This window comes from Polaribacter sp., from assembly GCF_051251875.1.
Lineage (GTDB): Bacteria > Bacteroidota > Bacteroidia > Flavobacteriales > Flavobacteriaceae > Polaribacter.
Map to the genome: position 1 here is coordinate 1 of NZ_JBPOGL010000011.1, position 95,042 is coordinate 95,042.

Annotated in this window: 89 protein-coding genes, 1 tRNA gene and 1 pseudogene; 45 read left to right on the top strand and 46 right to left on the bottom strand. The window is 30.7% G+C overall.

All coding sequences use genetic code 11. From position 1 onward, the window contains the following. Nucleotides 1-798: 798 nt before the first annotated feature. Nucleotides 799-1,578, top strand: coding sequence for an alpha/beta fold hydrolase (locus ACSHW5_RS06800; RefSeq protein ID WP_435675364.1), 780 nt, complete (start codon nt 799-801; stop codon nt 1,576-1,578). 60 nt (nt 1,579-1,638) lie between these two features. Here ACSHW5_RS06800 and ACSHW5_RS06805 read toward each other — a convergent pair whose 3' ends face one another. After that, a complete protein-coding gene (locus ACSHW5_RS06805; RefSeq protein WP_435675365.1) occupies nt 1,639-6,936 on the bottom strand; it encodes an Ig-like domain-containing protein in 5,298 nt (1,765 codons plus the stop codon). Between the two features lie 15 nt (nt 6,937-6,951). Continuing rightward, nucleotides 6,952-7,809, bottom strand: a complete 858-nt coding sequence (locus ACSHW5_RS06810; RefSeq protein ID WP_435675366.1) for a tetratricopeptide repeat protein — start codon at nt 7,807-7,809, stop codon at nt 6,952-6,954. 414 nt (nt 7,810-8,223) lie between these two features. On the opposite strand from ACSHW5_RS06810, the gene ACSHW5_RS06815 reads away from it, so the two are divergent. From ACSHW5_RS06815 to ACSHW5_RS06830, 4 genes are all read left to right on the top strand, one after another. Further along, the gene (locus ACSHW5_RS06815; RefSeq protein ID WP_435675367.1) at nt 8,224-8,517 is read left to right on the top strand and encodes a hypothetical protein; all 294 of its coding nucleotides are present in this window, start codon (nt 8,224-8,226) and stop codon (nt 8,515-8,517) included. A 98-nt stretch (nt 8,518-8,615) separates the two neighbouring features. Then, nucleotides 8,616-8,756, top strand: a complete 141-nt coding sequence (locus ACSHW5_RS06820) for a hypothetical protein (protein ID WP_435675368.1) — start codon at nt 8,616-8,618, stop codon at nt 8,754-8,756. 91 nt (nt 8,757-8,847) lie between these two features. Further along, nucleotides 8,848-9,459 (top strand): hypothetical protein, encoded by a 612-nt coding sequence (locus ACSHW5_RS06825; protein WP_435675369.1) that lies wholly within the window; start codon nt 8,848-8,850, stop codon nt 9,457-9,459. 71 nt (nt 9,460-9,530) lie between these two features. Then, entirely contained in the window at nt 9,531-10,256 is a 726-nt protein-coding gene (locus ACSHW5_RS06830; RefSeq protein ID WP_435675370.1) for an SDR family oxidoreductase, read from the top strand. A gap of 122 nt (nt 10,257-10,378) precedes the next feature. On the opposite strand, the gene thiL is transcribed toward ACSHW5_RS06830, so the two are convergent. Beyond that, nucleotides 10,379-11,428 carry a thiamine-phosphate kinase gene (thiL, locus tag ACSHW5_RS06835; RefSeq protein ID WP_435675371.1) on the bottom strand — a complete coding sequence of 350 codons (1,050 nt, stop codon included), beginning with the start codon at nt 11,426-11,428 and terminating at the stop codon, nt 10,379-10,381. A 180-nt stretch (nt 11,429-11,608) separates the two neighbouring features. Between thiL and ACSHW5_RS06840 the strand changes: the two genes are divergently transcribed. The 9 genes from ACSHW5_RS06840 to ACSHW5_RS06880 all read left to right on the top strand — a co-directional run bounded on the left by ACSHW5_RS06840 (nt 11,609) and on the right by ACSHW5_RS06880 (nt 19,627). Then, entirely contained in the window at nt 11,609-13,528 is a 1,920-nt protein-coding gene (locus ACSHW5_RS06840; protein ID WP_435675372.1) for a M1 family aminopeptidase, read from the top strand. A gap of 136 nt (nt 13,529-13,664) precedes the next feature. Next, nucleotides 13,665-13,994 carry a HesB/IscA family protein gene (locus tag ACSHW5_RS06845; protein WP_068447744.1) on the top strand — a complete coding sequence of 110 codons (330 nt, stop codon included), beginning with the start codon at nt 13,665-13,667 and terminating at the stop codon, nt 13,992-13,994. Nucleotides 13,995-14,039: 45 nt separating this feature from the next. Next, nucleotides 14,040-14,399 carry a four helix bundle protein gene (locus ACSHW5_RS06850; protein WP_435675373.1) on the top strand — a complete coding sequence of 120 codons (360 nt, stop codon included), beginning with the start codon at nt 14,040-14,042 and terminating at the stop codon, nt 14,397-14,399. 74 nt (nt 14,400-14,473) lie between these two features. After that, nucleotides 14,474-15,922, top strand: a complete 1,449-nt coding sequence (sufB, locus tag ACSHW5_RS06855) for a Fe-S cluster assembly protein SufB (RefSeq protein WP_435675374.1) — start codon at nt 14,474-14,476, stop codon at nt 15,920-15,922. Between the two features lie 2 nt (nt 15,923-15,924). Next, nucleotides 15,925-16,257 carry a hypothetical protein gene (locus ACSHW5_RS06860; RefSeq protein ID WP_435675375.1) on the top strand — a complete coding sequence of 111 codons (333 nt, stop codon included), beginning with the start codon at nt 15,925-15,927 and terminating at the stop codon, nt 16,255-16,257. Continuing rightward, nucleotides 16,254-17,093, top strand: a complete 840-nt coding sequence (locus tag ACSHW5_RS06865; RefSeq protein ID WP_435675376.1) for an N-acyl homoserine lactonase family protein — start codon at nt 16,254-16,256, stop codon at nt 17,091-17,093. The genes ACSHW5_RS06860 and ACSHW5_RS06865 overlap by 4 nt, the downstream gene beginning before the upstream one ends. A 42-nt stretch (nt 17,094-17,135) precedes the next feature. Further along, nucleotides 17,136-17,882: a Fe-S cluster assembly ATPase SufC gene (sufC, locus tag ACSHW5_RS06870; protein ID WP_435675377.1), complete on the top strand. Its 747-nt coding sequence runs from the start codon at nt 17,136-17,138 to the stop codon at nt 17,880-17,882. A gap of 144 nt (nt 17,883-18,026) precedes the next feature. Further along, entirely contained in the window at nt 18,027-19,340 is a 1,314-nt protein-coding gene (gene sufD / locus ACSHW5_RS06875; protein WP_435675378.1) for a Fe-S cluster assembly protein SufD, read from the top strand. 83 nt (nt 19,341-19,423) lie between these two features. Beyond that, a complete protein-coding gene (locus tag ACSHW5_RS06880; protein ID WP_435675379.1) occupies nt 19,424-19,627 on the top strand; it encodes a hypothetical protein in 204 nt (67 codons plus the stop codon). Between the two features lie 50 nt (nt 19,628-19,677). Here ACSHW5_RS06880 and ACSHW5_RS06885 read toward each other — a convergent pair whose 3' ends face one another. Next, nucleotides 19,678-20,247: a pseudouridine synthase gene (locus ACSHW5_RS06885; RefSeq protein ID WP_435675380.1), complete on the bottom strand. Its 570-nt coding sequence runs from the start codon at nt 20,245-20,247 to the stop codon at nt 19,678-19,680. A 1-nt stretch (nt 20,248) separates the two neighbouring features. Continuing rightward, nucleotides 20,249-21,040: an aldose 1-epimerase gene (locus ACSHW5_RS06890; protein WP_435675381.1), complete on the bottom strand. Its 792-nt coding sequence runs from the start codon at nt 21,038-21,040 to the stop codon at nt 20,249-20,251. Nucleotides 21,041-21,154: 114 nt separating this feature from the next. On the opposite strand from ACSHW5_RS06890, the gene recA reads away from it, so the two are divergent. Continuing rightward, nucleotides 21,155-22,162: a recombinase RecA gene (recA, locus tag ACSHW5_RS06895; protein ID WP_435675382.1), complete on the top strand. Its 1,008-nt coding sequence runs from the start codon at nt 21,155-21,157 to the stop codon at nt 22,160-22,162. A gap of 200 nt (nt 22,163-22,362) precedes the next feature. On the opposite strand, the gene ACSHW5_RS06900 is transcribed toward recA, so the two are convergent. Beyond that, a complete protein-coding gene (locus tag ACSHW5_RS06900) occupies nt 22,363-25,647 on the bottom strand; it encodes a S8 family serine peptidase (RefSeq protein ID WP_435675383.1) in 3,285 nt (1,094 codons plus the stop codon). Nucleotides 25,648-26,138: 491 nt separating this feature from the next. Here ACSHW5_RS06900 and ACSHW5_RS06905 point away from each other — a divergent pair, with 491 nt between their 5' ends. Further along, on the top strand, nt 26,139-26,474 hold the full coding sequence (locus ACSHW5_RS06905; RefSeq protein ID WP_435675384.1) for a hypothetical protein: 336 nt from the start codon (nt 26,139-26,141) through the stop codon (nt 26,472-26,474). Between the two features lie 80 nt (nt 26,475-26,554). Here the strand turns inward: ACSHW5_RS06905 and ACSHW5_RS06910 are convergent, their stop codons facing one another. From ACSHW5_RS06910 to ACSHW5_RS06920, 3 genes are read right to left on the bottom strand one after another with little or no spacing between them, the layout of a single operon-like run. Beyond that, a complete protein-coding gene (locus tag ACSHW5_RS06910; RefSeq protein ID WP_435675385.1) occupies nt 26,555-27,823 on the bottom strand; it encodes an MFS transporter in 1,269 nt (422 codons plus the stop codon). Nucleotides 27,824-27,871: 48 nt separating this feature from the next. After that, nucleotides 27,872-28,531 carry a hypothetical protein gene (locus ACSHW5_RS06915; RefSeq protein ID WP_435675386.1) on the bottom strand — a complete coding sequence of 220 codons (660 nt, stop codon included), beginning with the start codon at nt 28,529-28,531 and terminating at the stop codon, nt 27,872-27,874. 43 nt (nt 28,532-28,574) lie between these two features. Continuing rightward, entirely contained in the window at nt 28,575-29,570 is a 996-nt protein-coding gene (locus ACSHW5_RS06920) for an NAD(P)H-dependent glycerol-3-phosphate dehydrogenase (protein WP_435675387.1), read from the bottom strand. 96 nt (nt 29,571-29,666) lie between these two features. Between ACSHW5_RS06920 and ACSHW5_RS06925 the strand changes: the two genes are divergently transcribed. The 5 genes from ACSHW5_RS06925 to dut all read left to right on the top strand — a co-directional run bounded on the left by ACSHW5_RS06925 (nt 29,667) and on the right by dut (nt 33,496). Next, on the top strand, nt 29,667-31,121 hold the full coding sequence (locus ACSHW5_RS06925) for an MATE family efflux transporter (protein ID WP_435675388.1): 1,455 nt from the start codon (nt 29,667-29,669) through the stop codon (nt 31,119-31,121). A gap of 59 nt (nt 31,122-31,180) precedes the next feature. Next, on the top strand, nt 31,181-31,999 hold the full coding sequence (locus tag ACSHW5_RS06930) for an alpha/beta hydrolase (RefSeq protein ID WP_435675389.1): 819 nt from the start codon (nt 31,181-31,183) through the stop codon (nt 31,997-31,999). Nucleotides 32,000-32,221: 222 nt separating this feature from the next. Further along, nucleotides 32,222-32,467 (top strand): AbrB/MazE/SpoVT family DNA-binding domain-containing protein, encoded by a 246-nt coding sequence (locus ACSHW5_RS06935; protein WP_435675390.1) that lies wholly within the window; start codon nt 32,222-32,224, stop codon nt 32,465-32,467. Then, entirely contained in the window at nt 32,458-32,781 is a 324-nt protein-coding gene (locus tag ACSHW5_RS06940) for a type II toxin-antitoxin system PemK/MazF family toxin (protein WP_435675391.1), read from the top strand. The genes ACSHW5_RS06935 and ACSHW5_RS06940 overlap by 10 nt, the downstream gene beginning before the upstream one ends. Nucleotides 32,782-33,064: 283 nt before the next feature. Beyond that, nucleotides 33,065-33,496 carry a dUTP diphosphatase gene (gene dut, locus ACSHW5_RS06945; RefSeq protein WP_435675392.1) on the top strand — a complete coding sequence of 144 codons (432 nt, stop codon included), beginning with the start codon at nt 33,065-33,067 and terminating at the stop codon, nt 33,494-33,496. Between the two features lie 88 nt (nt 33,497-33,584). Here dut and ACSHW5_RS06950 read toward each other — a convergent pair whose 3' ends face one another. Further along, on the bottom strand, nt 33,585-34,301 hold the full coding sequence (locus tag ACSHW5_RS06950; protein WP_435675393.1) for a LytR/AlgR family response regulator transcription factor: 717 nt from the start codon (nt 34,299-34,301) through the stop codon (nt 33,585-33,587). A gap of 226 nt (nt 34,302-34,527) precedes the next feature. Here ACSHW5_RS06950 and ACSHW5_RS06955 point away from each other — a divergent pair, with 226 nt between their 5' ends. Further along, nucleotides 34,528-34,677 carry a PspC domain-containing protein gene (locus ACSHW5_RS06955; RefSeq protein WP_435675394.1) on the top strand — a complete coding sequence of 50 codons (150 nt, stop codon included), beginning with the start codon at nt 34,528-34,530 and terminating at the stop codon, nt 34,675-34,677. Here the strand turns inward: ACSHW5_RS06955 and ACSHW5_RS06960 are convergent. Next, on the bottom strand, nt 34,670-35,209 hold the full coding sequence (locus ACSHW5_RS06960; RefSeq protein WP_435675395.1) for a GNAT family N-acetyltransferase: 540 nt from the start codon (nt 35,207-35,209) through the stop codon (nt 34,670-34,672). The genes ACSHW5_RS06955 and ACSHW5_RS06960 overlap by 8 nt on opposite strands. A gap of 13 nt (nt 35,210-35,222) precedes the next feature. After that, the gene (hflX, locus tag ACSHW5_RS06965; protein WP_435675396.1) at nt 35,223-36,434 is read right to left on the bottom strand and encodes a GTPase HflX; all 1,212 of its coding nucleotides are present in this window, start codon (nt 36,432-36,434) and stop codon (nt 35,223-35,225) included. Nucleotides 36,435-36,698: 264 nt separating this feature from the next. Here hflX and ACSHW5_RS06970 point away from each other — a divergent pair, with 264 nt between their 5' ends. After that, nucleotides 36,699-37,673, top strand: a complete 975-nt coding sequence (locus tag ACSHW5_RS06970) for an endonuclease (RefSeq protein WP_435675397.1) — start codon at nt 36,699-36,701, stop codon at nt 37,671-37,673. Here ACSHW5_RS06970 and ACSHW5_RS06975 read toward each other — a convergent pair. Both ACSHW5_RS06975 and ACSHW5_RS06980 read right to left on the bottom strand, forming a co-directional pair. Then, nucleotides 37,670-38,452, bottom strand: a complete 783-nt coding sequence (locus ACSHW5_RS06975) for a DNA alkylation repair protein (RefSeq protein ID WP_435675398.1) — start codon at nt 38,450-38,452, stop codon at nt 37,670-37,672. The two genes, ACSHW5_RS06970 and ACSHW5_RS06975, sit on opposite strands and share 4 nt — an antisense overlap. Then, nucleotides 38,453-38,689, bottom strand: a complete 237-nt coding sequence (locus ACSHW5_RS06980) for a hypothetical protein (protein ID WP_435675399.1) — start codon at nt 38,687-38,689, stop codon at nt 38,453-38,455. A 132-nt stretch (nt 38,690-38,821) separates the two neighbouring features. Here ACSHW5_RS06980 and glpQ point away from each other — a divergent pair, with 132 nt between their 5' ends. Then, nucleotides 38,822-39,796 (top strand): glycerophosphodiester phosphodiesterase, encoded by a 975-nt coding sequence (gene glpQ, locus ACSHW5_RS06985; protein ID WP_435675400.1) that lies wholly within the window; start codon nt 38,822-38,824, stop codon nt 39,794-39,796. Between the two features lie 95 nt (nt 39,797-39,891). On the opposite strand, the gene ACSHW5_RS06990 is transcribed toward glpQ, so the two are convergent. The 12 genes from ACSHW5_RS06990 to ACSHW5_RS07045 form a co-directional block, all read right to left on the bottom strand. Further along, a complete protein-coding gene (locus ACSHW5_RS06990; protein ID WP_435675401.1) occupies nt 39,892-41,019 on the bottom strand; it encodes a glycerate kinase in 1,128 nt (375 codons plus the stop codon). A gap of 269 nt (nt 41,020-41,288) precedes the next feature. Next, a complete protein-coding gene (locus tag ACSHW5_RS06995; protein ID WP_435675402.1) occupies nt 41,289-41,885 on the bottom strand; it encodes a hypothetical protein in 597 nt (198 codons plus the stop codon). A 47-nt stretch (nt 41,886-41,932) separates the two neighbouring features. Next, nucleotides 41,933-43,717, bottom strand: a complete 1,785-nt coding sequence (locus ACSHW5_RS07000; protein WP_435675403.1) for a chloride channel protein — start codon at nt 43,715-43,717, stop codon at nt 41,933-41,935. 110 nt (nt 43,718-43,827) lie between these two features. Further along, nucleotides 43,828-44,529: a DUF6503 family protein gene (locus ACSHW5_RS07005; RefSeq protein WP_435675404.1), complete on the bottom strand. Its 702-nt coding sequence runs from the start codon at nt 44,527-44,529 to the stop codon at nt 43,828-43,830. 148 nt (nt 44,530-44,677) lie between these two features. Then, nucleotides 44,678-45,859: a carboxypeptidase-like regulatory domain-containing protein gene (locus tag ACSHW5_RS07010; RefSeq protein ID WP_435675405.1), complete on the bottom strand. Its 1,182-nt coding sequence runs from the start codon at nt 45,857-45,859 to the stop codon at nt 44,678-44,680. A gap of 131 nt (nt 45,860-45,990) precedes the next feature. Beyond that, nucleotides 45,991-46,731 carry a succinate dehydrogenase/fumarate reductase iron-sulfur subunit gene (locus tag ACSHW5_RS07015; RefSeq protein WP_435675449.1) on the bottom strand — a complete coding sequence of 247 codons (741 nt, stop codon included), beginning with the start codon at nt 46,729-46,731 and terminating at the stop codon, nt 45,991-45,993. A gap of 22 nt (nt 46,732-46,753) precedes the next feature. Further along, entirely contained in the window at nt 46,754-48,766 is a 2,013-nt protein-coding gene (locus ACSHW5_RS07020; protein WP_435675406.1) for a fumarate reductase/succinate dehydrogenase flavoprotein subunit, read from the bottom strand. A 10-nt stretch (nt 48,767-48,776) separates the two neighbouring features. Continuing rightward, a complete protein-coding gene (locus ACSHW5_RS07025; RefSeq protein WP_435675407.1) occupies nt 48,777-49,442 on the bottom strand; it encodes a succinate dehydrogenase cytochrome b subunit in 666 nt (221 codons plus the stop codon). 231 nt (nt 49,443-49,673) lie between these two features. Further along, nucleotides 49,674-51,536, bottom strand: coding sequence for an SLC13 family permease (locus ACSHW5_RS07030; RefSeq protein WP_435675408.1), 1,863 nt, complete (start codon nt 51,534-51,536; stop codon nt 49,674-49,676). A 147-nt stretch (nt 51,537-51,683) separates the two neighbouring features. After that, complete coding sequence (locus ACSHW5_RS07035) at nt 51,684-53,300, bottom strand: aspartate:alanine exchanger family transporter (RefSeq protein ID WP_435675409.1); 1,617 nt, start codon at nt 53,298-53,300, stop codon at nt 51,684-51,686. A 198-nt stretch (nt 53,301-53,498) separates the two neighbouring features. Beyond that, entirely contained in the window at nt 53,499-54,125 is a 627-nt protein-coding gene (locus tag ACSHW5_RS07040; RefSeq protein ID WP_435675410.1) for a DUF6973 domain-containing protein, read from the bottom strand. Nucleotides 54,126-54,151: 26 nt separating this feature from the next. Then, the gene (locus tag ACSHW5_RS07045) at nt 54,152-56,980 is read right to left on the bottom strand and encodes a VPS10 domain-containing protein (RefSeq protein ID WP_435675411.1); all 2,829 of its coding nucleotides are present in this window, start codon (nt 56,978-56,980) and stop codon (nt 54,152-54,154) included. 162 nt (nt 56,981-57,142) lie between these two features. Here ACSHW5_RS07045 and ACSHW5_RS07050 point away from each other — a divergent pair, with 162 nt between their 5' ends. Continuing rightward, on the top strand, nt 57,143-58,462 hold the full coding sequence (locus ACSHW5_RS07050) for a DEAD/DEAH box helicase (protein ID WP_435675412.1): 1,320 nt from the start codon (nt 57,143-57,145) through the stop codon (nt 58,460-58,462). A gap of 207 nt (nt 58,463-58,669) precedes the next feature. On the opposite strand, the gene ACSHW5_RS07055 is transcribed toward ACSHW5_RS07050, so the two are convergent. After that, nucleotides 58,670-59,305: a ribonuclease H1 domain-containing protein gene (locus ACSHW5_RS07055; protein ID WP_435675413.1), complete on the bottom strand. Its 636-nt coding sequence runs from the start codon at nt 59,303-59,305 to the stop codon at nt 58,670-58,672. Continuing rightward, entirely contained in the window at nt 59,298-59,870 is a 573-nt protein-coding gene (locus tag ACSHW5_RS07060) for a phosphoribosylglycinamide formyltransferase (protein ID WP_435675414.1), read from the bottom strand. The genes ACSHW5_RS07055 and ACSHW5_RS07060 overlap by 8 nt, the downstream gene beginning before the upstream one ends. Before the next feature lie 171 nt (nt 59,871-60,041). Here ACSHW5_RS07060 and ACSHW5_RS07065 point away from each other — a divergent pair, with 171 nt between their 5' ends. From ACSHW5_RS07065 to pyk, 5 genes are all read left to right on the top strand, one after another. Then, nucleotides 60,042-60,278, top strand: a complete 237-nt coding sequence (locus tag ACSHW5_RS07065) for an acyl carrier protein (RefSeq protein WP_004569249.1) — start codon at nt 60,042-60,044, stop codon at nt 60,276-60,278. Between the two features lie 6 nt (nt 60,279-60,284). Further along, the gene (gene fabF / locus ACSHW5_RS07070) at nt 60,285-61,538 is read left to right on the top strand and encodes a beta-ketoacyl-ACP synthase II (RefSeq protein WP_435675415.1); all 1,254 of its coding nucleotides are present in this window, start codon (nt 60,285-60,287) and stop codon (nt 61,536-61,538) included. A 6-nt stretch (nt 61,539-61,544) separates the two neighbouring features. Next, the gene (rnc, locus tag ACSHW5_RS07075; protein WP_435675416.1) at nt 61,545-62,282 is read left to right on the top strand and encodes a ribonuclease III; all 738 of its coding nucleotides are present in this window, start codon (nt 61,545-61,547) and stop codon (nt 62,280-62,282) included. A gap of 82 nt (nt 62,283-62,364) precedes the next feature. After that, entirely contained in the window at nt 62,365-62,841 is a 477-nt protein-coding gene (locus tag ACSHW5_RS07080) for an IPExxxVDY family protein (RefSeq protein WP_435675417.1), read from the top strand. 2 nt (nt 62,842-62,843) lie between these two features. Further along, on the top strand, nt 62,844-64,271 hold the full coding sequence (gene pyk, locus ACSHW5_RS07085) for a pyruvate kinase (protein ID WP_435675418.1): 1,428 nt from the start codon (nt 62,844-62,846) through the stop codon (nt 64,269-64,271). Between the two features lie 261 nt (nt 64,272-64,532). Here pyk and ACSHW5_RS07090 read toward each other — a convergent pair whose 3' ends face one another. After that, nucleotides 64,533-66,830, bottom strand: coding sequence for a M28 family peptidase (locus tag ACSHW5_RS07090; RefSeq protein WP_435675419.1), 2,298 nt, complete (start codon nt 66,828-66,830; stop codon nt 64,533-64,535). A 102-nt stretch (nt 66,831-66,932) separates the two neighbouring features. On the opposite strand from ACSHW5_RS07090, the gene ACSHW5_RS07095 reads away from it, so the two are divergent. The 8 genes from ACSHW5_RS07095 (at nt 66,933) to ACSHW5_RS07130 (ending at nt 75,076) form a co-directional block, all read left to right on the top strand. Continuing rightward, entirely contained in the window at nt 66,933-67,397 is a 465-nt protein-coding gene (locus tag ACSHW5_RS07095; RefSeq protein WP_435675420.1) for a CBS domain-containing protein, read from the top strand. Nucleotides 67,398-67,470: 73 nt separating this feature from the next. Continuing rightward, nucleotides 67,471-68,433, top strand: a complete 963-nt coding sequence (gene rsgA / locus ACSHW5_RS07100; protein WP_435675421.1) for a ribosome small subunit-dependent GTPase A — start codon at nt 67,471-67,473, stop codon at nt 68,431-68,433. 92 nt (nt 68,434-68,525) lie between these two features. After that, nucleotides 68,526-68,978 (top strand): D-aminoacyl-tRNA deacylase, encoded by a 453-nt coding sequence (gene dtd, locus ACSHW5_RS07105; protein WP_435675422.1) that lies wholly within the window; start codon nt 68,526-68,528, stop codon nt 68,976-68,978. A 9-nt stretch (nt 68,979-68,987) separates the two neighbouring features. Next, nucleotides 68,988-69,632, top strand: coding sequence for a TatD family hydrolase (locus ACSHW5_RS07110; protein WP_435675423.1), 645 nt, complete (start codon nt 68,988-68,990; stop codon nt 69,630-69,632). Continuing rightward, a complete protein-coding gene (locus tag ACSHW5_RS07115) occupies nt 69,629-70,342 on the top strand; it encodes a tRNA threonylcarbamoyladenosine dehydratase (protein WP_435675424.1) in 714 nt (237 codons plus the stop codon). Before ACSHW5_RS07110 ends, ACSHW5_RS07115 begins: the two co-directional genes overlap by 4 nt. Nucleotides 70,343-70,408: 66 nt before the next feature. Further along, nucleotides 70,409-71,047 carry a YceI family protein gene (locus ACSHW5_RS07120; protein WP_435675425.1) on the top strand — a complete coding sequence of 213 codons (639 nt, stop codon included), beginning with the start codon at nt 70,409-70,411 and terminating at the stop codon, nt 71,045-71,047. Nucleotides 71,048-71,147: 100 nt separating this feature from the next. Next, complete coding sequence (locus ACSHW5_RS07125) at nt 71,148-73,064, top strand: DUF3857 domain-containing protein (RefSeq protein ID WP_435675426.1); 1,917 nt, start codon at nt 71,148-71,150, stop codon at nt 73,062-73,064. Then, a complete protein-coding gene (locus ACSHW5_RS07130; RefSeq protein WP_435675427.1) occupies nt 73,061-75,076 on the top strand; it encodes a transglutaminase domain-containing protein in 2,016 nt (671 codons plus the stop codon). The genes ACSHW5_RS07125 and ACSHW5_RS07130 overlap by 4 nt, the downstream gene beginning before the upstream one ends. Before the next feature lie 137 nt (nt 75,077-75,213). Here ACSHW5_RS07130 and ACSHW5_RS07135 read toward each other — a convergent pair. Next, nucleotides 75,214-75,450: pseudogene (locus tag ACSHW5_RS07135) on the bottom strand (Lrp/AsnC family transcriptional regulator); the annotation flags it as partial. 61 nt (nt 75,451-75,511) lie between these two features. Here ACSHW5_RS07135 and rpe point away from each other — a divergent pair. Both rpe and ACSHW5_RS07145 read left to right on the top strand, forming a co-directional pair. Beyond that, entirely contained in the window at nt 75,512-76,168 is a 657-nt protein-coding gene (rpe, locus tag ACSHW5_RS07140; RefSeq protein ID WP_435675428.1) for a ribulose-phosphate 3-epimerase, read from the top strand. Continuing rightward, nucleotides 76,169-77,548, top strand: coding sequence for an exonuclease domain-containing protein (locus tag ACSHW5_RS07145; RefSeq protein ID WP_435675429.1), 1,380 nt, complete (start codon nt 76,169-76,171; stop codon nt 77,546-77,548). It abuts the gene before it with no gap. 51 nt (nt 77,549-77,599) lie between these two features. On the opposite strand, the gene ACSHW5_RS07150 is transcribed toward ACSHW5_RS07145, so the two are convergent. Beyond that, nucleotides 77,600-78,016, bottom strand: coding sequence for a CBS domain-containing protein (locus ACSHW5_RS07150; protein ID WP_435675430.1), 417 nt, complete (start codon nt 78,014-78,016; stop codon nt 77,600-77,602). Between the two features lie 349 nt (nt 78,017-78,365). On the opposite strand from ACSHW5_RS07150, the gene ACSHW5_RS07155 reads away from it, so the two are divergent. Continuing rightward, complete coding sequence (locus tag ACSHW5_RS07155) at nt 78,366-78,518, top strand: Lrp/AsnC ligand binding domain-containing protein (RefSeq protein WP_435675431.1); 153 nt, start codon at nt 78,366-78,368, stop codon at nt 78,516-78,518. 118 nt (nt 78,519-78,636) lie between these two features. On the opposite strand, the gene ACSHW5_RS07160 is transcribed toward ACSHW5_RS07155, so the two are convergent. From ACSHW5_RS07160 to ACSHW5_RS07175, 4 genes are all read right to left on the bottom strand, one after another. After that, nucleotides 78,637-78,710, bottom strand: a tRNA-Arg gene (locus ACSHW5_RS07160). Between the two features lie 7 nt (nt 78,711-78,717). After that, entirely contained in the window at nt 78,718-79,167 is a 450-nt protein-coding gene (locus ACSHW5_RS07165) for a GatB/YqeY domain-containing protein (RefSeq protein WP_435675432.1), read from the bottom strand. A gap of 20 nt (nt 79,168-79,187) precedes the next feature. Continuing rightward, nucleotides 79,188-79,637, bottom strand: a complete 450-nt coding sequence (locus ACSHW5_RS07170) for a retropepsin-like aspartic protease (RefSeq protein ID WP_435675450.1) — start codon at nt 79,635-79,637, stop codon at nt 79,188-79,190. Between the two features lie 52 nt (nt 79,638-79,689). Then, nucleotides 79,690-80,487, bottom strand: a complete 798-nt coding sequence (locus ACSHW5_RS07175) for an alpha/beta hydrolase (RefSeq protein ID WP_435675433.1) — start codon at nt 80,485-80,487, stop codon at nt 79,690-79,692. A gap of 119 nt (nt 80,488-80,606) precedes the next feature. Between ACSHW5_RS07175 and ACSHW5_RS07180 the strand changes: the two genes are divergently transcribed. After that, entirely contained in the window at nt 80,607-81,071 is a 465-nt protein-coding gene (locus ACSHW5_RS07180) for a Na(+)-translocating NADH-quinone reductase subunit F (RefSeq protein ID WP_435675434.1), read from the top strand. A 10-nt stretch (nt 81,072-81,081) separates the two neighbouring features. Here the strand turns inward: ACSHW5_RS07180 and ACSHW5_RS07185 are convergent, their stop codons facing one another. The 11 genes from ACSHW5_RS07185 to ACSHW5_RS07235 all read right to left on the bottom strand — a co-directional run bounded on the left by ACSHW5_RS07185 (nt 81,082) and on the right by ACSHW5_RS07235 (nt 91,617). Next, the gene (locus ACSHW5_RS07185) at nt 81,082-81,828 is read right to left on the bottom strand and encodes a LytR/AlgR family response regulator transcription factor (protein WP_435675435.1); all 747 of its coding nucleotides are present in this window, start codon (nt 81,826-81,828) and stop codon (nt 81,082-81,084) included. Then, nucleotides 81,815-82,531 carry a sensor histidine kinase gene (locus ACSHW5_RS07190; RefSeq protein WP_435675436.1) on the bottom strand — a complete coding sequence of 239 codons (717 nt, stop codon included), beginning with the start codon at nt 82,529-82,531 and terminating at the stop codon, nt 81,815-81,817. The genes ACSHW5_RS07185 and ACSHW5_RS07190 overlap by 14 nt, the downstream gene beginning before the upstream one ends. Nucleotides 82,532-82,596: 65 nt before the next feature. Then, a complete protein-coding gene (locus tag ACSHW5_RS07195; RefSeq protein WP_435675437.1) occupies nt 82,597-83,253 on the bottom strand; it encodes a hypothetical protein in 657 nt (218 codons plus the stop codon). Between the two features lie 27 nt (nt 83,254-83,280). Then, nucleotides 83,281-84,069 carry a hypothetical protein gene (locus ACSHW5_RS07200; RefSeq protein ID WP_435675438.1) on the bottom strand — a complete coding sequence of 263 codons (789 nt, stop codon included), beginning with the start codon at nt 84,067-84,069 and terminating at the stop codon, nt 83,281-83,283. A 134-nt stretch (nt 84,070-84,203) separates the two neighbouring features. Beyond that, the gene (locus ACSHW5_RS07205; protein ID WP_435675439.1) at nt 84,204-85,307 is read right to left on the bottom strand and encodes a hypothetical protein; all 1,104 of its coding nucleotides are present in this window, start codon (nt 85,305-85,307) and stop codon (nt 84,204-84,206) included. Between the two features lie 220 nt (nt 85,308-85,527). Beyond that, nucleotides 85,528-86,838, bottom strand: coding sequence for an NADH:ubiquinone reductase (Na(+)-transporting) subunit F (gene nqrF, locus ACSHW5_RS07210; RefSeq protein ID WP_435675440.1), 1,311 nt, complete (start codon nt 86,836-86,838; stop codon nt 85,528-85,530). Between the two features lie 4 nt (nt 86,839-86,842). After that, nucleotides 86,843-87,568: an NADH:ubiquinone reductase (Na(+)-transporting) subunit E gene (gene nqrE / locus ACSHW5_RS07215; RefSeq protein ID WP_435675441.1), complete on the bottom strand. Its 726-nt coding sequence runs from the start codon at nt 87,566-87,568 to the stop codon at nt 86,843-86,845. Between the two features lie 77 nt (nt 87,569-87,645). Continuing rightward, complete coding sequence (locus tag ACSHW5_RS07220; protein WP_435675442.1) at nt 87,646-88,293, bottom strand: NADH:ubiquinone reductase (Na(+)-transporting) subunit D; 648 nt, start codon at nt 88,291-88,293, stop codon at nt 87,646-87,648. Between the two features lie 3 nt (nt 88,294-88,296). After that, nucleotides 88,297-89,043, bottom strand: a complete 747-nt coding sequence (locus ACSHW5_RS07225; RefSeq protein ID WP_435675443.1) for a Na(+)-translocating NADH-quinone reductase subunit C — start codon at nt 89,041-89,043, stop codon at nt 88,297-88,299. A 2-nt stretch (nt 89,044-89,045) separates the two neighbouring features. Next, nucleotides 89,046-90,263, bottom strand: a complete 1,218-nt coding sequence (locus ACSHW5_RS07230; protein WP_435675444.1) for an NADH:ubiquinone reductase (Na(+)-transporting) subunit B — start codon at nt 90,261-90,263, stop codon at nt 89,046-89,048. 4 nt (nt 90,264-90,267) lie between these two features. After that, nucleotides 90,268-91,617, bottom strand: coding sequence for a Na(+)-translocating NADH-quinone reductase subunit A (locus ACSHW5_RS07235; RefSeq protein WP_435675445.1), 1,350 nt, complete (start codon nt 91,615-91,617; stop codon nt 90,268-90,270). Nucleotides 91,618-91,822: 205 nt separating this feature from the next. Here ACSHW5_RS07235 and ACSHW5_RS07240 point away from each other — a divergent pair, with 205 nt between their 5' ends. From ACSHW5_RS07240 to ACSHW5_RS07250, 3 genes are all read left to right on the top strand, one after another. Next, nucleotides 91,823-93,040 carry a DUF5103 domain-containing protein gene (locus ACSHW5_RS07240; RefSeq protein ID WP_435675446.1) on the top strand — a complete coding sequence of 406 codons (1,218 nt, stop codon included), beginning with the start codon at nt 91,823-91,825 and terminating at the stop codon, nt 93,038-93,040. Nucleotides 93,041-93,436: 396 nt separating this feature from the next. Continuing rightward, nucleotides 93,437-93,823, top strand: coding sequence for a Co2+/Mg2+ efflux protein ApaG (gene apaG / locus ACSHW5_RS07245; protein WP_435675447.1), 387 nt, complete (start codon nt 93,437-93,439; stop codon nt 93,821-93,823). 158 nt (nt 93,824-93,981) lie between these two features. After that, nucleotides 93,982-94,866, top strand: coding sequence for a DUF3667 domain-containing protein (locus ACSHW5_RS07250; RefSeq protein WP_435675448.1), 885 nt, complete (start codon nt 93,982-93,984; stop codon nt 94,864-94,866). Nucleotides 94,867-95,042: the final 176 nt, after the last annotated feature.

Here is a 95,042-nt window from a genome sequence, read left to right on the forward strand (position 1 = left end):
ATTTCGGATAAAAAATTTGCCATTGAAAAAGATAAAGTAATTTATCAATTTGAAACAAAAGAAAATTTTATTGATTCACATCAACTAAAAATAGATAGTATTGCTATAGAAAAATGGTTAAATATTTAGTAGCCCTGAAAGGGTTTTAAACCCTTTCAGGGTTGTGTGATTTTGAATTTTTTACAATAATTTTAGTATACAAAAACGCTAATATTTTTTATATTGATGAAGGAAAAGGAATCGCAGTATTCAACAAAATAATACTAAAAGCTAACAGATTATCCTTGGAGTTCTTACTTTTCAATAATTTCGGATAAAAAATTTGCCATTGAAAAAGATAAAGTAATTTATCAATTTGAAACAAAAGAAAATTTTATTGATTCGCACTTACAAAAAGTTGATACTATCGCTACAGAAAAATGGTTAAATATTTAGTAGCCCTGAAAGGGTTTTAAACCCTTTCAGGGTTGAGTAATTTCTAATTTTTTACAATGATTTTAGTTTATAAAAACGCTAATATTTTTTATATTGATGAAGGAAAAGGAATTGCAGTATTCAAAATTATAGTACTAAAAGCTAACAGATTATCCTTGGAGTTCCTATTTTTCTATAATTTCGGATAAAAAATCACCCATAGTAAAAGATAAAGTAATTTATGAATTTGAAACAAAAGAAAATTTTATAGATTCGCACTTACAAAAAGTTGATACTATTGCTACAGAAAGATGGTTAAATATTTAGTAGCCCTGAAAGGGTTTAAAACCCTTTCAGGGTTGTGTAAGTTTTGAATTTTTTACAATGATTTTAGTCTACAAAAATGCCAATATTTTTTATACAGATCAAGGAAAAGGAACTGCTATTGTTTTAATTCATGGGTTTTTAGAAAATGCCACGATGTGGGATGAAATTGTTCCTCAATTAACAAAAAAAAACAGAGTAATTACCATTGATTTGTTGGGTCATGGAAAATCTGATTGTTTGGGTTATGTACATTCTATGGAGTTGTTTGCAGAAACTGTAGAAGCGGTTTTAAAGCACGTAAGAATTAGAAAATGCATTTTGGTGGGTCATTCTTTAGGGGGATATATTTCCTTGGCTTTTGCCAAAAAAAATCCACATAAAATTAAAGGTTTGTGTTTAATGAATTCTACTTCTAATCCGGATGATGAAGATCGTAAAAAACTGAGAATTAGAGCAAATAAAATGGTTCAAAATAGTTTTGAAAGCATGGTAAAAATGGCTGTTTCTAATTTATTTCATCAGGACAATTTAATAAAATTTAAAAACGAAATTGCAATTGTTAAAAAAGAGGCTTTACAAACTTCTCTCCAAGGTTATATTGCAGCCAATGAAGGGATGAAAAATCGTTTAAATACAAATCATGTTTTGACCGATAATTCTTTTAAAAAATTGATAATTATTGGCGAAAAAGATCCTGTGTTAGATTGTAATACTTCATTGGAAGAAGCTAAAAAAACAAATTCACAATTTGTTGTTTTCCCAGATGGCCACATGAGTCATATTGAAAATATAGATGAACTCAAAGTTGCATTAAAAGAGTTTGTGAAGAGTATATAGATAAAAAATGCATATCGGGAGTTCCTATAAAACTCAACTCCCGATAAACATATTAAGCTATTAATTTAATACTACTGTTTTAGAAATATGATTGTTGCCAGATTTAACTATAACAATATAGTTTCCTTTACTAAACCTACTTAATTGAACAGCCAAGCTATTTAAACCGCTTTTGGTTTGCATAATACGATGCATTATTTTTTTACCATCCATAGAATAAATATACATTTCTGCAGATTGCTTTCTATTTACATTGAAAGTAATGTTTAACAGACCAAAAGTTGGATTTGGAAATAAGCGCAAATCAGACATCCCTTCTATTATTTCTAAAGACTCTTTAGTGGTGTTTTCTACTGAATTATTAACGGAATTATTAGAAGACCTGCTTGCTACAGATGGTGTTCCTCCTTGATAACTAATAAATAACTTTGGTGTAAGCGTAGGATCTTCATCTTCATCAAAAGTATAGGCTTTTCTTTTCTCATTTGCCGTTGCGTCAAACATAAAAGCCATTGCAGAACCGCTGGTCCAACCACCTTGATCAATAATTTCCTGAACAATTGTTGTTAAATCTGGAGATGTATACGTTACATCTTCAAACCAATTAGCAAAGGTCCATGAAACGGAACTGCTAGTACTTGTTCTATTGGAAATATTGTAATCTACGGAATTGTATGGATTCGCATTATTAGACAATTCTCCATAAACATTTACTCTTGAAGTATTTTTCTTTTCTTTTCTAGAGGCAATAAATTCTATATATGCTTCTGTGATTGTTGCATTCTCAGGTACTTGCACATTTTGATATCTTAACCCTATAAAGCCTTCTTTACTCAGCGCATGATCATTTTCCGTTAGCTTCATGTCTCCGTTTCCTTTCTCCCAGGCATCATCATCAGAATTTATAATTTGATAACTTACCGTTGTTGGTGCAGACAATAAGGTAATAGTCACATTTGATGAAGTTGCAGTGCCTCCTTCATTATCCAAAGCAATCGCGGTAATATTAAAACTACCATCGGTATCTAGAAGGTAACTTGTTTCATACGGATAGCTTGCGTCTGTGGAAAGAAAAACACCATCAATATAGAAATCTACTTGCGCAATAGCACCATCGCTATCATTGGCATCTACAACAATACCCACATTTTGGGGTGAAGTGTAGCTAGTATTAATAGCAGGAGATGTAATAGAAATGGTAGGATTTACATTCGGTAAATTAACCACAATATTTACTGTAGTAGAAGTGGCAGTTTCCCCTAAACCATCTGTGGCTATTGCCGTGATATTTATGTTGGCATCTTGTGTAAGGTTAAGGTTTGCTTCATATGGTATTGAACTATCACTTCCAATTAAATTACCATTTGCATAAAAATCTACTTGACTTATAGTGCCTCCTAACCCGGTATCAAAATCTTGCGCATTTGCAGTTATTGTAATGGTCTGTGCCGTAGTAAAAGAAGTTCCGTTTAATGGATTTGTTATACTTACCGTTGGCGGATTATTTGGGATATTAATAATAATGGTTTGTTGATTGGAGGTTGTTACTCCATTACTGTTATCAGTTGCTTTTGCAGTTAATAAATATGTACCATTTAGGTCTAAATTCTGGGTTGATGACGTAAAAACTCCTGAAGGCGCTTCTACTCCAACTCCAACGCTATTTCCATTAATAAAAAACTCTACCTGACTTATGGTTCCATCAACATCTGATGCTGAAGCCTGCATAGTAAAGCTTTGTGGTAAATTATAGGTTGCACTTCCCGGAGATGTTAAACTTATAGTAGGAGAAATATTTGGAGGTCCTACACTAAATCCAAAATTATTATGACAATCTAATTGACCTAAAGCCGTCATGTTAGCGTACTGAAAACTGTCTGTTGTTAAATTCCCACTTGGCGGTAAACTGCTTTCATCTATCTCTAAAATATAGGAATAGTTTGCCAATCCTGGTATTCCATAATCGATTTCTAATTTTACAGGATTATTACCATCGTGCGAATAAAATTTCCTTTTTTTAGAACCCGTTCCTTCTAAAATAAGTGCTAAATTATTACCAGCAGACCAGCCATTCAAATTAATAACATCTTGTATTGCAGAGGCAATATTTGGGCTTGTATATTGTTGGTTTTTAATCCAGTTACCCATTGTCCATGGAACACTTGTACCTTTAGATCTACTGCTAATTCCATAATCTGTTTCATTATAAACCGCTGGTGTTGCGTCTAATTCGCCATAAATTTTTACAGCAGCTGTAGATTTATCTTCATTTGCAGCAGATTTAAAAACAAGTCTGGCATCTGTTATATTAGCATTAGCTGGAATATTCACATTTCTGAACCTTAGACCTATCCAGGTATCATCCTCTCCCATTTCATGGTTGTCTTTGTCATTTTCCACATCGCCATTGTCTTTCTGCCAGGCATCATCAATATCATTACTAACAGTTTTTGATAAACTATTGGAGGTTGTAAAAACCGGGTTTACAATAAATGAGTAATTACCGTTAACATCAGTGGTTTTACTATCAATTACCGCATCCGAGCCATCAATTATTTGGTTGCCATTATCGTCATTAAAAAGCTGAACTATGACATTGTTTTGACCTGATTCATGGTTAAAAATCATATCTTCATTAGCATCTTCATAAACGGTACCTTTTATTATATTCTGACTTTGATTATTGCTGCAATCTACAAAAACTGTTACCGTAGCTGCATTGCACAATGGTGTTGGATTGCTTTGATCACAAACACTATATTCAAATTGATCATAACCATTAAAACCTGTATTTGGTACATATTCAAAGCCAATACCAGGTAAGAAATTTACAACTCCATGAAGAGGTTGTAATAACCCTGCTGCTGTACTTGCGTTGTTGGTATCCAAATCATTGTTAGGGTCTGTATCATTATTAAAAATCGAAATAATAACACTGGTATCTTCCGTAGTAATTGCCGTATCATCATTTGCCACCGGAGGTACATTAGATAAAATGGAAATATTTACAACTGTATTACCACTAGTGGCATTCAAATCATCAGAAACTGTGTAACTGAAGTTATCTGTACCCGAATAATTATTATTAGGTTGATATTCAATTTCTCCTGAAGCAGAGATACTTAGTATGCTACCGTTTGTTGGTGGAATCGTAATTTGTACCGATGTTATATCTATATTGTTTTCGGCATCCGTATCATTGTCTAGCACATCAATGAGTATATTGGTGTTTTCATTGGTAGTTGCATTATCCGTAACTGTGTTTGGCGCAGTATTTACTTGAATATTAATATTTACTGTGGCCTGATCACATAAAACAGGATTGGGTACGCCATCATCACAAATTTCATAAATGAAAGAATCGCTACCAGTAGCGTTTGTAAAAGGTGTATAACTAATAGTTCCGTTATTTGTATTAATTGCTCCTAAAGTTCCTTTAGTAGGAGGTGTAATAATTGAAATTGTATTATAATCAAGGTTCCCGTTAGGATCAGAATCATTGGCAACTAGGTTAATGTCTACAGACTCACCTTGAAATGGAGACACTGCATCATTCTGAGCGATAGGTGGGCTATTGCTAATATCTTTGGTTAGGGTAAAATCATCGCTAAAACTACCATTACTTCTCAAGAATCTTACTCGCATTTCATTATTCTGAGTTTCCATAACTACAGAACCTAATTGATTCTGCCAAGTATACATCATAGGAAAAGAACTTACTCCAGAAATCTTACCACTGCTTCCTGCGGTAATATAAACCGCTCCATCTCCAGATGTTCCCTTATCATAAGCACCATCACCTAGAGGATCTCCATCTCCATTGTCCAGAATCATAGAACCCGTTAATGTATTCGATTTTCCGTAATGCCCTTTTAACAGGTAGGTTCTTTCATAAGAATGGCTATGCCCGCTTAAAACAAGATCTACACCGTGTAATTCTAAAAGAGGTAAAAAATTTTCTCTCATTTGCACTAAATAAGATTCAGAGTCTGAATTATGACTACCGTTTGTATACGGTGGGTGATGCCAGAAAGCTACAATCCAATCTGCGGTTGTGTTATTTAAGTCATTTTGTAACCAATTGTATTGTGCACCACCAACATTTCTAGGAGAACCATGAGAATCTAAAGAGATAAAATGAATATTACCATAATCAAAAGAGTAATATCTTTCAGTTCCAGATCCAATTCCACCTGCTTCACCATTTGTTGGTTGTGTAAAAATATTTAAGTATGAATTAATGGTACCATAATCATGATTTCCTGGGCAAGACCATAATACAGATTTTTGTAGCATTGTAGGGTACATATTAAAAACGGCTGCTTGATATTCTGAATCTGTACCACTATTGTAGGCATTGTCTCCAAGCATAAGCATCATGTCTGTATGCAAACTATTCGTGTTCACATAGTTTTTATAGGCATTTTTTACTGCTGCGGCATTGCTATTTGCCGTACCACTATCTCCCAAAATCCAAGCTCGTATTGGTTGATTAGTACCTGGAGTGGGTGATGATGTAAATGTGTAATCTGCTGTACCGCCTTCTAATGCTGCAACACTTGTACCTACAGCATAATAATATTTGGTATTTGGTAACAATCCCGTTACGGTTACTTCATGTTCTGAAGTAGAACTGCCATTAAATGCAGATTGTGTTAAGTTGCCCAAGCTAGTTCCATAAAACACCTTAGAGTTTGAAGGGTTATTTGTTCTCCATTTCACTACTGTACTAGTAGAGGTACCAATCTGCAAATAAGGACCTCGTATTACATTGGGTTGTCCTGGTGGTCCACCTACACTTAAAGACATATCAAAACCTATATCAGAACTAGAGCCACTTTGTTGATGTACTTCAACGGCAATTACATTTGTACCCGAAACCAGCGTAGCCGATGACAAACCCGAGTAGTTTGTATACGCTTGTTCATCGGATCCGCTCACAAAAGTAGGAGCCAAAGTTTGATAATTAATTGTACCAGTTGGCATATTCTGACGTAAAAGCTCTACGCCGTTAAGATACACCACAGCACCATCATCAACCAAAATATCTAGATCGAGGCCAGAGATACTTCCTGGGTTTGTTACATTAAATGATTTTCTAAAATAGGTGGTAATATATTTGTTATTAGAATCATTACCATAACTAACAATTGTGGCTTCTCCACCATCTCCATAACCTAGTTCTGCCGGACCAGAATTCCATGCATTATCATTAAAATTTATAGCGGTCCAAACTGTATTTTGATTTGAGCCATTGTCTAAATATTTCCAAGTACTATTGCTAGAAATAAGTGTTTGCCCATAAGTTACTGTTGCTGTGAACACAACAATCAATAATAAAATGTATCGTTTTTTCATGGTGTGATGAATTGGTTAATTTATGTTGGAAGCGATTTTCACCTCTAGATTTTTAATGCTGTTTTTACGTCTTAAATTAGGACTTAGTTGTTCAATAGTTTTGTGAGCCATAATAAAATATTTTTTTGCCTCTTCATTTTTTTTCTGAAGCTTAAAAACCTCAGCCTTATAAACATACCAAGTTTCTTTTCTATTGACTCGGGCAATAATATTATCAATTAAAGCATGTGCTTTCACCCAATTTTCTTTAGCAATTTCTAGTTTTATTATAGATTTTTGCATGGGTATTAAAGAGCCTATTTCTTCCATTCCTTTTACTAGGCTCTGTGTTGCTTTCTCTAAATTACCCGCATCTTTATAGTTCTCTGATAAGGCATAGTACAATTCAATAGAAGGGTTTTTAGATTTCTTTATGGCTTGTTTGTATGCATCAGCGGCCATTCTATATTTATTGTTTTTATTTAAAATATGACCTTTTAAGTGATAGGCTTCATAGTTTTCTGGAGACTTTTTAATGTAATTTTGCGCATGAGTCATTGCAATTTTCAATAAATTTTGTTCAAAATATAACAAGGCCAAATTGTAATCTACGTGCATGTGATGTGGTTCTAATGCCAACACTTTTAACAAATCGGTTTTGGCTTCTTCAAAATCTCCATGAGATTGATATTGAACCCCTCTTAAATAATAGTTTTCTGGATTTAAGGGTTCCTTTTTTATTTTTTCAGTAAAAAGCTTAATTTTCTTTTTATGCCCTTCATGTGCCTGAACAGCATGTGAGATATTTAAAAAAAATATAAGCATACAAATTCCTTGAAAAACTGCTTTCAAAGAATTACAATAGAAGTTGTTAGATTTTGCTTTTTTAACCATTTGTTAAGCTAAAATAGATCTAAGGAGGGAAATCTGAATTAATTAGTTTTAGTTTACTGGTTTCAATTTAGCCATTTTTTTCGAAAAAAATATACTTTTTTTTTTTTTAACCTCTGAATTACCTATATATTGGAAATATACTTAATTTTAAAAAAAATAAACCCTTTACAAATAACTGATTATAAATGTTTTACAATATTTATTTTCATTTTATTTCAAAAAACAATAAAACAGTTACTGTTCATAAAAAAGTGTTTCAAAAAAGAAGATTTAGTTATGAAAATGTGCATAATTAGGGATACTTGAGAATCTCATTCTTACCTGCTTTTGTTTTCTAATTAATTTAAATTAAGCTCGTTAAGCTTCTTTATTTTTTAAAAGAGGTTTTACTAATACTTAAAAATAGACAACCCAATGGATAAAAAAAGAAGAGACATTTTACGAGGTTTAGCCATAGCGCCATTACTATTAGGTTCTAATCACCTTTTTTCAAATAAATTATTGGAAATAAAAGAAACTAAAAAAGCTTCTAAAGTAAAGTTTAGTGTAAATGCATATACGTTTAACAAACAACTAAGAAGTGGTGAAATGAACTTTTATGATATGATGGAGTTTGCCGCAAATTTAGGCCTAGATGCGGTAGATCTAACAGGTTATTATAATTCTACCTACCCTAAATTCCAGAGGATAAAACACTGTTTCAATTAAAGAAAAAAGCCTTAGAACTGGGTTTAAATATTACTTGAACAGGTGTAAAAAACAACTTTATCAATCCAGATAAAGCAGCAAGAACAGCAGATATCGAATTGATAAAAAAATGGTTAGATGTATCTTCTAAACTTGGTGCATCAATTATGAGAGTTTTTCCTGGTTATAAAAAACACAAAGGTTTTACCAGAGATGAAGTCAAAAACTGGATGGTAGAAGATTTTGTTAAAAGTTGCTAGACTTGATATTTTGATGAAAAAGAATTAGATTCGTGTATTCCAATGTTTTGGGGTGATTCTATTTTTGTATAACTCAATAAAAAACATCAAAATGAAAAAACATCAAAATAAAATTTTCTGGGCATTTATACTTTTTTGGATTTGCCACGTCACTTCTTTTTCTCAAATAAACAGCAAGTGGGATACTGAGGATATTAAAAAAGCAAATACAGTAGCAGAGACATCTACACTTAATGAAGTGGAAAAAGAAGCGGTAATTCTGTTAAACCTTGCAAGATTGTTTCCTAAAAAGTTTGTACAATTAGAACTTATAAACTACAATGGTCCAGCTAAATTTGGAAATTATTTAAAAGATTCTGAATACAAAAAATCTCTCATAAAACACATGAATGAAATGCAGGCGTTACCAGCATTGTTTCCTAATGTTAAAATGATTGAAAATGCCAAGTGTTTTGCCGTTGAATCTGGAGAAAGAGGGTATACAGGCCATCAAAGACTAACGTGTGAAAAGATGAATGTTGCAGAATGTTGTTCCTACGGAATGGAAACTGGCAGAGATATTGTGTTGCAGCTTTTAATAGATCATGATGTGCCTTCGCTTGGTCATAGAAATATTTGCTTTAATGTTAATTATTCAAAATTGGGCATTGGGGTTGCTCATCATAAAAAATGGGACACTTGTTGTGTAATCGTCATCATATAAACAAATATAAAACGGTATTTGGTTGATGGTTAGTTTGGTTTTTATAATTGAAAAAAAAGAATAAAAAATAAATGAATAAAGTAATAATAGTAACAGGAGCATCGCGTGGAATTGGAAAAGAAATAGCAATTTTATTGGCTAAAAATGGCAACAAAATAGTTGTGAATTATGCAAATAGTGATACTGCTGCTAATGAAACAATAGAAACCATAATTGCCGAAGGAGGTTCTGCAATTGCAATGAAAGCTGATGTTAGCAATAGAGCTCAAGTTACAGCATTGTTTAACAAAACAATTGAACATTATGGACAAGTAGATGTTTTAATTAACAATGCCGGAATAATGATAAACAAACTGTTAAAGGACTATAATGAAGATGATTTTACCAAACAGTTTGATATTAATGTAAAAGGAACATTTAATACATTGCAAGAAGCAGCTTCTAAACTTTCTGATAACGGAAGAATCATAAACTTTTCTTCAAGCACGGTAAAATTAATGTTGCCTACGTATGCACTTTATTCCGCAACCAAAGCTGCTGTTGAGCAAATAACAAGAGTTTTTTCAAAAGAAATTGGTAGAGGTATTTCTGTAAATGCAATTGCGCCAGGACCAACAAATACAGAACTTTTTTTAAACGGAAAATCAGAAGAATTTATCAAAAAACTGGCTAGTATGAATGCGTTTAACCGACTTGCAGATCCTAGTGATATAGCTAAAGTTGTACTTTTCTTAGCCAGCAATGATTCAAAATGGATTTCGGGTCAAGTAATTGGCGCCAATGGAGCAATGGTGTAAATTGTAAAAGTGTAATTGGTTTAAAATCAGTTGGTTTTATGCTGATAAACAGACCTTTCAAAAAAACAAAAAGCGAAAATTTTAAATTTTCGCTTTTTGTTTATCAAAGAACAGTTCTTTTTTTAATCGTCTTTTAAGGCATTCCAGCCTTGTGCTTTTAATGCAATATCTTGTCCGGCTCTAGTTACTAAATTTAAGCCTTGGTTTTCTGCGGTAATATGTCCGATAATAGAAAAATTAGGATTTCCTTTTATTTTATCAAAATCAGATATGGGCACAGTAAAAAGAAGTTCGTAATCTTCGCCACCACTTAAAGCTACCATGGTAGAATCTAGTTCAAATTCTTCACAAGTAGAAATTACTTGCGGGTCTAAAGGTAGTTTATCTTCATAAACTTTACAGCCTACTTTACTTTGTGTACAAATATGAAAAAGCTCTGAAGACAATCCGTCAGAAATATCAATCATAGAAGTAGGTTTTATTTCCAATTCTTTTAACAAACCGGCAACATCTTTACGTGCTTCTGGTTTTAATTGACGTTCAATTAAATAGGTGTAATTATCTAAATCTGGCTGATTGTTAGGGTCTACCTTAAAAACTTGTTTTTCTCTTTCTAAGACTTGCAAACCTAAATACGCCGCGCCTAAATCACCAGAAACCACAATTAAATCGGTTTCTTTTGCCGTATTTCTGTACACAACATCTTCTTTATCCGCTTTACCAATTGCAGTAACAGAAATTAAAATCCCTTTGGTAGAAGAGGTTGTGTCTCCACCTACTAAATCTACATTATAAGACTCGCAGGCCAATTGAATTCCGGCATATAATTCTTCAATCGCTTCCAGCGGAAATCTATTAGACACAGCAATAGAAACTGTAATTTGTTCGGCAACGCCGTTCATAGCATACACATCAGATAAATTAACCATTACAGCTTTATAGCCCAAGTGTTTTAAAGGCATATAACTCAAATCAAAATGAACACCTTCAATTAACAAATCTGTGGTTACCAAAGTTTGTTTTTCTGTGGCAGATAAAACTGCTGCATCATCTCCAATTCCTTTAACTGTTGATGGTTGGGCAACCTTAAAATATTGAGTAATATGATTAATTAAACCAAACTCACCAAGTTCTGCCAACGATGTTTTTTGTGTATTTTTATCTTCTAACATGCTGCAAAGATAAGTACAATCTAAAAAACCATAGAACTACTTTAACACCTAATGTTTATATTTTTTATAGTATTTTTGATTTCAATTATTTAAATCATGAAAAAAACACTTTTTGATACCTGTAAAAGCTTGTTTTAGTGTCAAAATAAAGTGTCTTTAATCATTTAATATTCATTTGTTATGATTCGTTTTATTGTAGTCTTCTTTTTGTTTTTTATCAACATAACAAATACAGCTGCCCAAGAGCTTATGCAAATAGCAGAAGCAGAAGCAAAATCTGCGGCAACAAAAATACATTTTAGGGCAAATCCGAATACTTCAAATTACGATATTACGTACCATAAATTAGAATTTACTGTAAATCCGGCTGTGGCAACTATTTCTGGAAAAGTAACCACAACCTTTACAGCGAAAGAAGATTTATCTACCGTAACTTTTGATTTAGATGATAATATGACGGTAACTTCTGTTATTCAAAACGGTAATTCGTTAACTTTTTCGCAAAATTCAAATGATGAATTAATAATTACACTTCAAAATACGTTGTTAATCAATAGCGCAACTTCAGTAACTATAGAATATAACGGAAATCCTACAAGTAATGGTTTTGGTTCTTTTGAAGTTTCAACCCATGGTTCATCTTCTACGCCGGTACTTTGGACACTTTCCGAGCCTTATGGTGCTTTAGGTTGGTGGCCTTGCAAGCAAGATTTGAACGATAAAATAGACGAAATTGATGTTTATATTACTGCGCCAGAAATCTATACCTCTGTTTCTAATGGTTTAGAACAAGGCACAACTACAGCTTTAGGGCAAAAAACCACACACTTTAAACATCAATATCCAATTCCTGCATATTTAATTGCCATTGCGGTTACTAATTATGTAACCTATTCACATAATGTTCCTAATAATGGAAATCCGTTTCCTATTGTAAATTATGTGTATCCAGAAAGTTTGTCTTATGCTGAAAGTAGTACAGGAGTTACGGTGGATATAATGAATAATTTTATCAACCTTTTTGGTAAATATCCGTATGAAAATGAAAAATATGGGCACGCTCAATTTGGTTGGGGTGGCGGTATGGAACACACTACAGTTTCTTTTATGGGAGATTTTAGCAGAGGTTTAATTGCACATGAGCTTGCGCATCAGTGGTTTGGAAATAAAGTTACCTGCGGAAGTTGGAAAGATATTTGGTTAAATGAAGGTTTTGCCACCTATTTATCTGGTTTAACAATAGAGCATTTAGACGGAGAAGAAGGTTTTAAAAATTGGAGAAACTCTACCATTAATTCTGTTACTTCATCAACAGGTGGCGCAGTGTACTTAACAGATGCAGATACCACAAGTGTAAACAGAATTTTTAATAGTAGATTGTCTTATAGTAAAGGTGGAATGGTTTTACACATGCTTCGAAAAAAATTAGGAGATACTAATTTTTTTAGTGGATTAAATAACTATTTAACAGATGCTAATTTGGCGTATGGTTATGCAAAAACGCCAGATTTAATAACGCATTTAGAAGCTTCAAGTAATTTAGATTTAAACGAGTTTTTTAATGATTGGATTTACAATCAAGGTTACCCAACGTATACCGTTGAGTGGCATCAACCAGAAACAAATAAAGTAAGCATTACGCTAAATCAAACCCAAAGTCATGTTTCTGTTTCCTTTTTTGAAGGCAATGTTCCTATTCGTTTAAATGGTGCAAATGGCGAAGTTTTAGACCTTATTTTAGACAATACAAGCAATGGGCAAACATTTATAGAGAATGTTACTTTTCTGGTAAGTTCAGTACAATTTGATCCAAATTTAGATTTAATTTCTAGAAACAATTCCGTAACCTTGGGTGTAGAAAACAATAGTTTTATTGCAGAAAATATTTCGGTGTATCCAAATCCATTCCAAGATATTTTAACCATTAAAACTTCTGAAAATATAGTTGTTAAACGTACTGTACTTTACAGTATTTTGGGCAAACAACTAGTAGCAACTTCTAGCAAACAATTAAACCTTAATGAACTTAGTAAAGGGATTTATTTTGTTAAAGTAGAGACAGATTTTGGAGACTTTTACAAAAAAATTATTAAGAATTAATTTTTCCTGAACTAGGCTTTAAAACAACAATCAATAAAACCAATTGTTTAATTAGGTTTCATAATGAAAGTTTACTGTTTTTATTCGACTTATGTTGTATATTTGCATCCTATTTAGATTTAATCTATTTAAAATTATGATAAAAGTTTCAGACACAGCAAAAAAGAAAGTCATAGAGTTAATGACCGATGATGGCTTTAATGCAGCAACCGATTTTGTACGCGTTGGCGTAAAAAGCGGAGGTTGTTCGGGCTTATCTTACGATTTAACTTTTGATAACAAACAAGAAGAAAACGATAAGGTTTTTATAGAAAATGATGTAAAAATCATTGTTGATAAAAAGAGTTTTTTATACTTAGTGGGCACAACCTTAGAATATTCTGGGGGGTTAAACGGAAAAGGATTTGTTTTTAACAATCCAAACGCAAACAGAACTTGTGGTTGTGGGGAATCGTTTTCTTTGTAGAAAACTATTCAAAAATTAAAAGATTTAATAATTAAAAGATTTAAAATGAAGCGTTTTGAAGATTTAGAAGTGTATCAAAAAGCATTTGAATTTTCAATCAAAATTTATAAAATAACAAGTTCTAAATTATTTGATTATAATATTAAAAACCAAATTCAAAGAGCTGTATTATCTATACCATTAAATATTGCAGAAGGTTTTGAATTACAATCAAATAAACAATTTGTAAAATTCTTATACATAAGTAAAGGTTCTTGTGGAGAAGTTAGAAGTTTATTAAGAATTTGTGAACGATTAGAATATATAGAAAGTAAAAATATACAAGAATTAATAATTGAAAGTGAAAACATTTCTAAGCAATTATCCAAATTCATAAACTATTTAAAAAGAAGTGAGATTTATTAAAGTTATGTATTGAAAGATGTAATGTTTTTCAGTTGTATAATTTTTAAATCTTTTAATCTTTTAATTTTTGAACAATGAGCAAGTATACCGAAGAAGATTTAGAAAAAGAATTAGAAACCCAAGAATATAAATACGGTTTTTATACAGATATAGAAAGTGATACATTTCCTGTAGGATTAAGTGAAGATGTTGTTCGCGCTATTTCTAAAAAGAAAAATGAGCCAGAATGGATGACAAATTGGCGTTTGGAAGCTTATAGAGTTTGGGAAAAAATGGTAGAACCAGAATGGGCAAATGTACATTATGAGAAGCCAAAATTTCAAGACATTGCGTATTATTCTGCACCAAAAAAGAAACCTAAATTAAATTCTTTAGATGAAGTAGATCCAGAATTGTTAGACACTTTTAAGCGTTTAGGAATTTCTTTAGATGAGCAAAAAAAATTAGCGAATGTAGCTGTAGATATTGTTATGGATTCTGTTTCTGTAGCAACTACTTTTAAAAAGACATTGGGTGAAAAAGGAATTATTTTTATGCCAATTTCAGAAGCAATTCAAGAACATCCAGAATTGGTTAGAAAATATTTAGGAACCGTTGTACCAACAACAGACAACTTTTATGCAGCATTAAATTCGGCAGTTTTTTCTGATGGATCTTTTTGTTACATTCCAAAAGGAGTGCGTTGTCCGATGGAACTTTCAACCTATTTTAGAATTAATGAAGGAGGAACAGGACAATTTGAAAGAACTTTAGTAGTTGCAGACAAAGGTAGTTATGTTTCTTATTTAGAAGGTTGTACAGCTCCAAGTAGAGATGAAAATCAATTACATGCAGCGGTGGTAGAATTAATTGCCATGGACGATGCAGAAATTAAATATTCTACCGTACAAAACTGGTACCCTGGTAATAAAGAAGGAAAAGGTGGCGTTTACAATTTTGTAACCAAAAGAGGCTTGTGTGAAAACAATGCAAAAATTTCTTGGACACAAGTAGAAACAGGTTCTGCTGTAACTTGGAAATATCCTTCTTGTATTTTAAAAGGAAATAATTCTGTGGGTGAATTTTACTCAATTGCAGTAACAAACAATTATCAACAAGCAGATACGGGTACAAAAATGATTCACTTGGGTAAAAATACCAAGTCAACCATTATTTCTAAAGGAATTTCTGCCGGACATTCTCAAAACTCATATAGAGGTTTGGTTCAGATAAATGCAAGAGCAGAAAATGCACGTAATTTTTCTCAGTGCGATTCTTTATTGATGGGTAATGCATGTGGGGCACACACGTTTCCATATATAGAAGTAAAAAATAAATCGGCACAAATAGAACACGAAGCAACAACAAGTAAAATTGGTGAAGAACAATTATTTTACTGTAACCAACGTGGTATAGATACAGAAAAAGCCATTGCATTAATTGTAAACGGATTTAGTAAAGAGGTTTTAAATAAGTTACCAATGGAATTTGCTGTTGAAGCTCAAAAGTTATTAGAAATTTCTTTGGAAGGAAGTGTAGGATAAATATGAAAATTGTAGAAAGTACATTCAATTCTTCAATTAAGAAAAATTTAATTGATAATTATAAGTTTGATTCATTATTGATTAAAAAACATAATGAAACTAAAAAATCTTTTTTTAACATATTTAGTATAATTTCTGAAAAGAATAATATAATAATAAGAGAAAGAGAAACTTATGATGATGTTTCAAAAACTAAAGGGCTTTCAATTGAAATTTTACATAATGATGACGTTCTTTATTCAATAGTTAATCATAGAAAAAGTACAAATATGTCAAATTGGTATGCTACAAATCTTCTTTATTATTTAAGAAGAAATTATATAAAATTAAAATGATAAAAAAAATCTTATTCTTATTCCTTGCAATTAGCATTGTAAGCTGTAAAAAATCAGAAAAAAAGGTTGAAGAAGCTTCGAAACCAAAAGTGAAATTATTTCAATTGGTTGGTGGTTCTGTTTTGGTGAAAAAATTAGAAGTTTTTTCTCAAGATACTACATATACAGGTCAAACAAAACAGTTTACAGACGCGTATTATGTAATTTCTCACCCAAAAGGAAATTTAATGTGGGACGCAGGTTTGCCAGAACAATTGGTAATCCCAGAACCTTTTGATGAGCCAAGCGGTGTTTTTAGAATTCAAAGACCAGATTCTTTAGCGAATCAATTAAAAACAATTGGTTTTAAAATTGAAGATTTTAAATATTTTGCCATGTCGCATTCTCATTTTGATCATACAGGACATGCAAACCTAATGAAAGATGCAAAATGGATTGTACAAGAAAATGAATACAATGCAAATGTTGGAGATTCTGCAAAAACTAAAAATCCTGCCTTAGCAGCATTAAAAAATGTTCAAAAAATAAAAGGAGATTATGATATTTTTGGCGATGGTACTGTAGTTATTAAATACACACCCGGTCATACAATTGGGCATCAATCTTTATATGTTGAAGTTGCTGGTTTAGATAAACCCGTTTTATTAACAGGAGATTTATATCATTTTGAAGAAAATAGAGACACAAAAGGAGTTCCATCATTTAATTATGATGTGAAAAAAACGTTAGAAAGTATGGAGATATTTGAAGCTTTTGCAAAAGAAAAAGATGCAGAAGTTATTATTCAACATTCACCAATATCTTTCAAAAAATTAGAAGAATTATTAAAAAAATAAAACGCTTAAAGCTTAAAGCTTAAAGCATATAGCTAAATTACAATGTTAAAAATAGAAAATTTACAAGCAAGTATAGACGATAAATCAATTTTAAAAGGATTGAATTTAGAAGTAAAAGCAGGTGAAGTACATGCAATTATGGGACCTAATGGAGCTGGGAAAAGTACATTGGCTAACATTATTGCAGGTAAAGAAGATTATGAAGTTACTGGCGGAACTATTGAATTAAATGGTGAAGATATTAGCGAATTAGCACCAGAAGAAAGAGCACATAACGGTGTGTTTTTATCTTTTCAATACCCTGTAGAAATTCCTGGAGTTTCTGTAACCAACTTTATTAAAACGGCTATTAATGAAACTCGTAAAGCAAAAGGTTTAGAAGACATGCCTGCAAAAGACATGTTAAAAATGATTAGAGAAAAATCTGAATTGTTAGAAATAGACCGTAAATTCTTATCTCGTTCTTTAAACGAAGGTTTTTCTGGAGGAGAAAAGAAACGTAACGAAATTTTTCAAATGGCAATGCTAGAGCCAAAATTGGCTATTTTAGATGAAACAGATTCTGGTTTAGATATTGATGCGTTGCGTATTGTTGCCAATGGGGTTAACAAATTAAAATCTAAAGACAATGCGGTAATTGTAATTACACACTACCAACGTTTGTTAGAGTATATAGTACCAGATTTTGTACACGTTTTACACGATGGAAAAATTGTAAAAAGTGGAGACGCTTCTTTGGCTTTAGAGTTAGAAGCAAAAGGTTATGATTGGATTAAGGAACTTGTATAAGTTCGCAGTAAAATCAGTAGCAGTTTGCAGTCAAAAAACTGCATGCTAAAACAGAAATAAAATTAAAATAGTTAGTCATTAAAGCAATTTATATATCTAATTGGCAAACTGCCAACTTGAGAATGACAACTGAAGACTGAAATAATGGAATTAAAAGACAAATTATTATCATCATACGTAGCTTTTGAAAATGGAATTGACATAAATTCTGATATTCATGAGATTCGCTCTAAAGCGTTTCAAAATTTTGAAGCATTAGGTTTTCCTACAAAAAAGTTGGAAGCTTGGAAATACACCTCTTTAAATTCAGTTTTAAAACAAGACTATAGTATTTTTCCTAACAAGGCCAATAATATTGAGTTGGCTGATGTAAAACAGTATTTTATACATGACATAGACACGTATAAAATTGTTTTTGTTGATGGAAAATACAGTTCGTTTTTATCTGAAACAACACATGATACAGTAGATGTTTGTTTAATGTCTGCCGCTTTAACAAAGCCACAATACAAAGCAACTATAGAAAACTACTTTAATAAAATTGCAAAACAAGACAATTTAACATCGCTAAATACGGCATTTGCAAATGAAGGAGCTTATATAAATATTCCTAAAAATGTAGAGGTAAAAAAACCAATTCAAGTTATCAATTTTACAACAGGTTCAGAAGCAGCAACCATGCTACAACCTAGAAATTTAATTGTTGTTGGCGAGAATGCTCATGTGCAAATTATAGAACGTCATCAAAGTTTAACAAGCAATCCTGTTTTAACAAATTCAGTTACAGAAATTTTTGCAGATAAAAGAGCTTTTGTAGATTATTATAAAATTCAGAATGATGACAGCAATGCATCATTAGTAGATAATACATTTGTAGATCAAAAATCTAACAGTGTAGTCTCTGTGCATACTTTTTCTTTTGGAGGAAATATCACTAGAAATAATTTAAACTTTTATCAAAAAGGAGAATACATAGATTCTATTTTAAAAGGAATTACAATTATTGAAGGAAAACAACATGTAGATCATCATACGTTGGTACATCATATAGAACCAAATTGCGAATCTCATCAAGATTATAAAGGAATTTATGATGAACGCTCTACAGGGGTTTTTAATGGTAAAGTTATTGTAAATAAAGAGGCTCAGAAAACAAATGCATATCAACAAAACAATAATGTTTTGGTTAGTGATAAAGCAACTATTAATGCAAAGCCGCAACTAGAAATTTTTGCTGATGATGTAAAATGTTCTCACGGTTGTACTATAGGTCAATTAGATGATGAGGCTTTATTTTACATGCAACAACGTGGTATTCCTAAAAAAGAAGGTAAAGCATTATTAATGTTTGCATTTGCAAATACGGTTTTAGAAAGCGTTAAAATACCAGAAGTTAAACAACGTATTACAAAGTTAATTGCAGAGAAATTAAACGTAAATATTGGTTTCGACTTATAGTTCTTGCAAACGCATTTTGTTTAAAAAATTTAACCACTCAGAAATGAGTGGTTTTTTTGTATATTTAAAAAAACCATAAAATTATGAATAAAAGTATTAAAGCAGTACTGTTAGTTGCTGGAATTATTTTATTAGGATACGGTATTTATACAATGATTCAGCCAGAAACTCAAGTTTCTATTGGTGATTTAAATTTATTGGAAACACAAGACAATACAAATTCTTTTATTACTATTGCTCTTGGTATTGTGGCAGTTGCCCTTAGTTTTATGAAGGGAAAAAGTTAAATAAAAAGATGCACTATGTATAAAACTACTTTTTAAAGGTAGTTTTTATTTTACACCAAAGAATCTACCTTTAAAACCTTACCAACTTCTAATCCGTTTAAGGTAATATTACCAATTCTAACACGAATTAAACGTAAAGTAGGAAAACCAACAGCAGCAGTCATTTTACGTACTTGTCTAAATTTACCTTCTCTAATAATAATAGACACCCAACTAGTTGGCCCATGTCTTTCATCTCTAATTTTCTGACTTCGTAACGGAAATTTTGGGTCATCAATTAAAAAAGCTTTGCTAGGTTTTGTAATGTATTTTTTACCATTAAAACCAATTTCTACGCCATTTTTTAGTTTTTCTACAGCTTCTTCATGTAAAAGACCATCTACCTGAACGTAATATTCTTTTTCAAACTTGCTACTTCTAATTTCTGCGGAAACTTTACCATTTGTAGTTAATAATAATAAACCTTCAGAAGCAACATCTAAGCGGCCAATAGCCATGGTTCCTTCAGGAAAATTATGCAATTCACCCAATAATTTTTTTTTCCGCTTTGCGGGATTTACAAACTGAGAAATCATTCCCCAAGGTTTGTGAATTATAAAATGATGATGATTTTCTATCAAATTATAAGATTTTAATGGTTACCTGAAAATTATTTTTTCCTTTAGAGATACTCATATTTTTTTCTGAAAATTTTTGATCGGTATAAGAAGTGTACTGTGTTATAGGTTCTATACAAAGCATGTTATCTACTTCTGTCCATAACATAAAATTGTTAAAGTTTTTTGTGGTAATTTCTAAATCCGCTTTATCAATATTTTTCAATATAATTTTATCAGAATTTAAAATAGGAAAAGCATTAGAGCCCGCTTTATAAACATCTTCTAAAGTGGTTTTTGTGTTCTTAGAAATTAGAATTTCTTTGCCTGAATTCGATAATAAAAAAGCAGGATGATACCCCAACATAAAAGGCATTCCTATTTCAGAAATAATAATAAAATCGATGATTAAACAATTATCTTTTAAGGTAAAGTTCTTATAAAAAGAAAAATCATAAGGCCAAAAGAGTTTTTCTTCTGATGATTTTTCTGGAAACTTACTATTGTTTATCTGAGTGCCTTTTTCATATTTTTTAATGAAGTTTGCCGTGTTTGTATCCGATGAAATTAACTCATAATCTAGCTCACGCAACAATCCATGCTGATCTTGAATAGCATCACCTTTTTGAGTGTGAACTTTAAAATTATTTTTAGAAGTAGGACCTATTATTGGAAACATTTCATCATCAGAATTGCGCCAACCTTTATTTCCTTTTTGATGAATATATTCTGCGTTATTTTTTTGAAAACTGATGATTTCTCCTTTTTCGATGCCTACTGAACAATCTTTGTTGTTTAAAAATACTGTTGATTTCATTATTGATATAATTTGTGTAAAAATACTGTAAATTTGAATGTTATTTGTTTGGATTTAGAACTTACTTTTTTGTAACTTGACACACTTATTTAATAAACAAAAAAGTACCATTTTATGGCAAAAGATAAAGAAAAAGAATCGAAGTTAAAAGCACTTCAACTAACTCTAGATAAATTAGATAAAACCTACGGAAAAGGCTCTGTTATGAAGCTTGGCGATGTTGCTGTAGAAGATATAGAAGCTATTTCATCGGGTTCATTGGGGTTAGATTTAGCTTTAGGCGTTGGCGGTTATCCAAGAGGTAGAGTCATTGAAATTTATGGCCCAGAATCTTCTGGTAAAACAACGTTAACATTGCACGCTATTGCAGAGGCACAAAAAGCTGGCGGAATTGCTGCTTTTATTGATGCAGAACATGCTTTTGATCGTTTTTATGCAGAAAACTTAGGTGTTGATATAGAAAATTTAATTATTTCTCAGCCAGATCATGGAGAGCAGGCATTAGAAATTACTGAAAATTTAATTCGTTCTGGTGCAATTGATATTGTGGTTATAGATTCTGTTGCTGCTTTAACTCCTAAAAGTGAAATTGAAGGAGAAATGGGAGATTCTAAAATGGGCTTACATGCACGTTTAATGAGTCAGGCATTACGTAAATTAACAGGTACTATTTCTAAAACAAATTGTACGGTTATTTTCATTAACCAATTAAGAGAAAAAATTGGAGTGATGTTTGGTAATCCAGAAACAACTACAGGTGGTAATGCTTTAAAGTTTTATGCCTCGGTTCGTTTAGATATTAGAAGAAGAACACAAATAAAAGACGGAGATAGAGTTATTGGAAACAGTACCAAAGTTAAAGTTGTAAAGAACAAAGTTGCGCCTCCTTTTCAAATTGCAGAATTTGATATTATGTATGGTGAAGGTATTTCTAAAGTTGGTGAAGTTTTAGATATTGGCGTAGAATTAGGAATTATAAAGAAAAGTGGCTCTTGGTTTAGTTACGGGGAAACAAAGCTAGGGCAAGGTAGAGATGCTGTGAAAGGATTGATTAAAGACAATCCTGAATTAATGGCAGAACTTGAAGGTAAAATAAAAAGTGCTATTGAAAATCAGGAATAATTTTTTTTAAAAGAGTAACCCGTTGTTATTATAAAAAACTACTAAAGAAGTAATCAATCTCTAGTAGTTTTTTTTTGCTTAAAATTAAATATGAAGATATTTTTAGATTTGAAATTATTTCATACTAAAAAGAGGACTAAATTTTTTAAAATTTAGTCCTCTTTTTTATAACTCACATTTTGTGTGATAAAATAGAAAGATTAATGATGTATCATAATCTTTTTTGTTGCTTTTTTGTTTCCTTGCTGAATGCTTATTAAATAAATACCAGAAGTAATATTTTTGGTATCAATTTCTTTAGTAAATAAGGCGTTAGATGACCTGTCTTCTGAATGCATTATTTTTCTCCCTTGCACATCATACAACGTTATGATTACATTTTTGTCTGTAGTGTTTTGTAAACTGATGTTTAAAATATCCTTAGCAGGGTTTGGCCATAGAGAAATGTTATTTATAAGAAATTCATCTAATTGTAAGGTGTTTTCTGTAATAGTGATTTCTTGGTTTGATAACCAACCTTTGGCTGCGTTTGTAATATCAACTTTAAAGCTATCTGTAAAAGAAATAGTTTCAGAATTTACAAAAACTATTTTATTAGCCGTAATATCTGCTTGTGTAAAAGTGTCTCCAACGTTTAACACCACGCCATCTTTTTGCAAAGCTCCTTTAACTGTTTTTTCTACTAAAGTGTACACTTGTTGCTCTTCAGTTTCTGAGGTGGAAGAAGCTAGCATGCTGCTATTTGTGATTGTGTAAGAAGCATTTCCTGCCAACATTAATTCTGAAAATGAAAATGTTGGAATGTTGGTGTTTTCTATAGATTGACAAATAGTAATAGAAGCAGAATTTATTTGTCCACCATCAAATAAATCATAATCATTTATAGATAAAATCCAAGTTCCTTTAGATAATTTACCTCCAAAACCACTTAGTTTATCTTCTGGTCTTACCATTCCGGTAATTGCTGGTTTTGTTGTATTACAAATTAGCGCAGGAGCATCATCACTAAAAGTAACGTTTGTTATGTCATCTGTATCATCACAAACTTGTGATAATAAAACCGCTTGTTTTACACCGTTTGCTTCTGGTTCTTTGATAACAATTGTTAAATCTTTTACGTCTGTATGTGTAATGTCTGTGGTTACAGAAATGCTGTTTATTAATAAATTGTCTGTAACTTCTATAGGCACATAAAAAGTTTGGTTTGTTGAAAACGTTTCTGCAGAAGCGTTTGTAAAATCTGTAGCTGTGTACACATCAGAACAATCTGTAATACCCGTTTGAAAACTAAAAATGGTAGCATATTCTCCTTCGCCACATCTATTTTTTGGTTTAATTCTCCAGTAATAGATAGCGTTGCTTTCTAGGTCTTCTATTTCAAAAAGAGTATTGGTAACTTCACTTGTAAAAAGCAGGTTGGTAAAAGCAGGAGAGTCTGAAACTTGAACTGTGTAACTTTCTGCATTTAAGTTTTTTATCCAACGTAAACCAATTTTAGAAAATGAGATACCTTTTTCTCCGTTTGCTGGATACTCTAAATTAGAAGGGTTTTTAGAAAAATCATCCTGATAAACTACAACTCTAATGGTTCTTTTTTGAGTTTCATTTCCATTGTCTCCAACAACTTCTATATCGTAAGGTCCTGCAGCTACATTTTCTAAATTTCCAAAAGTAATATTAAAACTACCGTTATCATTTAAGGATTGGGTAGAAAATGTAGTGGTCATGTTTGTAGGAGTGCCAACAGCGGTAAATTGAGTTGTTCCTGCCACAGCTTGTCTATATTCAAAATTAAAAACGGCATCTGTATCTGCACAGGTTTCTTTTTCATTTACATCAGCAATAAAAGAAAACTCACCAGAGATACCCGTTACAATTAAAGAAAAACGTTGGTCTTCGGATAAAGTTCCTTTGTGAGTTACCGTTATAGTGTATTCTCCTGAAGGATTATCAATATTAATTCTTTCAAAAGGATCTACTAAATTGTCTCCTTTTTCATTTGTGTAAACTCCGGTTAGTCTCCAAGGTTTGTATTCTTCACTTTCTGTTGTAATTCTAATATCTAAATCATTTACTAAAGCCGCCGTTGGATCATTTTCTATACCTTCATTAGCAACACCTGGTAAGTCTGTCCAAGAAATAGAAGCTAACAAAGGGTTAAATCCATCAGACTTTACAGTCATAGAAAAACTTTTACCGTTGCTTAAAACTTCTTCAGAAATCCAAGATTCAAATCCGTTTTTTGCAATTGTTTCTGCGGCAGCTTTATTGTTTAATAACCCCCAACCTGTATTTGCATCTGGTCCAGGAATATCTGCATCATCAGCGGTATGCATTGCCAAGCCTTTTAAGGTTGCAGAACGCATAAAATTGCCATACGTTTCTTTATAGTATTGTTGTAAAAGTAGTAAAGAACCGGCAACATTTGGTGAAGCCATTGATGTACCAGAAATGGTATTATAAGCATCATCTGCAGACTCATAACTAGAATACAAACCTGTTCCATTACCCATTAAATCTGGTTTTACTCTTAAATCATCTGTGGGTCCTTCAGAACTTCCAGAGTTTCTAGTAACAGAATTTAAAGAACCATCTGCATTAATTACTGCATCTTGCCCGTTTGCTATAATTAAACTATTTTTTGAGGTTTTATCTCCATTTAATTTGTCAAACAAATTATTTCCATCTAAAGGAATACTATTAGAGGTTGCGTCTGAACCATCATTTCCTGCAGAAACAACTTTTAGGTAATACGGAGCGTTATAAAGTAACTCATCCCAACCTCTGGCATCATCAGTATATGCTCCAAACCACCAATCTGGAATTGCATCAGCACCATAACCATAAGAATGATTAGAAATTAACATTCCATTAGCGGCTGCTTCTGTGGCTTCTGCTAAATCATTTGTCCAATCATTTCCTATCCCTTTTGCTTTTGGCGCCATCCCTTTAGCAGCTGGTTCAAAACCAGAAGCAATAATGGTTCCCATAACATGTGCGGCATGAAAATTTAATTCGGTTGTACCATCTCCGATAGAAAACCTATCTTCTCCGCCTTCTCCGTCATATTCTTGATGTGTGCTTCTTGCCAAGCCACCATCCCAAACATAGGCTGTCATTCCTTGTCCTTCAATATTTAAACCAAGACCGCCATTATTATGCATAAAATTTGCTCTTGTAGATATCGCGGCATCTACGTTATCAGTTTTAAAATAAATTGGTTTTCCTTCTTTAGAAACTTGCATCAACTCATAATAAGAGCCATTTTTTGTGTATTTAATTTTCCAACCTTTTTGTATGGCAAGCTGTAAGGCTTTGTTTTTTTTAGTGGTGAAATCTTGTTCAAATTTTTCCTTTAAATTGGATAATTTAGAAAGATCATAACTTTTAGTTATTTTTAGTCTTTCTTGTTGGTTTTGCGCCAAGATGGAACTAGAAATAAGTAAAATAGAAAAAAGTAATTTTTTAGGGTATTTGTATCTCATACTATATAATTTAAACTTTTTTTATGGTTTATGAGCAAATATAGTCTTTTTGTTAAATTATATTTATTTTTTAACAGTATCAGTAACTTATTTTTTCTTCAATATTTTAAAAACAAAAAAGTGTAGAAGTTTAAAAGCTTTTTCTTGTAAGAATTTAAATATCATTTCACCTATTATGTTTTATAATTGAAAAAAAAGGGTTGTTTGTTGATAAATAAAAGGCAATTTTATGCGCGAAGTCTGTGGATTAATTAATTGTAAATCAATAACATGTGTTTTTTGTGTTGTTTAAAAAAATAGTAATAAAAAAAAGTAAAAAAATAATAGCAATTATAATATTGAATTAAAAAAAAGTGTACATTTACTATAGGTTATCAATAATATTTAGGCTTATGAACATATAGTCCATCGTTATTCTGTTTTAAGTAGTTCTTTTTTAGAAAAGGAAAACTACAATACTTTACATAAAAACAATCTAAATATTAAAAATCATGAAAACATTATATACTGCAGCATGCGTGCTGTTTATTACCTTATCATTATCCATAAACACTATTTCCGCTCAAGAGAACAACAATACGGTTGCAACTTTTAAAGGAGTTACAGAAGCTGATTATTTTAAATTTGAAAATGCTGAAGGAGCTACCATTTTATTCTATGATATTGATGAAAATATTGATATTGCTTTGTATGATGATGAATTTATAGGAAAAAAATTCAGCATTACATGGGTACTTAAAAAAATTGAAGTGTTGGATGAAGAAGGAAATCCAACAGAAGACTTGCAGGAAGTAAATTCTATTACCGCATTAAAAGAAGAAAAATAATAATTTTACAACCGCTTCACTAGTTTTTAGTTTGGCGGTTTTTTTAGTCAATTTTTTAATAGTTCATTTTAAAAAAGCAATTATTCTTCTTTATCGTTTTCTTCAATATCTTTTGTTAAATCTAATTCTCGTAAGGTAGGGTTTAATGCACCTATAGCAACCACAGTAATTAACGTCATTGTTCCGCCAAAAACCACTGCAGCAACTGGACCAATTAATTTAGCTGCCAAGCCACTTTCAAAAGCACCTAGCTCATTAGAAGAACCTACAAACATAGAGTTTACAGAAGAAACTCTACCACGCATATCATCTGGTGTTTTTAATTGTAAAATAGTTTGACGAATTACCATAGAAATTCCGTCTGCAGCACCACTCATAAATAATGCTAAAATACTTACCCAGAAAATAGAAGATAATCCAAAAGCAATAATACTTAACCCAAAAAGAAAGACAGAAATCAACATTTTTTTACCTGTACTTTTGTTAATAGGAATGTAGGTTGTTAAGAGCATGGTTACAATACTTCCTAAAGAAATAGACGCATTTAATATACCAAAACCTTCTGGACCAACTTTTAAAACATCTTGGGCAAAAACAGATAAAATGGCTACTGTTCCTCCAAATAATACAGCAATCATATCTAAGGTTAAAACGCCTAAAATAGCTTTGCTTTGAAAAACAAATTTTACTCCGGCTTTTAAACTTTCGCGCATGGGTTCTCCAATTTTTTTATTTAAAATTGGTTTCTTTTTAATTTGAAAAAGTACAATAAGTGATAAAACTACAAGAACAAAAACCAAGCAAAGAGTCATGTCTACACCAATCCAACTTATAGAGAATCCTCCAAAAAGAGCTCCTGTAACCGATGCTGTTTTCCAAGTACTGCTGCTCCATGTTGCAGCATTGTGATATATTTTTTTGGGAACTAATAATGCCACTAATGAGAAAATAGTAGGGCCAAAAAAAGAACGTAAAAATCCACCGAAAAAAACCAAAGCATAAATGGAATAAAGAATTTTATGTGTAGACCAACTACCAACTATGCTTTCTGAAGTTAGTAAAAATAAACCTAAACTAATTAAAGAAAATGCAGCTGTACAAAGGGCTAATAAGTTTCTTTTTTCATTTTGATCTACAATATGACCTGCAAATAAGGCCATAGAAAATGCGGGTATAATTTCCATTAAACCAATAATACCTAGTGATAAAGGGTCTTTTGTAATACTATAAACTTGCCATTCTATGACAATAAATTGCATAGACCAACCAAAAACTAGTAGAAATCGTACAAATAGAAAAATATTAAACTCTTTAATTTTTAAAGCTGCATAAGGGTCATGCTTTGCCATTCTTACTTAATTTTATAATGCTTATTTTACTATAAAAGCTGCCTTGTATTAGCTTAATTTCATGTCCATTAAAATAGCAAAAGTCTGATTTATATCTTCTTCTTTTACAACAATTGTCATTTCATTAGTAGTTGAGATTATTTCTTGTAACGGAATATCTGCCCAAGCTAATTGTTTTAAAATAAAGTAATACACACCAGATTGTGCCAAGTTTTCTTTTGGTAATTTAATGGTGATAGAAGCCAATTCTAACATGCTATGAGTAAGGGTTTCTTGCTCAAATATTTCTTTTACAAAAGGCTGCAAATTTTTACTTGTTACTATATTGGTTTCAAAAATTCCTTGAGAAACGGTTAGGAAATAATCAGAATTTTCTGAAGTTGTGGTTAATATTTTGGCAATTTCTTTTAATAACGAAGGCGTGTTTTTAAAGGTAAAATCGCATAAATCAGAACGCACAATTACGTCTCCTAAATCTAAAGCTAACTTTTTTATGTTCTTTCTAATGCGTAATTCACTTGCAGGAGAAAGCCTGTTTATGGCCATCATTACTGCGCCAACTTTTACATCTTTTTTTAATGTTGCAGATACTTCTGGTAAAATGATTCTTGCCAAAGAAGAAACATTTATTAATTTTTCATTTAACGCTTCTTCTATAAAAGGCGTTTTTCTGATGGTACTTTCTACAACTTCTTGTATGGTTTTCATGGTTAATGTTTAATAAAATAAAGTAATGTTCAAAATTAAACAATTAATCTAATTTATCCGTTAACTTTTTAAATTCTTTTTTTGCATTTTTATTATCATATAAAACATTGTAAACGGCATCAATAATAGGAGTGTTAGCGCCATTTTCTTTGGTCATTTTATAGGCACTTTTTGTTGCATAATAGCCTTCTGCAACCATACTCATTTCTAATTGCGCAGATTTTACTGTATATCCTTTACCTACCATATTACCAAAAAGCCTATTTCTACTAAAAGAAGAATACCCTGTTACCAATAAATCTCCTAAATAAGCAGAGTTGTTAATGTTTCGTTTCATTTTATGAACTTTTTTAATAAAACGTTTCATTTCTCTAATAGCATTACTCATTAATACCGCCTGAAAATTATCTCCATACCCCAAACCGTGAGCAATCCCAGCGGCTACAGCATAAATATTTTTTAACATGGCTGCATATTCTGTACCAATAATATCATCAGAAATCTTAGTTTTTATGTACCAATTTTTTAAAGAATTACTTATTAAATTTGCTTTTTCTGTATCTATGCAAGCAATTGTTAAATAAGATAAACGTTCCATTGCTACTTCTTCTGCATGGCAAGGACCTGTAATTACACCTATGTTTTCTAATGGAATATTGTAATGAATATTAAAATGCTCGCCAATTATAAGGCCAGTTTCTGGTACAATACCTTTAATTGCAGAAAAGATTATTTTGCCCTCTAAAGAAGAGGTTAATTTGTTTAATTCACTCGTTAAAAATGCAGAAGGAATTGCAAAAATAAGAATATCGTAATTTTCTACGGTATAATTAATATCGCTAGATAAATCTAACTGACGTGCATCAACATCTGCAGATTGTAAATAATTAGGATTGTGATCGTTTTCTTTTATATGCTCAATGGCTTGTTCATTTCTCATGTACCAACCAACTGTTTCTAAGTTTTCAGATAACATTTTTGCAATGGCAGTTGCCCAACTTCCTCCTCCAAAAACTGCTATTTTTTTCTGTTCACTCATAATTTATTGTTTTTTTTATATCAAAAGTAATAAAACTATTAACTATTGATGATTGCATTTTTGAATTATTATATTTGTATACTTTAATTATACATATTGAGTTCCTTAAAACGATTTTTTAAAGACACCATAATTTACGGAATTGCTGCTGTTTTGCCTCGTGCAATCAACATTTTTTTAGTAAAACTGCATACTTCAACGTTAGATGCAGCAAAATACGCCGTAAATACAGACTATTATGTGTATGCAGCGTATTTAAATGCGCTTTTAACTTTTGGAATGGAAACCGCTTTTTTTCGTTTTTTTTCAAAGGAAAAAGAGAAAGGAAAAGTGCTGTCTACCTCATTTATTAGTTTGCTTATTTCTACACTAATTTTCTTGTGTTTAGCGTTGTTTTTTAATAATGAAATTGCTGTTTTCTTCGGTTTTAAAACCCCGTTATTTTTTAAATTATTGGTGTATACAATTACGTTAGACACCTTAGTTGTGGTGCCTTTTGCATATTTAAGAGTTACCAACAAACCCGTAAAATTTACGGCAATTAAAATTTTAAATATTGGTGTTTTTACCATTTTAAACGTGTTCTTTTTATGGTATGTTCCGCATGCTATTAAAAATGGAATTTATTTGCCAGAATTTATTGTAAATTATTATCAAGAATATCCAAAGGTAATTCACATTTTTGTGGCCGGTACCGTTGCAAGTTTATCTACTTTTGTATTGCTTTTTCCTGCTGTTTTTAAGTTTAAATTCGAGTTCGACTTTTCCTTGTTTAAAAGAATGTTTCAATATAGTTTTCCAATAATGATTGGAAGTTTGGCCTTTGTTACCAATGAAAATTTAGACAAACTTTTATTAGGCAGTATTTTGGGTGAAAAGCAAATGGGAATTTACGCAGCTTGTTATAAATTGGGTGTTTTTATGACCTTGTACATTTTTGCATTTCGCTTAGGTGCAGAACCTTTTTTCTTTAACAATGCTCATAAAAAAAATGCCAAAGAAACCTATGCTAGAATTTTAAATTGGTTTACTATTTTTGGATCATTTTTTATGTTATTTGTGGTTGTTTTTATTGATTTATTTGCAACTATTTTATTAGGGAAATCGGAATATTTTGAGGCACTTTCTATTGTGCCAATTATACTTTTGGCAAATTTATTATTGGGTATTTACAATAATTTATCTGTTTGGTATAAACTAACAGATAAAACAAAATATGGAATGTATTTTTCTATATTAGGCGCTTTAATTACTATTGTTTTTAATCTTGTAATGATTCCTAAAATTGGCTTTATGGCTTCTGCTTGGGCAACGTTATTGGCTTTTGGTACCATGATGATGGTTTCTTATTTTATAGGACAAAAACAGTATGCTATAGAGTATAATCTTAAGAAAATTGTGGGTTATTTGGTTGCTTCAACAGGTTTTGGTTATATTTCATTTCATGTGTTTAGAGGTCAATATTGGTTTTCTATTTTAACTATTGTTTTTTTCTTTGGATTGATTTTTTTCAATGAAAAAAAGGAAATTAAACAAATTTTAAAGCGCTAATTATGTATAAAATACAAATTTTATTTTTAGCTTTTCTACTTGTTTTTAACGCTTGTAAAGTGAAAAAATCAGTGGAAAAAAAAGAAATCAAATCTGAAATATCTTCGGAAAAAATTTCTACAAAAAGTGCAAATGTTACCATTTTAGAAAAAACATTTATTATTGATGGTTTAAACACTCTTTCGCATAAAGTTTGGTTGTATTTACCCCCAAATTATAAAACATCAACAGAAAAATATGGGGTCATTTATATGCATGATGCTCAGAATTTATTTGATAATGCTACTTCTTTTGTGGGTGAATGGGGAATTGATGAAACGTTAAATGAACTTTATAAAAATACAGGTAAAAGCTTTATTGTAGTTGGAGTTGAAAATGGTGGCGACAAAAGAATTGAAGAATACACGCCTTGGACACATGAAAAGTATGGTGGAGGTAAAGGAGAAATTTATGTCAATTTTTTAGTTAATGAACTCAAACCTTTTATCGATAAAAACTACAGAACAAAAGCTACGGCAGAAAATACTGCAATTATTGGTAGTTCTTTAGGTGGTTTGATTTCTTTTTATGGCGGCTTAAAATATCCTGAAGTTTTTGGTAAAATTGGTGCGCTTTCTACCTCTTTTTGGTTTTCTAATAAAGTAATTATATTTGCGGAAGAAAATGGAAATCAAAAAAATACAAAGCTTTATTTATTGGTTGGTGATAAAGAAGGAGATTCTATGGTTCCTGATACCGAAAATATGGCAGAATTATTAATTGATCTTGGTTTTCCATCAGAAAATTTAAAAACAAAAGTGCATCCAGAAGGCAAGCATACAGAGTCTTTTTGGAAAGCAGAGTTTTTAGAAGTACTTACTTTTTTATTTAATTTATAAAGCATTGATAACCGTAAAACAAGCATTAAATAGGAATTGAAACTTCTGAAATAAAATTATTAAGCTAGAATACAATTAAATAAATTAGTGTAAAAAATGAATGATTTGGAAAACATATAAATTTCTTTTTACTATTTTAATACTACCATAACAATGAATTTCTGGTAATTAGGAAACTCTAAAAAATTGTAATAACTTTGTATCTACATTAAAAATAATATTATGGAAGTTTCAGTTATTCAAATAGGGAATTCGAAAGGTATTCGTTTTAGCAAAATGATACTTGAAAAATATAACATCAAAGACAAAGTTGATTTAATTCTTGAAAAAGGAAAAATTATAATTCAACCTCTCTCTTCTCCGAGAAAAGGATGGGAAGAATCCTTTAAACAAATGAATGAAAATGGAGATGATGGGCTGTTGTTTAATGACGTGTTTGAAGATGAAAATCTTGATGAATGGAATTAAAACAATATGAAATTATTTTAGTTAATTTGAATCCAACAGTTGGAAGTGAAATAAATAAAACTAGACCTTGTGTTGTAATTTCTCCAAACGAGATGAACAAACATTTAAGGACAATTATAGTTGTTCCTATGACAACTGCTTCCAAAAATTATCCAACTAGAATAGAGATAAAACATAATGATAAAATTGGTTGGATTGTTGTTGATCAGATCAGGACTATTGACAAAACTAGAGTATTAAAAGTACTTGGAAGAATGACAAAACCTGAAATAAAAGAACTAAAATCCGTTATTAAAGAAACATTTGTAGATTAAAACAACTATAGGAACCAACGTATAAAGTTAATGTGGGTTTTTATGTTTTGCCAAAGTTCTGTATCTTTTTATTCATTTCTAAATATGTAAATATTTTTAAGTCGACAAAGATAGAAACTCAAAAATAAGCTGAATGTTAGGATGAAAATTCTATGGACATTTTCTACCACACAAACTTTATACAAAACCATTTCTTGAAAACAAATAAATTTAAAAAATTATACTTCTAATTTTGAAGAAGTACATGATTTAATAAAAATATATAGAAAACGATATAAAAACAATGAACGTACAAATAATTAACAAATCGAAACACGCAACACCTAATTACGAAACAGAAGGCGCTGCAGGAATGGATTTAAGAGCAAATATTGAAACTGAAATTACGTTAAAACCCTTAGAAAGAGCTATTGTAAAAACAGGCTTATTTATAGCGTTACCTGTTGGTTTTGAAGCTCAAGTAAGACCAAGAAGTGGTTTGGCTGCTAAAAAAGGAATTACCGTTTTAAATTCACCCGGAACAGTTGATGCAGATTATAGAGGAGAAATTGGTGTAATTTTAATAAATCTTTCTAATGAAGAATTTGTTATTAATGATGGCGAAAGAATTGCACAATTAATTATAGCAAAACACGAGCGAGTTACTTGGCAAGAAGTAACTGTTTTAAGTGAAACTGAACGAGGAGCTGGAGGCTTTGGAAGTACAGGTGTATAGCAATAGATGGCCAATCTTTTTATTAAATTAGAAAGGTTGGCTTTTTTATTTTAAAGTGTTCCATTTAAATTAATTCGTACTTTAATAATTAGAAATACAAAGAATTTTTAAGTTTTTGTGCGTATTCCTTTCCAATAGGGATAAAATTTTCTTCTAGATTTTTTAGCGCACCTGTTTGTTGCAAAAATAGTTGACCTTTACTGGTATTTAATTTTGCAATACAATTTTTGTTCACAATAAAACTTCTGTGAACTCGAATGAAATTTTTAGGTAAGGTTTCTTCAAAATGTTTTAAAGATTTTGATGTTGATAAACCGTTTCCATTTACTTCAGAAATAGTAGTACAATTTCTTTCTGCTTGTAAAAAACAAATGTCTTTAAAGGCCAAGACATGTATTTCTGAACTTGTTTTTACCGCAAGGTGTGTTTGCTTTTCTGCAAATACTTTTTCAAATAAAAGTAATGACTTTTGAAGTTCTAAGGATGCTATTGGTTTGCTTAAAAAATATAATATTTGATTGTTTACGGCTTCTTTGGCATAATAATTATGTGCTGTTGTCATTATAATAGTAGGCAATTCAATAAAAAATTCTTTTAATTTAGGAATGAGTTGAAACGTATTTTCATTGTTAATTTCTACATCTAAAAAAATAAGATTGGGTTTTGTTTTAAGAATTAAAGAAAAGCCATTTTCTATATTTGTTGCAAGGTCTATAAATTTGTAATTAGAATGTTCTTTTAAAGTAGAACTTAAATTTTCAAAATCTTCTTTTTTATCTTGAATAATTATATATGTGTATTTCATTTGTTGCTTTTAGTAAGGTATTTTCTAAATTAAAAATATTTTTCAAATTTACAAATAATTTATATGAAGTATACATTATTTAGGATAAACCACTGTTTTAAGGGGATAAAAGATTCTTAAGTTCATTTTTTTTAAGCTGATTATCTTTTCAACAAAGGCGGTAATATTCTTTTTGTTTGTTAGTACTTTAATTATCTTTGCAGTCTATAACAAAAAAATAAAAAATATGATTTTAGGAGTTTCAGATTGGTTAAGTCCAAAGATAAATGTAGAAGCAAAATTTATTAGAATAGGATTTGTAATTGCAGTTTTGTTTGCTGGTTTTGGATTAGGTTTATACTTAATTTTATGGATTATAAAGTTGTTGTCTAAGTAATTTTTTTATACACCTGACTCATTTTTCTAAATTGATTGTGTAATAACTGATACTCTAAAAAAGTGTGAGAATGATATGAATATCCTAACTTTTTATAAAATTGAAAAGCTTGTGGTTGGGCATTCATGGCATCTAACCAAATAATTTGATATCCTTTTTGTCCTGCTTTTTGTTCTAGCCAAGAAAGTAGTTTTTTACCAATGCCGTTTCCTTGAACTTTCTGATGTAAATAAATTCTGTGTAATTTTACTTGTTTTTCTTGGGATAAACCTGTTAGTTTTTCATCCCAAATAACTCGTAAGTTTCCAATAATTTCATCCTTAAAAATAATAAAATAATAGTCGGAATTATTTTGAAGTAGTTCTTTTAAAATATTTTCTTTAGAATATTGAGAGTTCACATACCAATCTCCATCGTCTTCCCAAAAATGTTGATAGGCTAATGGGTATATTTCTTTCATCAACCTAAAAAGAGATTCTGAATCTGAATTCAAAACCTCTTTTAATTGTATATTTTTAGAAACTTTAATCATTTTGTATTAAAGTCTATTCTTCCTCTTTGTATTCGTAATATAAGAAGTCGTTATAAGGAAAACGTTGAATATGAATTTTCTTAACTTCTTGATAGGTTTTCTCTTTAAAATCTTCTAAGTTTTCTTTATTTAAAGCAGAAATAAAGATAGATTCTTCTTCATAATCATTCATCCAAGTTTTTTTCCAATCTTGTAAGGTGTAATGTTCTTTTCCTTTTTCGGTTACTAAATCATCATCATCTATGATTTCATGTTTATAAGCATCAATCTTATTAAAGACCATTAATGTGGGTTTTTCTGCACATTTTATATCGCTTAAAATGGTGTTTACAGAAGCAATATGATCTTCAAAATTTGGGTGAGAAATATCTACAACATGTAATAACAAATCTGCTTCACGTACTTCATCTAAAGTAGATTTAAAAGATTCTACCAATTGCGTAGGTAATTTTCTAATAAAACCAACGGTGTCTGTCATTAAAAAAGGAATATTTTTAATGACAACTTTTCTTACGGTTGTGTCTAAAGTTGCAAAGAGTTTGTTTTCTGCAAAAACATCACTTTTACTAATTACATTCATCAATGTAGATTTTCCAACATTGGTGTAACCTACCAAAGCAACACGCACCATTTGTCCACGGTTTTTACGTTGCACGGCCATTTGCTTATCTATAGTTAACAAGCGTTTTTTTAATACGCCAATTTTATCTCTAATAATACGTCTATCAGTTTCTATTTCTGTTTCACCAGGTCCACGCATTCCAATTCCCCCTTTTTGTTTGTCAAGGTGAGTCCATAGTCTGGTTAAACGAGGTAATAAATATTCGCTTTGTGCCAATTCTACTTGAGTTTTTGCAGAACTTGTTTGTGCTCTTTGTGCAAAAATATCTAAGATTAAATTAGTTCTGTCTAAAATTTTACAATCTAATACCTTTTCAATATTACGTATTTGTCCTGGAGAAAGCTCGTCATCAAAAATGGCGGTTCCAATATGATTAGATTCTATATAATCTCTAACTTCTTCTAATTTTCCTGCTCCTAAAAAAGTTTTAGGATTTGGTCTTTCCATTTTTTGAACAAAACGTTTTACAGGCACACCTCCAGCAGTTTCTGTTAAAAACTCTAATTCGTCTAAATATTCTTCAGACTTGTTTTCATCTTGCTGTTGGGTTATAATTCCTATTAAAACCACTTTTTCGGATATTGCTTCTTTCTGGTCTATCATACAATGCAAAAGTACAAACAAATCTTGTTTTATAAATAGAAAAAACCTCAATAGAAATTGAGGTTTTAACTAATTAATTCAAATTTTTTAGACTTTCTCTTCTATACGCTCTTTTTTTTAGGTTAATTTTAGTTCAAATTTTAATTGATACAAAATTAGTTTAGAACATTTCAATGTACTTTGTTTTTATGTTATGAAATCATATTGTTTGTGTTATGAAATTGTGCTATTTTTTTTCCTATTTTTACAATAAAAATATTTTTTATGTTTCCATCAATTTCGGCATCAAAGCAAAGTAAAAATATAACAACCATTGGTTTTTATAATGTAGAAAATTTGTTTGATACCAAAGATGATCCTCATACTTTAGATGATGATTTTACGGCAAAAGGAAAGAATAAGTGGAGTTATAAACGGTATAAAACAAAAATTAAAAAGTTAAGTTCTGTAATTTCTCAATTAGGAAATCATCGTTCTATGTTGCCACCAGCAATTGTTGGTTTGGTAGAAGTAGAGAATGCAAAAGTGGTATCTGATCTGGTAAATTCTTCTAATTTAAGAAGTCATCATTATGGTTTTGTACATTATGATTCTCCTGATGAACGCGGTATTGATGTTGCGCTTTTATACAATAAACAAGTTTTTGAATTGTTGCATTCTGAAACATTTCCTGTTTTTTTAGAAGATGATGAAGGAAATAGAGATTATACAAGAGATATTTTAAAAGTCAGCGGAAATTTACATGGCGAATTGGTACATGTTTTAGTAAATCATTGGTCTTCTAGAAGAGAAGGTACTGCGATAACGGAACATAAAAGAATTATTGCAGCAGAAACTGCCAGAGATGTTATTTCTCAAATTAGAGATACCAATTTTGATGCTAAGATTATTATTATGGGAGATTTTAATGACAATCCTGCAAGCAAAAGCGTGAAAAAGAATTTGGTTTTAGATGATTTTTACAATCCTATGGAAAGTATTTTGTCTAAAGGAAACGGAACTTTAACGTATAAAGGCAAATGGAATTTATTTGACCAAATTATTTTTAGTAAGAATTTTTTAGAAAAAAGTGAACATGATTTATATTTTAAACATGCTGAAGTTTTTAACAAAAAATGGATGAAAGTGTTCAGAGGAAAATTAAAAGATAGCCCGTTTAGAACTTATATTGGTAAATGGTATCAAGGAGGTTTTTCAGATCATTTTCCGGTGTATGCTTTTTTAAAAAAAGGAAATTAGATTTCTAGTTTTTGCACAATTTTTAAGCTCCAAAGATCTTCTTTTTTTCTGTAGTTTCTTATTGCGTGCATTACAATCCATTTTCTTTGTTTTGTTGGTTTCTGAATCCAATTTTCAATAATTTCCTTTCCAAAGTCTTCATTGTCTTTTAAAATATCATTTAGGCAATTGGCAACAGATTTTTGCACGTATTTAGAAGTATCGTCTTTTAAATTTTCTAAAATAGGACGTAAAGGTGTTGGGTTGTCTATAAATAATTGAAGCTTTGTTGCCCAAGGCAATCTTGGTCTTATTCCTTCTGAAGCCAACCTTCTTACATGTTTATTTTCATCTTTAGACCAAATGAACATTTGTGTTAAAGTTTTATTCGTACATCTTTCTAAAAAAGGCCTTATTGCGTATTCTCCTGTGTTTCTTTTGGTTATTTCTTCTATGGCTTTTATAGAAATATCAAAATGATTTACCCCATATTTTTCTACATATTTAGCAATGGGCATCATCCAATAAAACTGTTTAAACATGCCCGTTTCATCTTCATTTTCTGGGCCTAAAATATTCAGTAGTATAGAAATATTGTGTTCATATCCTTTTTGTAATAAATAATGAAATTCATCTGCAAAAACTTCAACTCTATCTTTTAATTCTAAAGAGTCTATTTTGTTTGCAATAATTTCACAAAAAGTGTTGGAATTAAATTTAGGATATACAGTTTTAATTTTTTCGGATAGTAATTTTGCTAATTCTAAATCAAACCAATATTTAAGCTTTTTAAAGGCCATTTATTTGCCTTGATTTTTAAAAGCATTTCTTAGTTTTTCATCATTTAAGATGTATTTCTTGTATTTTCCGTCTCTGTATCTGTAGTAAATAAAGATGGGCATAAATAAAAAAGAAAAGTAAAACACTCCTAAACCCATTACTATTTGTGCTTTTTCGTGTTCTATATTTACTAAATACAGCCCAATTGACATCCAAATTAAAAAGACGACAAACATTATTTTTAACGTTAATTTCATATTGCAAAATTACAAAAGTTCTATCTTTATTTTTTATAAATTGTAAACTATGTATCTAAAAGTGTGGTTTAGAGATTCTTCTTTTTACCAATAGTAGGTTCTAATTGTTTTCAACCAAACAAAATATTTACAATGAATTCAATTTCAGTATTTTTGATATACTTGTTACTATTTTTTTTTCATCAACCAAAAACAACAGTTAATATGAATACAAAAATTGTAATTGCTCACAGAGGTGCTTCTGGTTATTTGCCAGAACACACTATGGAAGCAAAATCCATGGCGCATGCTATGAATGCTGATTATATTGAACAAGACTTGGTATTAAGTAAAGATGATATTCCTATTGTTATACATGATATTTATTTGGATGATGTTACGGATGTTGCCACAAAATTTCCAGAAAGAAAGAGGAAAGACAATCGTTTTTATGTAATAGATTTTACGTTTGATGAATTAAAAACCCTGCAAGTTACAGAGCGTTTTAACCCAAAAACGGGTAAACAAGTGTATAAAAATCGATTTCCGAAGGCAAAAGGGAATTTTAAATTGCATTCTTTTCAAGAAGAAATTGAATTGATTCAAGGTTTAAATAAAAGTACAGGAAAAAATATTGGTATTTATCCTGAGATTAAAGAACCTAGTTTTCATAAAAATGAAGGTAAAAATCTTACGGAAATAGTTTTAAAAATCTTAACAGATTTTGGGTACAAAACCAAAAATGATAATTGTATTTTACAGTGTTTTGATGCTAAAGAATTAGAAAGAATTAGAAAAAAATTACAATCAGAATTATTTTTGGTACAGTTGATAGAATCTGAAGAAGCATTACAACAATTAAAATATTTTGCTACCTATGCAGATGGAATTGGACCTTGGTACAAACAGGTTTTAGACACAAAAATTGATGATACTTGGCAGTTTACTTCTTTGGTTGCAGATGCTCACAAACTGGGTTTAAAAGTACATCCGTTTACGTTTAGAGCAGATTCTTTAGATGAGTTTTCTACGTTTGAAGAGATGTTAAAAACCCTTTTGATTGATGGAAATGTAGATGGTTGTTTTACAGATTTCCCAGATTTGGCTGTTGATTTTTTGGATAAATAAGATTTATGATATCTCCTTGTAGTTCCTTTTTAAGGCCTATTTAAAAAATAGCACCTGTATAATTTTCCGGAAAAAAACAGCTTTTTATCAGCAACTTATTTTAAATATTTTGTTGCAAAAATAGTTGCCATCTTTTTAACGTACTTTCTGCTGTTTTTCATGGCATCTTCTAAATTTTCAGCAAAATTCATAACAGCATCGGTGTACTGAATTCCAAATTCTTTTGGTTGTTTTTCGTCTAAATCTATAGCACCACAAAAAGCAGCGACTTTTATTTTTTTCACTTCTGCAGAAGACAATACACCTTGTATGGTTTTACCCGACATTGTTTGGGTATCTAATTTTCCTTCACCAGTAATAATCCAATCTGCCCCTTCAATTTGATGGTCAAAATTTGCTAATTTTTTTATCAATTGAATGCCTGGTTCTAAGGTACCGTTTAAAAACACTTTAGAAGCAATGCCCATTCCGCCAGCAGCTCCTGCACCTTTTACCATTTGTGCATCGATATGAAAAACGGAATTTATAATTATAGAAAAATCTTGTAAACCTTGGTCTAGCATTTCTATATCGTTTTTAGAAGCTCCTTTTTGAGCACCATAAATGTAAGCCGCACCATTTTTTCCGTATAACGGATTGGTAACATCACAAGCAATATTAAATTGTACTTCTTTTAATTTGGCGTGTACTTTGGTAACATCTATTGTTGTTATTTTAGATAAATTAGCACCAATAGGTTGTACGTCCTTTCTATTTTTGTCTAAAAAACGATATCCTAAAGCGGTTGCCATACCAATACCACAATCGTTAGTTGCACTGCCGCCAATACCTAAAATAATTTTTTTGGCACCTTTGTTTAAAGCATCAACAATCATTTCTCCTGTTCCTAAAGTGGTAGCATTTTTACAATTGCACTCTGTAGGTTTTAGAAGTTTTACACCAGAAGCTTCTGCCATTTCTATGAACGCTGTTTTTGAATTTTCTGAATATAAATAAGATGCTTTTACGGGTTTAAAAAAAGGATCATGTACCATAATTGTTATGATAGCACCTTTTAAATAAAAATCTACCACTTCTATTGTGCCATCACCACCATCGGCTAAGGGTAATTTTATAATTTCTACTTTAGAATGAACACTGCATATACCTTGTTCAACAGCATTGCAAAATTCCATTCCTGTTAAAGAGTTTTTAAATTTATCTGGTGCTATTATTATTTTCATGGATAGATTTTTAACTTAAAATAGTTGGAAGAAAATAACTAAATACAAGTATAAAAACAAAAAAGGCAACAAGAATGTATACTTCTTTTATCATAAAGTCTTCCTTTTTAATGCTCACATTAAAGTTTGAAATACGTTTTATTTTTCTAGTGAATGCACTATTTACGACAAGAAATTCAAGAAACCAAAGTGTATACAACTAGTAAAACTATAGAAATTAAAACCAATTTAATAATTAGAGAATCTACTTTTCTTCCAGTGTAACTTTTTTATTCAGTCAACATGTTTGGTAAAAGTTGAAGAAATATAAGTATAAAAACAATGAGTAATGAGATTGCTAATGGTTTCCAAATTTTTTTCTTGTGATACTTTAAATCTTTACCTAAATTTTTATTCCAATAATATTCTGTAAGTACAGCGTATCCAATTAGGTTGAATAGTAACGTAATAAAAAATGTTCTCGGAAGAAAGTTTAAAAGAACAACTGATAAAATAGTGTATAATATTCCAAAAACAAGCACTTGATTTCTTGCTTTTGGTTTGTTCATTTCTTTTAAGTTTTGCATCAATAAAACAGCACCAAACAATGTTGTAAAAAAGATTGTAAAACCCTGTATTGCTTTTTTTGAATACAAAAAAGGGTGCACTAACTCTTCAAAAGGGCTTTCTTTATTTTTTAAGGTTTCGTTAGAAATAGGGGCGGTAGTTTGCTCATTTTCTATTGAAATTTCTTCATGAAGAATTTCGGTTTTTTCAATTAGGTTTCTATTTTCTAATTCCCAAACTACAGCTTGTACAGCTTCTTCTGTATAATTATCTTTTTCTTTAAAGATGCTCTCTAACTCTTGGTTAGATTTTTTACTCATGGATTTTGTGAAACTATTTGTTCTCATGTGTTTGTTACTTCTTGAGTTTATATAGTTACTTCAATTAATTTATTTCTATAAGCCGTTAATAACTTAGATTTTGAGATAAAACCAATGTATTTGTTATCTTGAATAACGGGTAAATTCCAAGCGCCACTTTTTTGAAATTTCTTCATAATATCAGTCATTCTATCTTTACCAACTTCAATTATCTCTGGTGGTTTTTGCATTACCTCTTTTGCAAATACTGTTTCATATAAAGATCTATCAAACATGATAGGTCTAATGTCATCTAACAAAATAATACCTAATAATTTGTTGGTTTCTTTATGAACCACAGGAAAAATATTTCTGTTAGATTTTACAACGGCTTCTTTTATCATTTCACCTAAACTCATATTAGAATACACAGAAATAAAATTACTTTCAATTACTCTATCAATATCCATAAGCGTTAAAACAGCATGATCTTTGTCGTGTGTAATTAGCTCACCTTTTCTACCCAACTCCATTGCATACACAGAATATGGGTGTATGTATTTAGCAATAGAATAAGAGATTGCTGCGGTAATCATTAATGGTATAAAAAGTCCATAACCGCCCGTAACTTCTGCAATTAAAAATATTGCGGTTAATGGTGCATGTAAAACACCTGCCATTAAACCAGCCATTCCTACTAAGGTAAAGTTACTTTCAGAAACATTAGAAAGCCCAATATTATTAATAATTTTTGATACACAATTTCCTAAAATACTACCCATAAAGAGTGTTGGTGCAAAAATACCACCAACACCACCAGCACCAAATGTTAAGGCACTCGCTATAATTTTGAAAAACACCAATCCAATTAGTAAAATAATAACAATCCAAACATTGGTTAAATCTAAATGCATGAAGTTGCTTTTTAGTGCTTCTTCCGGATGTCCGGCAATTAAATTATTAATAACGTCAAAACCTTCACCATACAATGGCGGAATGAAATAGACTAAAATACCCAAACCAATACCACCAATTAACAATCTTTTTATTGGAGAATCTATTTTATCGAAAAGTTTCTGAATTCTATCATATACTTCTGCAAAATAGATAGAAGCTAAACCTGTAATTGTTCCTAAAATAATATAAAAAGGAACATCATTTATGTTAAAAACATCTTCAATTTTAAAAGGAAGTAATACATCTGATCCAAAGAAAAAATATGAGGTTATAATTGCAGAAATTGATGCTAAAAGCAACGGCAACATAGAGGCAATTGTTAAGTCTAAACTAAAAACTTCTATGGCAAAAATAATAGCTGCAATTGGTGCTTTAAAAATAGATGACATTGCACCAGCCGCAGCACAACCAATTAATAAATTTCTTGTTGTTTGGTTTAAATGAAATAAACGCGCAATGTTAGAACTAATAGCTGCACCTGTTGCTACTGTTGGGCCTTCTAATCCAACAGAACCACCAAAACCTACTGTTATAGGTGCCGTTAGCATAGAGGCAAACATGTTTTTACGTTTTATAATTCCCTTGCGTTTAGAAATGGCATAAAGGGTAGAAGGAATACCATGACTTACCTTCTTTTTTAAAACGTATTTTATGTTAAAATAAACAATGGCAAGCCCAATAATTGGAAACACAAAATAAAAAGCATGATGGTATTGACGGACTAAATTTCCTTCTAAAACATGCTGAATAAAATGAGTAATATTTTTTAAAAAAAGTGCTGCAACACCAGACATAAAACCTACCAGAATACTTAAAATATAAATAAACTGACGTTGGGAAATATACTTATACCTCCAGATTAATATTTGTTTGTATATTTTTCTTGTTGATGGCACTGTGTTTTTTTTATTTTGCAAAAGTACTGAAGCATTCTCTGAATTAATTCATTATAGCATCATTATTTTTGATATAAGTTTAATTTAAATTGTAAGACTGAAATTTATTTTTATTGAGATAAAAGATCTGTTCCCAAATACGTATCATTTTTATTGTAGTACCAAGCTCTGCTTTTTGGCATTTTTATTTGGTTTATTATTTCTAAACCAGAAAGCATGATGTATTCTCCGCTATCTTTGGTGTCTTTAAAAAACTGATACACTTCCATGGCATACGTTTTTGGGTTGAAATAAAAATACCAAGTATCTTTTCCTACTTCTTTATTGTAGGTAACTTTTAAAACTAAATAGTCTTTTCCTTTAAATTTTCTTTTTTCTATATGCTGATGAATGATAGTTCCTTCATCTTTTAGTTTCATTGGTAAACCGTATAAAAAAGTGTAGTAATTTTTATACATTATTGCACGATCACAACTTAATTTATTGGCCGTTTTAATTTTTTCTGATGGATTTTTATCACCATTAAAAACAATAGTACAAGCACCTTTGTTTATGGTATATTCTGTAACTATAGAATCTCTATTTGCTTTTACGTAAAAGTATTCTTCAGGTAAATTAATGTTGATTTTACTTTTCCTATTTGTGTTTTTTGGTGTTTCCATAGTTACTAGAAGTTCACCGTTAAAAGTAGGCCAATTTCCCATAGGGTCATGAAAATTGATTGCTTTTTCTAACAATTCAGCACCTGAGATTGTTTGAGAACTTATTGCTAAATTGGTGAATAGAAGTAAAATAAAGAAGAGTTTATTCATAATCGGAAATTACAAAAAAAACTCATACCAAAAAGATACTTTTTATGTGTTATAGATTTGCTTTCATAAACTCTTTATTCATTCTTGCAATGTTGTCTAAATAATCTTTTAAAAAAGAGAACAATAATAATACGCTGTATTTAATAAATTAATTTGCTTGTTGAAATTGCGTTTCAATAGGAACCCCAGATATTTCTTGTAATTCCTTTTTTATTTTTCTCCCAAAAGCGGTATCAGGAGGTAAGCTAATATTTTTCCAAAAATTAGGATTGTAAGGAGCTTTGTACTCTCCCATATCAATGTTTTGATAATTGCTTCTGAATTTTATTTTGTCTTTATCAGTTGCTACACTTAATACAAACGCTTCATGTCTATAAGCTAATGGAATAGTTATTCTTTTTGAAGCCTGATTTTTTTTTGCTCTTAGTGTTACAGTTTGTTTAGACTTAAACTCACGTTGATGATAACTTAAATAAAGTTTGCCTTCATTATTTTTTTTATAAATATAAATAGAATTAAGATTATTGTATTTATATTCAACTTTATAGATGGCAAAAGATTCTAGGCCAATATATAATTTAGCCCACTTTTTTTTCCCATTTGCTCCTTTTATTATGATTATGTCTTCACCATCATAAAAAGAGTCCCCAACTTTTGTCCATTTAAAATCATCTAGGCGTTCTGTATTTCTTATTGGATTTATGGAAACCATAAATTCAATGGCATGTTGCCGCTGTTTTTTCTTTATAAAACGATAATCTGCAGATTTTCTACCCTGAACAACTTGTATTTTTTTTATTCCGGAAGTGTAAGGTCCTTTATCTAAAACATTCATATAATGCTCTACAAAAAAGCGTGCTTTTGGGCCTTCTACAGAAGCTCTTCTATATAATATTTTTAGTAAATGAGTATCTCTTAGTGTTGTGTTCTTAAGATTTTTAATTGCTTTTTTATAAATTGCAGTAGGCGATATAAGTGTTATTTCACCCAAGGAAACCACATTTGATGTAAGTTTAATTACTTTTTTCTTTAATTTCAAAAAATCATTGATTTTTATTTTTAAAGTATTAAATCCCATACTCGAAATTTCTAAAGAATCAGATAAAGATTCTGTAGGAATAGACAATGAGAAAGTACCATCATCAGTAGTAGAAGTACCAATGTTTTTGGATCGGATTAGTATAGAAGCATAAGGAATTTCATAATTTTCTTCATCAACAACAAGACCTTCAAGTGTATTTTTTGTTTTTTGACTATTGGTGGATAGAGATATCAATAAAAAAATAACAGATATGATAATAGAATAATTATTATTAAATGAACGGACCATAATATTGTTAAATGTTATTCTTTATATTGTATCTAAACTTTATTGATTAAAAAAATTAAGGGGTGTTTTATTGTTCTAATAACAATAAAACACCCCTTAAAATATAAACTTTTGAGGCTCTATTTAGTATACTAAATAGATGCTTTCATTAATTCTCTATTCATTCTTGCAATGTTGTCTAAAGAAATTCCTTTAGGGCATTCAACCTCACAAGCACCTGTATTTGTACAGTTTCCAAAACCTTCTAAATCCATTTGTGCTACCATGTTTTTAACACGGTCTGCAGCTTCTACTTGTCCTTGAGGTAACAAAGCAAATTGAGATACTTTTGCACCTACAAATAACATGGCAGAAGAGTTTTTACAGGTTGCTACGCAAGCGCCACAACCAATACAAGCAGCTGCATCCATTGCTTCATCTGCTGCGTGTTTAGAAATAGGAATTGAATTGGCATCTTGTGTATTACCAGAAGTGTTTACAGAAATATAACCACCTGCTTGCTGAATACGCTCAAAAGCCATTCTATCTACAATTAAATCTTTTATTACAGGAAATGCTGCTGCTCTAAATGGCTCTATTGTAATAGTATCTCCATCATTAAACATACGCATGTGTAACTGGCATGTAGTAATACCTCTATCTGGTCCGTGAGCTTCTCCATTAATGTATAAAGAACACATACCGCAAATACCTTCACGACAGTCATGATCAAAAGCTACTGGTTCTTCTCCTGCATTTACTAATTGTTCGTTTAAAACATCTAGCATTTCTAAGAAAGACATGTGTTCTGAAATATCAGTGACTTTATAATCGACCATTTGACCTTTTGCGTCTGAGTCTTTTTGTCTCCAAATTTTTAACGTTAAATTCATTCCTTTACCTGACATATCTTTCTTATTTATATGAACGTTGTTTCAATTCAATATCGTTAAACTCTAATTCTTCTTTATGTAAAACTGCGTCTGCAGGTTCACCTTTATATTCCCAAGCAGAAACATAAGCAAAATCTTTATCGTTACGTTTTGCTTCTCCTTTTTGCTCACCGTCTAATTCTACAGATTCTTCTCTAAAGTGTCCTCCACAAGATTCATTTCTGTTTAAAGCATCTTTAGCAAACAATTCTCCTAATTCTAAGAAATCTGCTACACGTCCTGCTTTTTCTAATTCCACATTCATTTCGTTAGCAGTACCAGGCACCATTACGTCTTTCCAGAATTCTTCACGAATTGCTTTAATTTCTGCCATGGCAGCTTTTAAATCTTTTTCGTTTCTAGACATTCCTACTTTATCCCACATTACTTTACCAAGACGTTTGTGGAAATGATCTACAGATTTTGTTCCTTTATTATTAATAAAGAACTCAATTCTATCTTTTACTTCTTTTTCAACTTCATCAAACTCTTTAGAATCTGTTGGTATTTTTCCTGTTCTAATATCAGAAGATAAATAATCTCCAATAGTATAAGGCAATACAAAATACCCATCAGCTAAACCTTGCATTAAGGCAGAAGCGCCCAATCTGTTTGCACCATGATCAGAGAAATTTGCTTCACCAATACAGTATAAACCTTCAACAGTAGTCATTAAATTATAATCTACCCAAACACCACCCATTGTATAGTGTGTTGCAGGATAAATCATCATTGGAGTTTCATACGGGTTTTCAGCGATGATTTTTTCATACATCTGAAATAAGTTACCATACTTTTCTTCAATAATAGCCTGACCTAATTCTATAATTTTTTCTTTAGAAGCATTTTTAATACCATGTATCTTTGCTTGCTCTGTACCATAACGTTCAAAAGCAGCAGCAAAATCTAAATACACAGCTTCACCAGTAGCATTTACACCGTAACCAGCATCACAACGCTCTTTTGCAGCTCTAGAAGCAACATCACGTGGTACTAAGTTACCAAATGCAGGGTAACGTCTTTCTAAATAATAATCTCTATTTTCTTCTGCAATTGCAGTTGGCTTTAATTTACCTTGCTGAATTGCTTTGGCGTCTTCTATTCTTGCAGGAACCCAAATTCTACCATCGTTACGTAAAGACTCAGACATCAATGTTAATTTAGACTGATAATCTCCAGAACGTGGAATACATGTTGGGTGAATTTGTGTATAACAAGGATTTGCGAAATAAGCACCTTTTTTATGAATTTTCCAAGCTGCTGTAGCATTAGAACCCATTGCATTTGTAGATAAGAAATATACGTTTCCGTAACCACCAGTTGCAATTACAACAGCATGTGCAGAATGACGTTCTATTTCTCCGGTAATTAAATCTCTAGCAATAATTCCTCTTGCTTTACCATCAACTTTTACAACATCTAACATTTCATGACGATTGAACATCTCAATCTTACCACGAGCAATTTGACGGTTCATTGCAGAATAACATCCTAACAATAATTGTTGTCCTGTTTGTCCTTTTGCATAAAAAGTTCTAGAAACTAAAACTCCACCAAATGAACGGTTGTCTAATAATCCACCATAATCACGAGCAAAAGGAACTCCTTGTGCCACACATTGGTCAATAATATTACCAGACACTTCTGCCAAACGGTGTACGTTTGCTTCACGAGAACGGTAATCTCCTCCTTTTACAGTGTCATAAAACAATCTGTAATTAGAATCTCCATCTCCCATGTAATTTTTTGCTGCATTAATTCCACCTTGTGCTGCAATTGAATGCGCTCTTCTTGGAGAATCTTGGTAAGCAAATGCTTTTACGTTATATCCTAATTCTGCTAAAGTTGCTGCAGCAGAACCTCCTGCTAAACCCGTACCAACTACAATAATATCAATATTACGTTTGTTTGCTGGGTTTACAAGATCTATTTTGTCTTTATAAGTTGTCCATTTATCTTTAATTGGACCTTTTGGTGTTTTTGAATCTAAAGCCATAGTTATAAGATTAATGGTTATGATTTAAGTGATGATACAATGCAATAATGATAAATCCTAAAGGAATTATTATTGAGTAAATTTTACCAAAGTTTTGCAATGCTTTTTTTCTTCCTGCGGTAACTCCCATAGATTGAAAAGCAGAAGTAAATCCGTGTGCTAAATGCAATCCTAAGAAAACAAAAGCTACAACATAAGCTGCTACTCTAATTGGATTTACAAATTTTTCTTGTAATTCATGAAAATATCTTGTTGGATCTTCTGGCAATCCAGCAATGTATTTATGGTTAATTTCTGGAAACCAAAAATCGATAAAATGTAGTGCGATAAAAGCTAAAATAGCCAATCCACTATAAATCATGTTTCTACTTATCCATGTAGAATTAGCGGCACCATTGTTTTTAGCATAGGCAACTCCGTTTGCTTTTTTGTTTTTCAATTCTAATACAAACCCCATTACAAAGTGAAAAACAACTCCTAAAATTAATACAGGTTGCATTGCAAATTGTACCAAAGGATTTGTACCCATGAAATGAGATAACTCATTAAATAAGTTTTCACTAAAAAGTGATGTAATATTAACGGCTATATGTATAATTAAGAAAAACATGAGGAAGAATGCAGAAAGCGCCATGGCTATCTTTCTCCCAATTGAAGATTTGAAAAATCCGCTCATTGTATAAAAGTATAATAAGTTATAATTGTTGACAACAAATGTACCAATTAGATATTCTTTATTGAAATAAAATAGGTATTTTTTGGTTATTTAGAATCATTTTAATAAAGATATTTTTTTTAGTTTATTTGCTTGATATTCAGTATTTTATTAGTTTTTAATATATTGCTTTTATTAAAATTAATGCTGTAGTTTGTTTAAAATTTACAAATTTTTAAAACATATTTACAATTAATTATAAGGCCAAATCATTGGTATCATTACAATACTTACAATAAAAAATATTAATAATAGAATAGCTCCACTTTTCATATAATCTGTAAATTTATAATTTCCAGCATTCATTACCATAGTATTTGTTGGTGTACCAAAAGGAGTTAAAAAGGCTGTGGAAGCACTTACCGCTAAGGCCATCATAAATGGAAGAGGAGAGTATCCTAATTCTAAAGACGCCACTAAAACAATTGGAGCCATTAAAATTGCGGTAGCTGTGTTGCTCATTACCTGACTTAAAAATGAAGTTATTAAAAAAATACCGGCTAAGAAAAAAGTAGGATGCTGATCTCCAACTAAAGAAATCATAGAATCTGCAATAAATTTAGCTCCTCCAGTTTTTTGAAGTGCAACGCCCATCGGAATCATACCTGCCATTATAATAATAACATTCCAATTGATAGATCTATAAGATTGATTCATATTAATACAGCCTCCTGCAATCATAATAAACGCTGTTAGCATAACAGTAATTGATGAAGAAAAAGGTCCCCAAATAAACATGCAAACCATAAAAACCATTGCCAAAATAGAAATAACACCTTTTCTTGTTATAGTACCAACTTCTTTAGAAAGTTCTTCTGGAGAACCAATAATTAAGAAATCTCTACTTTCTTCTTGAATGGCTTTAATATCTTCCCATTTTGCTCTTACTAAAATAGAATCTCCTTCTTGCAAATCAAATTCTCTACCTCTAATTCTTTTATTATATCTACTAACTGCAATTACTTGTAGATTGTATTTTTTACCAAACCTACCAGTGTTTATATGTTTTCCTTTGTAGGTAGATTTTGGGGCAACTATCAATTCACACATACCTACTTCATCAGAAAGTACATTATGTTTAATAAACTCGCCATCTATATTGTCTAGTTTGGTAGCTGCCACATTGTATTTATCCATAAACCTGTGCATACGATTTTGACTACAGTTTACAATAAGTTCATCTCCAATGTTCATTGCTCTATCTATATCTGGAAATTCATCTAAGTCGCTTTTTTTGATTCCAACTTTTTTAAGAATAGAAGTGGTCAACTTTTCTTTAGAAATCATTTTAATAATAGTTACTCCCATTAATGATCCTAATTTTAATTCCTTTATAGTTTTTCCAATGACTGAAGAGTTTGGTCTAATTCTTACTCTCCAAAAACCTTCAAACAACTGATATGAATCTTCCATACTTTGTATAGATTCGTCAATATCTTCTTGTCTTCTAGCTTTGTTACTGGGAAGTAATTTTGTACCAAAATATCTCATATAAATTACAGTCAATATTAGTAAAGGAACTCCTATATACGCAAATTCGAAAAAGCCAAATTCTGGAATTCCAGCATCTATCATTGCTTGGTTTGTTACAATGTTTGTTGGTGTACCTGTTAAGGTTAATAAACCACCAGTTGCAGCTGCAAATGATAAGGGAATTAACATTTTTGATGCGGGAGTTTTTAATCTCCAAGATGCCGCAATAATCACAGGCATTAATGCCGCAACAGTACCAGTGTTACTCATAAATGCCGATAAAATGGCTGAGCCTATAATTATTAATACCAATAATTTGTTTGAATTGTTTTTTGAAAGCGTAATTATTTTGTTACCTAGCCAAGAGGTTAATCCTGTTCTACTCATGGCTTCACCAACAATAAAAAGGCCTGCGATTAAAATAATACTAGAGTTACTAAAACCAGAGAAAGTTTCATTAACGGTTAAAATTCCGGTCATACTCAAGGCCATCATACAAGTAACTGCTACAATATCGGGCCTTATTTTTCCTGATACGAATAAGATAATTGTGATTCCTAAAATGATAAAAGTGGTTGTCATAGTTTGGTTTATTTTTCTGCAAATTTAATATGTAAAGTGTTGGAGTACCATGATAAATATCATCTCATTTTTGTGTGGTATAGTTCTCCTTTTTTTTCTTTTTTTATTAATTATTTTGAGGTTTTTTTTGTACGCTTTTATAGTTAATTACAACATTGCCATTATTTCTGCTACAATAATTATAAGTACTAATGAAAAAGGATACACGGCTGCATAGGCAATTTGTGGTGCATCAGAATCTGTCATAGAATCGGTTGCACTTAATCCAGGTGTTGAGGTCATTCCTCCGGTTAATGCACCTAAAATGGATAGAAAATTTATTTTTAAAATAAAACGGCCAACTACTACTGTTGTAATCATTGGTATTAAGGTAATTAGAGCGCCGTAAAGAAATAAAATAGCCCCGTGTTGTTCAATGGCAGAAACCAAACTTTGTCCTGCGCTTAATCCAACGGGAGTTAGGAATAGTAGCAATCCAAACTGACGTAGTATTTGGTTTGCAGCTGCAGGAAGGTTCCAAATTACATGTCCTACTTTTCCTTTCCAACTTAAGAATATAGACGCTAGAAGTACACCGCCAGTTAAACCTAATTTAAAGTGTAAACTACCAAGAGGAATGGCCAGAGAACCTAAAAGAATTCCTATAACAATTCCAAACGCAACCGGTAAAAAACTAGTTTGCCCCACTCTTTTTAAACTATTTCCAAAAAGTTGTGTTACAGCAGAAACATTTCCTGTAGTACAAGATATAAATATTTTATCCCCATATTTAATTTTTGTAGAAGGATGAGGAGCTAAATCTATACTTGCTCTTCGAATACGTGTAATTGTAGCAGCGTAATTTTCTAGAAGGTTTAATTCATCAATGGTTTTGTTTACCACTGTATCATTACTTACTACATACCATTTTACATCGTACGTGGCGCTTCTAGGAATTTCTATATCGGTAACTTTACCTAATAAAACTTCTATTCTTTTCAATGCATTTTCAGTACCTACAGCTTTAATAATATCTCCTAATTCTAAAATAGTATCCTTTGTTGGCGAGATAGGCAGTTGATTGGGTTTCATAATACGAGAAATATTTGCCTTTGTCATAAAGCGTATATTCAACTCTTTAATAGTTTTTCCGTGAACATTTTCATTAGAGATAATCAAGTTTTTATTGATAACCTTTGGTGTGGTAGACATAGATTTATCTGCAAAGTCTTTTTCTTCTTTTTTAAGGTTTACCCTAAATAAAGCAGGTCCTAATTTTACAAATAAAATAACACCTAAAACTCCAAATGGGTATGCAATACCATAACCAATAGAAGCCAAAGGAGATTTAGAGGCTTCAATAGAGGCAGCCAAACCAGGTGTTGATGTTAGCGCTCCTGTTAACAAACCACTCATCATATTCATATCTATATTGTATATGTAAGAAATGGAAACGGCGGTTATTCCACCAGTTAAAACAGTAATTGCAGCAAGGGTAATTAATTTTGCACCTTGTTCTTGAAATGAACTAAAAAAGGATGGTCCGGCTTGCATTCCAATAGTGTAAATAAATAAGACCAATCCCACACTTTGTATAATAGGGGGAATGCTAAAAGTAACGCCGTATAAATTGTATAAATAACCAAAAAAGATAGCAACAAAAATAACTGCTGAAGTGTCAAAATTAATTCCTTTTATTCGGATGTTTCCTAGAGCAATTCCAAAGCCAATAACTAAAAATAATACAAAGTAATCTTTGATGATTAATTCTGAAAGAAGTTCCATAATACGTAATAATTATTTTAGAGTAGTTTTATAAAAAACTGTATTCTATGTAAGGGCACAAAAGTATGCTTTTACCAATTTAATTAATCATGATAATTGTCATTTGATGTCTTGCTCTTATTACTCTTACGCAGTTAAATGTTTTCTAAGTGCTACCTGCGTTGAGCGAATACGTTGTAGTTTTTTTTCTGTTAAAACTTAAGATTTTACTTTTATTTTCGAAGAGATTAAGCATTTTTCGTTTTCCCATTTTCCTTTCATTTCGTTTTGAGTAATTTTTTTTCCATCACAGGTTAAAAAGTTGCCTTTTGCATCTTTTTTAATGATTTTCATTTTGCCTGCTTTAATGGCATTCACAATTCTGTAAATTAATCCGTTTTTAGAAATTTTGCTTCTTTTAGATATAAGTTTCAACCCTTGGTTATTATTGTATAAATCCATTTCTGAAGATATTTTATCAGGTAAAATTCCGTCTTCTAATTTTCGCTTTTTATACGTAATGTAGTTGTCTTTTTCATGAGCTTTACCTAAAGATCGTGCAGCTCTTTTACCTAATTTTTGTCGCAATCTGGCTATCCAATAAGCGTGTCTAAAAGCATCTACTTGTCCGCCAGCAGTATCGCTATCTAATAAATTTGTCTTTGCAATAGAATCTGAAACCTTATTGGCTTCATTAGAAATGTTTAGGGCTTTTTTTGCTTTAATGGGATGTAAAATTACCCAGCTTTTAATTGGACCAGAAAGTTTTACAAATTTTTTAAAATTAGATTGTCCATTTGTTGAAATTACAAAGACAAAAAGTAAAATAGTGAAACGTGTTTTCATTAGTATGTATTGAAAGTGCTAGTTTCTTAATGTACTTCAAACTCCATTGAATCATCTTCAATTTTAACCGTATATGTTCCTTTAGCCAAATAGTAAATTCCATTTTTTGCTTCCTCTACGATGCTACCTTTTCTGGTTTTTAAATAAGGTTTCAATCTTTTTTTTAGAATAGAAACATCATATATTGCTTCATTGTAACCTTTGTTTGCAGCAACAGAAAATGAGTTAATTTTTGTATCTGTAGAATAAATATCTATCATAACTTTTCTATTTGAATTTACATAAAAAGGAATGGTTAATTCTGGCGTATTTGTTTTAGACCATTTGTTTCTAGAGTTTCCCCAAGAATCATTTTTTTTAATAGTATCTATTTTAAAAATATGTATAGGTTTTGAAGTTACATTTTCTGTTAGCAATTGCAAGGAACTAATATCTGCTTTGTACAAACTACGGCCGTGTGTGGCTACAATTAAATGTTTAGCGGTTGGTTGTATTACTAAATCATGCACTGCAACATTGGGTAAATTTTTGCTGAATGCTTGCCAAGAATCACCTTGATTAAAAGAAACATACAAACCATTATCTGTACCTAAATACAAACCATTATCGTTTTCAGAATCTTCTTTAATTACGTTTACTGCTGATGTTGGAATTGAGTTTCCAATGTTTTTCCAGGTTTGTCCATAATCATCAGACATAAAAATATAAGGCGTAAAATCATCAAATCTGTAACCGTTTAAAGTTACATAAACGCGTTCTTTTTTAAATTTTGAAGCAACAACTCTAGAAACCCATAAATTTTCTGGAAAATTATCAGAAATACGTGTCCAACTACCACCGCCATTTTTGGTTACGTTTAACAAACCATCATCAGAGCCTACATAAATTAATCCGAACTGAAACGGACTTTCAGATATTGAAGTTAAAGTTCCGTAAGCAACATTTCCTTGTTTTCCACCGTTGGTTAAATCGTTTGAAATTGTTTCCCAATCATCACCTTTATTTAAAGATCTGTGTAATTTATTTCCTCCTAAATATAAAATATCTTGATTGTGTTTTGATAAGTGAATAGGAGTTTGCCAATTAAAACGATATGGATTTTCGCCTAAATTATGTTTTGGTTGAATGTATTTGTATTTTTCTTTTTTTCTGTCAATTCTAAAGTAATTCCCAAATTGATACCCTGTATACACAATATCCGGATTTCTATCATCAACTTGTACTTGCATTCCGTCTCCACCCATAATTGAGGTATAAGGATTTTGCCCAGTTTGTTTCCATCTTTTATTCATTTTTGAGTTGTGCGAAGCTACCCAAACACCATTATCTTGCAAGCCACCATACACTTTATAGTCTTTTTGATTGTCAGCATACACAGAATAGAATTGCCCAACAGCAGGGTCATTTAATTTTATCCAATTTTCTCCATCGTCATAAGAAATGTTTAAGCCTCCGTCATTTCCATCAATTAAATGACCTTGTTTTGTAGGGTTTACCCACAACGCTTGATGATCTGCATGTACATTTTCTTTGCTGATAGAAGTAAATGTTTTTCCGCCATCTTTTGATTTTAAGATAGGAACGCCTAAAACGTAAATGCCATTTTCATCTTGTAAATCAACCCTAATTTCACCAAAATAATAGCCATAAGAATAGTACAAATCATCTAAAGTGCTTTCATGTGTTTTTTTCCAAGATTTTCCGCCATTTGTAGTTTTAAAAACTTCTGAACCAATTACAGGCGTATCAAATAATAACGAGTTTGCATCTTCTAAATAATTGGCTAAATCTATTGGTTTTAGGTTGCCAGAACGCAACATTTGTTTTACGTTTTTTGCTTTGTATTTTTCTTGAAATCCGTTTGTTTTTAAATAAGTGTTTAGTTTTTTATCTGTTAGCTCTAAGAAATCTTCTGAAGACATGGTTTTAAAATCTTCTTTTGTTAGTTCATTCGAGGTTTTTTTGTCTTTTTCTTTTGGTCTTCTAAATTGATTATCAAGCAAAGCGTACACGGTATTTGCATTAAAAACAGCCAATCCAATTCTACCAACACCATCGCCGGTAGGGAAACCACTTTTATCAGCAATTTTAAACCATGTGTTTCCTGCATCTGTACTTTTGTAAATGGCAGAATTTTTACCGTTTCCTTTAAAATTCCATGCTTTGCGTTCTCTTTCCCAAGAAGCGGCGTACATAATATTAAAGTTTTCGGGAGCATACGCAACATCAATAATACCTGTTTCATTATTTATAAATAAGGTTTTGGACCAAGTTTTTCCTCCATCGGTAGTTTTAAAAATACCTCTTTCTATATGAGAAGAATATAAATGGCCAATAACGCCTACAACAACTTCATTTGAATTATTTGGGTTGATGAGAATTCTACTGATATGATGCGAATCTGGCAAACCAACATTTTTCCAAGTTTTCCCTTTATCCGTAGATTTTAACATTCCGATTCCGGCATAAGAAGAACGAGAAGAATTTTTTTCGCCTGTACCTACCCAAATGGTTTCAGATTTCCAATCTACAGCAATGTCACCAATATTTTGCGTGGGCGCATTGTCTAAAACAGGGGTAAATGTAGTTCCGTTGTTATTTGTGTACCAAAGTCCGCCAGATGCATAACCCACATAAAATTCTGTGGTATTATTTGGATTAATAGCAATGTCTACTACGCGTCCGCTCATTACTGTTGGGCCAATATTGGTAAATTTTATATTTTTAACCAAAGAAGAATTGCTCATTTGAGACTTCTTCTGTAAAGATTGTTGAACACTGTTTGGGCTTGTGGAGGTTTGAGCAATTAGGGTTGCAGAAAAACACATCAATAAAAAATTGAAAATAGATTTCATTATAATGAATGTTTAGTTTAAAGTGGTCAAATTACTATTTGTATTTTCAATATCAAACAAAATAACCCAAAAAGCGAAATAATAATAAATTCTCATCAATTTAAAACAACGTATCTTTGCATCAGAAACAACTACAGAAAGTTACTCCCATAAATATTTTATATGACATTTTCAGATTTAGGTTTATCTCCAGCGTTTGTAAAAGCGGTTGCTGATAAAGGATATACCAAACCATCACCAATACAAGAAAAAGCAATTCCACATATACTAGAAGGTAAAGATATTTTAGCTTCAGCTCAAACCGGTACAGGAAAAACAGCAGGTTTTACTTTACCAGTTTTACAACATTTAGTAGAAACAAAACATCCTAAATACAGACCTTTAAGAGCGTTAGTTTTAACGCCAACAAGAGAGTTAGCGGCGCAAGTTTACGATAATATTAGAGAATACAGTAAATATGTAAATATAAAATCTGCCGTAGTTTTTGGTGGTGTAAATGCAAAACCACAAATTGCAACTTTACGAAGTGGTGTAGATATTTTAGTAGCAACTCCTGGTAGATTGTTAGATTTACATAATCAAAAAGCAGTTTCTTTTAATAGAATTGAAGTGTTTATTTTAGATGAAGCAGACAGAATGTTAGACATGGGTTTTGTTAGAGATATAAATAAAGTGATTAGCTTTATGCCTGCAAAACGTCAGAATTTAATGTTTTCTGCTACCTTTTCTAACGATATTAAAAAGTTAGCCTCAGGTATTTTAAAAAACCCCGTTTCTGTAGAAGCAGAACCTCAAAACTCTACAGCAAAAAAAGTAACACATAAGGTTTATAAGGTTGATAAAAATAAAAAAACTGAGTTTACAATTAAGTTGATAAAAGATGGAAATTGGACTCAGGTTTTAATTTTTACAAGAACAAAACATGGCGCTAATAAATTAACTGAAAAATTAATAAAAGCAGGAATTTCTGCTGCCGTAATACACGGTAATAAAAGTCAAGGTGCTAGAACAAAAGCATTGAAAAACTTTAAAGACAATACCATTAAAATTTTAGTAGCCACAGATATTGCAGCACGTGGTTTGGATATTCCGTTATTGCCACATGTTATTAATTTTGAATTGCCAAATGTACCAGAAGATTATGTGCATAGAATTGGTAGAACTGGTAGAGCAGGAGCAGCCGGAGAAGCAATTTCATTGGTGTGTAGCGAAGAAACAGAATACCAAAGTGAAATTGAAAAATTACTAAAAGAAAAGTTAAATTCTACTGTTGTAGAAGGTTTTGAACCTACAGATATTACAGCGCCAAAAAGAGCAGCAACCCAAAGTAAAGGGTCTTTTGGAAAGAAAAATAGATCATCAAATGCTGGTGCTAAGCAAGGAGATAAACCAAAAAGAAAACCTCATTTTAAAGGAAATAAACCAGCAGGAGCTACTTCTGGAAGAGGAAGAACAGGAGCGCCTAAAAAGAAACGATTTTAAACGTTATTATTCTTAGTCTATAGTGACAGTTTGCAATTTATTGGTCATTGAAAACTGTCACTATATTTTTCTACCTTTCCTAGCTTTTTACAAATTGTTGGTTGTTTATTCTTCCAAATTCTATGGAAAAAAATACTGATTTTTTTTATTGTAATTAGTGTAAAATAAGGCAAACTTATGCGTCTTCAGAAAAAACTGACCACTAAATTATTTTCTACCAAAATCTGCAGGAATTTCTCCCCAAGCTTTGGTTTCCCATTTTAAAATTGGGTTTTTATAAGTGTTTATTTTCAACCAATTTTCGGCTCTTTTAATCAACGCTAATAAGTCTTTGTTAGCAGCATCAAAATGCATGTTGGTTTTACATTTTTTCTGTTGTACCCAACTCATTGCAATTCTAGAATCAGAATAAATAGGAATATCTTCTTTGTTTTTACTCTTTAAAAGCGCAATGCCATGCACTAGGGCTAGAAATTCGCCAATATTATTGGTTCCTTTAGCAAAAGGACCTTTTATAAAAAGTTGTTGCTTGTTATGCGTTATTACGCCTCTGTATTCCATTTTACCAGGATTTCCAGAACAAGCGGCATCCACAGCAATACTATCTAAAATAGGTTTCCCAAATTTTTCTTTTTCTTTGGATGATAAAATGGCTGTTTTAGTATTTTTACCTTTATAGTCGTCATATTTGCCTTTCGATGCTTTTTCAGCCTCGTCTAAATTGACAAAAGATTTGTATTGAGCACCTTCAAAACCGTCTATTTGTGCTTTACAGACTTTCCAAGAAGTAAAAACTCCTTTTTTTCTTCCGTTCCAAACAACATAAAACTTTTTTTTACTCATTTACCGTTAAAATTACATCTTCAATAACTCTTGGAAAATACTGTTGTTCTAAAATATGGATTTTTTCTGCAATAATATCTGGTGTATCTTCTTCTAAAAGGGTAGTTTTTGCCTGAAAAATGATAGCTCCCTCGTCATAATTGGCATTTACGTAATGAATTGTGATGCCAGTTTCTGTTTCTTTATTTTCTTTTACGGCTTTATGAACATTTATTCCATACATTCCTTTACCCCCATATTTTGGCAATAATGCCGGGTGAATATTGATGATTTTATTGGTAAAATTATCGATAATTTTTGTTGGAATTTTCCATAAAAAGCCAGCTAAAATAATATAATCTGCCTGTTCTTTTAACAGATTTAAAACCTCATCCGAAGTAAAAAAAGCATCTTTTTTAAAGTGTAAACATTTGGTGTTTAAATTCTTACATCTTTCAAAAACTTTGGCATGCTCATTGTTACATAGCACATAAGTAACCTTAGCGGTTTTAGTATGATTAAAAAATTTAATAATGTTTTCTGCGTTCGTTCCAGAACCAGATGCAAAAATAACAATACGCTTCATAACTTCATTTCTAAGCTACAAAAAAAAGAATAATTATTAACAAATTGATTATTTTAAGTGAAGATTAAATATTTTTATTTACTTTTAAGAATCATTTTTGGGACAAAAATTAGTTTTAATTGTTAAGATTTGTATTTTTGCCCCGATTAAAATTTTAAAAAACACAAAATTATGTCAGACATTGCATCAAGAGTAAAAGCTATTATCGTAGACAAATTAGGAGTAGACGATAACGAAGTAACAACAGAAGCTAGCTTCACAAACGATTTAGGAGCAGATTCTTTAGATACTGTTGAATTAATTATGGAATTCGAAAAAGAATTCGATATTCAAATTCCAGACGATCAAGCTGAGAACATCGGAACAGTAGGTCAAGCAGTTAGCTATATTGAAGAAGCAAAAAAGTAAATTTATATGCAGTTAAAACGAGTTGTAGTCACTGGACTTGGCGCATTGACGCCAATTGGTAATAATATTGAAGAATATTGGAAAGCCTTAGTTAACGGAGTTAGCGGAGCAGCACCTGTAACATATTATGATGCTGCCAAGTTCAAAACTCGTTTTGCATGTGAGTTAAAAAACTTTAATGCTACCGATTTTATAGAACGAAAGGAAGCTAGAAAAATGGATCGGTTTGCGCAATATGCAATGGTAGCTTCAGATGAAGCAATTGTAGATTCCGGATTAGATCTAGAAAAGATTAACAAATTACGTGTAGGCGTAATTTGGGGAGCCGGAATAGGTGGTTTGGAAACTTTTCAGAATGAAGTTTTAAACTTTGCTTCTGGAGATGGATCTCCAAGATTCAATCCGTTCTTTATCCCAAAAATGATTGCAGACATTGCGCCAGGACTTATTTCTATAAAACATGGTTTTATGGGACCTAACTATGCCACTGTTTCTGCTTGTGCATCTTCATCAAATGCTTTAATAGATTCTCTTAACTATTTACGTTTAGGTTATAGTGATGTAATTGTAACAGGTGGCTCAGAAGCTGCTGTTACTATTGCCGGAATGGGAGGGTTTAATGCTATGCATGCTTTATCTACAAGAAATGAAAGCCCAGAAACAGCCTCAAGACCTTTTGATGCAGAGCGTGATGGTTTTGTTTTAGGAGAAGGAGCAGGAGCACTTATTTTAGAAGAATATGAACATGCCAAAGCAAGAGGTGCAAAAATTTATGCCGAAGTAATAGGAGGAGGTTTATCTAGTGATGCATATCACATGACGGCGCCACATCCTGAAGGTATGGGTGTAATTGCAGTTATGAAAAACTGTTTAGAAAATTCAGGCATTAATCCAGAAGATGTAGATCATATTAATACACATGGTACTTCTACACCTTTAGGCGATGTTGCAGAATTAAAAGCAATTTCAGCTGTTTTTGGTGATCATGCTAAAAATATCAATATAAATTCTACAAAATCTATGACAGGCCATTTATTAGGTGCCGCAGGTGCTATAGAATCTATTGCAGCTATTTTGGCTATGAAACATGGTATTGTGCCACCAACAATTAATCATCAAAATAGAGATGAAAATATTAATCCAGAATTAAACTTAACTTTAAATGTTGCGCAAAAGCGAGATATTAAAGTAGCAATGAGTAATACTTTTGGGTTTGGAGGCCATAATGCATGTGTTGCTTTCAAAAAATTAGAGGATTAATACATTATGAATTTTATTCGTAAAATGGTGACGTCTCATTCTCAAGAGGATGTACAGTTATATAGCGAATTAAAAAAATTACTCAACTTTTCTCCAAGAAAGATTTATAAATACAGAAAAGCATTTACACATAGATCTGTGCAAATGCTAGATAGCAAAGGAATTCCTATTAATTATGAACGCTTAGAGTTTTTAGGCGATTCTATTTTAGGATCTGTGATTGCCGCGTATTTGTATAAAAAAGTTCCCGAAGGTACAGAAGGTTATCTTACACAAATGCGCTCTAAAATTGTGAGTAGAGAACATTTGAATGAATTAGGTAAAGACCTAGATTTAATCCGTTTTGTTAAAAGTAATATAGACCAAACCAATGTTGGAGACAATATTCATGGTAATATTTTTGAAGCATTAGTAGGCGCAATTTATTTAGACAGAGGCTATAAATACTGTCAGAAATTTATTTACGAAAAGGTAATTGTACCTTATGTAGACATTGCAAAACTAGAAGGGAAAATTACCAGTTACAAAGGGTTAATTATAGAATGGTGTCAAAAACAAAAGAAAAATTATAATTTTGATACCTATGAAGATTCTGGAAATGAATCTGTTAAACACTTTAGTGTTAAGGTGAGCATAGATGGTGAACAAATAGCCAAAGGTAGAGCTACTTCTAAGAAAAAAGCAGAAGAGCAAGCGGCTAAACGTGTCTATTTTGCATTTCAGGAAGAAATTTCTATCAACTAACCAACGATAACGTTTTCGTTAAAATTCCCTTTCAGACTCGTAAACAATTTGTAGTTTAGCTAACTTAAATAAGTATAGATTTATGCAAGTTCACGCTTTAGTTTTAGATGATTTTTGCGATGAAGAGTATTCTTTAATAGGTATTCATACTACTTTAGAAGAATATAAATTGGCCTATTTATTAAACAAAAACTTAGGAACTCACTTCTCTAAATCAAAAGAAGATTTAGATTTAGCATTTGAAAATGAAAAAAAGAAAGCTTCGTTTTCTATCTATCATTTCTCTAGTGAAAAATATGTTTTTGATTGGTTTTTAATAGCCAACAGCTTCAGACAAGAAACTAAAACAGTATCAAACGAACTATTGCTAACAACAGAAACTAAAACGTACTTAATTCCAGAAAAGAAGAAAGTAGATTTTTTTATTAAAATTTCTGGTGAAGTAGATTATATGTTTGTTGTAAAAACAATAGAGAACATAAATAAAATAGAAGGCGTAATTACATCATATCAAATAGATAAGAACACATTAAAGTCGAAAGACTTTTTAATATTTTAAAAATGAAGAACTACAAAAAAACAAAAATAGTAGCAACATTGGGTCCAGCAATAGACACCAAACAAAAAATGAAAGAATTGGCCATTGCTGGTGTCAATGTTTTTAGAATTAATTTTTCGCATGCAGATTATGACATTGTAAAACAAAATGTGGAAAGAATTAGAGAAATTAATGAAGAAGAAGGCTTTAACGTTGCCATTTTAGCCGATTTACAAGGGCCAAAACTACGTGTTGGGGTTATGGAAGAAGATGTAATCTTAGAAGATGGAGACACGTTTACATTTACTACAGAAAAATGTATTGGTACTAAAGAAAAAGCCTTTATGACCTACCAACGTTTTCCAAAAGATGTAAAAGTAGGAGAACACATATTGGTAGACGATGGTAAATTAATGTTTGAAGTAATTTCAACAAACAAAAAAGACCAAGTTGTTGTAAAAGTAATTGTTGGTGGTGCTTTAAAATCTAAAAAAGGTGTAAACTTACCAAATACAGCTATTTCTTTACCAGCATTAACCGAAAAAGACAAAGAAGATGCAGTTTTTGCTTTGGGTTTAAACGTAGATTGGATGGCACTTTCTTTTGTAAGAACTCCAGAAGATTTAAGAATGTTACGCGATTTAATAGATCAACACTCAGAGTATAGAGTACCTGTAATTGCGAAAATAGAAAAACCAGAAGCGGTAGCAAATATAGATGCGTTAATTCCTTATTGTGATGGATTAATGGTAGCACGTGGAGATTTAGGAGTAGAAATTCCTATGCAAGACGTTCCGTTAATTCAAAAGAAATTAGTAAGACGTGCTAAAAGAGCAAGAATTCCTGTAATTATTGCAACTCAAATGATGGAAACAATGATTGATAATTCTGTACCAACAAGAGCAGAAGTAAATGATGTTGCCAATTCTATTATGGACGGTGCAGATGCAGTAATGCTATCTGGAGAAACTTCTGTAGGGAAACATCCGTTAAGAGTTATTCAAAAAATGTCTGAAATTATTGCTAGTGTAGAAAACTCTAGAATGATTAAAGTACCACATGAAGCACCACATATTAGAACAAACAGGTTTATCACAAAATCAGTTTGTCATCATGCTGCTTTAATGGCAACTAGTATAGATGCTGCTGCAATTTCTACCTTAACAAATAGTGGTTATACAGCATTTCAAATTTCTGCTTGGAGACCAACTTCTAAAATATTGGCTTTTTCATCAGAAAGAAGAATATTAGGAAAACTAAACTTACTTTGGGGTGTTAAAGCATTTTATTACGACAAACATTTAAGTACAGATGATACTGTTGTAGATATTAATAAAATTTCTAAAGAAAGCGGATATGTAGAAGAAGGAGATTTAATGATTAACCTTACTTCTATGCCAGTTGAAGCAAAAGGTATGGTAAATACTTTACGTGTTTCTGAAATTGATTAAATAGTAGTCTTAAAGAATATTATTAAAAAGCATCTTGAGAAATTAAGATGCTTTTTTTATGCCTGACATTTAAAACGTAAGGAAGTTATTTTAGTTCTTATTTCTTGCTTTTACTGCTCACTTTTTGCTGCTAAATAGTACTCTTGTGAATTGTAAATAATTTTTACTACACAGTTTTGTTACCACAAAATTTGTCTTTTCAACTTCACTACTTTATATATTTGATACTATTTTTAAAATGCGTTTTCATAAAATTAACCTTTACAACTTTAATTTTTTAGAAATAATAATGGCATCATTGGTTACAAAAGGCATTGGCATCATTTCTTCAGTTCTTGGCGTTATAGAAAAGTTTGGGTTCTCTAATAAATCATAAGAAATTTCATTTAAAATAAGATCTAAGTCATCCTCTTTTAAAACACTAAAAGACAAGGTAACTTCTTTGTCTAAATTTCCTAAGTGATAGATTAAAAAAGTACCCTTTTTTACGGCATAAGACTTTCCATCATTCACTAAAACATCATTTACTTTAAACTGTTGCAATACAAGTTCTTTCTTTGTAAGAAATTCAAATTTATGTATGGGTCTTTTGGGTACAATACTAAATTCTATAAACCGTTTTGGGTCAATTATAGTGTCTAATGCTACCACTATTTCAGAAGTAGGAATTGCTTTATAATCCGTTTTTTTATGAAAACTAAAACGAGAATTGTATTTACTTTTTGTTTCTGCGTTGGCAATACTTCCTTCTGTAGAATTTTCTTCAAAAAATTGTTTTGTATATCCGTCTAAGGTTTTATTATAGGTTCCGAAGAAGGCTGTTTTATCATCAGAATTTTGAATATATACAAGGCTATTTGGTTTCTTTTTATCCACAGAAAAACCACTGTTATAGGTTGCTAATCCAAAGAAAATAATAGCAAATAAACCGACAGTTTTTTGCATCCAGAAAGATTTTTTTTGATGAAATGTTAAAATCATCAAACCAAAAACCAAAGCAATTATAATTCCGCTTACAAACAAGATACCTAAACCCAAACCAACCGGAAACATTTTTACCATTGGCGCAAAAATATAAAGAGTTGGTATTGATAAAATGGTAAACAAAATTCGTTTCGATTTTTCTTCCAAATCCATAAAAACAGCAATGGCTAAAATTGTTAATGCAGAAAAAACAGGAATAATAAAAAACCCTGCACCTTTTATATATTGGTGAATAAAGAAATTAATAACCAGCCAAAATAAGAGTGGTGCAATTATTAAATCGGTAGCTTTTTCATGTTTAGGAATGTATGTATAGGTTTTAAATAAAATCCATAAATTTAAGAATACAAACGCGGCTATATATTCATATCCATTATAGGTAAAGCCATGTAAAATATCATGATATGCAGGATGAATAATTAGTAATAACATCCACAAACCAAAAGAAATTCCTCCACATAAAAGAATGGCCAAAAGAAATATTCCAAACCCTTTGAAAATACCGTTAAAAGAGAGTTTTCTTTTAGAAAATCCGAAGAAAAGTAATACAATAAAGGCAATAACGGCACTAATTAACATTGGTAATACCCAAGAAAAAGGATAGGTAAGTATTTTTATAAACGGGAAATTTACATAGACAAAATCTTCATCGGAATTGAGATTAGAAATGTCTGAATTTGAAAAATAATATAACGTAGTTGTAAGATAATCTGCTTGATGTAGTAGCGTTTCTCTGTCTAAACGGTTATAAGAATCTTGCGCTGTATGGTAATCGAAATGGTCTCCTATAAAGGCAAAATTAAAACCATTGATATTAGCATCTTCTCTAAAAACAGTTAAATCTGTATCATTTGGTAACTTTTTATAAATGCTATACATTAAAGAACTTGCGGCGGGGTAATTGGGTTTTGCAGCCATAAATTCTGACAACAATTTACTGTTTTTTCCGTTGGTTTCCATTAACATATAACTAGGGCCACCGCTTCCTCTGGCTTCAAAATTTAAGACCAAACCAATATCATTTTTCCATGGATGTGCATCAACAAAAGCTTGTGCGCCTAATAATCCTAATTCTTCAGCATCAGAAATTAAGATAATAATATCATTTTTAGGAATTTCATTTCTTGCCAAAAAAGCTCTTATTCCTTCTAGAATTGTGACAACTCCAGAACCTGCATCGCTAGCGCCTAAAGAAGAATGTTGGCTAGAATCATAATGAGTTAAAAGCATTAAAGCTTTTCCGTTTTCAGAACCTTTAATTCTTGCTAAGATGTTTTCTGTAGTTGTTGCAGCAAACCATTTTTTATTGATGGCCGTTTGGGTCTGAATTTCGGTTTCTAAACCCATTTTTTGAAGTTCGTTAACAATATAATCTTGAACAACCTTATGGTCTTTAGCACCAACATGATGTGGTTTTTTACTGATATTTTTTAAATGATAAAGTGCATTTACAATAGAGAAATCCGTTTTTAAAGTGTCTTTTTCTGAAGGTAATTGGGGTTTTGCATCAGAAAAACTCCAATAAATAACACCTAAAATAATGAGTACAGATACAATAGAAGAAAATCTTTTCATTGATATTTTTATTTCTATAAAGATATGAAATAAAAAAAATAAGAGATAAATGTGAAACAAAACAGAAAAATCTGTATTTTGGGTGAATAAAACTAAACTAATATGGCAATTAAAAGCTTTCAAGGAAAAAGAGATGTTTCTCAAAGTAAAGAAGAAGCACAAATTTTAGTATCAGACTACATGACTACTAAATTAATTACATTTAAATCTGAAGATTCTTTAGATCATGTAATTAATCAATTAATTACTTATAAAATTTCTGGAGGACCCGTTGTTAATGATAAAAATGATTTGATAGGAATTATATCTGAAACAGATTGTATTAAGCATATTTCTGAAAGTAAATATTACAACATGCCTTCTGATACTAACAATACAGTTGGTAAATACATGGTTACCGATGTTGATACTATTGATAAAGATATGAATATTTTTGACGCTGCGTTTAAATTTATAAGTTCTCATAGACGTAGGTTTCCTGTGGTTGAAAACGGTAAACTTATTGGTCAATTAAGTCAGAAAGATGTTTTAAAAGCGGCTATAAGTGTAAAAGGAAATACGTGGTAATTGCAATATACTCTGCTGGTTTTATTACTATTTTACCTTTCTGTAATTCCTATTTTCTTCGCATCTTTGCGGCATGATAGGAATTGTATATAAATCTACAGGAAGTTGGTATTGGGTAAAATCTAAAGATGGCGATTTTCATAAATGTAGAATTAAAGGAAAATTCAGAATTAAAGACATTAAAAGCACCAACCCAATTGCGGTTGGTGACAATGTTGTTTTTGATATAGAGAAAAAAGGAGATGAGCAAATTGGTATTATAAAAACAATTTTAGATCGTGATAATTATATTGTTAGAAAATCTGTAAATCTATCTAAACAGATACATATTATTGCGGCAAATATTGATCAAGTTTTTTTGTTGATAACCATCAACAATCCACCAACATTTACAACGTTTATAGATCGGTTTTTAGTGGCTGCAAGAGCCTATAGAATAGATGTAATTTTAGTATTTAATAAAATAGATGCGTATGAAATTGAAGAACGCGCAGAGATTTTATATCTAAAGGATATTTACGAAGCCATTGGCTACAGATGCGTAGAAGTTTCGTCTACACAAAATATAAATGTTTCTACTATAAAAGAAATGATGTTGGGCAAAACGTCTATGTTTGTTGGGCATTCTGGTGTAGGAAAAACAACTTTAGTAAATGCAATTGATGCTTCTTTAGACTTAAAAACCAAACAAATTTCCGAGCAACATAAACAAGGTCAGCATACAACAACGTTTGCAGAAATGTTTGATTTGAATATAGAAAATTCTCAGGATGCCAGAATTATTGACACACCAGGAATTAAAGGTTTTGGAGTTGTAGACATAGATAAATATGAATTAGGAGATTATTTTCCTGAGTTTTTTGCCTTAAAAGAACATTGTAAATTCAATAATTGTATTCATACCAAAGAACCAAATTGTGCCGTTAAAGATGCCTTAGAAAAAGAGGAAGTTTCATGGTCTCGATACAAAAGTTACTTGCAAATTTTAGAAGGCGAAGAAGAATCTGAACACTATAGAACAGATGTTTGGGACTAATGCTGTTTGTTTTTAACATCAGTTTGGTAGTAAATAAAGAATTTAGGTTGAGTATCGAAAAAAATTAAAATTCCTTTTAGAGATTTAAACCCATGAAAGTAGTAATTCAAAGAGTTGCCCATGCAAGTGTTCGCATTGATAACATGCAAGTTGCAGCCATAAAAAGCGGACTTTTAATTTTGTTAGGTATTGTTGATGATGATACGCAAGAAGATATAAATTGGCTGGTTAGAAAAGTAGCAAATCTTAGAATTTTTAATGATGAAAACGGAGTAATGAATTCATCACTAATAGACATTGATGGAGAAGTAATTGTAGTAAGTCAGTTTACCTTACAAGCATCTACAAAAAAAGGAAACAGACCAAGTTATATAAAAGCGGCAAAACCAACTATTGCAATTCCTTTGTATAAAAATTTTGTACAAAATTTAGAAAAAGAATTGGGTAAAAAAGTACAAACAGGTGAATTTGGCGCAGACATGAAAGTTGCATTACTAAACGACGGACCGGTTACTATAATTATCGATTCAAAAAATAAAGAATAATTTTTTTTGATGTTGTATTTTGACACGCACACGCATACAATTTCTTTAAAAGAAAATGTATTTTCAATAGTAAATACATATCCTAATTCCATCAATTTTTCAACACCTTTTTCAATAGGGATTCATCCTTGGTTTATTGTTGAAAATGAAATAAAAGATGCGCTTTTATTGGTTGAAGAAAAATTAATGCATAAAAATTGCGTTGCTTTAGGTGAATGTGGTTTGGATAAATTGTCAGAAATAGAATTCGAAATTCAAAAAAGTGTTTTTAAAAAACATATTTTACTTTCAGAAAAATATAAGAAACCAATTATTATTCATTGTGTAAAAGCTTTTCAGGAAATTATTGAATTTAGAAAAGAGATGAAACCTACACAGGTTTGGATACTTCATGGTTTTCATAAAAATGCACAAGTAGCAAAAAGTCTTATTAAAAACGGATTTATGTTGTCTTTTGGAGCGGCAATCATCAACAATAAAAAATTACAAGAAGTTATTTGTGAACTTCCAATAAGCTCAATTGTACTAGAAACAGATACTTCTGAATTCAGTATTCAAGAGATTTATCAAAAATTAGCGGTTGTAAAAGGGGAAAATTTATCAGAAATAAAAGAAACAATAAGTACAAATTTTAAGAAGATTTTTAAAATATGAATTGGTTAGAACGTACAGAATTATTAGTACAGAAAGAGGGGTTAGAAAAATTAGTAAAAGCCAATGTTTTAATTGTTGGTTTGGGCGGAGTAGGTTCTTATGCTGCAGAGTTTATTGCAAGAGCTGGTGTTCAAAATATAACATTAGTAGATGGTGATGTTTTTGACGAAACTAATAAAAATAGACAATTAACGGCGTTAGATTCAACAATTGGGAAATCTAAGGCTCAAGTGTTAGCAGCAAGATTAAAAGACATTAATGCTGAGATTAACCTAACCGTTTTAGAAGAATTTTTATCACCAGAAAGAGCCTTTGAGATTGTAACTAAAGAGTTCGATTATGTAATAGATTGTATAGACAGTATTACGCCAAAAGTAAATTTAATTGTTGCCGCTAGAAGAAAAAAAGTTAAAATTATTTCTTCAATGGGCGCAGGAGGTAAGTTAGATGCTACCAAAATAAAAGTGAAAGATATTGGCAAAACTAAAAACTGTACCATGGCAAGAGTTTTGCGTAAAAGATTAAAAGAGCGCAAGGTAGATAAAGGTGTAAAAGCTGTTTTTTCTGATGAAGTTCAAATTACTAAAAGTGTAAAAGTTACAGATGGTACCAATTTTAAAAAGTCATATTATGGCACTATTAGTTATATGCCAGCGGCTTTTGGGTTGCAAGCGGCGGCACATGTTGTTAATTATTTGATAAAAAAGTAATTTTTATTTTCCAAGGGAAATAAAACGATGTATATTTGCAGTCACAATCTTAAAAAGACAAATTATATGAAAAAAGTAATAGTATTATTAGTAGTTTTTGCTTCAGTATTTACAGCTTGTAAGACAGGAAAACAGGAAAAAGTAGAAGTAAAGGAAGAAGTAAAGGTAGCAGAAGTTGTTGCTTTAAATAATGTAGACCTTGCAAATTCTGTAATTTCTTGGAAAGGATCTAAACCAACAGGCACACACAATGGAACTATTCAGTTAAAAGAAAGTTCTTTAATAATAAAGGAAGGCGCCTTAACAGGAGGTAGTTTTGTAATAGATATGGCTTCTATAAAAGTATTAGACATACCAGCTGATGAAAAAGGAAACGGTAAATTAATTGGTCATTTAGCTTCAGCAGACTTTTTTGATGTGGCTAATTTTGCAACGTCTAGTTTTGTAATTACAAAGGTAGAGAACGTAGAAAATAAATTGCAGGTTACAGGGAACTTAACGCTTAGAGGTGAAACAAAAAGCATTACAATTCCGGCAACCATAGCAACAGAAAATGGTGTTACTACCTTTACAAGTGAAACTTTTAATGTAGACAGAACAGATTTTGGAGTTACCTATAAATCTAAAAAATTAGATGCTGCTTTAAAAGACAAGTTTATAAACGACCTAATGGAAATTTCTTTTGTTGTAAAAACAAAGGCGTAAATTAGATTAATTCAAATTCAATTTTAGAGGCTAAAAACTTAAGTTTTTAGCCTTTTTTCTTATCTTTTTATTTAACTTTGGTGTGCTATAGAATCCCTGCATGAAAAAGTTTATTTACCATACTATTTTTGTTTCTTTATTTTCAATAATCTCAACTTTTGGTCAAAAAGAAGACTACTCGGCATTCTTAATTCCACCGGAATTAACAGAAAATGCCAACGCAATTGTTAGAAATAATTCCATTGAAATTACTATAGAAGATGTAGATAAAATGGTAGTGAATAGAAGAGAGGTAGTTACTGTTTTAAATAAACTTGGTAATGTAGATGCTAGAATATCAGAAAGTTATGATAATGATACTAAAGTTACCAATCTTTCGGCAATTATTTATGATGCTTCTGGTAAAAAAATAAAAAAGTACAGAGAAGGAGATTTTTTAGATGTTAGCGCCGTTAGTGGTGGTACTTTGTATTCAGACGCTAGAATAAAATATGTAGATTATACGCCTGTTTCTTATCCTTATACACTTGTTTTTGAATCTGAATATAAAACGTCTTCAACGGGTTTTATTCCTGGTTGGTTTCCTACCAAAGGATATTATGTTGGCGTGCAAAAAAGTACTTATATATTACATAATCCGAAGGAAATAGAAATAAGAACCAAAAAACTCAACTTTAAAGAGTTTGGAGTGAAAGATATTTCTAGCAATAAAAACTTGCAGTATGTTTTCGAAAATCAGGCTGCAATAAAGCCAGAAGCACTTTCCATTCCTTCTATAGAATTTATGCCTTTTTTAAAAGTAGCCATTAATAATTTTACTTTAAAAGGAGTAAAAGGAACAGCTTCTAATTGGAAAGAATTTGGAAAATGGGAACACGATTTTTTATTGCACGGTAGAGATGTATTAGATGAGACCACCATCAGTACTATTAAAAACTTAGTAAAAGGCGTAGAAAACCCCATTGAAAAAGCAAAAATTGTGTATCAATTTATGCAAAATAAAACACGCTATATAAGCGTACAAGTTGGTATTGGCGGTTGGGAACCAATTGCTGCTAATGAAGTAGATAAAGTAGGTTATGGAGATTGTAAAGGCTTAACTAATTATACCAAAGCCTTGCTAGATGTTGTTGGCGTTACATCTTATTATACGTTAGTGTACGCAAAACAAAAAAGAAATATTGATAAAGAATTTGCTTCTTTTCAAGGAAATCATGCAATTTTAAACATCCCAAATAATGGTAATGATATTTGGTTAGAATGTACAAGTCAAATAAAACCATTTGGTTTTTTAGGTGATTTTACTGATGATAGAAATGTGTTGGTTGTAACGCCAGAAGGAGGCGTTATTAAAAGAACAACTTCCTATAAAAACGAAACCAATGTACAAACTACCAAAGGCGTTATTCAATTTGATATCAACGGAAATCTAAAAGCCAGTTTACAAAGAGTTTCTAAAGGGTTGCAGTATGAAGATAAGTTTAGAATTGAAAATTATACCCAAGAAGAGCTTGTTAAAAATTACAAATCTGATGTTTGGAGTTATAACAACAATTTAGAAATTGAAGACGTTTCTTTACATAATGATAAAGAAAATATTGTTTTTACAGAAGATATTAAAGCTGAAATAAATAATTATGCCACTATTAATGATAGCGAATTTCTTTTTAGAGTAAATGTTTTTAATAGAAATAGTTTTGTGCCTAAAAGATATAGAACTAGAAAACTTCCTTTAAAAATAGGCAGAGGTTATAAAGATGTAGATGCTTTTGAAATTAAAATTCCAGAAGCGTATGTACTTGATATGTTACCCAAAGAGAAAGAGATTTCTACAAAATTTGGAAATTATAAAATCAGTTTTACAAAAATAAACGACACTACTTTTAGGTATGAAAAAACCTTACTAATTAAAGAAGGCGTTTATACAAAAGAAGATTATAACCTTTACAGAAACTTTAGAAGAAGTATTGCCAAATATGAAAATTTAAGAATTGCTATTATCAAGAAAAAAGTATGAAAAAAATTGTTACCCTAGTATTATTGTTAAGTCAGATTTCATTAATTGCCCAAGACTATAAATTTGGAAAAGTATCAAAAGAAGAAATTCAAGAAAAGTTTTATCCATTAGATTCTACAGCAGATGCTGCTTATTTGCATAGAAGTAGAAGAACTTATTATGAATATAACTCAAGTTCTGGTTGGTTTGATGTAATTACGGAAGTACATAACAGAATTAAAGTATATACAAAAGAAGGTTTTGAAAAAGCAACGCAGAGTATTGTTTATTATAAACCAGATAGTGGAAAGGATGAAAAAATAACATCTTTAAAAGGTTATACGTTCAATTTAGAAGGAAAAAATATATCCAAAGAAAAATTATCAAAAAAGAGCATTTTTGATGAAAAAATAAACAAATTTAAAAGTCGGAAAAAAATTGCATTTCCAAATATTAAAGAAGGTTGCGTAATAGATGTAAGTTACAGAATAATTTCTCCGTATTACAGGTATATAGATGATTTAGAGTTTCAATTTGATATTCCTGTAAAGAATTTAGAATATAAAGTAGAAATACCAGAATATTATAAATTTAAATTAGCTGCTAAAGGGTATTATTTTATTACACCTTTAAAAACTACCAAAAGTAGGAGTTTTTCTTATACAGATAAATACAGAGTAGATCGTGGGAGTGGTACTAGAACTGTGAATCAAACTAACAAAATTAATTATAGAGTTGATTATTCTACCTATCAAGGTAAAAATATTCCTGGTTTAAAAGATGATGAACCTTTTGTGTTTAATATAAAAAACCATAGAGGAGGTATGAAATATGAGTTGTCTTCCATAGATTTTGTTGGTAGTACAACAAAGTATTTTTCTACAACTTGGGAAGACGTAAGTAAACAAGTATTTAAGTCTGATAATTTTGGAGGACAAATAAATAAAAGCAGCTATTACAAAGACGATTTAACCGCAATTTTAGAAAATACAACAACAGATTCAGAAAAAATTGTGGCAATTTTTCAATTGGTAAAAGAAAAGGTGAAATGGAATGGTTATTACAGTAAATATGCAGACCAAGGTGTAAGAAAAGCCTACAAAGAAGGCACAGGAAATGTGGCAGATATTAACTTAATGCTAACTTCTATGTTGCGTTTTGCAGGTTTAGAAGCAAACCCTGTTATTAGTAGTACAAGAGCAAATGGAGTTCCGTTATTTCCTACATTAGACGGTTTAAATTATGTAATAGCAATGGTAGAATTTCCTGATGGAAATTACGCCCTTTTAGATGCTTCAGAACCGTATAGTTTACCTAATATTTTGCCTTTTAGAGCTTTAAATTGGAATGGAAGAAAGGTAACAAAAGAAGGAAATTCTTCTTGGGTGTCTTTAACAAATTCTAAATTAGGTGAAGTAAATAACAATGTAGTGGTAAATATTACTGAAGAATTATTGGTTGAGGGATTAATAAGAACAAAGCTTACCAATAGTAAAGCTTTAGAGTATAGAAAAGATAACAACCACTTAAAAGAAGAAAAAATAATTACCAATTTAGAAGAAAAGCTTTTCATAGAAATAGAAAACTATAAACTAACGGGAGCAACAAATTTAGCGAAATCTATTAGCAGAACTATTAAGTTTACAAGTGAAGATTTAATAGAAGAAATTAATGGTAAAATTTATATCAACCCTTTAGTGTTTTTATCAGAAAAAACGAATCCTTTTAAGTTAGATAACAGACAATTTCCTGTAGAATTTGACACTCCTTTTAGAAATAAAGATAGAATAACAATAAAAATTCCTGAGGGATATAAAATTGAGAATTTACCAGAAACCTTGGCTATTGGTTTGCCAGAAAATTTAGGGGTTTTTAAATTTCAAACTTCTCAAGTTGGTGGTAAAATTACTGTGATAAGCATTTTGCAATTTAACCAAGCTATTATTGCTCCACAATATTATAACGCGTTAAAAGAATTTTATGGACAAACAGTAAAAAAACAAACTGAGAAAATTGTGTTTGTAAAAATATAATGTTCAATTTGTGTTGTGGTGTTTTTAAATAAAATTATAGTTTTTTAGCATTTATTTGATCTGTAAAAACAACAGATAAATTTTAGAAATAATTAAAGAAATAAATGGTAATCTGCAAAATTTAAAGAAACATAGCATTATAGATTTATTGCAGTTGTATTTTTAACTTCTTCAATAGCAAAAGTACTGTGTGTACTGCCAATATATTTTATGGCAGTTAATTTGGTTACCATAAAATCTCTGTATTCATCCATATCTTTTACGTAAATTTTTAAGATATAATCATAATCGCTACTAACATGAAAACATTCAGATACTACTTCTAATATGTAAACTAGCATTGCAAAGTTTTTTAAAAATAATGACTTCTTTTGTTTTTTATCAATCATCGGAATATGAATTAATTATCTTTGCAAAAAATAATAAATTAACTAAATGAGTAATTTAATTGCACCTTCAATTTTAGCAGCAGATTTTGCTAACTTACAAAGAGACGTAGAAATGGTAAACAATAGCGAAGCAGATTGGTTTCATATTGATATTATGGACGGTGTTTTTGTACCCAACATTTCTTTTGGAATGCCTGTTTTAAAAGCGATTGCTAAACACGCAACTAAAACAATAGATGTACATTTAATGATTGTAAATCCAGATCAATACATTCAAACTTTTGCAGATTTAGGAGCAAATGTTTTAACGGTGCATTATGAAGCTTGTACGCATTTACATAGAACAATTCAGGGAATAAAAGCAGCAGGAATGAAAGCAGGAGTTGCTTTAAATCCGCACACGCCAATTGCGGTTTTAGAAGATATTATTGCAGATTTAGATTTGGTATGTATTATGAGTGTAAATCCTGGTTTTGGCGGACAGTCTTTTATAGAAAATACGTACAAAAAAGTAAGTCAATTAAGACATTTAATTGATTTTACAGCATCTGAATGTCAGATAGAAATTGATGGTGGTGTAACAGATCAGAATGCAAATGCATTAATTGAAGCTGGAGCAAATGTACTTGTTGCCGGTAGTTATGTTTTTGGTTCAGAAGATCCAACGGCAACTATTGCAGATTTAAAAAATATTATAGCGTAATTGTTATATACAGTTGTAGACATAGAAACCACAGGAAATGGATATAAAGGTTCTAAAATAACCGAAATATCCATTTTTGTTTTTGATGGAAAAGAAGTAGTGAATGAGTTTACTTCTTTGGTAAATCCGGAACAAAATATTCCTGCTTTTATTACCAATCTTACCGGTATTACAAATGCCATGGTTAGAAATGCACCTAAATTTTACGAAATCGCAAAAAAGGTAGCAGAAATAACAAAAGACACCATTTTTGTAGCGCATAATGTCAACTTTGATTATAATATTATTCAAGAAGAATTTAAGCATTTAGGTTTTGATTTTAAACGAAAAAAGCTCTGTACCGTTCGTTTATCAAGAAAAATTATTCCGGGTTTAAGTTCTTATAGTTTGGGCAATATTTGTACTACTGAGAATATTCCAATTGTTGGTAGGCACAGAGCAAAAGGAGATGCAGAAGCCACTACAGAATTGTTTAGAAGATTGTTAGAAAGAGATAATAATTTTACGATTAATTCTTTTTTAAATCCGAAGTCTAGACAAGCCACTTTACCGCCACTTTTAGATAAAAAAGTAGTTGATAATTTACCAGAAACCTTTGGTGTTTATTACTTTAAAAATATAGAAAAAGAAATTATTTATGTTGGTAAAGCAAACAACATAAAACAGCGCGTTATTAGTCATTTTTATGACAAAAAGAAAAAAGAGCAAACCATGTGTATGGAAACTGCTGATATTTCTTTTACAAAAACAGGTAGCGAATTGTTGGCTCTTTTACATGAATCTGCAGAAATAAAACAGGTGTACCCAAAGTTTAATAGAGCACAAAGAAGGGCAGGAGAAGCTATTGGTTTATTTTCTTATGAAGACCAAAAAGGAATTATTCATTTGGCGTACAATAGGTTAAAGTTGGTGCCAAACCCAATGATGAAATATTACTCTGTAGCAGAAGCAAGAAATCATTTAGAAACACTTTGCAAAGAGTTTGAATTGTGTCCTAAATATTGTCATTTACAAACAAATGTTTCTAGTTGTTTTCATTTTCAACTAAAAGAATGTAGAGGTATTTGTTCCGATAAAGAAACCGTTGAAGATTATAATATTCGTGTAAAAAAAGCAATAAAATCTGTTGGTATTGGCGCAGAAAATTTAGTAATCAAAGAAAAAGGAAGAACAGAAAAAGAGGTTGGTTTTGCACTAATTTTAGATGGTATTTATCAAGGTTTTGGTTATGTAGATATTCATCAATCAGCGCAATTAGAAAACCCAGAAGATTACCAGTTTTTTGTAGAACCTAAAAAAGACAATAGAGATGTGCAACGTATAATTGCCGCGTATTTAAAGAAGCAAAACACTAATAATATTGAAGGTGTTGTGCCTTAAAAAGAGGCCTAAAAAAGACCTCCTTACTAACTAACTAAGCACACTTAACCACTATAATTGTGCTACTAAATATTTTACTAAATCTCTTGTTGTAACAATTCCTACTAATTCAGAATCTTCAATTACAGGTAAGGCATGAAAGCCTTTAGTTGTAAGTAATTCTGCTACTTCTTTTATAGTTGTATAAGGCGCAACAGCCATTACATTTTTAGCCATTACTTGCTCTAATGTAAAGGTGTTATTCACAACACTTTTTATACCAGTTTTATCTTCATTTATATCTGAATGGCTAATTCTTTCAATGTCTGAATAACTTAACATTCCTATAATTTCTTTATCTTGTACAACCGGAATGTGTTTTATTTTGTGTTTAAAAAATAGTTTTTCTGCTGATACTAAATCGTCATTAACATTTAATGTAACTAAATTAGTTGCCATTATTTTTGATATGGGTTCGTCTCTTCTCATTTTCTATTGCTTTTATAATCTGAATAGCAAATTTCAGTAAAAATGTGGTTTTAAAAGATGATTTATATCAGTAATTATTTTTTTTCACTTAAAGTATCAAAACATTTTCAATTTTTTGAGTACATAACAATAATTTTGTAGGTACATATCATAAAATTAAAAAGAAAAATATTCAATTGTACTTAAACGAATTTGTATATAAGCTCAATTGAAGATACTTTGGTGAGAAAATATTTGATAGGTTAGTCATTGCAAATATTACAGTGATGGCAAATAACGGTTATACATAAAAAAGTATGTAGCACTTTTAGATAAAAAGTTAATAAACAGACCGGTTACAGCTATTTGTATGGTTTCTTTGCGTTATCATAATGAAGGTTTTATAGATACGTTTGATAGACAGATAAGAGAACTTAAAGAAGTTCAAGAATGTTATCAAATGGGAGGAAAAGTAGATTTTGTTTTAAAAGAAATATGTACTACTACAGAGAATTATATATAATAGTAGCTTATTGTAAGAGTGTAATCGTTTTTCTGAATTGTTTATTTAGTCATTACTTCAACAGAAATATGTACAAAAAAAAACAGAAGATAAACTTCTGTTTTTTTATTAAAATTAGTGACCGCGAAGGGATTCGAACCCCCAACCCTCAGAGCCGAAATCTGATATTCTATCCAGTTGAACTACGCAGCCAATATTTTTATACTAAGTTTTTCTTAACCAAAGTAGAAATTGTTTTTCCGTCTGCTTTTCCAGCTAATTCTTTAGAAACAATTCCCATTACTTTACCCATGTCTTGCATTCCGGAAGCACCTAATTTAGCAATGGTAGCAATAACTACTGTTTCTATTTCTTGTTCTGATAAAGCAGCAGGTAAAAATTGTTCTAAAATAGCAACTTCTGCCAATTCCGGATCTGCTAAATCTTGTCTATTTTGTTTTATAAAAATAGCTGCACTATCTTTTCTTTGTTTTACTTGCTTCTGAATAATCTTAATTTCTTGCTCTTCTGTAATTTCAGCTTGAACACCTGTTTCTGTTTTTGCTAATAAAAAGGCAGATTTAACTGCTCTTAAAGCTTGTAAAGCAACAGTATCTTTTGCCTTCATTGCTTCTTTCATTTTATCCATTACTTGTTTTTGCAAACTCATTGTATCTTAATTTAAATTAATTATTTCTTTGTTTTTTTTAGGTATAAAACATTTTTATTGTAATCTATAAATGCTTTTCCTTTTTGTAAAATATCTGCTCCAATAATACCATGTACTTCTTTAGCCTTGTGTTGCGTTAAAGCCGTATTTACATGCGTGAGGTTGAATAAAACCAAATGACATTTTTTAGTTTTCCAATCACCAATTTTTAATGAATTATTTTCAGATTTTTTTGTTTCCATATTTGTAGCACCCGCTCCTGCAGCTTTGGTTTCACTTTCTTCTGCATCCAGATTAAAATAAGTAATCATATCTAATCCTACACAAGAGTTAGAGGCTCCGGTATCTAAAATAAAACGTCCTTTTACACCATTAATAGTTGCTTTTAATTCTAAATGATTGGTGGCAATTTTTTTTAATTTTATTCTAATGTATTTCTTCTTCTTTAAAATTTTCTGTAAACGCTGCATGAAGTTGTGTATTCTAGAATTCAAAAATACAATTTATAAAATTCAAAGAATACTATCGTTCTAAAATTTCTTTTAATTTTTCTTTATAAATACGAAATTCTCTAAGATTATGATGTGTTCCCTTATGAAGTTGAATGTGTTTGTTCTTAGTTGATGTATTTAGTAATAACAATGCTTTAGATTGTTTGCAAGAAGTGGTATTATCATGTGTACCGTGAAAAATTGTAATAGGAGCCTTTACTTTTGTAATATCTTTATTTGTTTTAAATTGATATTTCAACAAAAATGTGGGAGCAAGTTTAGCGTAATATTGCACTGCTTTTTTAAAATTATAAAAAGGTGCTTCTAAAATGAGTTCTTTTGGATGGTTAGTAGCGGCTATTCTAGTTGCAAAAGTTGCACCAATAGAATATCCATAAACTACCATATTATCTTCTTTAAAAGTCTTTTTTAAGTGATTATAAACTGCTAAGACATCAGCATACATTTTTTTTTCGTGATAATTCCCTGTACTTTTTCCATAATTTCTATAATCGAAAACAAGCACTTCATAATTGTATTCTAAGAGGTAGGAAACTCTATGGCCCCATTTTGTTAAATTTCCTTTATTTCCATGGCAAAATAAAATGATACCTTTTGGGTTTGGTAATTTAAAATGAAGCGCATTAATTTCATTTACACCATCTGTTTTTATGAATACCTCTTCAAACTTGTTTGAAAAATGATACTGATAATTTTTATTTAGTGTATCACCTTTTAAAAAAATAAATTTTTCCTGAAAAAAATACAGGAACAAACAAGCGGTAACAACAATAGTTGTAATAATTAGTAAGTAGAGAGTCCAATTCATTGTATACTATTCGTTGTACGAAACTACTGATTTATAAAAAAAAACACCTATTAAGATTCATAAACTTGATTCTTTTTTAATAATTCACTATTTTTAAGTGTTTTATAAATTGATACAATATGCAAACTACAAAACGATTAGAAAATGCATTGGTAAAATTGTACAATGCTTATCATAATAATAGACTAAATCCTGAAGATTGTACGGCTTGTGCTGTTGGAAATATTTTGGATAATTTAGATAGTTGGAAGCACCTTTCAGATCAGCATGGTTCATTACAATTGAATTATGTAGGCAGAGTTCATCAAAATTTAGGAAGAAAATTTAACGGATATTCTCCAAATGAAATCTTACAGATAGAAAAAGTGTTTTTAGAAGCTTGTGGCTTTAAAACGCCTTTGTGTCATTACAATCAAAAACCTCAAAACCCTAGAAGTAAGGAGGTTTTGTTTGATGGATTGGTTGCAGTTATTGAATTATTATGCCAATTAGACAATCTGCCAAATGTATTGGATTTTTCTAAACTATTTGAACAAGAAAATGGTGAGCCTGTATATCATGTTCAATCTTTTTTAGCATTATAACTTAGTTAACTTAACCCTTTAAATTATTTAAAAATTCTTGTCGTCTGTTTCTAGATACAGGTACTTTGTGGTTTGCACTCAGTAATACATAACCTTCATTTAAATATTTTTCGATATGTTCTAAATTGATTAAATGCGATTTATGTACTAAATAAAAATCTTGATTTTTTAACAGTTTATTAAAATGACCAATGCTTTGTGAACTTAATATGGGTTTATGAGTGGTAAAATGAATTTTTGTGTACCCATCTATACCTTCACAATGAATAATGTTTGCAATTTTCACAAACTCTAACCCTTCTGTAGATGGAATTACCATTTTTTTCATTTGAAAAGTTTGTACACCTAGATTTTCTATAAGCAACTGGTTTTTTTGTAAAGCAGTTTTCTCTTCAATATTCTTAGCAGCATTGTTTACAGCTGCCACCAAATCATTATTATCTATTGGTTTTACAAGATAACCAATGGCACAATGCTTTATAGCTTCTATAGCATAAGTATCAAAAGCAGTAGCAAAAATAATTTCGAAATTTGGTTTGTCAAACTTTTTTAATAAATCGAACCCATTTATTTCTGGCATAGAAATATCTAAAAAAATTAATTGAGGTTGTAAACTATTTATCAACTCTATGGCATCTTTAGGGCTTTGCGTCTCCGCAATAACTTCTATATTAGGGCATAGTCTTTCTATTTTATTTTTTAGAATAGCCAATGCTTTGCGTTCATCATCTATAAGAATGGTTTTAATGGTTGTCATTATTTTTCTGATTAAATAGTAAAGATACTTCTGTACCTGTTTTACCTGGTTGTACAGAACGATCAATAATTTTATAAGTTACATTCCAATGGCTACTTTCATTTAAAAAATGAAGTCGTTCTGATAAAACTGCAGAAGAATGCGATGAATTTTTATTTTTAATAGAATTGTTTAATTTTTTTGCCTTTTCTAAACCTATACCATTGTCTATTACTGCTACTTTAAAACTAGTATTATTAATAAATATAAATTGTACACATATTTTTCCGTTTCCCTGTTTATGAAACAATCCATGATTTATAGCATTTTCTACTAAAGGCTGTAAAATCATTGGTGGCATGTATTCTTCTTCTATATCTAATTTAGCATCTACTTTTATTTCATAATCTAATTTTTCTTCGAAACGTAGTTTCTCTATTTGAAGGTAGTTTTCTAAAAGGCTAATTTCTTCGCTTAAACTAATGCTTTTTCTTCTTGAATAATCAAAAAATTGACGCATCAATTTTGAGAATTTTGCTAGATAATTTTCTGATGTTTCAACATCATTCTGTTGAATATAATATTGAATAGCATTTAAAGAATTATGCACAAAATGAGGATTCATTTGCCCTCTCAATGCTTTTAATTCTAACTCATGTTGCTGTTGCTGGTTTTTTAAAGCGTTTTCTAGGTTGTCTTGTACTAGCCTGTTTTTCCGTTTCAAAAAAATAACAAAAAGTAGCACCAAAAAAACACCAAGTGTTATTAGGATAAATATAAAGAGTATTATTATTGAATTTTCTGGCGACTGCATACGAAACCAATACTTAGAATGATACATTTTAAAAACGTAATAGGCACTTTCACATTAAATAAATAGTAATATTTATCAAAAGATGCATAATAGTTTTCACCTATTTTAAATGGGGTAAAACCAAGATAATAAATAAAATGCGCTATGGCAATCCAAAACAATAGATTTCTGTGAATACTAATAATTTCTTTAGAGTTTAAAAGACTAACAAAATAGTAAAAGACACAAACCATAATACCAAATCCACCTATAATGTAGGGTATAACTTGGGTTTGATTATGGTAATCTATTCCTTGATAAAATAATTCGTAAACTATACTTATAAAATATAAAGAAACTATAATACTAATTATTTTTTTTAAAACATTATTATTCACTTTTTTACAAAAAAGCCAAAACAGAAAGCTAAAATAAATGATATTATATAGATTTGTTAGAATTCTGTTTTGACCTTTAACAATATACGTACCATAGTATATTTTAAACATTTCATTTAATGCGGAATACAACAATACTATTACAAATAATCGGTATGGTTTTTCTAAATACTTCCATGCCCAAAAACCTATTATTACAGGTAATAACTGTATGTAAACATAACTGTTTATTACGTATAATTGTATTATTTCCATTTTTTTTTACTTTAATTTATAGATGAACTAGGGTTGTCTTGGAGGCATATCTGTTAACTCATTGCTAGAAACACTTTGTATTGTAATTTTTGCATTAGCAGCATTAAAAGTGGGTAAGAAACTTGCTTTAGATATTTCTTTTTCTATTTTGTTATTATTAGAAGCATAGCCCTTAATAGAATCAAGATATTTGTATAAAGATCTATATTCTCCTTTAAACACATCAGAATTATCATTAGGAATTATATAAAATGGAATATGATTATCTGCATCATAACCAGTGTTTTTTTCTGAATAATAAGTTGGAGTCATAAAAGTTGTTAAACGCCCTCTATAATCTCCTATTTTTAATGGATCGTTAAGTATAGACTCTTTTCTCTTACCAGTACTTTCTTTTTCTATGTTTAGAGAATCGGTTAAGTTATAAGCACCAAAACTAATCGCTATTCCTGAAATTATTTGCTCTGGGTTTTTCTGCTGCAACACTTCTATAAAGTTAATATAATCTTTTAATTTTTGCAAAGGCATTAATGAGTATTCCGTTGGTAAATAATGATCTCTTTGTAATATACCATTATTAGTATCAATATTATCCTGCATCTGTTTAATAATTGGAATAAATCGATCTTTATAATTATCAAATAAATCTGCTACTTGACCTATATTAATGGTATGTCTAGAGTTTTTGTAATTTGCAATAACCTCGTTTTCATTTAGAACGCTATGGTTGCAACTTTCTTCTTTATTACATGTTTTAAATAGAAGTATAGTTAATAACACGATCGTTATTAACAGTAATGTTCTTGTTGTTTTCATTTTTTTTGTTTTTAAAGTTAATGATTAAATGTTTATTAATGGGTAAAATAGTATTGTTTTAAAAAATCTCTTTTTGTTGAATATAAATGAAAGGCAACTTTGATGCGATCTCCATTGCCTTTTTCATGAGCTTTTTAATCTTTACAAATACTAAATTCTAAACAATCTTCTAAATCATAATGAAGTTCTACATTGTAACAAATACCAGCTATTTTAAACCTATACTTACCTTGTTTTGCTCCGTTGTTTATGAGCACAAACTCTCTAGAAACACAACTACAAGGTTCTATGGTACCAAAACAGAATGCTCCTTTAGGTATTACTTCTATAGAAGGGTTTCCGTTAGGCAGTAATGCTATTTTTTTTCCATCTTGATGAAATACTTCTATAGTGCCAATAGAGTAATTAGAAAAACTAATATTAGAAAATGGGTTACAAACCGTTATAATCATTTTTTCTGTATCGGTAGATTCAATACAATCACAATCACTATCTCCCCATTTTATGTTTAAAGATGGTTTATAATTAGGTGGTTCTATTTCATAACATTTACTAGAGTTTTGAGCTAAAAAACCAACCTTAGGGCTACCTGTTTTAACATGAACAATAATCTCATTTAAACATTTTTGCCAATCATTCGCTAATTTAATTTCTACTTCCTTTCCTGCATCAAAACCTCTATGTCCATAAGGATTAGATCCGTTTTGTGGCAAGATTGTTGGTGAATGAATACTTTGCGGTTTACCATTTATATAAATTTCATGTACAGAGTTATCAGCAAAAAATTTCATATCCAAGAAAAAATGATGTGGATCTATTGAGCTATTTAAATTAAATTTCAACCTAAAGTATCCCTCCTCTTTTGATTTTTGTTGTTGCGTATTTGCATAATAAGAAATCCAGTTTGCATTTGAGTAAATACTATTTGTCCAGGCCGAGTCTTTTGCAACATAAGCTGGAATCCAGTTTTTAACACTATTAGGACCTTTCGTATTTCCAATACCAGCTTCCCAATTTAAATCTCTGCCACCACCTATAGGAATAAAACCGCCCTTACCATCTTGAGCTGTATTAATTAGAACTGCATCATAAGGCGAGTTTATTTTTAAGATATTAGGTTCTTCAATTTTACATTCACTACAATGATTTAAGTTATTCACTTTTTCATCATTTAATTCTGAATAGAAATTATTTAATTCTTCTTTAATCTTTTTACAAGTACTTTCTTCCTTTTTCATTTTTTAGCATTTTAGTTTTACCTACTCTATTTAAGTTTTGGTTTTTCGGTATTCACCTTTTATTTAAAGTAAATATCTAAATAGAAAGCGTAAACTAAAACAGCAAATTTATTGCATGCTGCTTACAATCTATAAACGGTAGATTTCACGACAAGAAAGTTTTTAGCAAAAAAAAACCGACACAAAATGTGTCGGTTTTAAATTTATATACATTTGAAGTTTAACCTCCAAAATCATCAAAACGGATATTTTCGTCAGAAAGACCAAAATCTTCACCCATTTTTTGAACAGCGTTGTTCATTAATGGTGGTCCACAGAAATACAATTCTAAGTCCTCTGGTGCATCATGGTGATTTAAGTAGTTTTCAATTACACAGTTGTGAATAAAACCTACAAAACCATCTCCAGCTTCATCGCTAATATCTTTTTTCTTTGTCCAATTATCTGCTTCTGTTGGATCTGATAAAGCGATATAAAATTTAAAGTTTGGAAAATCTTTTTCTAAAGCTCTAAAGTGTTCTATATAAAATAATTCTGCTTTAGAACGTCCTCCATACCAATAAGTAACTTTTCTACCAGTCTTTAATGTTCTGAATAAGTGATATAAGTGAGAACGCATTGGCGCCATTCCTGCTCCACCACCAACATATAACATTTCTGCATCAGATTCATTGATAAAGAATTCTCCATAAGGACCAGAAATTACACATTTATCTCCTTTCTTTAGATTAAAAATGTATGAAGATGCAATACCCGGATTTACATCCATCCAGCCACCTTTTGCTCTATCAAAAGGAGGTGTAGCAATACGTACATTTAACATAATTTCTCTTCCTTCTGCAGGATAAGAAGCCATAGAATATGCTCTTTCTATAGTTTCTGTATTTTTCATTACCAATGGTCTTAAGTTAAACTTGTCCCATTCTGCCTCAAACTTATCTGGAGTATCGTGTTCTTCTGGATGTGCAGTAATGTCCATATCAGAATAGTTTACTTCACAAGCTGGAATTTCAATTTGAATATACCCACCTGCTTTGTATCCCATATCTTGAGGAATCTCAACAACAAATTCTTTAATAAATGTAGCTACGTTATAATTTCTTACAACCACAGCATCCCATTTCTTAATTCCGAAGATTTCTTCAGGGATAGAAATATCCATGTCTTGTTTTACTTTTACTTGACATGCTAAACGAATTCCTGATTTTAACTCCTTTTTTGTAAAGTGAGGTGTTTCTGTTGGTAATGCTTCACCACCACCAGAATTTACATGACACTCACACTGAACACAAGATCCACCACCGCCACAAGCAGATGGTAAAAATATTTTCTCGTTTCCTAATGTTGTTAAAAGTGTGCTTCCAGAACCCACTTCTATTTTCTTTTCTCCGTTTATGGTAATTGTTACCGGGCCAGAAGGAGATAATTTTTGTTTTACAAATAATAACAATGCTACTAATACCAATGTTAATATTAAAAAAGCCACTACCGTTGCAATTATGGTTCCTGTTGTACCTGCTGCTAATATCATGCTTCTATTGGTTTATAATTGTGTTTTCAGCTACAATTTCTTTTGTTGCTGTTTTTACTTCTTCTTTTTTAACTTTAGCCTCTACAACTGGTTTTTCTTCTTTCTTCTCATCACCACCAGTTAACATACCTCCAAAGCTCATAAAACCAATTGCCATTAATCCTGTTATGATAAACGTAATTCCTAAACCTCTTAAGGCAGGAGGTACATTTGAATATCTAATTTTTTCACGAATTGCGGCAATGGCTAAAATTGCTAAAAACCATCCAATTCCAGATCCAACACCATAGGTAAATGACAAACCTAACGTAGGAATTTCACGAGATTGCATAAATAAACTTCCACCTAAAATAGCACAGTTTACTGCAATTAACGGTAAGAAAATACCTAATGAATTGTATAATGAAGGTGAGAATTTTTCAACAATAATTTCTACCAATTGTACCATGGTTGCAATGGTTGCAATAAACATGATAAATGATAAGAAACTTAAGTCGTATTCTGCATATTCTGCTCCTAACCATTTTAAAGCTCCTGGTTGTAAAATGTATTGATCTAACAACCAATTTAAAGGTACAGTTACTGCTAATACAAAAATTACAGCAGCACCTAAACCAACGGCAGTAGATACTTTTTTAGATACAGCAAGGTAAGAACACATTCCTAAGAAGGTTGCAAATACCATGTTGTCTATAAATATCGATTTGAAAAATAATTCTATATGTTCCATATGTTTTCAATTAACAGTTATCAGTAATCAGTTTTCAATGTATTGTTTATTGATAAATGAACACTAATAATTGGTTTTTAATTCTCTTCTATTAATGATTTATTCTTAGTACGTTGTATCCAGATAATAATACCAACTACAATTAATGCCATTGGAGATAATAACATAAATCCGTTATTTTCATATCCTATAGAGTACAATCCTGTTTTTTCAATAGGATCTCCTAAAACTTTAAATCCTAATAATGTACCAGAACCTAATAATTCTCTAAAGAATCCTACGGCTATTAATATAACACCATAACCAACTGCATTACCTATTCCGTCTAAGAAAGATCTCCATGGTCCGTTACCCAAAGCAAAGGCCTCAAAACGTCCCATAATAATACAGTTTGTAATAATTAACCCCACAAAAACAGAAAGTGTTTTACTTAGTTCATAAGCAAATGCTTTTAGTACTAAATCTACAATAATTACTAAAGTAGCAACTACAATAAGTTGTACAATAATTCTAATTTTTGATGGTATAATGTTTCTCATTAAAGAGATAACTACGTTTCCTAAACCTAATACAAACATTACCGAAATAGCCATTACAATAGAAGCTTTTAATTCTGCTGTAATTGCTAAAGCAGAACAAATACCTAATACTTGAATTGTAATTGGGTTATTGTCTAGTAACGGATCTGTAATTAAGGCTGCGTCTTTTTTTGAAAGTAAACCCATAATTTATTTTTTTAAAGTTTTAAAATAAGGCACATACAATGCTAAATCAGATTTTATCATGGCAGAAACGCCATCACCGGTAATTGTTGCTCCAGCAATTGCATCTACTTCATAATCTGTTTTGTCATCATTTTTAGGATCGTTATTACCTTTGGCAACTGTAATTCCTTCGAAATTTCCAGTTTCAGACAATAAATGTTCACCAATAAAATCGTCCATAAAATAGCGTTGTTTAATGTTTGCTCCTAAACCAGGAGTTTCACCTTTATGATCAAAATATGCTCCTTGTACAATCATATTTTCATCCATGGCAACATATCCCCAAATTGCATCCCAAAGACCTTTTCCTCTTATAGGAGCAACGTAAAATGTTACCCCATCTTTTTCACCAACAAATAATGGTAATTTTCTTTGTTTACCTTCTTTTGCTAAAGTTTGTTGTTTTTTAACATCAATTAAATATGCATTATCATCTTCGGTAATTTTATCACCTTGAATAATAATTTGTTTTTTGATGTATTTTGTAAACTCTGTACCGGCAACATTTGTAGAAACAAAAGTTGCACTAGATTCATCGTTTTCATTTACACCCATTGCATACAAAATGTTTTGTTGCTTTTCTATTCTCTTATTTTCGTCGATATTAGGCTTTAAAGACGATGCTAAAAAAGCCAATATAGAACCAACAATTAACACCATAATTACGGCAAAAATTATTGTATATGAATTACTATCTGTTCTCTTACTCATAATTAGGCAGTTTTAACTTTAGTACGTTTTAATCTTTTTTTCACGTTTCCTTGAACCACATAATGGTCTATTGTAGGTGCAAAAACATTCATTAACAAAATAGCTAACATTACCCCTTCTGGATATGCTGGGTTAAATACACGAATCATAATGGCAATAAATCCTGCTAAGAAACCGTAAATCCATTTCCCTTTATTTGTTTGTGCTGCTGTTACAGGATCTGTTGCCATAAAAACGGCTCCAAATGCTAAACCACCAATAATTAAATGCTCATACCAAACGGTGTTCATTAAGCCATAAAACTTGCTAGATTCTGTAATAATATCTGCTGCTACAATTTGGTTAAATATGAAGCCCATTACCGCTGCTCCTAAAAAGGTAGAAACAATAATTCTCCAACTTCCTATTTTTGTAAAAATTAAGAAAGCTGCCCCTAATAGAATTAACAATGTTGATGTTTCTCCTACAGAACCTGGTATAAAACCTGCAAATTTATCCCAAGTAGAATAAATTACTTCGCTGTTTTGAGCATAACTACCAAGAATAGTTTCCCCAGAAATTGCATCTGGTATATTTTCAGTACCTAACATTCCCATACGAGGATCTGCGCCATGCACCCAAACTTTATCTCCAGACATCCACGTTGGATATGCAAAGAATAAGAATGCTCTAATAGTTAACGCTGGGTTTAAGATGTTCATTCCTGTACCACCAAAAACTTCTTTACCAATTACTACACCAAAAACTACGGCAACTGCTAACATCCATAAAGGTGTATCAATTGGTACAATTAATGGCACTAACATACCCGTTACTAAGTACCCTTCTTCTACTTCATGACCTTTTATAATAGCAAAAATAAATTCTACTCCTAAACCAACTCCGTAAGAAATAATTACTAAGGGTAATACTTTTATAATTCCAATCCAAAGGTTATCAAACGTAAAAAAGTTAGCTAATACATCTGCTCTTAAAGAGCTATCTATAGCTGCGTAATGTTGAAAACCTGCATTAAACATTCCAAAAATCAAACAAGGAACTAAAGCCATAATTACCGTGTTCATGGTACGCTTTAAATCGTCTGCTGCTTTTATATGAGTTCCTCCGTGAGTAACATCATTTGGTAAATATAAAAAGGTATGGATTGCGTTAAACGCAGGTGCCATTTTAGTACCTTTATATTTCTCTTTTAAATTATGTAAATTTTGTTTTAAGCCCATAATCTTATCCTAATTCTTCTCTCATTAAATCTAAACCTTCACGTATTATTTTCTGGTGAGGTTGTTTAGATACACAAATAAATTCTGTTAGTGCAAAATCTTCTGGAGCTACTTCGTAACCTCCCAAAGCTTCCATTTCATCTAAATCTTTATACATACATGCTTTTAACAATTGCATTGGATAAATATCTAAAGGAAAAACATTTTCGTAAGAACCCGTAACAACAAATGCTCTGTGTTCTCCGTTGGTGTTTGTGTTTAAATTGTATTTTTTCTTAGGTGTTAACCAAGAAAAAGTTAACGCTCTAGATGTAGATACTTTATTAAAAACAGGCTTTGTCCATCCAAAAAATTCGTAATCATCTCCTTCCGGAATTGCCGTTATTTGGTTGTCATAATATCCTAAGAAATCAGTTTCTTTTACTTGCTTTCCAGAAAGTACGTTTCCACTGATAATTCTTGTATTATCATTTTCTAAATTTTTAGCCGTTATATCTGCAATAGTTGCTCCTGCAAGAGCAGTTACATATTGTGGCTTGCTAAATTTAGAACCGGTTAAAGCAATGGTTCTTGTTGCATTAAACTTACCTGTTAAAAGTAATTCACCAATAATAACTAAATCTTGTGGTGTAATTACCCAAACAACTTCTCCTTTATTAAGAGGGTCTATGCTGGCAATTTGAGTACTCACATTCCCTGAAGGATGTGGCCCAGAAACCTTATGCAATTCTACTCCATTAATTTTTGATAAAGGCGAATTAGAATTGGATCCTACAGATACATGAACTTTACCTGCTGTTAGTTTAGAAACCGCGGTAATTGCAGCTTGCAATTCGGCTTCTTTACCAGCTAAAGTAAAATCTAAATCTGCAGCTAAAGGTGCACTTGCGTAGGCAGAAACAAAAATAGCTTTTGGTGCTTGGTTTGGATTTGCAACAACATCATACGGACGTTGTTTTACAAATGGCCAACAACCAGAAGCAAACAAATGATTCTTAACTTCTTCCGCAGACATTTTTGCCGCATCTTTAGTACCAAAATCTTTATGCACTTGAGTTGAATCCGCAGAAATTTTAACTGCTAATACTTTTCTTCTTGCTCCACGAATTACCTCAACCACTTTACCAGAAACCGGACTTGGAAATAAAATACGTTCGTCACTTTTTGAATAAAAAAGTACTTCTCCCGCTTTAACTTCTGCTCCTTCCTTGGCTACAAGTTTTGGTATAATTCCGTGAAAATCTTCTGGCTTTACGGCATAAATACTACTTAAAGTACTACTTTTAGTGGTTTTTTCTGCGCCGCCAACAAGCTTAATGTCTAAGCCTTTTTTAATACGAATGTCTTTTGACATAGTAATTTGGAATTGTTAGTTATCTTAAAAAAATCAAGCAAATTTAGGCTTTTTGCTATTTATGATGGAAATATTTTAACTTTTATCTTTGTTAAACAATCTTATTTATAATTATTCTAAATAATAAAATTAAATGAAAACGTTGTAGTTATAAGTTTTGGCTTTAATTTTGATAATTAAACCAAATGAACACTATTTTTGTAATATGTATAAGAAACTACTAATTCCTTTTTTTATCTTTTTCTGTTTAAGCTTATTTTCTCAGAACATAAAGTCTATTCAGTTAAGACCTTTGCAAGAAAACAACTTCTCTTCAATTGTTCCTTTGGGCATTGTTTTAGAATTGTCTTTTGATGATTTAGAGGCTGATAGTAAAGAATATCAATATAAGATTGAGCACAAAACGCATAATTGGAAATCTAGCCGATTGTTAGCCAGTCAATATATAAATGGTTTTGAGCAAAATTATATTAATAACGCTACAAACTCATTTAATACATTACAAAGTTATACGCATTATTCCGTGCAAATTCCCAATACAAATACCGTAATTACTAAAAGTGGTAATTATCTTTTATCGGTTTTAAATGAAGATGAAGAGGTGGTTTTTACAAGAAGGTTTGTATTGTATGAAAACCAAACAACCGTGGGGGTTTCTGTGGCAAGAAGTAGAGATACAAAAACATTAAATACCCAACAAACTGTTCAGTTTTTTGTAAATCATCCAACGTTAAAAATTAACAATCCTGGTCAAGAAATAAAAGTAGTTGTATTAAAAAATAATAATTGGAACGAAAAAATAACAGAGTTGCAACCCACTTTTTTTAAACCCAATCAATTGGTGTATTCGCATACAAATAAAACCAATTTTTGGGGAGGTAATGAATACTTAAATTTTGATTCAAAATATATAAGAACAAATAGTTTAAATATTATTCAGGTAGATAAAAGAGAAGTGTATCATCATTTTATTTATCCTTTTACTTTTAATCCGTATAAAAAATATATGTACAATCCGGATGTAAACGGACAATTTGTAATTAGAACTTTAGAGGCGTCAGAAGCAACAACAGAAGCAGATTATGCCATGATGCATTTTTCTCTTTCGGTAGATGAACCTTTTGCGGAAAAAGAAGTGTATGTGTATGGTGCTTTTAGTAATTTTGAGGTAATGGAGGCTCATAAAATGGTGTATCATGCAGCAGAAAAGACTTACAAAGGAAACTTTTTACTAAAGCAAGGTTTTTATAATTATACATACGCAACGGTAGATAGAAGAGGTGTTGTAAATACAAATGAAGTTAATGGTACTTTTTATGAAACCGAAAATGAATATACCGTTTTGGTATATTATAAACCTTTTGGAGCGTTTTATGAGCGAGTTGTTGGCGTAGGAACAGGTTTTTTTAATCAGAATGAATAAATAAACTAGTATACAACCATTAAAACAGGTGTTGTATTTTTATGTGTTTTTTTAACGTAACATCTTTGTAAAATCTCAATTTCACAGATATTTATGCCGTCTTTAAAAAAGAAAATTACTTTTAAAGTTTTCATAGGATATATTATTCTTGTTCTTTTGGCCAGCATTTCTGGGTTTTTAGTATTTTCTGAAATTTTTATTCAACAAAAAAGAAAAAATATTTTTTTATGAACCCTACAAAATAGATGATAAGAGCATTTATTTTGTATTTGGCAACCTTCGTTTTTATATATATCGGAAAAAAATAATCATTTTTTTCTATTATCAACAGAAAGTATAAAAGATGAAAAAAAATCAATTGTAGTTCTAAACAAAAAAAACTATATTTACTCTATTATGGTGCAACAAATAACAAAAGGGATAAAAATTTCTGTGAAAACTAAATACAATGGTTCTAGTTATAGAAATAACAAAAACTATCATATTTTTGTGTATGTTATTACCATTGAAAATACTTCTACTAAAACAGTAAAATTAACAGATAGATATTGGAATATTTTTGATTCATTAAATAGATCAGAAATTGTGAGTGGAGAAGGCGTAGTTGGTCAAACTCCTGTTTTAAAACCACAAGACGTGTATACCTATAGTTCTGGTTGTTTTTTAGAATCTAATATGGGTGCAATGAAAGGTTTTTACACCATGATAGATATAGAAAACTTTACTCAATTTAAAGTGATAATTCCTACTTTTCAACTTTCAAATCAAACGATATTAAACTAAAAATAACCGAAAAAAAAGCAGCTATTATTAAAGACCCAGCATGTCTTAATTGTGGACATCCTTTTAGTGGTCAAGAAAAGTTTTGCCCAGATTGTGGTCAAGCCAATAAAGGAAATAGAATAACCTTTGTAAATTTTATTCAAGAACTTTTTAGTGGTTTGTTCAATTTTGAAGCAAAGTTTTGGAACACTATTACTACACTTTTATTTAAACCAGGCAAAGTCTCTAAAGAGTATGTAGCGGGTAAAAGACAACGATATTCTAACCCTTTTCGTTTTTATTTAACAGTTTCCATTCTGTTCTTTTTAATTTTAGGAGTTTCAAAAAGTATCGATAAATTTAATGCTCTCAAAAACGGTAGTGCAAAAAATAATACTAGTGATCTTTCTTTTAATGACACAAAACAAATAGGAAAAGAGATTGATATAGATTCGTTAAAAAATGCTGTAAATGAAGATTTAAAAAACTCTTGGTTTCCTGTAGATTCTATCAAAAGAAAAGAAATTGTAGAAAAAGTTGCTGAACAAGCAAAAGACAGTACCAAAACTATTAGTAAAAATAATATTGATTTTAATGGTTTAAAAATAGACAATTATTTAAAGTTTCAAAAAAAACATCCAAAAATAAATATAGATGATGCTTTGGATAGTTTAGCGCAAGAAAAAACATTTTTTAATCGGTTTTTGTATGATAGGGCTGGGAAAATAAATTCTTTACTTGGGGAAGCTGATAGTCAAGAGCAATTTGTAAACCAGCTACTTTCTTATGGGTCAATAGCATTGTTTGTGTTTCTTCCGTTCTTTACTTTATTTCTAAAACTATTTTATATCAGAAGAAAATACACCTATGTAGATCATTTAATATTTGTGTTTCATTCACAAACAGTATTTTTTATGCTGCTTTCTATCTACTTTTTACTTGTATTATTTAATATAAATCCGCAATTATGGATTTTTACAATCTTGTTTTTAATCTATCTATTTATTGCATTGCGTACTTTTTATCAGCAAGGATATTTTAAAACTTTTTTAAAACTTTTTTAAAATTTATACTACTTAATGGTGCCTATTTTTTAATTTCTACAATGGGTATAATTATTGTTGGTTTCATTTCTTTTGCTTTATTTTAGAAGGTAGTAAATCTAAATAACGTGAGTTCGAGCTAATCAATCGCAATACTCGGTAACATATTGGGTATTTTTATAGAAGGTTTTTTAGGT

Bases quoted from the DNA above. Each gene is read 5' to 3' on its own strand.
- ACSHW5_RS06860 (WP_435675375.1), top strand. From the start codon at position 15,925: ATGAAAATTGTAGAAAGTACATTCAATTCTTCAATTAAGAAAAATTTA.
- ACSHW5_RS06810 (WP_435675366.1), bottom strand. From the start codon at position 7,809: ATGGTTAAAAAAGCAAAATCTAACAACTTCTATTGTAATTCTTTGAAA.
- ACSHW5_RS07115 (WP_435675424.1), top strand. From the start codon at position 69,629: ATGAATTGGTTAGAACGTACAGAATTATTAGTACAGAAAGAGGGGTTA.
- ACSHW5_RS07165 (WP_435675432.1), bottom strand. From the start codon at position 79,167: ATGAGTTTGCAAAAACAAGTAATGGATAAAATGAAAGAAGCAATGAAG.
- ACSHW5_RS07185 (WP_435675435.1), bottom strand. From the start codon at position 81,828: ATGACAACCATTAAAACCATTCTTATAGATGATGAACGCAAAGCATTG.
- ACSHW5_RS07240 (WP_435675446.1), top strand. From the start codon at position 91,823: ATGTATAAGAAACTACTAATTCCTTTTTTTATCTTTTTCTGTTTAAGC.
- hflX (WP_435675396.1), bottom strand. From the start codon at position 36,434: ATGATAGACCAGAAAGAAGCAATATCCGAAAAAGTGGTTTTAATAGGA.
- ACSHW5_RS06975 (WP_435675398.1), bottom strand. From the start codon at position 38,452: ATGGCCTTTAAAAAGCTTAAATATTGGTTTGATTTAGAATTAGCAAAA.
- ACSHW5_RS07175 (WP_435675433.1), bottom strand. From the start codon at position 80,487: ATGAATTGGACTCTCTACTTACTAATTATTACAACTATTGTTGTTACC.
- ACSHW5_RS07235 (WP_435675445.1), bottom strand. From the start codon at position 91,617: ATGTCAAAAGACATTCGTATTAAAAAAGGCTTAGACATTAAGCTTGTT.
- dut (WP_435675392.1), top strand. From the start codon at position 33,065: ATGAACGTACAAATAATTAACAAATCGAAACACGCAACACCTAATTAC.
- ACSHW5_RS07040 (WP_435675410.1), bottom strand. From the start codon at position 54,125: ATGAAAACACGTTTCACTATTTTACTTTTTGTCTTTGTAATTTCAACA.
- ACSHW5_RS06915 (WP_435675386.1), bottom strand. From the start codon at position 28,531: ATGAAAACCATACAAGAAGTTGTAGAAAGTACCATCAGAAAAACGCCT.
- ACSHW5_RS06890 (WP_435675381.1), bottom strand. From the start codon at position 21,040: ATGAAATCAACAGTATTTTTAAACAACAAAGATTGTTCAGTAGGCATC.
- ACSHW5_RS07050 (WP_435675412.1), top strand. From the start codon at position 57,143: ATGACATTTTCAGATTTAGGTTTATCTCCAGCGTTTGTAAAAGCGGTT.
- ACSHW5_RS06980 (WP_435675399.1), bottom strand. From the start codon at position 38,689: ATGAAATTAACGTTAAAAATAATGTTTGTCGTCTTTTTAATTTGGATG.
- nqrF (WP_435675440.1), bottom strand. From the start codon at position 86,838: ATGATATTAGCAGCAGGTACAACAGGAACCATAATTGCAACGGTAGTG.
- ACSHW5_RS07195 (WP_435675437.1), bottom strand. From the start codon at position 83,253: ATGGAAATAATACAATTATACGTAATAAACAGTTATGTTTACATACAG.
- ACSHW5_RS07005 (WP_435675404.1), bottom strand. From the start codon at position 44,529: ATGAATAAACTCTTCTTTATTTTACTTCTATTCACCAATTTAGCAATA.
- apaG (WP_435675447.1), top strand. From the start codon at position 93,437: ATGGTGCAACAAATAACAAAAGGGATAAAAATTTCTGTGAAAACTAAA.
- ACSHW5_RS07220 (WP_435675442.1), bottom strand. From the start codon at position 88,293: ATGGGTTTACTTTCAAAAAAAGACGCAGCCTTAATTACAGATCCGTTA.
- ACSHW5_RS07030 (WP_435675408.1), bottom strand. From the start codon at position 51,536: ATGACAACCACTTTTATCATTTTAGGAATCACAATTATCTTATTCGTA.
- ACSHW5_RS07200 (WP_435675438.1), bottom strand. From the start codon at position 84,069: ATGAAAACAACAAGAACATTACTGTTAATAACGATCGTGTTATTAACT.
- ACSHW5_RS06900 (WP_435675383.1), bottom strand. From the start codon at position 25,647: ATGAGATACAAATACCCTAAAAAATTACTTTTTTCTATTTTACTTATT.
- sufB (WP_435675374.1), top strand. From the start codon at position 14,474: ATGAGCAAGTATACCGAAGAAGATTTAGAAAAAGAATTAGAAACCCAA.
- ACSHW5_RS06845 (WP_068447744.1), top strand. From the start codon at position 13,665: ATGATAAAAGTTTCAGACACAGCAAAAAAGAAAGTCATAGAGTTAATG.
- ACSHW5_RS07180 (WP_435675434.1), top strand. From the start codon at position 80,607: ATGCAAACTACAAAACGATTAGAAAATGCATTGGTAAAATTGTACAAT.
- ACSHW5_RS07230 (WP_435675444.1), bottom strand. From the start codon at position 90,263: ATGGGCTTAAAACAAAATTTACATAATTTAAAAGAGAAATATAAAGGT.
- ACSHW5_RS06815 (WP_435675367.1), top strand. From the start codon at position 8,224: ATGGATAAAAAAAGAAGAGACATTTTACGAGGTTTAGCCATAGCGCCA.
- rsgA (WP_435675421.1), top strand. From the start codon at position 67,471: ATGATAGGAATTGTATATAAATCTACAGGAAGTTGGTATTGGGTAAAA.
- ACSHW5_RS06805 (WP_435675365.1), bottom strand. From the start codon at position 6,936: ATGAAAAAACGATACATTTTATTATTGATTGTTGTGTTCACAGCAACA.
- ACSHW5_RS06905 (WP_435675384.1), top strand. From the start codon at position 26,139: ATGAAAACATTATATACTGCAGCATGCGTGCTGTTTATTACCTTATCA.
- ACSHW5_RS06940 (WP_435675391.1), top strand. From the start codon at position 32,458: ATGGAATTAAAACAATATGAAATTATTTTAGTTAATTTGAATCCAACA.
- ACSHW5_RS06970 (WP_435675397.1), top strand. From the start codon at position 36,699: ATGTTTCCATCAATTTCGGCATCAAAGCAAAGTAAAAATATAACAACC.
- ACSHW5_RS07045 (WP_435675411.1), bottom strand. From the start codon at position 56,980: ATGAAATCTATTTTCAATTTTTTATTGATGTGTTTTTCTGCAACCCTA.
- nqrE (WP_435675441.1), bottom strand. From the start codon at position 87,568: ATGGAACATATAGAATTATTTTTCAAATCGATATTTATAGACAACATG.
- ACSHW5_RS06800 (WP_435675364.1), top strand. From the start codon at position 799: ATGATTTTAGTCTACAAAAATGCCAATATTTTTTATACAGATCAAGGA.
- ACSHW5_RS07095 (WP_435675420.1), top strand. From the start codon at position 66,933: ATGGCAATTAAAAGCTTTCAAGGAAAAAGAGATGTTTCTCAAAGTAAA.
- recA (WP_435675382.1), top strand. From the start codon at position 21,155: ATGGCAAAAGATAAAGAAAAAGAATCGAAGTTAAAAGCACTTCAACTA.
- dtd (WP_435675422.1), top strand. From the start codon at position 68,526: ATGAAAGTAGTAATTCAAAGAGTTGCCCATGCAAGTGTTCGCATTGAT.
- ACSHW5_RS07015 (WP_435675449.1), bottom strand. From the start codon at position 46,731: ATGAATTTAACGTTAAAAATTTGGAGACAAAAAGACTCAGACGCAAAA.
- ACSHW5_RS06880 (WP_435675379.1), top strand. From the start codon at position 19,424: ATGAATAAAAGTATTAAAGCAGTACTGTTAGTTGCTGGAATTATTTTA.
- glpQ (WP_435675400.1), top strand. From the start codon at position 38,822: ATGAATTCAATTTCAGTATTTTTGATATACTTGTTACTATTTTTTTTT.
- ACSHW5_RS07090 (WP_435675419.1), bottom strand. From the start codon at position 66,830: ATGAAAAGATTTTCTTCTATTGTATCTGTACTCATTATTTTAGGTGTT.
- ACSHW5_RS07170 (WP_435675450.1), bottom strand. From the start codon at position 79,637: ATGCAGCGTTTACAGAAAATTTTAAAGAAGAAGAAATACATTAGAATA.
- rnc (WP_435675416.1), top strand. From the start codon at position 61,545: ATGAATTTTATTCGTAAAATGGTGACGTCTCATTCTCAAGAGGATGTA.
- ACSHW5_RS06955 (WP_435675394.1), top strand. From the start codon at position 34,528: ATGATTTTAGGAGTTTCAGATTGGTTAAGTCCAAAGATAAATGTAGAA.
- sufD (WP_435675378.1), top strand. From the start codon at position 18,027: ATGGAATTAAAAGACAAATTATTATCATCATACGTAGCTTTTGAAAAT.
- ACSHW5_RS06850 (WP_435675373.1), top strand. From the start codon at position 14,040: ATGAAGCGTTTTGAAGATTTAGAAGTGTATCAAAAAGCATTTGAATTT.
- ACSHW5_RS07080 (WP_435675417.1), top strand. From the start codon at position 62,365: ATGCAAGTTCACGCTTTAGTTTTAGATGATTTTTGCGATGAAGAGTAT.
- ACSHW5_RS07035 (WP_435675409.1), bottom strand. From the start codon at position 53,300: ATGGAACTTCTTTCAGAATTAATCATCAAAGATTACTTTGTATTATTT.
- ACSHW5_RS07025 (WP_435675407.1), bottom strand. From the start codon at position 49,442: ATGAGCGGATTTTTCAAATCTTCAATTGGGAGAAAGATAGCCATGGCG.
- ACSHW5_RS07120 (WP_435675425.1), top strand. From the start codon at position 70,409: ATGAAAAAAGTAATAGTATTATTAGTAGTTTTTGCTTCAGTATTTACA.
- ACSHW5_RS07065 (WP_004569249.1), top strand. From the start codon at position 60,042: ATGTCAGACATTGCATCAAGAGTAAAAGCTATTATCGTAGACAAATTA.
- ACSHW5_RS06990 (WP_435675401.1), bottom strand. From the start codon at position 41,019: ATGAAAATAATAATAGCACCAGATAAATTTAAAAACTCTTTAACAGGA.
- ACSHW5_RS06995 (WP_435675402.1), bottom strand. From the start codon at position 41,885: ATGAGTAAAAAATCTAACCAAGAGTTAGAGAGCATCTTTAAAGAAAAA.
- ACSHW5_RS06960 (WP_435675395.1), bottom strand. From the start codon at position 35,209: ATGATTAAAGTTTCTAAAAATATACAATTAAAAGAGGTTTTGAATTCA.
- ACSHW5_RS07110 (WP_435675423.1), top strand. From the start codon at position 68,988: ATGTTGTATTTTGACACGCACACGCATACAATTTCTTTAAAAGAAAAT.
- pyk (WP_435675418.1), top strand. From the start codon at position 62,844: ATGAAGAACTACAAAAAAACAAAAATAGTAGCAACATTGGGTCCAGCA.
- rpe (WP_435675428.1), top strand. From the start codon at position 75,512: ATGAGTAATTTAATTGCACCTTCAATTTTAGCAGCAGATTTTGCTAAC.
- ACSHW5_RS07150 (WP_435675430.1), bottom strand. From the start codon at position 78,016: ATGAGAAGAGACGAACCCATATCAAAAATAATGGCAACTAATTTAGTT.
- fabF (WP_435675415.1), top strand. From the start codon at position 60,285: ATGCAGTTAAAACGAGTTGTAGTCACTGGACTTGGCGCATTGACGCCA.
- ACSHW5_RS07125 (WP_435675426.1), top strand. From the start codon at position 71,148: ATGAAAAAGTTTATTTACCATACTATTTTTGTTTCTTTATTTTCAATA.
- ACSHW5_RS06920 (WP_435675387.1), bottom strand. From the start codon at position 29,570: ATGAGTGAACAGAAAAAAATAGCAGTTTTTGGAGGAGGAAGTTGGGCA.
- ACSHW5_RS07055 (WP_435675413.1), bottom strand. From the start codon at position 59,305: ATGAGTAAAAAAAAGTTTTATGTTGTTTGGAACGGAAGAAAAAAAGGA.
- ACSHW5_RS07020 (WP_435675406.1), bottom strand. From the start codon at position 48,766: ATGGCTTTAGATTCAAAAACACCAAAAGGTCCAATTAAAGATAAATGG.
- ACSHW5_RS06865 (WP_435675376.1), top strand. From the start codon at position 16,254: ATGATAAAAAAAATCTTATTCTTATTCCTTGCAATTAGCATTGTAAGC.
- thiL (WP_435675371.1), bottom strand. From the start codon at position 11,428: ATGTTAGAAGATAAAAATACACAAAAAACATCGTTGGCAGAACTTGGT.
- ACSHW5_RS06950 (WP_435675393.1), bottom strand. From the start codon at position 34,301: ATGAAATACACATATATAATTATTCAAGATAAAAAAGAAGATTTTGAA.
- ACSHW5_RS06840 (WP_435675372.1), top strand. From the start codon at position 11,609: ATGATTCGTTTTATTGTAGTCTTCTTTTTGTTTTTTATCAACATAACA.
- sufC (WP_435675377.1), top strand. From the start codon at position 17,136: ATGTTAAAAATAGAAAATTTACAAGCAAGTATAGACGATAAATCAATT.
- ACSHW5_RS07060 (WP_435675414.1), bottom strand. From the start codon at position 59,870: ATGAAGCGTATTGTTATTTTTGCATCTGGTTCTGGAACGAACGCAGAA.
- ACSHW5_RS07225 (WP_435675443.1), bottom strand. From the start codon at position 89,043: ATGAGTAAGAGAACAGATAGTAATTCATATACAATAATTTTTGCCGTA.
- ACSHW5_RS06825 (WP_435675369.1), top strand. From the start codon at position 8,848: ATGAAAAAACATCAAAATAAAATTTTCTGGGCATTTATACTTTTTTGG.
- ACSHW5_RS07010 (WP_435675405.1), bottom strand. From the start codon at position 45,859: ATGGTCCGTTCATTTAATAATAATTATTCTATTATCATATCTGTTATT.
- ACSHW5_RS07130 (WP_435675427.1), top strand. From the start codon at position 73,061: ATGAAAAAAATTGTTACCCTAGTATTATTGTTAAGTCAGATTTCATTA.
- ACSHW5_RS06935 (WP_435675390.1), top strand. From the start codon at position 32,222: ATGGAAGTTTCAGTTATTCAAATAGGGAATTCGAAAGGTATTCGTTTT.
- ACSHW5_RS07205 (WP_435675439.1), bottom strand. From the start codon at position 85,307: ATGAAAAAGGAAGAAAGTACTTGTAAAAAGATTAAAGAAGAATTAAAT.
- ACSHW5_RS06910 (WP_435675385.1), bottom strand. From the start codon at position 27,823: ATGGCAAAGCATGACCCTTATGCAGCTTTAAAAATTAAAGAGTTTAAT.
- ACSHW5_RS07155 (WP_435675431.1), top strand. From the start codon at position 78,366: ATGGTTTCTTTGCGTTATCATAATGAAGGTTTTATAGATACGTTTGAT.
- ACSHW5_RS06830 (WP_435675370.1), top strand. From the start codon at position 9,531: ATGAATAAAGTAATAATAGTAACAGGAGCATCGCGTGGAATTGGAAAA.